Source organism: Enterobacter sp. D2 (assembly GCF_034427575.1).
Classification (GTDB): Bacteria; Pseudomonadota; Gammaproteobacteria; order Enterobacterales; family Enterobacteriaceae; genus Enterobacter; species Enterobacter cloacae_M.
In genome coordinates this window covers 399,358-510,872 of sequence record NZ_JAXQPP010000002.1, presented here as the reverse complement: position 1 = coordinate 510,872, position 111,515 = coordinate 399,358, and the positions used below count along the sequence as shown (strand labels likewise).

Here is a 111,515-nt window from a genome sequence, read left to right as displayed (position 1 = left end):
CGATGGCGAAGAAGGCATAACCGATTTTGGTTCCGAGAATATCCAGCACATAGCCCGCAACAGGCTGCATGATGGTATAAGCCGCGGAATAGGCGGCAATGATGTAGGAGTATTGCTGCGTGGAGATATGCAGCTCTTCCATCAACGTTGGCGCTGCTGCTGCCACCGTGTTACGCGTCAGGTAGCCCAGCACGGTGCCTAACGTCACCAGTGCGATCATATACCAACGTAACCCTTTAATTTTACGCATCTAAAACCTCATCGTTATGTTATTTCCGCGCCAGAGCACGGCAACCTCTCAACCGTTTCCGGGAGCAGTTGTGTAACGGGAGGGGCGTAACCAGGAGCATGTCCCGGAACGGCCCGAACCTTGCCATAAGTAAGCGTGCATAAGTCGGTATCCGTACCGTTAAACCCGATGTCTCTCACACCGGTAATGCATTCCGTCGGCTTATAGTTTGCGACGGCGAAAAGATAACTTGTCATACAGCTTTAAAAGGTGAGTGACATCACAAATGTATGATTCTTTGTGGGGACATTAATCGTCGCGCGCAAAGCCAGTACTGGCGGGGGTTGCAGAAGGGTTTACTTCATTGAGGGTAATTTATTTGTTGGCGTTTATTGATCTCACTCACGAAAAAAGCTTCGGTTGGTGGAAATTGGTGTGATAACTTTGCAGCATATGAACATACGCTTTCTGCGCTCCCGTAATGAGGAAGACGATAATGACGCCGTTTATGACCGAAGATTTTCTGTTAGATACCGAATTTGCTCGCCGTCTGTACCACGACTACGCAAAAGACCAGCCGATTTTCGACTACCACTGCCATTTACCGCCGCAGCAGGTTGCCGAAAATTATCGCTTCAAAAACCTGTATGACATCTGGCTGAAGGGTGACCACTACAAATGGCGTGCCATGCGCACCAACGGCGTGGCTGAGCGCCTGTGTACCGGCGATGCGACCGACCGCGAGAAGTTTGACGCCTGGGCGGCAACCGTTCCGCACACCATCGGCAACCCGCTTTATCACTGGACCCATCTTGAGCTCCGCCGTCCGTTTGGCATCACCGGCAAGTTGCTTTCCCCAACGACCGCGGATGAAATTTGGGATCGCTGCAACGCGCTGCTGGCGCAGGATAACTTCTCCGCGCGCGGCATCATGAAGCAGATGAACGTGAAGATGGTGGGCACCACCGACGATCCGATCGACTCTCTGGAGCATCATGCCGTTGTCGCGAAAGACACCTCTTTCGATATCAAAGTGCTGCCAAGCTGGCGCCCGGACAAAGCCTTCAACATTGAGCAGGCCACCTTCACCGACTACATGGCGAAGCTGGCGGAAGTGTCGGATACCGACATCCGTCGTTTCGCTGACCTGCAAACCGCGCTGACCAAACGTCTGGATCACTTCGCCGCGCACGGCTGCAAAGTGTCTGACCACGCGCTGGACGTGGTGCTGTTTGCGGAATCAAACGAAGCCGAGCTGGACAGCATTCTGGCGCGTCGTCTCTCCGGCGAAGGCTTAAGCGAGCACGAAGTGGCGCAGTTTAAAACGGCGGTGCTGGTATTCCTCGGTGCGGAATACGCGCGTCGCGGATGGGTACAGCAGTACCACATCGGCGCGCTGCGCAATAACAACCAGCGCCAGTTCAAACTGATCGGCGCTGACGTGGGCTTCGACTCCATCAACGATCGTCCGCTGGCGGAAGAGCTGTCAAAACTGCTGAGCAAACAGAACGAACAAAACCTGCTGCCAAAAACCATCCTGTACTGCCTGAACCCGCGCGATAACGAAGTGCTGGGTACCATGGTCGGCAACTTCCAGGGCGAAGGGATGCCGGGCAAGATGCAGTTCGGTTCCGGCTGGTGGTTCAACGATCAGAAAGACGGCATGGAACGTCAGATGACGCAGCTCGCGCAGCTGGGCCTGCTGAGCCGCTTTGTCGGCATGCTGACCGACAGCCGCAGCTTCCTGTCCTATACCCGTCATGAATACTTCCGCCGCATTCTGTGCCAGATGATTGGCCGCTGGGTACACGCGGGCGAAGCGCCAGCGGATATCCAGCTGTTGGGAGAAATGGTGAGAAATATCTGCTTTAACAATGCGCGTGACTACTTCGCCATTGAACTGAACTAAGGCCGTTTGAGGTTGATATGCAATACATCAAAATCCATTCGCTGGATAACGTGGCCGTCGCGCTGACGGATCTCGGTGAAGGCGACGTGGTGACCATGGATAACCAGAGCGTCACCCTGCGTCAGGCGATCGTTCGTGGACATAAGTTTGCCCTGATCCCCATTGCGAAAGGGGAGAACGTGGTGAAGTACGGTTTGCCCATCGGCCATGCGCTGGCGGATATTGCGCCGGGTGAATACATTCACTCACACAATACCCGCACCAATCTGAGCGATCTGGACGAGTACAGCTATCAACCTGATTTACCCGCAGAAGAACGTCAGGCGGCGGATCGTGAGGTGCAGATCTACCGTCGCGCCAGCGGCGACGTGGGGATCCGCAACGAGCTGTGGATCCTCCCGACCGTCGGCTGCGTCAACGGAATTGCGCGTCAGATCCAGACTCGCTTCCTGAAAGAGACCAACGATGCCGAAGGCACTGACGGCGTGCATCTGTTCAGCCACACTTACGGCTGCTCGCAGCTCGGCGACGACCACATCAATACCCGCACTATGCTGCAAAACATGGTGCGCCACCCGAATGCGGGCGCGGTGCTGGTGATTGGCCTGGGCTGCGAGAACAATCAGGTGGACGCCTTCCGCGACACGCTGGGCGAGTTCGATCCTGAGCGCGTGCATTTTATGGTGTGCCAGCATCAGGACGACGAAGTTGAAGCGGGCGTTGAGCAGCTTCACCAGCTTTATGAGGTGATGCGCCACGACAGGCGCGAGCCGGGCAAGCTGAGCGAGCTGAAGTTTGGGCTTGAGTGCGGCGGGTCTGATGGCCTTTCCGGTATTACTGCCAATCCGATGCTGGGCCGCTTCTCGGATTACGTGATTGCCAACGGCGGCACGACGGTGTTGACCGAAGTGCCGGAAATGTTCGGCGCGGAGCGTATTCTGATGAGCCACTGCCGCGACGAAGAGACCTTTGAGAAGACCGTCACCATGGTGAACGACTTCAAACAGTATTTCATCGCCCACAATCAGCCGATTTACGAGAATCCGTCGCCGGGCAACAAAGCGGGTGGGATCACCACGCTGGAAGAGAAATCCCTCGGCTGCACCCAGAAAGCGGGCGCGAGCCAGGTGGTTGACGTGCTGCGCTACGGCGAGCGCCTGAAAACCCACGGTCTGAATCTGCTGAGCGCACCGGGCAACGATGCGGTCGCCACCAGCGCGCTGGCGGGTGCCGGCTGCCATATGGTGCTGTTCAGTACCGGTCGCGGTACGCCGTACGGCGGTTTTGTGCCGACGGTGAAAATCGCCACCAACAGCGAGCTGTCGGCAAAGAAAAAGCACTGGATCGACTTTGATGCGGGCCAGCTGATTCACGGCAAAGCCATGCCGCAGCTGCTGACGGAATTCGTGGATACTATCGTGGAATTTGCTAACGGCAAGCAGACCTGTAACGAAAAGAACGACTTCCGCGAGCTGGCGATCTTCAAGAGTGGTGTGACGCTGTAATCGGTGCGGCCTGATGCCCTCACCCTGACCCTCTCCCACGGGGAGAGGGTACAAACACTAAAAACGGCAACCGTTGGTTGCCGTTTTGCATTTACCCTGTAGGCCCGGTAAGACGTAGCCGCCACCGGGCTTTTGTTTTTAACTGCGCAGGGCGTTCTTCGCTAAACGCGCGTCTTCCGCCTGACAGGCCGCTGCGGTAAAAAGCACGTCGGTAGAGGAGTTCAGCGCGGTTTCGCAGGAGTCCTGCAGCACGCCGATGATAAAGCCGACGGCCACAACCTGCATCGCAATCTCGTTCGGGATGCCGAACATATTACACGCCAGCGGGATCAGCAGCAGCGAACCGCCCGCCACGCCGGATGCGCCACAGGCACACAGTGATGCCACCACGCTCAGCAGCAGCGCGGTTGGCAGATCCACCGGAATGCCCAGCGTATGCACCGCCGCCAGGGTCAGAACGGTAATGGTGATTGCCGCGCCCGCCATGTTCACGGTTGCGCCCAGCGGGATCGACACGGAATAGGTATCGCGGTCCAGGTTCAGCTTCTCCGCCAGCGCCATGTTAACCGGAATGTTCGCCGCAGAGCTGCGGGTGAAAAAGGCATACACGCCGCTCTCGCGCAGGCAGGTCAGCACCAGCGGATACGGGTTGCGGCGGATCTGCCAGAACACCAGCAGCGGGTTGATCACCAGCGCCACCAGCAGCATACAGCCGACCAGCACAACCAGCAGCTGCGCGTAGCCCCACAGCGCGTCGAAACCGGTGGTTGCAAGCGTAGAGGAGACCAGCCCGAAAATACCGATTGGCGCAAAGCGAATCACCAGCTTCACCATAAAGGTCACGGCATTGGACAGATCGTTGACCAGGTTTTTCGTGGTGTCGTTACCATGACGCAGCGCGAAGCCCAGACCAATCGCCCAGACCAGGATGCCAATGTAGTTTCCGCTCATCAGCGCGGTGATGGGGTTAGAAACCATGCTCATCAGCAGTCCGCGCAGCACTTCGACAATGCCGGATGGCGGCGTGATGTCACCGGCCGCGCTGGTCAGGTGCAGCGTGGACGGGAACAGGAAGCTGAACACCACGGCCGTTAAGGCCGCCGAGAAGGTTCCCAGCAGATACAGGAACAAAATAGGGCGAATGTTGGTTTTTTGTCCGTGCTGGTGGTTGGCAATCGACGCCATGACCAGCATCAGAACCAGTACCGGTGCTACGGCCTTCAGCGCGCCAACGAAAAGGGTCCCGAGTAGCCCCGTGGCCTCCGCCGCAGGTTTTGACACCATCGCCAGCAGAATACCCAGCACCAGCCCGACCAGAATTTGTTTAACGAGGCTGCCCTGCGCCAGGCGCGCGAACAGTCCGCTTGATTGTGTGCTCATACGTATTTCCTGAGTGAAATTGCGTTCCATCCCGGATGTGCTCTTAGTCACATTTATGTCCGGATGTAAGTAAATGTTTGCCTGGTCGAGTATAGGGAATGCGCGAAAGGAAGGAAGCGTAAAATGCTGGATTTTACGTGTTGCGTCATGTTTTTTAACTATTGATTAACGAAAGTGCCGGGTGGCGCTACGCTTACCCGGCCTACATTGCATTTCCCCCTCTCCCAGTGGGAGAGGGTCGGGGTGGGGGCATCAGCCCTTTTATTCCACCTGCTGCTTCTTATCGTGCTGGCGGTTAACCCAGGTATTGATAATCAGCGTCACGATCAGAATGCCAAACACCACGCCGAGCGAAATGGCGATCGGGATATGGTAGAAATCGACGATCAGCATCTTGATACCGATAAACACCAAGATCACCGACAGACCGTACTTCAGCATTGAGAAGCGCTCCGCCGCGCCCGCCAGCAGGAAGTACATCGCACGCAGGCCGAGAATGGCGAAGAGGTTAGACGTCAGGACGATGAACGGGTCGGTGGTCACCGCGAAGATCGCCGGAATGCTGTCCACCGCGAAAATCACGTCGCTCAGCTCAACCAGAATCAGCACCAGCAGCAGCGGGGTGGCAAACAGCAGGCCGTTCTTGCGCACGAAGAAGTGCTCGCTCTCGATCTTGTCGGTCATGCGCAGATGACCGCGGATCCACTTCACCAGCGGGCGATCGCCAATCGCGGAGCCGTCCTCTTTCGCCAGCGCCATTTTGACCCCGGTGAACAGCAGAAACGCGCCGAAGACGTACAGCAGCCATTCGAACTGGGTAATCAGCCAGCTGCCGGCGAAGATCATGATGGTACGCAGAATGATCGCCCCCAGCACGCCGTATACCAGCACGCGGCGCTGAAGGGCCGCAGGCACGGCGAAATAGCTGAACAGCATCAGCCAGACGAAGACGTTATCGACCGCCAGGGCTTTTTCAATCAGATAACCGGTGAGGAAGGCGAGCGCCTGAGGATCGGCCACCGCGCGGCCTTCGGTCGAGGCCAGATACCACCAGAAGGCAGCGCAGAAGAGCAGAGAGAGGGTGACCCACACCAGCGACCAAGCGGCGGCCTGTTTCATGGTCATGCCGTGCGCGCCGCGACGTCCCTGCAAAAAGAGGTCGATCGCCAGCATGATGAGCACGACAACCGCGAATCCGCCCCACAACATTGGAGTGCCGACAGAATGCATACTATTTTCCTTACACATAAAAAACAAAAACGGCCATGGTCAGAAGACGATAGCCGTTAGCTTTTTATGCATAGACCTCGCCTTCCGGCAAGGTCTCACTTACAACCACGAAGGTTGCCCGGCGACCGGATGCGTGTTTAACGCATCGTAATGACGATCAACCGACGAAGAAGTTACTCCCCTTTGCAGGTAACAAAATATGTCAGACCATTGGTTTCGTCAATGGTCTGCGCCGTTTCATTACACAGCTTTACGCGATAGCTTCCGCGCTCACGCCGTCAGCCGGGAACACCACGCCTGTCTGACGGCGGATCTCCGTTTGCAGCTTCGCCGTGGTGCGGCTCACCGCAAGGCCTGGGTGATTCACTTCGTTGTCTTCCACCAGACGGGCGAAGACCTCTGCCTCATAGAGCATAGTGTTAATATGCTGAGGCTGCGTCAGCTCCTGCGCTTTGCCGCCGCGCGGCACAAAACTCACCTTCTGGCACTCGGAGATCTTCTCGATAACCAGCGAGCCCGCTTCGCCCTGAATTTCGCTCGGCAGCGCGGAATCGCTCACCTTGGAGTGCTGCAGCGTGACGCTGAAATCACCGTAATCCAGCACCGCTACACCGTGCGCATCCACGCCGCTCTCCAGCAGGCTGGCGGTGGCCGTCACGCCATGCGGCTCGCCCCACAGGGCCACGGCAGAGGCCAGGCAGTAGAAACCTATGTCCATAATCGAGCCGTTAGAGAAGGCCGGATTAAAGGTGTTCGGGTTCTCGCCGTCAAGATAGCGCTGGTAGCGCGACGAGTACTGGCAGTAGTTGATAAAGGCTTTACGCACCTTGCCAATTTTCGGCAGGGACTGCTGCAGCAGCAGGAAATTCGGCAGGCTGGCGGTTTTGAAGGCTTCGAACAGCACCACCTGGTTTTCGCGGGCAAGCGCAATGGCCGCTTCCACTTCCTGGATATTCGACGCCAGCGGCTTCTCGCAAATCACATGCTTTTTATGGCTGAGGAACAGCTTCGTTTGCGGGAAGTGCAGGGAGTTCGGGCTGGCGATATACACCGCGTCAATGGCGTCGCTTTGCGCCATGTCATCAAGCGAGGTGAAGAGATGCTCAACGAGGTAATCGTTGGCAAAACTCTGCGCCTGCTCAAGGCTGCGGGAATAGACTGCGGTAAGTTTCAGTTTGCCGGTTTCGTGGGCGGCGTCGACGAACTGGCGCGTGATCCAGTTCGTTCCAATGACTGCGAAACGTATCATAAACGTTTACGTACTCCGTAGCGGGGAACCTTTAGCCACTGTAGCACGTCATCATGACAATTCGCGTGCGCTATTCCGCATTACCATTTAACGATAAATGCGTAAGCCATAGTCGGGTATCAAACTCCAGCTGGTGGTACTGCGGCTCCATGTGGCAGCACAGGGAATAGAACGCTTTGTCGTGCTCTTTCTCCTTCAGGTGCGCCAGCTCGTGGACGACGATCATCCGCAGAAAGGCTTCCGGCGCGTTACGGAAAACCGTCGCGACGCGGATTTCGGCCTTCGCCTTCAGCTTGCCGCCCTGTACGCGGGAGACGGCGGTGTGCAGGCCGAGCGCGTTTTTCAGCACGTGGATCTTGTTGTCATACATCACCTTGTTGATCGGCGGCGCGCTCTTCAGATACCTGCTTTTCAGATCCTGCGTATACTGCCAGAGGGCCTTATCGGTCGCGAAATCGTGGGTGCCGGGATAGCGTTTTTCCAGCACCGCGCCGAGCTTCTGCTCGGCAATCAGGCTGCGAACCTGAGTCAGTAAATGCTCCGGATAGCCCTGGAGATAAGTAAGTTGGTTCATCAACGCCCCAAATCGACAATAAAACGGGTATACTCACGCACCCTTTTCAGGGATACGCCAAATTTTACCATTCAGGAGGGCCGATGAGCCACTTAGACAACGGTTTCCGTTCACTCAACCTTAAACGTTTCCCGGAAACGGATGACGTTAACCCGCTTCAGGCGTGGGAAGCGGCGGATGAATATCTGCTGCAGCAGTTGGATGAGACTGAAATCCGCGGCCCGGTTTTGATCCTGAATGACGCCTTTGGCGCGCTGGGCTGCGCCCTGGCGGAGCACACGCCTTACAGCATCGGCGATTCCTACCTGAGCGAGCTGGCGACGCGTGAAAACCTGCGCCATAACGACATCGAAGAATCCAGCGTGAAGTTCCTCGACAGCACCGCGGACTACCCGCAGGCGCCGGGCGTGGTGCTGATCAAAGTGCCAAAAACCATGGCGCTGCTGGAGCAACAGCTGCGCGCGCTGCGTAAGGTCGTGACGCCGGAAACGCGCATTATCGCGGGAGCCAAAGCGCGCGATATTCACACTTCGACGCTCGAGCTGTTCGAGAAGGTCCTCGGCCCGACCACCACCACGCTGGCCTGGAAAAAAGCGCGCCTGATCAACTGTACCTTCAGCGCACCGGAGCTGGCCGACGCGCCGGAGACCCTGAGCTGGAAGCTGGAAGGGACCGACTGGACCATCCACAACCACGCGAACGTCTTCTCCCGCACCGGGCTGGATATCGGCGCGCGTTTCTTTATGGAACATCTGCCGGAAAATCTGGAAGGTGAGATTGTCGATCTGGGCTGCGGTAACGGCGTGATTGGGCTGACGCTGTTGGCGAAGAACCCGGACGCCAGCGTGGTGTTCAGCGACGAATCGCCGATGGCGGTGGCCTCCAGCCGTCTGAACGTGGAAACCAACATGCCGGAAGCGCTGGACCGCTGCGAGTTTATGATCAACAACGCGCTGTCCGGCGTAGAGCCGTTCCGCTTCAACGCCGTGTTCTGCAACCCGCCGTTCCACCAGAAGCACGCCCTGACGGATAACGTCGCGTGGGAGATGTTCCACCACGCGCGCCGCTGCCTGAAAATCAACGGCGAGCTATACATCGTGGCGAACCGCCACCTGGACTACTTCCACAAGCTGAAGAAGATTTTCGGCAACTGCGTCACCATTGCGACGAACAATAAGTTCGTGGTGCTGAAGGCGGTGAAGCTGGGACGTCGTCGTTAAATAACCAGTGCAAGCTGGGTGCCCTGCGCAATCGCCCGCCGCGCGTCCAGCTCCATCGCCACGTCGCACCCGCCGATCAAATGCACCGTTTTACCGGCTTCGCGCAGCGGATCGGCCAGATCGCGCTTCGGCTCCTGCCCGGCGCATAAAATCACATGATCCACACGTAACAACTGCGGCTCGCCGCCGATCGTGACGTGCAGACCCTCGTCGTCGATCTTCTGGTAGCTGACCGCCGGGATCATCTTCACCCCGCGCGAGAGCAGGGTGGCGCGGTGGATCCATCCCGTGGTTTTGCCCAGCCCTTCGCCCGGCTTGCTGGCCTTGCGCTGCAGCATCACGATCTGGCGCGGGCTTTTCGGCAGCTGCGGCCCTTCCGGGCGCAGCCCGCCGGACTGGTTCAGGCTGGTGTCGATACCCCATTCCACGCAAAACTCGGCAATGTTCTGGCTGGTGGCCTCGCCCGGCTGGCTTAAGTACATGGCGGTATCAAAGCCGATCCCGCCGCAGCCGATAATCGCCACCTTCTCGCCGACCGGCGTTTTGTCACGCAATACATCCAGATAGCTCAACACCTTCGGATGATCGATACCCTCGATCGCCGGCGTGCGCGGCACGATCCCGCTCGCCAGGATCACCTCGTCGAAACCGGTCAGATCCGCTGCGCTGACAAACTGGTTAAGCCGCAGATCGACGCCCGTCAGCTCGATCATCCGGCGGTAGTAGCGCAGCGTTTCATAGAACTCCTCTTTGCCGGGGATCTGTTTGGCGATATTAAACTGCCCGCCAATCTCCGCCAGCGCATCAAACAGCGTCACGCTGTGCCCGCGCGAGGCGGCATTCACCGCAAACGCCAGCCCCGCCGGGCCTGCGCCCACCACGGCCAGGCGTTTTTTACTGACCGCCGCAACGATCGGCATTTTGGTTTCATGGCAGGCGCGCGGGTTAACCAGGCAAGAGGTGACCTTGCCGACGAAGATCTGATCCAGACAGGCCTGGTTACAGCCGATGCAGGTGTTGATCTCATCCGCACGGCCGCTTTGCGCTTTGGAGAGCAGTTCGGCATCCGCCAGGAACGGACGCGCCATCGACACCATATCGGCGTCGCCTCGCGAAATCACATCGTCCGCCACCTGCGGATCGTTAATGCGGTTGGTGGTGACCAGCGGAACAGAGACTTTGCCTTTCAGTTTCCGTGTTACCCAGCTGAACGCCGCGCGCGGCACCGGCGTGGCGATAGTCGGTATGCGCGCCTCGTGCCAGCCGATGCCGGTGTTGATAATCGTGGCACCTGCGGCTTCAATCGCCTGCGCCAGCTGCACGGTTTCGTCGAACGTGCCGCCGCCTTCCACCAGGTCGAGCATCGACAGGCGGAAGACGATAATAAAGTCTGCGCCCGCACGTTCGCGCACCGCGCGCACCACCTCCACGGCAAAGCGCATCCGGCGGGCATAGTCGCCGCCCCATTCGTCGTCGCGCTGGTTGGTGCGGGCCGCGAGGAACTCGTTAATCAGGTAGCCTTCTGAGCCCATCACCTCAACGCCGTCGTAGCCCGCCTCGCGGGCCAGCGCCGCGCAGCGGGCAAAGTCGTCGATCAGCGCCAGGATCTCATCGTGGCTGAGGGCGTGAGGTTTAAAGCGGTTGATTGGCGCCTGAATGGCCGACGGCGCGACCAGGTTCGGCTGATAGCTGTAGCGTCCGGTGTGCAGGATTTGCAGGGCGATTTTACCGCCCTCGCGGTGTACCGCGTCGGTCACAATGCGGTGGTGTGGCAGCTGTGACGCATCGTTCAGGACCGCGCCGCCCTCCATGCCCACGCCGGAAGGGGCAGGGGCCACGCCGCCGGTGACAATCAGCGCCACACCGTGGCGGGCGCGCTCGGCATAGAAGGCTGCCAGACGCTCGGCCCCGTCCGGATGCTCCTCCAGCCCGGTGTGCATCGAGCCCATCAACACGCGGTTTTTGAGTGTGGTGAACCCCAGATCGAGAGGGGCGAATAACGACGGGTAGCGGCTCATAGTCTCTTCCAGTGTAAAATTATTGTTATGTGGTCGGATGAGTTACTAATTTAGCCAGCGGGGAGTAAAAGGGAAAAGGCGAATGCAGTGATTGTGATGGGATTCAAATATTGGTGTGGCCTGATGCCCTCACCCTAACCCTCTCCCACGGGGAGAGGGGACGTAATCTCCCTCTCCCTTAGGGAGAGGGCCGGGGTGAGGGGGATGTCCGCACCAGCCCCGGCGCCTGCCACATCGACGTCGTCAGCCCGCTGTCCACCAGCCCGAGCTGGTCCGCGTACACTGCCTGCCATTTCTGCATCATGCCGTCGTACAGCTCGCGGTGCTGCGGGTTCGGCGTGAACTCGCGGCTCCATTTCACCAGCCGCTCGCCCGTCGAGGCCATATCGGCAAACAGCCCCGCGCCCGCGCCGGCGGCAATCGCGCAGCCGAGCGCCGTTGCCTCTTTCACTTCCGGCACGCGCACCGGCAGCCCGGTGACGTCGCTTAAAATCTGACTCCACAGGGCGCCCTTAGCCCCGCCGCCCGCAAACACCAGGCTTTCAAGCGTCACGCCGGAGAAGCGCGAGATCTGCGCCAGGTTGCAGGCCGAGACAATCGCCGCGTTCTCCTCCAGGGCGCGGAACAGCGTCGCTTTGTTGCACTTTTCCGGGTCGATGGAGAGGTTAATAAACGACGGCGCGGCGTGGTACCACTGCTTGAAATGCATCGCGTCGGAGAAGATCGGCATCACCCCGTGGGAGCCCGCCGGCACGCGGCTGGCCATCTCTTCCAGCAGGGAATAGGTGTCCATCCCCATTCGCTCGGCAATCAGCTTTTCCTCGGCGCAGAAGGCGTCGCGGAACCAGCGCATGGTCAGCCCGGTGAAGAAGCTGATCGACTCCGCCTGCGCCATACCGGGAATAACGTGCGGGTTCACGCGGATGTTCATGTCGGGGTCGGTGCGCACCTGCGGCAGATTGACCACCTGCTGCCAGAAGGTACCGCCCAGTACCGCCGTCTGGCCGGCGCGGACCACGCCCAGCCCCAGACAGCCCAGCTGCACGTCGCCGCCGCCCATCACCACCGGGGTGCCTTCGCGCAGGCCGCTCTGCTGCGCGGCCTCTTTGGCAATCGCGCCCAGCACGGTACCGGTCTCTTTCACCGGGGAGAGGATATCGGCGCGCAGCCCGGCCATGTCGAGCAGCGCCGGACGCCAGTCGCGAGAGAAGAGATCCAGCATGCCGGTGGTGCCCGCGTTAGACGGGTCGACCGCCAGTTCGCCGGAGAGCTTCGCCGCCAGCCAGTCGCTGATCATGGTGATGGTCGCGGCCTTGCGGTAAATATCCGGGCGATGGTGCGCCAGCCACAGCAGGCGCGGCATGGCGCTCAGCGCCAGCGTCTGGCCGGAAACCTCATACACCTCGGATTCAAAACGATCGTCGTGGATCTCTTTGAGTTCGGCCACCTCGCGGCTGGCGCGGGCGTCGACGTTGGCGCAGGCCCAGATGGCCTCGCCGTTGCGGTCATACAGCACGATCCCTTCGCGCATTGAGCAGCAGGCGACAGACTTAATATCCGCCGCGCTCAGGCGCGCACGTTCCAGCGCCTGATGAATGCACCGGCAGGCCAGCAGCCAGTTGGTCTCGAGGTCGAACTCCATCGATCCCGGCACGTTCTCCACGCTCAGGTGCTTCCACTCGGCCTGGCCGACGGCAATCTGGTTGCCCTGTAAATCGAAAATAACGGCGCGAACGCTGCCTGTCCCTGCATCTAACGCTAAAAGGTAACTCATGAGCTTGCCTCGTTGTTAGCGCAGGGCCTGCCCGTTACGTCAGGGCCAGCACCGCGCGGGCTGTCGTCTCCTCCGTCACCAGGCCATTGATACGGCGGCCCTTCAGTGCGGCATAAATCGCATCGGCTTTCTCTTCCCCTCCGGCCACGCCAACGATGGTGGGCAGCTGCGCCAGTTCATCGAGCGTGACGCCCAGCAGTTCTTTGTGGATCTCCAGCTCCTCAACGCACTCGCCTTCGGCATTGAGGAAATAGCCGAGAATGTCGCCGACCGCGCCTTTGCGGGCGTACATCAGTTGTTCACCTTCGCTGATATAGCCGGATCGCAGTATCGTGGCGTCACGGCGCTGGTTCACTGAACCAATGCCGACCACTGCCACGTCGGCGGCGGTCGCGGCGAGGATCACGTCCCGCACGCTGGTCTCGCGTTTTAAGATCCCGGCAACCTCTGCGGATGACACGCGAAGCGGGGCGGGGATCATGCTGACGCTGCAGGCCGCGTCCAGCTGGCCGATACCGGTCATATACGGCCCGACGCCGCCGGAGAGCGTAACCAGGCGGATCTGCTGCGAGCTGATAAAACCGCTCAGGTGCTGCAGGCAGCTCATGGTGGTTTCACCAAACCCCACCGCCAGCAGCTGGCCGGGCTCCAGCACGCCCATCAGCGACTGCGCCGCGCCAATGCCGAGCCGCACGTTCATCGGCGGCGTATTTAACGCGGGCATCACGCGCACCAGCTTCAGGCCAAAGCGCTGCTGTAGCTCGGTCTCCAGCGCCAGGCAGCCCTCGTAGCGGGAGTTGATCTGCACGCGGATCACCCCGGACTGACGGCCTTTTTCCAGCAGGCGGGAGATCTTCAGGCGCGGCAGCCCGAGCCGCTCGCCGATGTCGTTCTGGGTTAATCCGTCGTGGTAGTAGCACCAGGCCACGCGCGCCACGAGTTCCTCTTCCGCCAGTGCCAGCCCGGCAAACCGTCCTTCTTCCGCAGTGCGTTTATCGCTCATAGTTGAACTCTTATAAAAATTTAGATCATATGTTCGTGATGGCGCGAAGGGAAAGTGTGAGCCACGCGACAAAACGGATCTTTTCGATCGTTTCTGGTTTATCTGTATCTCAATCGATAAAACTGTGATCTCTGCACGGTTGTAAATATAGTTCACCGTCTACGCTTTTGAACATTATTAAATCTAAAAATCATTTGTTCAATAGCGGAGCGATGATGACACCACTTCTCGACGCGCGGAATATCAGCAAGCAGTTCTCAGGCGTGCCGGTTCTAAAAGGCATAGATTTCACGCTGCTTGCGGGCCAGGTGCACGCCCTGATGGGCGGAAACGGCGCGGGAAAATCGACGCTGATGAAGATCATCGCCGGGGTGGAAACGCCGGACAGCGGTGAACTTTGTGTCGAGGGGCAGTCATATGCGCGGCTCACGCCCGCTCAGGCGCACAGGTTAGGCATTTATCTGGTGCCGCAGGAGCCGCTGCTGTTCCCCAACCTGACGGTGCGGGAAAATATCCTGTTCCGCCTGCCGCGCGAACGCGATCTGGAAAAACGGCTGGCGGAGAAGCTCCAGCAGCTGCAGTGCCAGCTTAACCTCGACGCCGCCGCCAGCACCCTGGAGGTGGCGGATCAGCAGATGGTGGAGATCCTGCGCGGTCTGATGCGCAACGCGAGGATCCTGATCCTCGACGAACCCACGGCCTCCCTCACGCCCGGCGAAACCGAGCGGCTGTTCCGCCAGATCCGCGCCCTGCAGGCGCTCGGCGTCGGGATTGTCTTTATCTCGCACAAGCTGCCGGAAATTCGCATGCTTTCGAGCCACGTCTCGGTGATGCGCGACGGCGCGGTGGTGCTGAGCGGAGAAACCGTGCAGTTTGACGACAGCGCCCTGATCGCCGCCATGACGCCGGTAAGCCGGGAGAAATCCCTCAGCGATACGCAAAAGCTGTGGCTGGCGCTGCCGGGCAACCGCCGCACCCAGCCGCAGGATTTCCCGGTGCTGCGCGTTGACGATCTCACCGGGGAAGGGTTTATCGATCTCAGCCTTGAGATCTACGCCGGAGAGATCGTCGGCCTGGCCGGGCTGGTGGGATCCGGACGCACCGAGTTTGCGGAAACGCTCTACGGCCTGCGGCCCGTGCGCGGTGGGCGCGTCTGGCTGGAAAACCAGGAGATCACCGGCGATCCGGTAAGTTCACGCCTGGAAAAAGGGCTGGTTTACCTGCCGGAAGACAGGCAGGTGTCCGGCCTGTTCCTCGACGCGCCGATCCGCTGGAACACGGTGGCGCTGAACGAGCCGTCGCTCTGGCAGCAGCGCAAGCGGGAGTCTGCGGTGGTGGAGCGCTATCACCGGGCGCTGGGGATCAAGCTCAACCATGCGGATCAAACCGTGCGCACCCTCTCCGGCGGCAACCAGCAGAAGGTGCTTCTGGCGCGCTGCCTGGAGGCCAACCCTTTACTGCTGATCGTCGATGAACCGACGCGCGGGGTGGACGTCTCGGCGCGCGCCGATATCTACCAGCTGATAAAAAGCGTGGCGGCGCAGAACGTGGCGGTGCTGATGATCTCAAGCGATCTCGACGAGTTTCCGGGCCTTGCGGACCGGGTGCTGGTGATGCATCAGGGCGTGCTCAGCGGCGAGCTGCCGCGCCACGCCGTCAGCCTCGACAGGATGATGGCGCTGGCGTTTGGAGGGCAATCATGAAGACCTTACTCAAAAACCGCGAGCTGAGCGCGTTTCTCGCCATTCTGGCGCTGTTCGCCGTGCTGGTGGCGCTGAACCCGTCATACTTCAGCCTGCAGACGCTGGGGATGATCTTCGCCAGCTCGCAGATCCTGATCCTGCTGGCCATCGGCGCGGCGCTGGTTATGCTGACCCGCAATATCGACGTGTCCGTCGGCTCCATCGTCGGGCTGTCCGCCATCGCCGTCGGCGTGGCGCTTAATAGCGGCTACAGCCTGCCCGTTTCCATTCTCTTCGCGATGTCTATTGGCGCGTTGGCCGGGGCGTTCAACGGGTTCCTGGTGGTGGGGCTGCGCATCCCGGCGATTGTCGCCACCCTCGGCACGCTGGGGCTGTACCGCGGCGCGATGCTGCTCTGGACCGGCGGAAAGTGGATTGAGGGGCTGCCGCCGGGGCTGAAATCCCTCTCTGAGCCTGCCGCCATCGGCATTTCGCCGCTCGGCATGCTGGTGTTGATTATCGCCGTCGTGGGCGCATGGACGCTGTCGCGCACCGCGTTCGGGCGTGATTTCTACGCGGTGGGGGATAACCTCGCCGCCGCGCGCCAGCTGGGCGTGGCGGTGAACCGCACCCGCATGATCGCCTTTACCCTGAACGGCATGCTGGCGGCCTGCGCCGGGATCGTCTTTGCCGCGCAGATTGGTTTTGTGCCCAACCAGACCGGCAGCGGGCTGGAGATGAAGGCCATCGCCGCCTGCGTGCTCGGGGGGATTTCGCTGCTGGGCGGCACGGGCACGCTGGTTGGCGCGCTGCTCGGGGCCTTCTTCCTGACCCAAATTGACACCGTGCTGGTGCTGTTCAGGCTCCCGGCGTGGTGGAACGACTTTATCGCCGGGCTGGTGCTGTTGGGCGTTTTGGTGCTCGACGGGCGCCTGCGCCAGGCGCTGGCACGCCATCAGCGGGCGCTGAAGTACGGCCGCTTCCAGCCGGGTAACAAAGGGGGAAAGCACATCACCCCGTTTCCCAAACGCAAAAAAGAGGTGGCGTAAATGAGGCTTAACTGGGAAAGCGCGCTGCTGATTTTGCTGGTGCTGGAGATCCTGCTCTTTGGCGCCATCAACCCGCGCATGCTCGATATCAACATGCTGCTGTTCAGCACCAGCGACTTCATCTGCATCGGCATTGTGGCGCTGCCGCTCACGCTGGTGATCGTCAGCGGCGGGATCGACATCTCCCTCGGCTCGACCATCGGCCTGTGCGCCATCGCGCTGGGCGTGATGATGCAGGCGGGGTGGCCGATGGCGGTCGCCGTTCCGCTGACGCTGGTGCTGGGACTGCTGTGCGGGCTGGTAAACGCGGCGCTTATTCACTACACGGGAATCAGCCCGCTGGTGATCACCCTCGGCACGCTCTACCTCTACGGCGGCGGCGCGCTGCTGCTCTCCGGCATGGCGGGTGCGACGGGCTATGAGGGCATCGGCGGCTTCCCGGACAGCTTCACGGCGTTCGCTAACCTCACGGTGCTGGGTCTGCCGATCCCGCTGGTGCTGTTCGCGGTGATTACCGTTTTCTTCTGGCTGATTACCCACCGCGGGCGCTTTGGCCGTCACCTGTTTTTGATCGGGCAAAACCCGCGCGCGGCGCGCTATGCGGCGCTGTCGGTGAACGGCATGCCCTACGCGCTGTACGGTCTGGTGGGCGTGGCCTCGGCGATTGCCGCGCTGGTGATGGTCTCCTATTTCGGCTCCGCGCGTTCGGATCTGGGGCGCGATTTGCTGATGCCTGCGCTCACCGCCGCCGTGCTGGGCGGGGCCAATATCTACGGCGGGTCAGGTTCGGTTGTCGGTACGGCGCTGGCGGCGCTGCTGGTGGGCTACCTGCAGCAGGGTTTACAGATGGTCGGCATCCCTAACCAGGTGTCGAGCGCGCTGTCAGGGGCGCTGCTGGTTGTGGTGGTGATGGGACGTTCGCTGAGTCTGCACCGCGAGTGGGTGCGTTCTCTCTTTAGAAAACTATCCGGAGCGTAAGATGAAAACAAAACTGATAGTCCTGGCAATGGCCCTCAGCTTCGCCTCGGCGCAGGCGGCGGACCGCATTGCCTTTATCCCGAAGCTGGTGGGCGTGGGGTTCTTCACCAGCGGCGGCAACGGCGCGAAAGAGGCGGGGAAAGATCTCGGCGTGGACGTGACCTACGACGGCCCGACCGAGCCGAGCGTCTCCGGCCAGGTGCAGCTCATCAATAACTTCGTCAACCAGGGCTATAACGCCATCATCGTCTCCGCCGTGTCCCCGGACGGTCTCTGCCCGGCGCTCAAGCGCGCGATACAGCGCGGCGTCAAGGTCCTGACCTGGGACTCCGACACCAAACCGGAGTGCCGCAGCATCTACATCAACCAGGGTACGCCGGAACAGCTGGGCGGCCTGCTGGTTGAGATGGCGGGCAAGCAGGTCACCAAACCGAACGCTAAAGTGGCGTTCTTCTACTCCAGCCCCACCGTCACCGACCAGAACCAGTGGGTGAAAGAGGCGAAGGCCAAAATCGAGAAAGATCACCCCCAGTGGCAGGTCGTCACCACCCAGTTTGGCTATAACGACGCCACCAAATCTCTGCAAACCGCCGAAGGGATCTTAAAAGCGTATCCGGATCTGGATGCGATCATCGCCCCGGACGCCAACGCGCTGCCAGCCGCGGCGCAGGCGGCGGAAAACCTGAAGCGGGAAGGGGTGGCGATTGTCGGGTTCAGCACGCCGAACGTGATGCGCCCGTACGTTGAGCGCGGCACGGTGAAGGCCTTCGGCCTGTGGGACGTGGTGCAACAGGGCAAAATTGCGGTCAATGTCGCCGATCGCCTGCTGAAAAAAGGCGATCTTAACGTCGGCGACAGCGTGGACGTAAAAAATATCGGCGTGCTGAAGGTCGAACCGAACAGCGTGCAGGGCTACCAGTATGAGGCGAAGGGCAACGGCATCGTGCTGCTGCCGGAGCGGGTGGTGTTCACCAAAGAGAACATCAGCAAATACGATTTCTGACGGGGGAGCAAATGGCTGATTTAGACGACATCAAAGACGGCAAGGATTTTGGCATCGGCACGCCGCAGAAGAATGTGCCTTACACCCTGAAGGGCTGCGGCTCGCTGGACTGGGGCATGCAGTCCCGCCTGGCGCGCATCTTCAATCCGCAGAGCAATCGCACGGTGATGCTGGCCTTTGACCACGGCTACTTTCAGGGGCCGACCACCGGCCTTGAGCGCATCGATCTCTCCATCGCGCCGCTGTTTGGCGAAACCGACGTGCTGATGTGCACCCGCGGCATCCTCAGGAGCCAGGTGCCAGCCGCGACGAACAAACCGGTGGTGCTGCGCGCCTCCGGCGGTAACTCGATTCTGGGCGAGCTGTCGAACGAGTGCGTGGCGGTGGCGATGGAAGACGCGCTGCGCCTGAACGTCTGCGCGGTGGCGGCGCAGGTGTATATCGGCAGCGAGTTTGAGCATCAGTCGATCAACAACATCATCAAGCTTGTCGATGCGGGCGCGCGCTACGGCATGCCGACGCTGGCGGTGACGGGCGTCGGTAAAGAGATGGCGCGGGACGCGCGCTATTTCTCGCTGGCCAGCCGCATCGCCGCCGAAATGGGCGCGCAGTTCGTCAAAACCTACTACGTGGACGAGGGCTTTGAAAAAGTGACCGCCAGCTGCCCGGTGCCGATTGTGATCGCCGGGGGCAAAAAGCTTCCGGAGCACGAGGCGCTGGAGATGTGCTGGCGGGCGATCGACCAGGGCGCGTCCGGCGTGGACATGGGGCGCAATATCTTCCAGTCCAGCGCGCCGCTCGCCATGCTGAAGGCGGTGAAAAAAGTGGTTCACGAGAACTGGAACGCCCGCTATGCGTTCCAGTTCTGGCAGGAAGAGAAACAGGGAGAAGCAAAATGAACGTGACGCTGGTTGAGATCAACATTAAGCCCGAGCGGGTGGACGAGTTTCTGGAGGTGTTTCGCGCCAACCACGAGGGGGCAATCAAGGAGCCGGGAAACCTGCGCTTTGACGTATTGCAGGACCCGAGGGTGAAGACCCGGTTCTTTATCTACGAAGCCTATAAAGACGAAGAGGCGGTGCTGGCGCACAAGCAAACCCCGCACTACCTGGCGTGCGTGGATAAGCTTGAGGAATTGATGTCGGAGCCGCGCAAGAAACGCAGTTTTGTGGGGCTGTTGCCGGAGTAACAGGCGTTATAAAGGTTTTGTAGGCCGGGTTAGCGCTAGCGCCACCCGGCGTTGTTCAGGCCAGCACCAGATCCGCAATTATCGCAGCAAGCGCTTCGCGCGGCTCACCCTGAATAGCCTGAAGGGGGAAGGGTAGCGCGGGCGTTTCCACTTTCCCCAGCATTTCTGCCGCTGCCGCTACCACCCGCAAACTACCATAATGGCGGAACAGCGCCCAAAGCGGCTCCAGCCGCTCGGATTGTGCCGATTGTTTCGAACGGGCAATCGCCAGCGCTGTTTGCGGAAACAACCCGCCGACCACCGAGTACCAGACGTCAAACCCGGCCTGCAGGGCAGAGGCCGCTCGCCAGTCACCGGCGATGCCCAGCGTGACGGTATCCGGAAGACGAGCGCGTACCTGCGACAGGTCCTCCGGCACGCGGCCAAGCTTTATGGACCCTATATTCGGCAGGGCCGCGGCGGCAAATAACAGTTCATCGCTAAACGAAAAACCAGTCGTGGCGGGATTATCGTAAATGCACAGCGGTACGGAGATCTGGCGGGTCACCGTCTCATAGAGATGAAACACTTCGTCTTCCGTTAATCGCTGGTACGACACGGGTGCCAGCAGTACGCCGGAGACTCCTGCCGATTGCGCGTCGTCAGCCAGACGCAGAATATCGTCCAGCCGCAATGCGCCGATGCTGACGATGACCGGAATGTCATCAGCATGCGCCACCGCGCAGCGTGCGATCCGACCGCGCTTTTCAACGGTCAGATAGGCGTAACTTCCCGTTGAGCCCAAAATGCCGAGTGAATCCACGCCAGCGTCGACCACGGGGCGCAGAAGATTGATGAAGGCGTGCTCGTCAAACGTCCCCTCTTTCAGGGGCGTTAACGGAAACGCGCTTAACCCGTGAAACATCGTGATGTCCTCCTACAGCGTCAGCAGCTGAACCCGAGCCTTGGCTCCCGGCATCAGCCGCTGCAGGTTGTTGACCAGCTCTTCTCCTGCCTCTTCCAGTGCCGCAAGGGGCATCGACGGCAGGCTTTCAAGAATAAACCACATGGATTGCGCCTGGCTGTCCAGACGGGTACGGACCCCCTGTCGCCAGTTCCAGCGGCGGCAGGTGACGCCGAGGTCGTCTCGCCAGAGAACCTCGCCAGCATCCGGGTATTCCACCACCGGCTCTCCCTCCTTAAAGGTATCAAACGGCTCGCTGCCGTCTGCCAGCGTCAGGCGCGGCGCACCCGAGTACGCCGCGAGATTTTCCCCACCCACCGGAATGGCATAGCGAATGCTCACCGCGTTATAGATATCCACCACCGGATCCAGCGACGGCAGCGAACCGTCTTTCAGTACCCGCTTGCGCAGGGCGGAGGCCGAGCAGGGCGTGCGTTTCGGTTTCGCGCCGAAGGCTTTAAACACCTCATCCCAGTCTGAAAGATGTGCATCAGCCCACGGCACATCATCATTCAACATCAGCTGGCAGGCCTGCGCCAGCGCGGCGGGCGCAACCTCCGGGTGGGTAATCGGCGCAGCTTCAACCAGAATGCTCAGTGCCCGAAAGCCCGGGGCAATCCCGGCAAGACGCGAATCTATTGACGGCGTAACGAGAGACATAAATAATCCTGTATTGACTGTTTTATACCATGGTAGTGACCAATGACTGATAAAGTCAATATAATGACTGATTCGGGTGCCGACGTTGCCCAGGTAAGCCTGGCCGTGGCGAACCGCATCCGCAACTGGCGTAAAGAGAAAAAGCTGTCTTTGGACGAGCTGTCCCGCCGGGCCAGCGTCAGTAAAGGCATGCTTGTGGAGATCGAAAAGGGCGCAGCCAACCCCAGTATCGCCATCTTGTGCAAGCTGGCCGCCGCGCTCGGCATCTCCGTAGCGGATATCGTCAACGTCTCCAGCGAGCCGCTGGTGCATGTTATCGAAGAGGCCGCGATTCCGGTTCTGTGGCAGGGCGCACAGGGTGGATGCGCCAGACTGCTGGCGGGAACGGCAGGCCCGGATATGATTGAGCTATGGCAGTGGGAGATGCAGCCGGGAGAGCGCTTTACCTCTCCGGGGCACTCGGCGGGAACCTTTGAGCTGCTGCACGTGAACGAAGGCGTTTTAACGCTGACGGTGGACGAGACGGTGACGCAGGTTGCTGCAGGCAAATCGGCGGTGGCGAAAACGGAAGCTGCGCACGGTTATGCCAATGAGGGAAAAAACGTTCTGCGCTTTACCATGACGGTGGCGGAGTTCCACCGCTAAAAACCGGGCCTGCAACTGCCTGCAGGCCCGGTGATTTTTTACGCCTCTTCCACACTTATTCGCAGCGCTGCCAGCGCTTTACGCGCCGCTTTCAGCACCTGCTCGCACTGCTCAATCGTCAGCGTCAGCGGCGGTTCAATGCGGATGGTTTTCGAGTTGTTGAGCGTGCCGGCCACCAGCACCCGCTGGCGGAACATCTCGCTCGCGAAGCTATAGCCGGTTTCGTTATCGACAAACTCAATCGCCATCAGCATCCCTTTGCCACGCGCGTCCTGCACCAGGTCCGGATACTCCCGGCCTAGCTGACGGAAGCCGTCCAGCAGCATGTCGCCTTTCTGCTCCGCCTGGGCGGGCAGGTTTTGCTCCAGCAGTACGTTGATGGTCGCCAGCGCGGCCGCACAGGCCAGCGGGTTACCGCCAAAGGTGGTGGTATGCAGGAACGGGTTGTCGAACAGCACCGAGAAGACCTCTTCAGTCGCAACCGTCGCACCAATCGGCATCACGCCGCCGCCGAGCGCCTTCGCCAGGCACAGGATGTCCGGCTGAACGTTTTCGTGCTCGCAGGCAAACATTTTGCCAGTGCGCCCCATCCCGGTCTGGACTTCGTCGAGGATCAGCAGCGCGCCAAACTCATCGCACAGCTGACGCACGGCGGGCAGATAGCCCTGCGGAGGGAGGATTACGCCGCCTTCACCCTGAATCGGCTCCAGGATCACCGCGGCCACGTCATCGCCGGTTTTACGGCATTCGCTCAGCACGGTGCGCATGGCGTTGATGTCGCCAAACGGCACGTGGCGGAAGCCCGGCAGCAGCGGCATAAACGGTTTGCGGAAGGTGGATTTGGCGGTAGCAGACAGTGCGCCCAGAGATTTACCGTGGAACGCGCCGCTGGTGGCGATAAAGGTGAATTTCCCGCGCGGCGACTGGTACGCTTTGGCGAGTTTAATCGCCGCTTCGACCGATTCCGTGCCGCTGTTGCTAAAGAAGCTGTACTTCAGTTTGCCGGGCGTTAAGGCCGCCAGCGTTTTCGCGAGCATAGCGCGAAGCGGGTCGAGCAGTTCCTGGCTATGGAGAGGTTGTTTCGCAAGTTGATTCTGTACGGCGGAAACCACAACTGGATTACGGTGCCCCACGTTGAAGATACCAAAACCACCCAGGCAATCGATAAACTCCTGTCCCTGGGTGTCGACAAGCGTGTTAAGACTCCCCGCTTGCCACTCTACGGCTCCGTAATCCCCGCCGGCGGTAACAGATTTGCGATACTCCAGAAAACCTGGATTGACGTGCTCTTTAAAGTAATCGATGACCTCTCGGTTAAGTTGTTTCATCTCCTCATGATCGAGCGTTCGCTTCTCAATGAGATTCAGTGCGTGCGCGGTACAGGCAAGAGCCGAGGCGCTGGAAGGTAACCTGTTCAAAATGTGCTCCCGGGGATCGCGTATCACATGATACTGGTTTAAGTATTGCAGGGATTACGCCACTTCAGATGACTTAACGAAAATCGGGATAAACGCCAGGTTAAAATAATGTTGCACAATATTTAATCATGCCGGAGCAACCGAAACGGGATTCAGCGGTACAGGACAGAAAGGATAAATGAGGGCGGAAAACCGCATCTGCACTAAAGAAGTGCATTCGCTGCAACTTAAGTGGGCATTAACTGATCATGCTTTACAGGTAATTTCTTTGCGAAAGTATTTGAAATCAATGAATTATAAAATCGCACAAAAAGTATGGTTTAAGTCAAATCTGCGATCTTCATCAAGTTTAACAACTAAAGATAAATTGTTTACCGCCGAAAAAACATTGACCCACAAAATTAACATTCAAATAACCTGCAAGGGATGCCCACGATGTCCTCTCCAACCTATGTCACCCAGAATGAATATCCTCTGGACGATGACACCACCTTAATGTCTACCACAGACGTCCACAGCTACATCACACACGCCAACGACACCTTTGTGCAGGTGAGCGGCTACCAGCTCGATGAGCTGACGGGCCAGCCGCACAATATGGTGCGCCACCCCGATATGCCAAAAGCCGCGTTTGCCGATATGTGGTACACGCTGCAGCAGGGCGAGCCGTGGAGCGGAATTGTCAAAAACCGGCGCAAAGACGGTGACCACTACTGGGTGCGTGCGAATGCGGTGCCGATGGTACGCCAGGGGCTGGTGACAGGCTATATGTCCATTCGCACCAAAGCCACAGCGGAAGAGATTGCCGCCGTGGAGCCGCTCTACCGGGCGCTGAACGACGGAAGCTGTATGAAACGTATTCATAAAGGGCTTGTGGTTGGAAAAGGCTGGCTGGGCAAACTGCCGGCTATGCCGCTGCGCTGGCGCGTGCGCAGCGTGATGGCGGCGCTTTTTGCCGTTCTCGCCGCCACGCTGATCGCGACCTCCGCCGGGTGGATGCCGCTCGCCGCAGCCGCTCTGGTCATGCTGCTGGGGACACTGCTGTTTGAGCAGCAGATTGTCCGCCCGGTAGAGAATGTGGCGCGACAGGCCCTGAAGGTCGCAACCGGTGAGCGCAACAGCGTGCAGCATCTGAACCGCAGCGACGAGCTGGGGCTGACGCTGCGCGCGGTAGGGCAACTGGGGCTGATGTGCCGCTGGTTAATCAATGACGTGTCGAGCCAGGTGGTGAGCGTCCGTGACGGCAGCGACAGGCTGGCACAGGGAAATGAAGATCTGAACGATCGCACGCGTCAGACCGTGGCGAACGTGCAGCAGACCGTCGCGACAATGAACCAGATGGCCGCTTCCGTTCAGAGTAACTCTGAAACCGCCGCCGAGGTGGATAAACTCTCCGTGGCCGCGAGCAGCGCGGCGACGAAAGGGGGCAACGCGATGCAGACCGTTGTCAAAACCATGGATGACATTGCCGACAGCACGCAGCGAATTGGCTCGATTACCTCCCTGATTAACGATATCGCTTTCCAGACCAATATTCTTGCGCTGAACGCGGCGGTTGAAGCGGCAAGGGCAGGAGAGCAGGGAAAAGGTTTTGCCGTGGTCGCGGGCGAAGTGCGCCATCTCGCCAGCCGAAGCGCCAGTGCCGCCAATGATATTCGTAAACTCATTGATGCCAGCGCCAGCAAGGTGCAGTCCGGCTCTGAGCAGGTTCACGCCGCAGGTCGCACGATGGATGATATTGTCGAGCAGGTGAAAAACGTGACGCAGCTTATCGCCCAGATCAGCCACGCGACCTCCGAGCAGGCAACCGGGCTGTCAGAGTTGACCCGCGCGGTGGCCGAACTCGACAGCATCACGCAGAAAAACGCCGACCTGGTCGAAGAGAGCGCCCACATTTCTGCGATGGTGAAGCACCGCGCCGGACGCCTTAAGGATGCGGTAACTGTGCTTCATTGAGTCAGTAATGTTCTAAAAAAGCCGTTTATTTCGTAAGGAATAAACGGCTTTTTATTTTCTGGTTGTGACTATTAATGTATTTTATTGTTAATTTAATATTAAATAACTAAAGAAAGTGCCTCAGTTATTTATCCCTGCCTAAGTCAGTTATCCAGAACGCTATTTTGAAAAATACCCCTCCGGTGGTCTGGTAACGATCGATGGAGCAATATTAATAGCCTCTACCTATCCATTGCGATGGTTATGAAATAAAAAAACGATCAAACTCATAAAGTTAGCGAAATCGTTACCGATAACAGCGATCGTCTGAGAAATAATCACATCGATGGAGAAAATATGTTCTTACATGACGTAAAGATCGGCACGAAATTATTTCTGGCGTTTGGGTTCTTTATTGTCCTGATGGCGCTCAGCGCGAGCCTGTCTCTGATAAGCCTGAACCGGGCTAATAACGGGATGCAATCGATTATTACCAGCGATTATCCGACCACGGTAAAAGCGAACCAGTTAATCGATAACTTCCAGGAATTTATTAGCACTCAACAGCTGATGCTGCTGGACGAGCAGGGCACCTATACGGGGCAATCTCAGCAGCGCCTGAAAGAGATCAGCGAGCACATCACGGTGATCCTGGGCGAGCTGAACAACGCGCTGCAGGATCAAAAGTCTCAGCAGGTTCTGGCGGAGATCCGCAGCGTGCGCCAGCAGTATCTGGACTCGCGCTACCGCATTTTGCAGGCGGTGCAGAACAACAATCGTGCGGGCGCTATTCAGGAGATGATGACCACCACCCTCGCCGTGCAGCAGGCTTATAAAGCGAAGGTGAAGGAGCTGATTACCATTCAAAACAGCGAGATGCAGAGTGCCGGCGCGCAGGTGGAAGGGGATTTCAGGTCTAACCGACTGCTGCTGATCCTGCTCACGCTCTTTAGCATTGCGGCAGGCAGCCTGATTGGCTGGTTTATCGTGCGCGCTATCACTCGTCCGCTCGGCGAGGCGGTACATTTTGCAAAAGCCATTTCTGAGGGCGATCTCACGGGCAGCATCACGCCACACGGCAAAGACGAAACGGGTCTGCTGCTGCATGCGCTGATGGAGATGAAAACGCGACTGCTGGACATCGTGCAGCAGGTGCAAACCGGCTCGGAGAATATCTCCAGCGCTGCCGCGCAGATTGTCGCCGGGAACCAGGATCTGGCCGCGCGCACGGAAGAGCAGGCAAGTTCTGTAGAACAGACCGCCGCCTCGATGGAGCAGATCACCGCGACGGTGAAAAATACCGCCTCGCATACCGGGGAAGCGACCAACCTTTCGGCCGATGCCGCCACGGTGGTTAAAAACAACGGCGAGATGATGAAGCAGGTGACCAGCAAAATGCGCCTGATTAACGAGACGTCGAACCGGATGTCCGACATTATCGACCTGATCGACGCCATTGCGTTCCAGACCAACATTCTGGCGCTGAACGCGGCGGTGGAAGCGGCGCGCGCCGGCGAGCACGGTCGCGGCTTTGCGGTGGTGGCGGGTGAAGTTCGCCAGCTTGCCCAGAAGAGCGCGTCATCTGCCAGCGAAATCCGCGAGCTGATTGAGAGCTCTACCAGCCAGACCCGGGACGGGATGAACCTGGTTGAAAAAGCGAGTGCGTTGATTAATGGGATGGTCGGCAACGTGGAAGAGATGGACGTGATCCTGCGCGAAATCCGCCAGGCCAGCCACGAGCAGACGGAAGGTATCTCGCAGATTAACAGCGCGATTGGCCTGATTGATGCCACCACCCAGCAGAACTCCGCGCTGGTGGAGGAGTCCGTCGCGGCGGCAGCATCGCTTAACGAACAGGCGATGCACCTGAAGGAGCTGGTGCGCGTCTTCCGCGTGAGCGAGCACGCTCCGGCTTAATCCAGCTGGGAGATCTCGAGCGCCGCGCGGTCAATAACGCCGATAATCTGCTTGAGCTGCGCGTCGCTGAGCTCTCCCTGATTCACCTTCAGATCTAACACCGCTTTGAAGTTATCCAGCGCCCGCTTCATCTGCGGGTTTTTGCGCAGCTGAAAACCGACGGAACGCGCTTTGATACGCACCTGGATCTGTTCCAGCTGCTCCCGGTTTTCGTCCAGCCAGCGTTGTCCTTCAGCGGTAATCGTAATCGTCTTACGACCGTTCTCTTCTTCCGTAATGGTGATAAAGGTTTGATCCTGAAGATAATCCAGGGTCGGGTAGATCACGCCTGGGCTCGGGGTGTAATTCCCCTGGGTTAGATTCTCGATCTCTTTGATCAGCTCGTAGCCGTGGCTCGCGCTGCGGGTCAGAATATCCAGAATCACCAGCCGCAGATCGCCATGGCCGAAAAAGCGCGGTCGGCGCCCGCCGCTGTCGTGTTCGTGTCGCATAGTAGCTCTCTCAATTTGATATATCTAAACTATATCTAAGATATATTCAGATGCAATCTAAAAGATCTTGCATTTTTTCTTATTAGTAATCATTATCATTTAAAAATTGATTTAGATATATCGTATTCACCAGAGAAGGGGCTAAAAAATGGCATCTACCCGTTACCCACAGCGTGTTCGTAATGACCTGCGCTTTCGCGAGCTGACGGTGCTCCGCGTTGAACGCGCCAGCGCGGGTTTCCAGCGCATTGTTTTAGGCGGCGAGCAGCTGGAAGGCTTTAGCTCCCGCGGTTTCGACGACCATACCAAAGTCTTTTTCCCTGCCCCGGGCGCGGTGTTTGTGCCGCCGGTGGTCACCGATGAAGGTATCGACTGGGGTGACGGCGTACGTCCTCAGACGCGCGACTACACGCCGCTGTACGACGAGGCAAACCATGAGCTGGTGCTCGATTTCTTCGTTCATGACGGCGGCATTGCCAGCCGCTGGGCGGTTGAGGCAAAAGTGGGCGACAGGCTGACCATCGGCGGTCCGCGCGGTTCGCTGGTGGTGCCGGAGGATTACGCCTGGCAGCTGTACGTGTGCGACGAGTCCGGCATGCCCGCGCTGCGCCGACGCTTAGAGAGCATTGCTAAACTGCCGGTTCGCCCGGAAATTCATGCGGTAGTGACGGTTGGGGACGACTCTTATAAGGACTATCTGGCGCACCTGAGCGAATTCAACATCACCTGGGTTGTAGGCCACAGCGAGCAGGCGGTAGCGGACCATCTGGCGGCGCTGACCGTTCCTGGTGAAGACTATTTCATCTGGCTGACCGGGGAAGGGAAGGTAGTGAAGACGCTGAGCCGTCAGTTTGAAACCGATGCGATTGACCAGCAGCTGGTGCGTGCCAGCGCATACTGGCACGCCAAATAATCAGGCGGCGGAATCCAGCTGCGCTTCGCTCACCTGATGTTCGAGCGAGGCGCGGACCTCGTGCAGGGCTTTCTCCTGCTGAGCGAAGTAAGCTTCCATATTGTTCAGAGACGAGACCAGAAGCCAGGATTCCTCTTTCTCAAGCTCCGCCAGTTCGTTCACTAAAATGTCTATCTGCTCGCGAACCTGCGCCATTTTTTTGCGGATACGTTCCAGATCGTTCAGCCTGTCGCTTGCCATCAATGGCTCAAAGCCCTGCTGCAGGCGGGCCACCAGTGAGCGAATGGTTTTAACATCGCCACGCTGCTTCGCCTGGTTGAGCTGCACCATCATCGCGTTAGCTTCCTCTTTCAGATCGTCCGCCACCAGATCCGGATGGCAGAGCTTGCTCGCCTGCCGCCAGAGACGCTTGAGCTCGTTCCGATCCTCTTCCGAAAGATCCTTACCCTTGCGCAGCCGCACTTCGGCATCGTGATGCTGCTCGCGATATTTCTCGTACTCTTCGTTAGCGTCGTCTCGCGCCTGACGCGCAGGCTCCTCTTCGCGCGTTAAGCCGCTCTCCAGCTCCAGCGCTTCGGCTAGCAGATTGGCAATCAGATTGCTTTGCTGTTCAAGATGCTTGCGCGCCTCAGCGGCCTGCACGGAGTCGGCCGGGAGATCGCGCCAGCGCTGGGTGAGCGTCGCCAGCACCTCTACCGCCTGCGCCATATAGCGCTGGCAGCGACGGTAATCTTCCTCACGGCGACGCGCTTCCGCCTGCTGACGGCGCAGGTTCAGCTCGGCCAGGGTTTTACGCAGGGCGAGGATCTGCTGCATCAGCGGCCCGAGGCGAGAGAAATAGAGATCGTTGAACTCATCAAGCTGCTGCACCCGGGCGTTGCGGCGGTCAATCAGATCGCGCAGACGTTCTTCCAGCGCCTTCAGCTCCAGCTTGCTGGCGGCCACCTGCGGATCGCGCCACTGGGTCACGGCGCGCTGGCCCTGAAGCCAGGCGGTAATTGCCGCCATCGCAGCGGTGTAGTTCTTCTTTTCAAGCGCCACGACGATTGCCTGTAGCTCATCGTCAAACGCTTCATTTTTCAGCCGTGTCAGCTGGCTCTGGATGATGTCGTCATCTTCCAGTTCAATGGCATTTTTAATGATTTCTAGCCGTTTGATCGGTGTGCTCATGATGCCTTTCGCTTTGGCGCTTAAGTATTTGAGTTAAGGTTAGTTGTTGTAAAAGCTACAGGAAATAATACACACGGATGATGATCGGCGCGATGGGGGATTTCTTTAATGAGTTGATGTGTGGTGCTCTCATTATGGGGTAAACCCGATAGAGCGACATGCCACACCTTCACCAGCCCTGTTAATTTGCGTTGATCCTCTTTTTCCCCTGCCTCGGGTTTTTCCGTGTCCTACCCGAAAGCGAGCCCCCCACCTTTGGTGGCGCATGCGTCCGACCCACCCTCAATTAACCTCGCTGTAAATCCCCACCACGCGACCCACCGTTTTTATCTCGTCGATACCGCATTCAAACGGAACCTTGCCGCCCGCCACGTGGAGTTTTTTACCCGGCAGCAGCGTGAGGTCGCGGATGCTGGCGGTGCCTTCAATCTCAACCAGCCACAGGCCGTCGGTTAACGATGCTTCTTTTTCAATAAAGTGCAGCTTTCCCTCCGCCCGAACGGCGATGCCGCGAGCCAGCGGTTTGCTAAAGAAACCAGAGTCGATACTCAAAGTGGTATTTTCTTCCAGCCTTCCATCACTCAGTGTGAATGTGGAAACCGAAACCGGATCGCCCGGCGCGGGATGACCTTCAAACTGCGCGCCTTGTCCGGTCATCAGCCAGCGAAGGCTGGCGCCGGTGTCCAGCGCGCACTGAACCGCAAAGTCGTAAGAGACGGTACCGCGCGCGTAGCGGTTCTGAAGCGAGCTGGCGGCGATATTAAAGTGCCGGGCCAGCTGGATTTTCTGCGTGAAACCATATACCTGACAGATTCTATCGAGTAACTCTTCATTATTCACTTGAGAATCTAAAATCAAAATATATTCCTTTGGATGTTTACTAATACTCATTTGGGTATTAGTATCATTGCAAATTCGGGCAATCAGCGGCAGACGTTGGCAAACAGAGGCTAATGATTGCAGACATTATCAAAATGGGAATCATGCAGCATGGCATCTGAAATCGCAATCATCAAACGGCGGAAAATACCGTGCTGTGCCCGTTTTCAGCGCACTAGCGTGCGTGAATTTATGCGAGGGGAGATATGGCGATAGAAGCTGCCCGTGCAAGGGTTCCACTTAGCGTGGGAGCGCGTCTTAGCGGGCTTAACCACGTCGCTGAACTGCGCGCCCGATACGGGGGCGATAGCGGAAAAGAGCTGGCGCGGTTTATGGCTGAAATGCGCGATAAGCGCGATCCCTGTTTTGAGGAGAACAGCAGGGCGCTGGCCGCCCTCTTTTTCCTGGCGAGATTGCCCGTCTCCCGCCACGAGTGCGATATCAGCGAGCTGACGACCGAAGAGAAACGGGCGCTGATTAACGCCATGAACCATTTTCGTGCTGTTGTGAGTTTATTCCCTGAACGGCTGACCATGCCGATATAACCCAACCCAAAAACTAATGGCGTAAACCCGCCGGGCACCCTATTGCCTGAAATTAAGGAGAACGCGTGATGCGAAACAGTGAAAACCGCCCTTATCGGATCGGAAGTGAAGAACTGAAACGCCTGCTGGCAGAGGCAAAAACAGAGGAACGATGCGCGCGAGCCCTCGCGGTCTCCCTGCGTCTGGAGGCGCTGGCGAGCCATATCTACAAAACCGGTATGAGCGGAGAAGACGTTGCCGAACTTCTGTGCCACGAGGCGGCTCGCTACGAGCGCGAATCTCAGGAGCTGCACTGATGGCCGATTTTATCGATCTTGCGCAGGCGCGCGAGCAGGAGGACAGAGAGCGGTACATTAATCGCGCCCGCAGACGACCCGCATCGCCTTCGCGTTTCCTCTGCGAGGACTGCGAGGCGTCGATACCGGAGGCGCGCCGAATAGCGGTGCCCGGCGTAGCCCTGTGCGTGACCTGCCAGGAGATCGCAGAGATGAAAAATAAACACGTCCGGGGAGGATAAGTTGGCTACGTCATTTGCTTATCCGTGGAACGCCCCACGGTCGGCCATTGCCAGCCCTTATCTCACCCATGCCCAACAGCAGCGCCGCGATCGCCTTTTCGCGGCGCTGCAGCAGGCAAGAATTGCCCTTTCACAGCAGCCCGACTGCGTACGCTTCGAAATCTGGCGCACGGTTGACGCCCTCGAACAGCATCGGGGCAGCCCGCAGGCTAACGCCTTTTTGATCCGCTTCTGCAAAAGGATGTTACCTCGCCTGCGGCGGGTCTCCGATCGCTATGCCTGCACAGGCCTGCACGACGAAGTCTCCAGGGCCGTGTTTGACGGCCATTTCGACACTCAGCTTTTGCAATACCTCGCCTCGCGGATGGTCGAACTGGTGGCCCGCTATAACCGCCTTCCGGATATGTCCCGCGCGGACATCGACCTGCTGGCCGCAGATATCGCCAGCTTTATACGCGGCGAGCTGGCGAATATTAACGATGCTGAAATGGGCGAATACCAGACGCTTTACGTCTGGTATCAGCGCGCAGGACTGATCGCCCGACAGTTCAACGTGTCGCCACCGCACTGGGAGCGGGTGTCGAAGACATTTTTCAACAAAGATGACGTTGCCGCGGCGGTGATCCGCATGTTTTCCGAGGCGTGGTGGCGCGGGCGCCTGCGTCGGGTCGCGGCTGCCTGGCGCGAACATCTGCAGATTGCCCTCAGCAACGTCAGCAAACGGAGAGCGGCGTATGCGAGCAAACGCTGCGTGACCGAGTGGCGCGAGCAGAAGCGCCGCACGCGCGAATTTCTCAAGGGCATGGAGCTGGAAGATGAAGAGGGAAACCGCATCAGCCTGATTGAAAAATACGACAGCTCGGTGGCCAACCCGGCGATACGTCGCTGTGAACTGATGACCCGCATCCGCGGGTTTGAAAATATCTGTGAGTCGCTGGGCTACGTGGGAGAGTTCTATACCTTAACCGCGCCCGCGCAGTATCACGCGACGCTGAAATCAGGCTTCCCCAACGCGAAGTGGAACGGGGCCAGCCCGACGGATACGCAAATCTACTTTACCCGCCTGTGGGCGCGTATCCGCGCAAAACTGCACCGGGACGGGCGCCGTATCTTTGGTATCCGCGTTGCGGAACCCCATCACGACGGTACGCCCCACTGGCACATGCTGATGTTTATGCTGCCGGAAGACGTCGAATGCGTTCGCCGGATTATCGGGGACTACGCGCGGCAGGAGGAGAACGCTGAGTTGCAGAGCGAAAGCGCCAGACAGGCGCGCTTTCACGCGGACGCGATCGATCCGCAGAAAGGCAGCGCTACCGGCTATATCGCCAAATACATCTCAAAGAATATCGACGGCTATGCGCTCGATGGCGAGACCGATAGCGAAAGCGGTGGGCTGCTGAAGGAGACGGCGTCCGCCGTGTCGGCCTGGGCAGGGCGCTGGCACATTCGCCAGTTTCAGTTCATCGGCGGCGCGCCGGTAACGGTCTACCGCGAGCTGCGACGTCTGGTGGATACCGAGGCCGCGCGCGGTCTGAGCGCTGAGTTTGCCGCCGTCCAGGAGGCTGCCGACGCCGGGGACTGGGCGGGTTACGTTACTGCGCAGGGCGGGCCGTTTGTGCGTCGCGATGATTTACAGGTGCGCACGCTGTATGAGCCGCGCGCCGGGTTTAACCAGTACGGCGAGGAAACGGTCCGCATCCGCGGCGTGTACGATTCCGCCGTTGGCGCGGGCAGCCCAGTTTTAACCCGACTCACGCAGTGGAAAATTGTGCCGAAGCGGGCCGCGGAACTTAAGGATGTGCCCGTATCCTCTCGGAGTTCTGTCAATAACTGTACGCAGACCGATCTTTCTCAACCCCTCAGCCGACGTGCGAGGCGGGCGTTAACCGAACGCATCAAATTCATCCGCCCTGGCGCGTCGTCGCCCGTCGTCTTCGCGAGCGACCCGCAGAACGGCGTACCGGAGAAGGTGATCGATGAGATACGGCTCGTCACCGGGATAGCCATCAGCCGGGCAGAAGCCCTGCATCTGATGGCGGGAGGCATCAGCCGCTTTAACGATAAATGGTGCAGGGGCGCAGCTGACGGATCGCTATTTCCGGCACCGTGTTCTTACCAGCAAAAGGCGCGGAAAATCCTTGAACGTATTGGGTATTTAACGGATCTCTTCGCTCAGAGAGCCCGCTAATCTCCATCCATATCATGCACATACCGTGAAGGGTTCTGATTTTTCGCTTCACTCTTTTTATGAATACGTGCTACTGTATGTTTATACAGTATCTCGTGGTGGAGGTTGTGTGGACAGAGAGTTGAACGAGCAGGTCATGATTGAACGAGTCGAGCTGATTGCGCGACTGACGACGGAAGGAACGTGTCAGGAAAGAGATCGTGAGATTGCCCTGAATTTGATTGCTGAGATTGCGCGGGGAAATTTAATCAAGAACAACGCATTTACCGTTGTGTTCTCAGCATCGCCTGTTCCGGAACGAATCAAAAAAGAGGGCAACGTTCGGGTGAACATTACTCTCGATAAAGATCAGCAGATTGGTCATGCCGTCGTTGAGGCCTTTCAGTGCGAACTGACTCGCAGAATACGATCCCTGTTTCCGTCATCGCGAGTGAACGTGAAAATCGGATCGGTGACGGGGGTCGAGCTCCAGGGGCTTGAAAAAGAAGCCGATCGCGAGGCGCTGGACGCTATCCTCCGGGAAGTCTGGGAAGACGAGAGCTGGCGCTAGCCCCGGCGTCATCGCCCGTACCAACACCCTCATTCCTGTTTTGCGCTTCCGTTGAATCACGCTTCGCCGCTCGCGGACGATCTGTTGTGCCTGCGATTGTCCATCTGCCAGCGATAGCGAAAAGCCTGCTGGCCCGGGAAACTCTACGGTACCTGGAAACCGGATGTTGGGAGCGTCTGATGAAAATCTATGCAATGCAGGGGGACACGCTTGATGCCGTTTGCGCCCGCTTTTATGGGCGCACGGCTGGCGTCGTTGAAGCCGTTCTGAAGGCCAATCCTGGCCTCGCGGAGTTAGGTGTTATCTTGCCTCACGGCACGCCGGTAGAGATGCCGGAGGTGAATAGCGCCCCCACAAAAGAATCCGTAAACCTATGGGACTGAGCCTGGAGAAAATCACCACGGTTATCGCCTATTGGCTGGCCGTGGCGCTGGCCTGGTTCGGGGCGATGTCTCCTGAAAAAGTCGCGCTGTACGTGGGGAGTCTGTGCGCCATTTTTACCGCATTAACGAATTACTGGTTTAAGCGAAAAACCTGGCGCTATCTCCAGTCTCTTGGCCTCGATAAGAAGAGCATTCGTGAACTCAATCATTAAGCGTTGCAGCGTCGCCGGCGTGCTGGCCCTGGCGGTGCTGATGCCTGACTTTCAATTACTGAAAACGTCCCCGGAAGGGTTGGCGTTGATTGCCGATCTCGAAGGATGTCGCCTCTCGCCCTACCGGTGTAGCGCCGGCGTATGGACGTCCGGCATTGGCCACACGGCAAACGTTGTGCCGACGCGGGACATTACCGAGCGTGAGGCTGCGGTAAATCTGGTCGCTGATGTGCTCAACGTTGAGCGGCGTCTGGCGGCGTGTGCGCCGGTGGAGATGCCGCCCCGGGTCTATGACGCGCTGGTGAGTTTTACCTTTAATGTCGGCGCAGGCGCCGCCTGCCGTTCGACGCTGGTGTCCTTTATCAAACGTAAACAGTGGCCGCAGGCATGCGGGCAGCTTACCCGCTGGGTGTACGTCAACGGCGTCAAAAATGCCGGTCTGGAAAACCGTCGCGTCCGCGAGAAGGCCTGGTGCATGAAGGGGCTGACATGAGAACGCTCATGCTGGCGCTGGCCGGGCTGCTGGCCATCACGCTGTGGCTTCGTCATGACAACCTGAACCTGTCGCGTTCCTTAGCCACGGCCAACCGGGTCGCCAGCGAGCAAAAAACGGCCCTCGCCACGCTTAACCAGCAGCTGTCCCTGTCGCAACGGATGGCCAAAGCAAATGAAAATGCCCAGGTCAGGCTCCGTGAGGAGCTTGCTACTGCGGGTGAGGAGAGGGCAAGACGGGAAGCGACTATCGGGAGATTACTCAATGAAAATGAAGCGTTACGCCGCTGGTATACCGCTCAGCTGCCTGATGCTGTCCGCAGGCTGCACACCCGCACCGCCTGCGCCTCCGCAGCACATTGTTTACAACGCCTGCCCGAAGGTGAGCAGCTGCCCGATGCCGGGAAGCGAACCCGCCACTAACGGCGATCTCAGCGCGGATATTCGCAGGCTGGAATACGCCCTTATCGCCTGCGCGCTGCAGGTTGAAACCATCAAAGACTGTCAGGATAAACTCGATGCACAAACTCAAGAGCCTGCGTCAGGCATTAATTGACGCGATCCCCCAACTCAATGCCAACCCGGAGCGCCTGCAGATGTCGGTCGGAGGCGGCAATATTGACGCCCGACTAGCCTCCTCGCTCTCCTTTGAAAAGCGGTATGCGCTGAACGCGAAGGTTAGCGGCTTCACCGGCGACAGCGAGGGATTTTTCGTCCCGGTGCTGGCCTGGCTTCGGGAAAACCAGCCGGATATTTTTACCCTCGATGAAGGACGCAAAAACGGCTACACCTTCGCGGTCGTCTTAAACGATGACGATACGATGGATATCACCATCAGCGTGCAATTAACCGAGCGTATTCTTGTTTCCCAGGAGCAGGGCGCTCTGCACGCGACGTATTCCCCCGAGCCGCCGCTGCCGGAGCCCGTCACGCGGCCGAAGGCGCTGTACGTCAACGGCGAGCTGGTCAGCCAGTGGGAGGAGTAATTTCCCCGCGCTGAAGGCCGCCTGGCGCCTGCTGTCTGGATCGCTTGTTGTATCATCCCGCAGAAAACCCCGTCTCGTTGCTGCCGTTCCTCCTGAACGGCATTCTCTTCTCATGAATACATTAACTTCCATGAACGGCATCGCTCGCGCGATCCGCAATCTTATTCGTATCGGTGTTGTGACCGATGTTGACCTCAGCAGAGGGCTTTGTCGTGTCCAGACCGGCGGGATGAAAACCACCTGGCTGAACTGGCTAACCTGTCGTGCGGGACGTTCGCGCGTCTGGTGGGCTCCTTCCGAGGGGGAACAGGTGCTGCTGCTGGCCATCGGCGGCGAGCTTGATACCGCCTTTGTGCTGCCCGGCATTTTCTCTGACGACCATCCGGCGCCGTCCGGGTCACCTGACGCGTTCCACGTCTCGTTCCCTGACGGCGCGGTGATCGAGTACGAACCCGGGCGCGGGGCGCTGACGGTTGCTGGCATTAAAACGGCCGATATTACCGCCTCTGAATCGCTGACCGCCACCGTGCCGGAGGTGAGGGTGACGTCAACGTCCCGCATCACGCTGGATACGCCTGAAGTGGTGTGTACCAACAGGTTAATTACTGCCTCTCTTGAAGTGCAGAAGGGCGGTGTGATGGCCGGAAATATTGAGCATTCCGGCGGTAAATTCACCTCCAACGGGGTGCAGGTGGATAACCACGCGCACGGCAGTGTGCAAAGCGGCGGAAGCTGGACTAAGGGGACACAATGACGGTGCGTTACAGGGGGATGAACAGGCAGACCGGGCTGAGCATTTCAGAGGCGGAACACATCCGTCAAAGCGTGCGCGACATTCTGGTTACGCCGATTGGCTCACGGGTCATGCGGCGGGATTACGGCTCGCTGCTGGCGGCGATGATCGACAGGCCGCAGAGTCCGGCGCTGCGCCTGCAAATCATGGCCGCCTGTTATTCCGCCATCCAGAAATGGGAGCCGCGGATAAGCCTGACGGCCATCACTTTCGAGCGTTCGGAGAACGACGGGACGTTGTATGTCGATATCACCGGCACGCGCCCGACCTCCGGGCAATCCTTTTCTATCACCATTTCACTGAGTTAAACGCTATGGCTATTGTTGATCTGAGCCAGCTCGCCGCGCCTGATGTCGTGGAGGAGGTGGATTATGAAACGCTGTTGGCAGAACGAAAGGCCACCTTTGTCTCCCTCTATCCGGAAGAGGAGCGAGAAGCGATTGCACGGACGCTGACGCTGGAATCCGAGCCGATTGTGAAGCTGCTGCAGGAGAACGCCTACCGGGAAGTAATCTGGCGCCAGCGGGTTAATGAGGCTGCACTGGCCGTGACGCTGGCCTATTCTTCCGGTCACGATCTGGACATTATTGCGGGAAACAATAATACCGAACGCCTGACCATCACCCCGGGCGATGACACTACCATTCCGCCGACGGCTGCCATCATGGAGTCTGATGCCGACCTGCGGCTGCGTGCGCAGCAGGCATTTGAAGGGTTGAGCGTCGCGGGGCCGGTTGGAGCCTATGAATATCATGGTCGAAGTGCCGACGGACGGGTCGCTGACGTTTCGGTTGAAAGCCCTCAGCCTGCACGTGTGACGATTTCGGTGTTATCCCGTGAGGGTGATGGTACCGCTCGTCCTGAACTACTGGCGGTTGTTGAAAAAGCACTTAATGCTGAAACCGTCCGCCCCGTAGGCGATCGTGTAACGGTCCAGTCGGCAGAAATTGTGCCTTACCAGATAAACGCGACGCTCTACGTTTATCCCGGACCAGAGTCTGAACCCATCAGGCAGGCAGCGGAGCAGAAGCTGCAGAATTATATCAGCGCACAGCATCGCCTTGGACGCGATATCCGTCTGTCGGCCATCTATGCAGCACTGCACGTTGAAGGCGTGCAGCGCGTTGAACTGGAATCTCCCCACTCTGACATTGTGCTAAGTAAGTCGCAGGCCTCGAACTGTACCTCGTATCAGATAGCGATCGGGGGTTCGGATGAGTGAAAGGCTATTACCCGTTGGGTCATCACCGCTGGAAGTCGCCGCTGCCGCAGCGCTCTCGAATATTGAACGAGTGCCGGTACCGCTACGCACCTTATGGAACCCCAGCGCGTGCCCGGTGAATTTACTTCCCTACCTGGCATGGGCGCTGTCGGTAGACCGTTGGGATGAGGCGTGGCCGGAGAGCACGAAGCGCAGCGTCATTATGTCCTCGTTTTTCGTCCATCAGCACAAAGGAACCATCAGCGCATTGCGTCGTGTGGTGGAACCGCTTGGTTTCTTGATTGAGGTGCGCGAGTGGTGGCAGCTCGGTGAGGAGCCAGGCACGTTCCGTCTGGTTGTCGGTGTGCTTGATAACGGCATCACTGACGAAATGTATCAGGAGCTTGAACGGCTCATTGAAGATGCCAAACCGGCAAGTAGACATATGACCGGGCTGGCTATCAGCCTGAGCTCAACGGGAGAGTTTTATGTTGGCGCAGGATGCTATCACGGCGATGCGCTGGCTGTTTACCCCTACACCACAGAGGAACTTATTGTCGGTGGTGATTATTACCCGGCCTCGGCCATCCATTTGATTGATAACCTGAGAGTGAACGCATGACCGCAAAATATTTTGCCATACTGACGAATCAGGGCGCGGCGCGGCTAGCTAACGCGACGGCACTTGGTACGCAACTCAACCTGACGCAAATGGCGGTAGGCGACGCCAACGGAACGTTGCCAACCCCCGATCCGGCGCAGACGAAGCTCGTCAACCAAAAACGCATAGCGCCGCTGAACCTGCTCGCTGTTGACCCAAACAATACCAGCCAGATCATCGCTGAACAGATTATTCCCGAGAACGAGGGCGGTTTCTGGATCCGAGAGATCGGTCTCTACGACGACGACGGCATTCTGATCGCCGTGGCTAACTGCCCGGAGACATACAAGCCTCAGCTGCAGGAAGGCAGCGGTCGCACGCAGACCATTCGCATGATTCTGATTGTGTCGAGCACATCGTCAATTTCCCTGAAAATTGATCCGTCGGTTGTGCTGGCAACGCGTCAGTACGTTGACGATAAAGTTATTGAGGTAAAGGGCTACGCTGATGATCAGATGAAAAAGCATATTGCTGCTGATAATCCGCATAAACAGTACCCATTAATCGCCAATGCGTTAAAAGAAATTGCCGCTGCAGGGTTGAGCGCAGAGGTTCTCAAAAACCTTGGTTTGGGAGAAGGGACAGCTCTGCCGATTGGCGTCCCCGTTCCGTGGCCGTCAGCAACTCCACCGACGGGATGGCTCAAATGCAACGGAGCGGCGTTCTCAGCCTCCCAGTACCCTAAATTGGCTCTGGCTTATCCTGCACTCAGATTACCTGATTTACGCGGTGAGTTTATCCGAGGCTGGGATGACGGGCGTGGGATTGACGCTGGTCGCGGGCTGCTGTCATTCCAGGAAGGTACTATTGTTTCGGGCTTTGATGACAATGATACGGGGGATATCAGTTCAATCGGGTCATCCGACTATGGGTTTGGCGATGTAATAACTGCAGCACAATGGGAAAAGATCAAAGGAAAAAAATGGATCGGTAGTCCGGCAAATTCGCAACGCTACGATTGGTGGGCTTATGTTTCAGCCCGCCCCCGTAACATCGCATTTAACTACATCGTGAGGGCCGCATAATGGCGAAGGCAAAATTAAACAATGAGCTTATTGCTACAGTGACCGGTGATATCATTGTGTTTAACTACGATGGTGAGACGCGCGAATATATTTCCTCCTCGGTTGAATATTTAGCGGAAGGTGTAGGTATTCCAGCCTTGTCATGCATTGATGCGCCTGGTGAAATTAAAGAAGGTTTTACAATTTGCCGCACCTTTGACTTAAACGGATGGGAGTACATCGCTGATCATCGCGGTAGAACTGTATATAGCACAAAGTCAGGTGAGAAAGTCACGATTTCACTACCGGGTGATTATCCGAAAGATACGACGACACAAGCCCCTGGAACGCCATATGATAAGTGGAATGGCAGCGAGTGGATAACCGACGCAAAAGCGAAACACTCTGCGGATGTGGCAAAGGCTGAACAGCAGAAAACTGCATTGCTAGCGGAAGCGTCTGCAATTATCGCACCATTGGTAGATGCTCAGGCTGGAGGCTACATTGATGATAAAGATATCCCACGTCTGACTGAATGGCAGCGGTATCGTTATACGCTAACTAAGGTTGATACCGATACCGCTCCGAATCTTAACCTTCCACCGAAACCCGAGGTATAGGTCATTCAATATCGGGTGCTTTTGATGTGTCAATAATCATCAGCAGCACCTGATATTTTCAGCACTCAGCCAGAAAACGTATTCATTTATTCGTTGCCAGAGACATCAGATTTAATTTCCACAAGGATTGGTTCGCCTTTTTCATTAACTGCAAGCCGCATTCCCTCCGGTATTTCTTGTATTCTGAAAAACCAGTTATCCTCAGGGAGTTGAATAGCACCTCCAGTATCGTGGAAACCATGAATGACCTCCGTCATCGTGATCGGATTAAATAGGCGCATAGTAAACTCTCCACGAAAAACCATTATTTGATGGGGCACCCGTTGCGGCCATTGTGCAACGAGCTTTGAAACCAACATTTGTTGTTAAAGCATCAATGATCATTGATGAATGAGCATAGTTTGGCGTAGTGCCGGGATCAGCAGAAAGACGTTCGGCAATGCTGATATAGCGGCTTATACCTGGCAGCGCAATTGGGTAATTAACCGTTGCCAGGCCGTTATCAAGGATTACACCATACCCCATAACCTCAATGGCTCCATCCGACCATATTACCCAAGCTCCATTTGCGTTACTTCCTCGACTGGTTACGTATTTAGCTCCTCCCAAACCAAGGTTTTCGAAAATGCGTGTTTATCCATTAAATGGCATGATCTCCGGTTTTGACGAAGGGAAATACCATGCTTATTGGATACATACGCGTGTCAACAAATGAACAAAACACCGCCTTACAGCGTGACGCGCTGCAGCGTTCAGGATGTGAGCTGATTTTTGAAGATAAAATCAGCGGTAAATCGACAAACAGACCGGGACTCAATCGTGCCCTCAGGCAACTTAATGCAGGAGATACTCTCGTTGTATGGAAACTCGATCGGCTCGGGCGCAGTATGCGCCACCTTGTTTCAATGACCGAGGAACTACGCCAGCGAAGCATTAATTTCCGCAGTTTGACTGATAGCATTGATACCTCAACGCCAATGGGGCGTTTCTTCTTCCATATCATGGGGGCGCTTGCTGAAATGGAGCGTGAACTCATTGTCGAGAGGACGTGCGCCGGGCTGGCCGCAGCGCGGGAACAGGGACGAATTGGTGGCAGACGCCCTAAATTGACGCAGGAGGAATGGGCTCAGGCTGGCAGGCTGATTGCTGCCGGGGAATCCCGACAGCGCGTTGCGTTAATTTTTGATGTGGGTATTTCCACGCTTTATAAAAAATTCCCCGCCACGATAGTCGGATAATCGTTGTGCCAGCGGCCGCTGGACAGGGATGGTTAGCTCATAGCAAGCCCAGCCGCGACAATATCACTCACCAACTAACCAAGGAGTTAAACGGATGAGTGATTTTCACCACGGCGTGGAAGTTATCGAAATCAACGATGGCACCCGCACCATTTCCACCGTCTCGACGGCAATCATCGGCATGGTCTGTACGGCCAGCGATGCTGACGACAAGACATTTCCTTTAAACGAGCCCGTGCTCATTACCAACGTGCAAAACGCGATTGTGAAAGCCGGCAAGGCGGGGACGCTGTCCGCTTCTCTGCAGGCGATCGCCGATCAGTGCAAACCGGTTGTCGTTGTTGTTCGCGTGGCCGAAGGCACCGCTGAAACCCCGGAAGAGGCGCGTAAGCAGACCGTTTCCAACATCATCGGTACTACCGATGAAAACGGTAAATATACCGGCCTGAAGGCGCTTCTCACGGCGAAAACGGTGACCGGCGTTAAGCCGCGTATTCTCGGCGTGCCGGGGCTGGACTCTCAGGAAGTGGCGACCGCACTGGCCGCCATGTGCCAGAGCCTGCGCGCGTTCGGCTATGTCAGCGCATGGGGATGTAAAACCATCTCTGAAGCGATCAACTACCGCAAAAACTTCAGCCAGCGCGAGCTGATGGTTATCCATCCTGATTTTCTGGCATGGGATACCACCACGAACGCAACGACGACGGCCTGGGCTACCGCCCGTGCGCTTGGCCTGCGCGCCAAAATCGACCAGACAATCGGCTGGCATAAAACCCTGTCAAACGTTGGCGTCAACGGCGTTACGGGCGTAAGCGCCTCTGTCTCCTGGGATCTGCAGGAACAGGCTACCGATGCGAACCTGCTTAACCAGGCTGGCGTCACCACGCTGATTCGCAACGACGGTTTCAAATTCTGGGGTAACCGTACCTGCTCAGACGATCCGTTATTCGTCTTTGAAAACTACACCCGTACCGCACAGGTGCTGGCCGATACCATGGCGGAAGCGCACGCGTGGGCGATGGATAAACCCATCACGCCAACGCTTATTCGCGACATCGTTTCCGGTATTAACGCCAAGTTCCGCGAGCTGAAAACCAACGGCTATATCGTCGACGGCTCCTGCTGGTATGACCCTGAGTCGAACGATGCATCCACCCTGAAAGCGGGGAAACTGTATATCGATTACGACTACACCCCTGTCCCGCCGCTGGAAAATCTGACCCTGCGCCAGCGCATCACCGATACCTATCTGGCTGACCTGTCAGATTCGGTTAACAGCTAAGGAGCTGAAGCATGGCGTTACCACGCAAACTTAAGTATCTGAATATGTTCAACGATGGCCTGAGCTATATGGGCGTTGTTGAGTCTGTGACCCTACCGAAGCTTACCCGCAAGCTGGAGAAGTATCGCGGCGGCGGTATGCCGGGCTCGGTCTCTGTCGACCTCGGCCTGGACGATGATGCCCTGGCGCTGGAGTGGACCGTTGGCGGTCTGCCGGACGCCGCCCTGTGGGCGCAGTATGCCTCTCCGGGCGCGGACAGCGTGCCGCTGCGCTTTACCGGCTCTTATCAGCGCGATGATACCGGCGAAATCTCCGCCGTCGAAATCGTCATGCGCGGCCGTCATAAAGAGTTTGATGGCGGTGAAAACAAGCAGGGCGAGAGCGGCACCACCAAGATGTCCACCGAGTGCGCTTACTATCAGCTGACCATTGATGGCAAAGAGATCATCGAAATCGACATCATCAACATGGTGCTCAAAGTCGATGGCGTCGATCGCCTGGCAGAACACCGTAAGGCCATCGGCCTGTAACCCTTTAACCGGCCGGGATGACCGGCCGGTGAGTTAACTTTCAGAAGAGTAACGAAATGGAAAATATCAACGAGACCGCCATGAACGAAAGTGAAAACCCACATATCGTCACGCTTGATAGCCCCGTTCAGCGCGGCGAGCAAAAAATCGAAAAGGTGACCGTCGCAAAACCCAATGCGGGGACCCTGCGCGGCGTATCGCTGGCGTCGCTGGCGCAATCTGACGTTGATGCGCTGATTAAGGTGCTGCCGCGAATGACCTCCCCAGCGCTGACCGAGCATGAGGTTGCGCGCCTGGACGCCTGCGATCTGCTCTCTTTTGCAGGTAAGGTGATCGGTTTTTTGTCACCGGCTTCGGCTCGCTGAAATTTCCCGAAAATGTGTCGGTCGACGATCTGATGGCGGATATCGCGGTGATTTTTCACTGGCCGCCGTCAGAACTGTACTCCCTTAGCGTGACCGAACTCCTCTTATGGCGCGAAAAAGCGCTACAGCGAAGCGGAAACCACCATGAGTAATAATGTCAGTCTTCAGGAGCTGCTTAAGGCAGTCGACCGGGCAACCCGACCGCTTAACGCTCTCCAGAACGCCAGCCTCACTCTCGCGAGCGATATCCGCGATGCGCAGACGGCGCTGGGGGCGCTTGATGAGCAGGCGGGGCGTATTGACGGCTTCAGAAAAGCAAATGCCCGGCTCGCCACGACGGAGCAGTCGCTTGCTCAGGCGAAACAGCAGGCCGCGGCGCTGGCGGTACAGTTTAAAAACACGCAAAACCCCACCCAGGCGCAGGCTGATGCGCTGACTGCAGCCCGAAAATCGGCAGTCGACCTGAAGCATGAGTACAACAGCTTACGCTACTCGGTACAGCGTCAGCGTACTGAACTCGCTCAGGCGGGAGTGAACACGCGCACGCTCTCGTCGGATGAACGTCGTTTAAAAAGTCACATCAGCGAAAAAACGCAGCAGCTTAACCGACAGCGGGATGCGCTGGCCCGCGTCAATCAGCAGCAGGAGCGGCTGAGTACCGTTCAGAATCGCTACGAGTCAGGCAAACGCGTTACCGCGCGGGTGCGTCAGCTTGCGAATACGGGCGTGGGCATCGCAAAAGCGGGCTTTGACCAGACGTCCCGGTTTATCGCCCCTGGCATCAGCTTTGAAAAGCAGATGTCGGCCATTCAGGCAAACCTTGGCCTGGCGAAGGGGGATTCCCGGCTTGAGACGATTCGCCAGCAGGCGCGGGACGTTAGTGCCAGGACCGGAGTACCTGCAGATACGGTCCTCCGGGCACAAACCGAACTGACTCGTTCAGGCTATGACGCCGATGGGCTACTTGCGGCCACCGCGCCAACGGTCAACCTCAGCCTGGCGGGGAGTGTCGACGCGGCTAAAGCGGCCGATATGATCGCCAGCACGCAGGCCGCGTATAGTCTGGCCGATACGGATGCGGGACGCATCGCAGATGTGCTTACGCGCGGTTTTACCTCTTCGAATACCAGCCTCGCTGAGATGGTGGCGGCCGTCACCTCCGCTGCGCCCGCTGCGGATGCCGCCGGTATGGGGCTTGAAGAGACCACCGCGCTGCTGGGCGTTCTGGCGGAAAAAGGAATGAAAGGCGCTGCCGCGGGGGACGCGCTCAGCGCGATGTTGCGCCATGTTCAGACTCCGGATGCCATAAAAGCTGCGGGGGCGCTGGCTTCCGCTGCGGGTGATGGATCGCTTGATGAAAAACGCCAGCAGTTGCAGGGGGCAAAGGGCAGTATCGCGCTCGCAGCTTCCGTGCAGACCGATAATCTTGACGGCGATATCAACCGATTCCAGGCCGCGTGGAACGGGTTGAAGATTGATGTATTTGATAAAGCGGATGGCGCTCTGCGCAACCTGATAACAACCGCAACCGGCTGGCTTGGCACGGCCTCCCTTTGGGTGAATGCCAACCCTGAGCTGACGCAGACCCTCGCCAGCATCGTTGTCGGCGCGCAGGCGTTCGCTGGCGTACTGGGCGGCGTAGGCACGGTTATCGGCCCGGTTCTGACGGGCGTCAATATGGTTATTACCGCGGCCGGGATGTTGGGAACGGTATTCAGCGTGGTGGGCGGCGCCATCATGACGGTGCTGGGTGCCCTTAGCTGGCCGGTGATTGCCCTTGGCGCGGCGATTGCTGCCGGAGCCTTACTGATTTTTAAATACTGGGAGCCCATCAGCGCCTTCTTTGGCGGGGTGATGGAAGGGCTTTCAACGGCTTTCGCACCGCTGGGGGCGCTGTTCTCACCGGTGATGGCGGTGTTTGACTCTATCTCGGAGAAGCTGGGCGGTATCTGGCAATGGTTCACCGACTTGATTACGCCGATCAAGGCGACGCAGGAAACGCTGGATGGCTGTAAAAACGCTGGCGTGATTTTTGGTCAGGCGCTGGGCGATGCGTTAATGGCACCGCTTGATCTCTTTAATAGCCTGAGCGGCAAGGCCAGCTGGCTGCTTGAGAAGCTCGGCATTATCAAAAACGAGTCGGGCGATCTCGACGCCGCTGCGGCAAAAGCAGAAGCGGCATCCTCACCGTCGGGCAGCGCTTATATTCCAGGCGCGGGGATCTCTGGCGGCAGCCTGGGGTATCAGCCGACCATCGCTACTGGAGGACGCTCTTACGTCGATCAGAGTAAAAGCGAATATCACATCACGCTGCAGGGGGGCACGGCCTCCGGAACGGATCTGACGCGTCAAATCCGGGAGACGATAGATAATATTGAACAGGATAAAGCGAGACGGCAGCAATCCAGCTTTATGTATAGTTGAGGAGAGAGAAAATGTTAATGGTGCTGGGTCTGTTTGTCTTTGAACGACGAACCTTACCGTATCAGTCAATGATATTCACAAAAGACTACCGCTGGGCATCCAGCGCTCGCATCGGGAAACCCAAAGCCTGGCAGTACCTTGGCGAAGGTGAGACATCCTTTAGCCTCTCCGGCTTACTTTACCCGGAACTCACGGGAGGGCGGCTTTCGCTCAAGGCGGTTGAGCTGATGGCAAATGAGGGGCGGGCATGGCCGCTGATAGACGGTACCGGCATCATTCACGGCATGTTTGTCATTGAGAAAGTCACGCACACGCATTCGGATTTTTACAGTGACGGTACCGCCCGAAAAATTGAGTTTACCCTGTCGCTAAAACGCGTGGACGAATCGCTGATGACGACGTTTGGCGACCTGCGAACGCAGACCTCAGAGCTGGTGGAAAGCGCACGGAATAGCATTGGAGGGCTGGTGGGATGATCGCCGAAATGAATATCCGGGCGGGTGGGAAAATCGCCCCTGATTTTATGCTTAAGCTTGACGATCGTGATATCACGCAAAATTTCAGCCATCGTCTTATCAGCCTGACCATGACCGACAAACGGGGGCTGGAAGCCGATCAGCTGGATATTCTGCTGGATGATTCCGACGGGCTGCTGGACTTGCCTGCCCGGGGGGCAAGGCTGTCCTTATGGCTGGGATGGGAGGGAACCCCGCTCGAGGAGAAAGGGGACTTTACGATTGATGCGATTCATTTCCGGGGCGCGCCAGACACGCTGACCATCCAGGGATTCAGCGCAGATTTTCGTGGAAAGCTAAACGTGCGGCGCGAACAGTCGTGGCATGACACGACGATTGGCGCGATAGTCGATACCATCGCTCAGCGTAACCAGTTGATCGCCAGCGTCGCGTCGGGGCTTGCATCCATCGCCATCTCTCATATTGACCAGTCTCAGGAGACAGACGCGGCGTTCCTCTCCCGCCTTGCTGAACGTAATGGAGCATTTGTTTCAATCAAAGCCGGGAAGATAATCTTTATGAAAGCGGGCCAGGCCGTGACGGCCAGCGGCACTCCGCTTTCCTTAATGATGATTGAACGTGGGGATGGAGATAAGCACCTTTTTTCCATAACTGACCGTGAAAATTATTCCGGCGTAACGGCCAAATGGCTGCAAACGCGTGACCCCAAACAACAAAATCCTCAATTGAGTATTAATCGTCAGTCCGGAGGGCAGCAGACAGAAGCACTGCAGCACCCGGATGCTGCCGCACCGGTAGCGGGAGCAGCAGGCAAGGAGCAGAAACCGCAAGAGAGGCTGGTGGGATCGGCGGAGAACGTATTTGAGCTAACCACGGTTTATGCCTCTGAAGAGCAGGCGCTCAGGGCCGCAGAGGCTAAGTGGCGCGCGCTTCAGCGGGGAACCGTAGAGTTTTCCATCCAGCTTGCCCTGGGACGCGCCGATCTGTTCCCCGAAACGCCGGTGCTGGTAAACGGTTTTAAACGCGTCATCGACGAGCAGGCGTGGATCATCAGCGAGGTGGTGCATACCCTCAACGATAGCGGATTTACCACGCAGCTTAAGCTTGAGCTGAACGTCAGCGACGAAAAATTTACTGTTGATAGTGAGTAATGTAGTTGCTATTGGTTTTATTTTGGGTATTATTGATTCACAAAATGTGAATTAAGTGGAGGGGTACATGTTTCATTGTCCTAAGTGCAAGCACTCTGCGCATGCGCGTACCAGTCGCTATCTAAGTGAAAATACCAAAGAGCGCTATCACCAGTGCACCAATGTGGACTGCAGCTGTACGTTCGTGACGATGGAGTCCGTGGAGCGCCTTATCGCAACCCCGGGCGCCTCTGAGCGTGTCCGAACGGCTTCGCTGAACCACGGTTAGCTGCTCAAAAAAACCAATAAAAAAGCCACTCAGTCGAGTGGCTTAATCATATGATTCTAAAAACAAAATTTGGTGGCCCCTGCTGAAAGAATTTTCACCAGGGGAATTAATCTGTGAACAGAAAAATTAATCAGGCTCAGCCTCGGAGATAAATGGCTTGATCTCCAGGTGAAACAGGAAACCACCAGACAGCAGAGAAAAAATAAAATCAGTCGCCGCCGGTGGCTTGATCAGCCTAGCTGAACAATGGCCGCAGGCGTTCAATCTGACAAACCCCGTCCACTCGCCGTGGGCATAATCGACGACATAACCCCCTTTCCCGATGCTGCTGGCGCTGGCGGCCACTATGCGGTGCTTTACGCTCTGAATAGTAAGCCGTGCGGCGAAATCACCTCAGAAGATCGCCAGCATGCTGTCGAATGTCTGTAAGCAATGAAGCAGGTGAAAGCACAATTTTCTGACCAGGTAGAATATGACCGCGTAAAAAAGTCGAAAGTCTGACTTTAAAAAACTCCACCCTTTTCAACTTTAAAATATTCAGCATATTTATTGGCTTTTTTTATTTATATAAATATTTTATCGGGGTTTCAATCGTTATAAAAAATTACATTTTGATAAAAATAGTGGCTGTAAGGTTTTGTTAATTTCTCAACTAAATGGAATTAATAAAATGGCTGTTCCCGCATATATTTGGCTTTATAACTCTACTGGAACCCTGATTCAAGGGAGTAGCAATGTTCTACTGCGTGAAGGTGCTATTGAAATGCAGAGCTTTAACCACGGCGTGCATATCCCTTACGATAATACTTTTGGGAAACTTACGGGGACGCGTGTGCATGACCAGTTAAGTTTTACCAAAGAGCTCGATAAGGCTACACCTTACCTGAATCGTGCCGTCTGTCAGGGCGAGACACTCCAGCAGGCAATCATTAAATGGTATCGGATTAATGACGCAGGCGTAGAGGAAGAATTCATGCACGTTATTTTGAAAAACGTCAAAGTGGTGGCTGTCACGCCAGTGATGCACAATTTTAAAAACACTGGCGGTCAAATGAATAACCCTACTGAATCCGTGTCGCTGGCGTATGAAAGCATTACCTGGCTATATCTCGACGGGAATATTTCTTACACAGACTCATGGAACCAGCGAGTGGTGGCCTGATGATCAGTTGCCGGGTTGATTTTAACCATCTTTACGACGAGGGGCGCGTAGCCCGTTTGGATGTGGGCGGGGTAGGTTCATTTCCGGTGTTTTCCGGGCTGGGCGATCTCGCCAACAAACCTGAATGTTCGTACATGACAAATGCCACCGTCCCTCCAGGGAGTTACTGGATTGTAGATCGTCCGTCTGGTGGATTATTTTCTCACAGCCAGACATGGTTCAAACACGCATTTACCGGAAATAACTACTACGACTGGTTTGCCCTGTTCCGCAAAGACGGTGTAGTGGATGACTACATGACCTTTGACGTTGACAGTTCGCATCACTATCAGCGGGGTCATTTTCGCCTGCATCCACCGCGTCCAGATGGTTCTGGCATCAGTGAGGGCTGCATCACCTTCTTTCTTTCGCGTGATTTTTACATAGTACGTGCTGCTCTGTTGAAGGCTCACCGGCACCGGATTCTGCAGGGGGATAAACTCTGGGCTTATGGTGATATTACGGTGATTGGTAATGCCTCAGGGAGTTGCGATGTCACGCTCCGCTAAGTGGTCGTTACGCCTGCTGATGTTTCTGACTATCACGTTTGCGCTGATGCTCTCAGGGGTATTCGACCCGCTGGCCGACAGCATGAAATATACCGTCACGAATCTCATGAATTACATCCCGACAGAGAAACTGGAACCTTACCCAGACCGTGTTGAGGATAATTATTTCACGATGTACATCATGTTTAATGCGCTGGTAGCCGCTGTGATCGTTTTTAGCGGGGAAAAGCTTGTCTTATTAGCGCGCAATTCATAAAACAGTTGTGCAGTTCTGACGGGTTATAGCAGGCCCACCACCAGCAACTAACAAACGCCCCGCGTAGGGGCTTTTTTTGGGGAGTTAATTTTGCGAATTCGCAGTTAAGTACTCCGTTAAAAGTACACAATTAGCAGTTTCCGGTTTTTCGCTTCAATCCTGATATCTGTAAATGGTTGTTTTATTTGTTGATTGCGTCGTAAAAAACGTATTCGCATTCGGGGAGCTGCGAACTGCACAGCTTACATTTAATCATTTTGGAAACTACCAGCATATTGTGCTCCACCCTGCTTGCAGGGCGATAGTGTAGCTGGCATGCCTGTCAGGCTTGTTTTCTTACGGTAAACCTCATGAATTTTCGTTTTGTGATTTTCAAAAATGGTTTTTGCGTTGATTGCTATGAGCAAAAGGAAAAGGCAGCGTTAACTGATAAGCTTTTCCGGTTGAGTCAACTTTCATTGGCGGATATCCGCCAGCAGGACCGGCATAAGCTCGGATACGAAAAAATCTCCCGTAGCTCATTCAAAGCAGCTATTCCTGCCAATGTAACCGAAGACGTAGAACTTATGGCATTTCGATTTTGCAGTAAGGCACCTATGGTGGGTTACAAGCGTAATGCTACCTTTTACGTTATCTGGCTGGACAGATCATTTACGCTTTATAACCATTCCTGACACGTTCCCATACTGACCATCTGGAACCTCGCTATTGAACTACCACCATCATTAGACTCGTAACAGAAAAGCTAAATATACAGATGTATATTTAGCTTTTCTGTATCGTTTATCTTGCTGCATACCCATCGATAGGAGGTGGAAGATCAATCCCTGAGGCTTTTGTTTTGCGGAACGGCCCGCTTCATCAAATTTTTACACCCGCGAAAATAAAAAAATGAGGTGATGTGATAAAAAGGGCCATTAACTTTATTAGTCATACATGTAAGGCAGTTCACCCGCCAGCATGATTATAGTGTCCCTTGCTTTCATGCCGGTATAGCCCCTGCTCATTGTGTACAGGTGAGCGCTATCAGGGCTATTTTCATAACCCCGAGAGGTTAGAAACTCATTGTATCTTTCACGTTCCTGCTGCCTTTCAATAGACTGAAAGTATAATTCCTGAGGTGTTGGGCGCCGTGGGCTCATGCTTTATCCCTTCGTTGAGTGTGGTTAGAAAGTTTATCTTTTTAACGGCACGTAGTCACGATAGTTAACCATGCTTCCCTTTGCGGAATATCCCGGCATATCCCAAAAAAGCAAAAGGGCCAACGATATCTCGTCAGCCCTTGCTGTATCTGGTGGCCCCTGCTGGACTTGAACCAGCGACCAAGCGATTATGAGTCGCCTGCTCTAACCACTGAGCTAAGGGGCCGTGGCGGTGAATTATAAAGTAACTCCCCGCAGCAATCCAGCCATTCACACCTGCCTGCTGTTTTTATAAACAACGCATAATCAATCCTTTATACTTCTCTGACGATGTATCGAGCGGGAGTAAAGATGATCAACGATATTCTGGCCCCAGGCCTGCGGGTGGTGTTCTGCGGAATCAACCCGGGTAAGTCCTCGGCGCACACCGGTTTTCACTTTGCCCATCCGGGTAATCGCTTCTGGAAGGTGATCTACCAGGCCGGGTTTACCGACAGGCTACTCAAGCCGGAAGAGGAACAGCATCTGCTGGACACGCGCTGCGGGATCACCATGCTGGTCGAGCGGCCTACGGTACAGGCGAGCGAGGTCAACCTGCATGAGCTGCGCAGCGGCGGACGGGAGCTGATCAAGAAGATAGAGGATTATCAGCCGGCCGCGCTGGCGATCCTCGGCAAGCAGGCCTACGAGCAGGCGTTTAGCCAGCGTGGAACGCAGTGGGGCAAGCAGAGCATCACGATTGGCGTTACGCAGGTGTGGGTGCTGCCGAACCCGAGCGGGCTCAACAGGGCGACGCTGGATAAGCTGGTAGAGGCGTATCGGGAGCTGGATGAGGCGCTGATGGTGCGAGGGCTTTAATCCTCTGCGGCCTGATGCCCTCACCCTCTCCCCACATGACTGAGGGATCCCCACAACGTTATGGCAGCACGGAACAGTCCCCTCGCCCCCCCGGGGAGAGGGTTAGGATGAGGGGAATATACGGCCGTGGTGGTCATTCCGTTCACTTTATGTTCCTTGCTACTCTGTCACGACATGACCTGTGAACGTGCCAGGGTGGCTCAGTCGCCACCACCCTGGCGACCCGGGCTCCCGGCGGTAAATCGCCGCTTCGCGGTGCCCTCGGCTTATTCCTTCCGGCTTGTCGGGTACGGGCGGAGGTAACGTCCCTGTAAAGCCCGCCCTCTCGGCGCATCCATGCGCCTCGCCCCGGCCTGCAGGAAACGCCTCAGCGATTTACAGCCGGACCAGAGCATCGCTGAAAGTCTTCACTCGTTCTGAAACAAGGTTATTGCTTCTGCTTATAAATTACTGGGGAGCCCACAGTCCAAAGGGAGAGGGTATAAACAAAAAAAAGCTCCCGATTGGGAGCTTTTTCACTGTCAGGACCGATTAATCGTCCAGGAAGCTACGCAGCACTTCAGAGCGGCTTGGATGACGCAGCTTGCGCAGCGCCTTCGCTTCGATCTGACGGATACGTTCGCGGGTAACGTCGAACTGTTTACCCACTTCTTCCAGCGTGTGGTCGGTGTTCATATCAATACCGAAACGCATACGCAGGACTTTCGCTTCACGAGCGGTCAGGCCGGCCAGAACGTCGTGCGTCGCAGCGCGCAGGCTCTCGGTGGTGGCAGAGTCCAGCGGCAGCTCGAGGGTGGTATCCTCGATGAAATCACCCAGATGCGAATCTTCATCATCACCGATTGGTGTTTCCATGGAGATTGGCTCTTTGGCGATCTTCAGCACTTTACGGATCTTGTCTTCCGGCATCAGCATGCGCTCGGCCAGCTCTTCCGGCGTCGGCTCGCGGCCCATCTCCTGCAGCATCTGGCGGGAGATACGGTTGAGCTTGTTGATGGTCTCAATCATATGCACCGGAATACGGATGGTGCGCGCCTGATCCGCGATAGAGCGGGTGATAGCCTGACGGATCCACCAGGTTGCGTAGGTGGAGAACTTGTAACCACGACGGTATTCAAACTTATCTACCGCTTTCATCAGACCGATGTTGCCTTCCTGAATCAGATCCAGGAACTGCAGACCACGGTTGGTGTATTTCTTGGCGATAGAGATAACCAGACGCAAGTTCGCTTCAACCATCTCTTTCTTCGCGCGGCGGGCTTTTGCTTCACCGATGGACATACGACGGTTGATGTCTTTAACCTGCTCGATGGTCAGGCCGGTCTCTTCTTCAATCTGATGCAGTTTCTGCAGGCCGCGATGTACGTCGTCCTTCACGTCGTGCAGTTTTTCAGACCACGGCTTGTTCATCGCGATAGCCGCGTTGAACCAGGTTTCGCTGGTTTCGTTGCCGGTGAAGAGGGTGATGAAGTTCTTCTTCGGCATTTTGCATTGCTCAACGCACAGCTTCATGATGATGCGTTCCTGGGTACGTACGCGATCCATCATCACGCGCATGCTGTTTACCAGGTAGTCGAACTGTTTTGGCACCAGGCGGAACTGTTTGAATACCTCAGACAGTTTCAGGATCTCTTCCTGAGCGGCGGCATGGCTGCGGCCTTTCGCTTTGATGGTGTCGCGCGTCACTTCGTACTGGGTACGCAGCTCGGCAAACTTCTCACGCGCCAGCTCCGGGTCGATGCTGTTGTCATCGTCCGCGGTGTCGTCGTCGCTCTCTTCCTCATCTTCGTCTTCGTCATCATCCATCTCTTCCTGAGACAGTTCAGAACCGACGTGAGTGGCGGTAGGTGCCATATCTTCTTCAGCGTTCGGGTCGACAAAACCGGTGATCAGGTCGGACAGGCGCGCTTCTTCTGCTTCAACGCGATCGTACTGCTCCAGCAGATAGGTGATCGCTTCCGGGTACTCGGCAACGGAGCACTGAACCTGGTTGATCCCGTCTTCGATGCGTTTTGCGATGTCAATTTCGCCTTCGCGGGTCAACAGTTCAACGGTACCCATTTCGCGCATGTACATGCGGACCGGGTCAGTGGTACGCCCGATTTCAGATTCCACGCTGGACAGTACCTGTGCAGCAGCTTCTTCCGCATCTTCGTCAGTGTTGTTGGAGGTTTCAGCCAGCAACAGATCATCGGCATCCGGTGCTTCTTCCATCACCTGAATGCCCATGTCATTGATCATTTGGATGATATCTTCGATTTGATCTGAATCGACAATATCTTCCGGCAGATGGTCATTGACCTCGGCATAGGTCAGATAGCCTTGCTCCTTACCACGTTGGACAAGAAGTTTCAGCTGTGACTGCGGGTTTTGCTCCATAAGACGGTATCCACACTTAATTCGTTTGATTGGTGTCGGCGATGGGGCTGCCAACCTTTAAAGCGAGGGCGTACTTATATTTTTGCCGCTGCCTCTCAGTGCGGCTGCCGGGGGCTTCCCGATCGATATTCGGCACTTAAGCCGTTAAATTTTTTATTTCTTCGCCAGTTCCTGGTTAATCATCCAGAGCTCCCGGCGTTCTTCGCTGCTTAAACCGTGTGTGCGCTCGCGAGCTATCAACTCTTCCTGGCGCAGCTCAAGCATCGAATCAAACATATGGTTGAGTGAGTCGGTGAACGTTTTTTCTGCAATGTCCTTATCTGCTATATCGTCCCACATCGACAATTTTTCAAGGGTAGCGGCCTCTTTTGTGCCGCGATAATGCTCTAAAAGTTGTCCGGTGGTCAGACCTGGCTGAGACAAACACGTGTTGACCAGTTCTGAAAATAAGCCAAGCCCGGGCAATTTTTCGTGGTTTAAACCCGCCAGCGACGGCACCTGCGGCGCAAGCTCAGGGTTTTGGACCAGCAACCCTATCAGTATACGCATGGTTGTGCGTTTTAGCTGAGGCGCGGGGCGAACCGTGCCGTTTTCAGCCTGTTTTGGCATTAAACGTTCAAGCTGGCTGTCATCCAGAATGCCGAGCTTGTTGCCTAACTCCTGACGCAGATAGATGCGCAGCGTTTCGCCGGGCACCTGGCTGATTAACGGCAGCGCCAGCGTGCTGAGCTGCGCGCGCCCGTCAGGGGTACTCAAATCGACCTGCGGCATCAGGCTGTTAAACAAAAACGTGGAGAGCGGCTGAGCCTGCTCCATCCGCGCTTCAAACGCCGCTTTGCCCTCTTTACGCACCAGCGTATCCGGGTCTTCGCCGTCGGGCAGAAACATAAAGCGTAGCTGACGCCCGTCGGTCATATACGGCAGCGCGGTTTCCAGCGCGCGCCAGGCGGCGTCGCGCCCTGCGCGGTCACCGTCGTAACAGCAGATGACGTTGTTGGTCACCCGGAACAGCAGTTGAATATGATCGGCGGTGGTGGACGTCCCTAACGACGCAACCGCGTAGTTGATGTCGTACTGCGCCAGCGCCACGACGTCCATATAGCCTTCGACGACCAGAAGACGCGGAGGTTCCGCATTATCCTGCTGCGCCTCATAAAGACCGTACAGCTGGCGGCCCTTATGGAAAATATCGGTTTCCGGGGAGTTGAGGTATTTCGGCAGGGCATCACCCAGCACGCGACCACCAAAACCTATTACCCGGCCACGCTTGTCGCGGATCGGGAACATCACCCGTTCGCGGAAGCGGTCGTAGCTTCGTCCCTGGTCGTTAGTGACCAGCATGCCTGCATCGATGAGAGACTTACGATCTTCGCTATTGCCGCCAAAACGCTTTAACACGTTGTCCCAGCCGGGCGGGGCGTAACCAATAGCGAAACGCGCAATGACATCGTCGCTCAGTCCGCGCTTGTTCAGATACTGACGCGCAGGCTCAGCCGCAGATTGCTTAAGAGACTGTTGGTAAAACGAATTCAGGCCATCCATCAGTTGATACAGCGTTTGCCGTTGATGGCGCTCGATCTGACTTGGCCCACTGCCTGCTTCATACGGCACTTCAAGGTTATGCATCGCCGCCAGCTCTTCGACGGTTTCAACGAACTCGAGCTTGTCGTAGTTCATTAAAAAATCGACGGCATTACCGTGTGCGCCACAGCCGAAGCAATGGTAGAACTGCTTTTCACCGTTTACGGTGAAGGAGGGGGTTTTTTCGTTATGGAACGGACAGCACGCATGATAGTTCTTGCCCTGCTTTTTTAGCTTTACCCGCGCGTCGATGAGATCGACGATGTCGGTTCTGGCAAGCAGGTCATTGATGAAAACGCGTGGGATTCTTCCGGCCATATGCCCCAAAATTTTAAGCGACTTATAAACGAAAACAAGCCGCGCATTCCTTCCGGAAGCACGGCCTTACGACTATTACTCTGTCTGTCAATTGAGGGCTGAGGCCCTCAACCAATTAGTACAGACGAGTACGGCGTGCGTTTTCGCGAGCCAGTTTCTTCGCGTGACGTTTCACAGCGGAAGCTTTAGCGCGCTTACGTTCGGTCGTTGGTTTTTCATAAAACTCACGACGACGAACTTCAGCCAGAACACCTGCTTTCTCGCATGAACGTTTGAAGCGACGCAGTGCTACGTCGAACGGCTCGTTTTCACGTACTTTAATTACCGGCATGTAACTCTCACCTTTAATAAATTCGGTTTGCCGCTGGCATCAACGCCAGCTTATTTCAAAATGGTGCGGAATTTTACTGCAAATGCTGCTGCTTTGTAAAGCACCGATGCGATTTTGAAAGGGACTTTAATAAGGGTGAGGAGTATACACGAGCCTTCTTCCTGGGGCGAACAAAGTTTTACATCAACCCGCCCAGGCTCTACACTGCGCGGTATTGAAACGAGGTAAAACAAGTCATGCGTGTACTGGGTATTGAAACATCCTGCGATGAAACCGGCATCGCCATTTACGACGACGAAAAAGGGCTTCTGGCCAACCAGCTGTATAGTCAGGTGAAATTGCACGCTGACTACGGCGGCGTCGTACCTGAACTGGCCTCTCGTGACCACGTGCGTAAAACGGTTCCCCTGATCCAGGCGGCGCTGAAAGAGGCCGGGTTGAGTTCAAATGATATCGACGCTGTGGCCTATACCGCAGGCCCGGGCCTGGTCGGCGCGCTGCTGGTCGGCGCAACGGTTGGCCGTTCACTGGCGTTTGCATGGGATGTGCCGGCGATCCCGGTTCACCATATGGAAGGGCACCTTCTGGCGCCGATGCTGGAAGAGAATCCGCCTGAATTCCCGTTTGTGGCGCTGCTGGTCTCCGGCGGCCATACGCAGCTGATTAGCGTAACGGGCATTGGCAAGTATGAGCTGCTGGGCGAATCGATCGACGATGCCGCCGGTGAAGCGTTCGACAAAACCGCCAAGCTGCTGGGTCTGGATTATCCTGGCGGCCCGATGCTGTCAAAAATGGCGTCGCAGGGAACGGAAGGGCGCTTTGTCTTCCCGCGTCCGATGACCGATCGTCCGGGGCTGGATTTCAGCTTCTCCGGGCTGAAAACCTTCGCCGCGAATACGATTCGCAATAACGATGACAGCGAGCAGACCCGCGCCGATATCGCTCGCGCGTTCGAAGATGCTGTGGTGGACACGCTGATGATCAAGTGCAAGCGCGCGCTGGATCAGACCGGCTTTAAGCGTCTGGTGATGGCGGGTGGCGTCAGCGCTAACCGCACGCTGCGCGCGAAGCTCGCCGAGATGATGCAAAAGCGTCGCGGGGAAGTGTTCTATGCCCGTCCGGAATTCTGCACCGACAACGGCGCGATGATCGCTTACGCGGGAATGGTGCGCCTGAACGCGGGCGCAACGTCCGACCTGAGCGTGTCCGTGCGTCCGCGCTGGCCGCTGGCGGAACTGCCGGAGGCGTAATCCCTCACCCTAACCCTCTCCCCACAGGGAGAGGGGATCGTTTGACTACACCCGCAGCATCCCTTTCTCTTCCAGGAACGCAATAATCGTCGCTAACCCGTCACCCGCCTTCAGGTTGGTAAAGGTCCATGGACGCTCGCCGCGCATGCGGTTAGTGTCGCGCTCCATCACCTCCAGCGACGCGCCGACGTACGGCGCGAGGTCGGTTTTATTGATCACCAGAAAATCGGATTTGGTGATCCCCGGCCCGCCTTTACGCGGGATTTTTTCCCCTTCGGCCACGTCGATCACGTAGATGGTCAGATCCGCCAGCTCCGGGCTGAACGTCGCGCTCAGATTGTCTCCGCCGCTTTCAACGAAGATCAGATCCAGATTGCCGAACTTCTCGCTTAACGCTTCCACCGCCGCCAGGTTCATCGAGGCATCTTCCCGGATGGCGGTATGCGGACAGCCGCCCGTCTCTACGCCCACGATGCGCTCCGGCTCCAGCGCGCCTGCCTCGGTCAGGATGCGCTGATCCTCTTTGGTGTAGATATCGTTGGTCACCACCGCAAGATGATACGTGTCGCGCATCGCCTTGCAGAGCGCTTCCAGCAGCGCGGTTTTGCCCGACCCTACCGGGCCGCCCACGCCCACGCGCAGGGGATGTTTGTAATCAGCCATGTTGACTCCTCAGGAACGGAATAGTCGTGAATATTGGGTTTCGTGGCGCGCGGAGGCGATGGCGGACAGCGGCGTTGCTGCCCCCAGCGCGTCGTCGCTACGCAAAAATGCCTGTTCAAGCCCGGCGGCGTAATGGTCGCCCAGTTCGATAATCAGCTGCTGCGCGGCCTGTTGCCCAAACGGCACCAGCTTGACGCCCGCCATGACCGCGCTCTCCATCCAGCTGTAGCCGAGGCTCAGCGCCAGCTCGCGCGCGCTAATGCCCCAGCGCACGCCGAGCCAGGCCATGCCGCAGAGCTGGCTTTGCATAAACAGCGGCAGCCATTCGGGCGGACAGTCAGGTTCCCAGCTCTTAATCAGCCGCGTAAACGCCGCTCCACGGTTGCGCTCCTCTTCGCGCAGCTCGCGCGTTTCCCGGCAGGCGAGCAGCCAGGACGTCCAGCGTTTGGCATTGGTAAGATCGCTTTTCTTACAGGCCTGATAAAGTCGGATAAACAGCGGCAGGTCGACGCAGTAAAAGCTCTGCTCCATCTGCTGGATTTGCCAGCGTTTGAACGCGTCGGCGTCGGTGACCCAGCCTGCCTCAACGGCCCACTCCAGCCCCTGCGACCAGGTAAACGACCCGACCGGCAGGCTGCTGCTGGAGAGCTGCATCAGGCGCAGCCTCTGGCGGGCGTGCTCCATCAGCTCATCAGCGCCAGCAGGGCAGAGACGATCAGCCCGCCGCCGAAGGTTTTACGCAGGCCGTCGTGACGGCGCAGCAGCAGCCCCGCGGCAAAGCTGGCGCACAGCACCGTGGCGCTGGCGAGCATAAAGCCGCTGGTGAAGAGCCAGAAGCTGTGGCCGGACATCTCCACGCCGTGCGCCCAGCCGTGGAACATCGCCAGGGCAGGTACCGCCAGCAGCAGACGTTTTTCGGTTTTAAACATCATCACGCCGGATACCGCCAGCGAGGCGATAATCAGCATCTCCATGCCGCTGAAGCCGCCGAGCAGGCTGCCCGCAATGGCGCCGACAAGCATCATCCCGAGGGTGGCAAACGGCAGCAGGAGTTTGCGACCGCTCAGGGCCGAGAGCACGCCTGCGCCCGCCAGCATCAGCAGGTGATCGAGCCCTGTCAGCGGGTGGAGAAATCCGGCCTGGAAGCTGTCGGTGCCGTGGCCGGGATGCGCGAGCGCGGGAACGGAAAAAGCCAGCAGTAACAGCGGTAAATACTTGCGCATGATGAATCCTTAATGTGAATGAGCGTGAGAATGGCTGTGGCTGTGGGCATCGCTGGCGTACGCGCCTGCTTCCGGTTCAAACGGCAGGCTGGCGTAGGTCACGTCCAGACCGAACTGGCGCAGCATGTTGTCGAGAACGTGGTCGTGGTGATAGCGCAGCTCGCCGGGCATGACCTGTAGCGGCACGTGGCGGTTGCCCAGGTGGTAGCAGGCGCGGGCGAGCAGGAACGGATCGGCGCAGCGCACCACGGAAACCGACTCCGGGGCGGCGATCACTTCGATGACCTCGCTGCCGTCGTCGGTAGTCAGCAGGTCGCCCCCGCGCAGCAGCAGGCCGCGCGGCAGCATCAGCCCGGCTTCGCGGCCGTCGTTCAGCGCTACGCGGGCGCGGCTTTTCACCCGCACGTCAATCGGCAGCGTGACGCTGGCGGTAATCGGATGCGCATGGTCCAGGCGTTGGGTTAAATAGATCATCATCACTCCTCAAAACAGGAAATAGCGTTGCGCCATCGGCAGAACGTCAGCCGGTTCGCTGGTTATCAGTTCACCGTCGACGCGCACCTCGTAGGTTTGCGAGTCGACGGTGATATTCGGCTGCAGGCCGTTGTGGATCATGTCCGCCTTTTTCACCGTCCGGCAGCCTTTCACCACCGCGGTGGCGCTTTGCAGGTTGAGCTGCTGCGGGATGCCGTTCGCACTGGCGGCCTGCGAGATAAACGTCAGTCGGGTAGCGTGGCGCGCGGCGCCCAGCGCGCCAAACATCGGGCGGTAATGCACCGGCTGCGGCGTAGGGATCGAGGCGTTGATATCGCCCATTGGCGCGCAGGCGATCATCCCGCCCTTGACGATGGTGGCGGGTTTGACGCCGAAGAACGCCGGGGACCAGACCACCAGATCCGCCAGCTTGCCCGTCTCAATCGAACCGACTTCATGGGCGATGCCGTGGGTGAGCGCCGGGTTAATGGTGTATTTGGCGACGTAGCGCTTCACGCGGAAGTTGTCGTTCTCGCCGGTCTCTTCCGGCAGCGCGCCGCGCTGGACCTTCATGCGGTGCGCCACCTGCCAGGTGCGGATAATCACTTCTCCGACGCGGCCCATGGCCTGTGAATCTGACGACGTAAGCGAGAACGCGCCGATGTCGTGCAGCACGTCTTCCGCGGCGATGGTTTCACGACGAATGCGGGATTCGGCAAACGCCACGTCCTCGGCGATATCCGGATCGAGGTGATGGCAGACCATCAGCATGTCGAGATGCTCATCGATGGTGTTCACCGTATAGGGCAGCGTCGGGTTGGTGGAGGAGGGCAGAATATTCGGGTGCGCGCAGGCGGTGATAATATCCGGCGCGTGGCCGCCGCCCGCGCCTTCGGTGTGGAAGGTGTGGATGGTGCGCCCGGCAATGGCGGCCAGCGTGTCTTCGACAAACCCGGACTCGTTCAGCGTGTCGCTGTGCAGCGCCACCTGAATATCCATCTCGTCAGCCACCTCCAGCGAGCAATTGATGGCGGCGGGCGTTGCACCCCAGTCTTCGTGGATCTTCAGCCCGATGGCGCCCGCGGCGATTTGTTCGCGCAAGGCGTCCGGGCTGGAGCCGTTACCTTTGCCGAGCAGGCCAATATTCACCGGCAGCGTATCGGCAGCCTGCAGCATGCGGGCGATATACCACGGCCCCGGCGTACAGGTGGTGGCGTTGGTGCCCGCCGCCGGTCCGGTGCCGCCGCCGATCATGGTGGTGACGCCGGAGACCAGCGCCTCTTCCGCCTGCTGCGGGCAGATCCAGTGGATGTGGGTGTCGATCCCGCCGGCGGTGACGATCTTCCCCTCGGCGGCAATCACTTCCGTTGCCGCGCCAATCGGGATCGTCACGCCGGGCTGAATGTCCGGGTTCCCGGCTTTGCCGACGGCGAAGATCCGTCCGTTCTTGACGCCGATATCGGCTTTTACGATCCCCCAGTGATCGACGATCAGCGCGTTGGTAAGAACCAGATCCACGCAGCCGTCTGCGGTCATCTGCCCCTGACCCATACCGTCGCGGATCACCTTTCCGCCGCCGAACTTGACCTCTTCGCCGTAGACCGTGAGATCGTCTTCCACTTCGATCCACAGCTCGCTGTCGGCCAGCCGCACTTTATCTCCGGTGGTGGGGCCGAACATATCGGCATACGCCCGGCGCGAAATGTCAGCCATGTTTCACCTCGCCCATTACCTCGCCGCGAAAGCCGAAAATGCGCTGCGCCCCCGTGACCTGAACCAGCGTCACTTCCCGCTTCTGGCCGGGCTCGAAGCGCACGGCGGTGCCCGCCGGGATGTTCAGTCGGAAGCCTTTGGTGGCTTCCCGATCGAACTTCAGCGCCGGGTTGACCTCGTAAAAGTGATAGTGCGATCCAACCTGAATCGGCCTGTCGCCGTGATTTTCGACAACCACGCGTTGGGTTTCACGCCCGACGTTGAGGGCAATCGTTCCGGGCTGGATCTGGTATTCACCTGGGATCATCACGCGCTCCTTAGACGATCGGGTTGTGGACGGTGACGAGCTTCGATCCGTCCGGGAAGGTGGCTTCGACCTGAATATCCGGGATCATCTCCGGGACGCCCTCCATTACCTGGTCGCGCCTCAGGACGTGGCGGCCCGCCTCCATCAGCGAGGCGACGGTTTCGCCATCGCGCGCGCCCTCCATAATGAAGGCGCTGATCAGCGCGACCGATTCCGGGTAATTGAGCTTTACCCCGCGCGCAAGGCGGCGTTCGGCAACCAGCGCGGCGGTGAACAGCAACAGCTTGTCTTTTTCTCTGGGGGTCAGTTCCATAACGTTTCTCTTATGTCTGCCAGATACGCGGCGAACAGGCATTTTTGGTGGTGAGAAGCGGGCGAAGCGACTGCCAGATGTCGCGCATCACCCGCTGGCAAATCAGGTTGTCGTCGGAGAGAAAACGCACCGACAGCAGATCGTCAGTGAGCGTTGCACCTGCGTAATTCTCCAGCGGTGCGAGCCGTTCGCGCACCGCGTCGAGATGTTCTTCTTTGGCCGGATAGAACAGCAGCGTGCCGAGCCACGGACGTCCGGCGACGGGCGTGAGATCGCCGTCGCTAAGATGCTGACGCTCAATCAGGCGCGGCTCGTCATCTACCCACACCTCCAGGCGGCTCTCCAGCGTGCCGTGGCTGAATGTCTCACCGATCACCGGGCGGCCCAGGCAGTACAGCTCCCACGCCAGCAGCGTGCTGGAGGCCTTCAGGTGGAAGACGGAACGCAGCGCGGCATTCGCGCCGGGGAAGATAATGGTGTCCTGCGGCAGCCACTCCAGCGTGGAATTTTCATCGAGGTAAAAATGCTGGTTCAGACGGGCCTGCGGGCCGCTGCTGCGATAGAACTTGCTGGCCCCGGGCATGGTGATGAGCGAGTGGCTTTTGGCGTCCAGCCGAACGGAAATGTCCAGCGTATCGCCGCCCACAATCCCGCCTGGCGGGTGCAGCAGGTAAAGGTGGCAGGTTTCGCCTTCTGGGTAAAACGGACGTTGAACGGTGAGCGGCCCGACGTGGTGGGCGGAGTACAGGAGGGTTTTCTCAGGGGTGTGACAAAACTGCAGGGCAAGCGACGCCTGCCAGCCTTTATACGTATTATCAGTGACCTGAGCTGCTAACATGCTGCATCCATTTCCACACCATCGGGATACGTTTCAGTATGCCCTGGCGGAAATGAAGCCTGTCATATGAGTCGCTTATGGATGGCCAGGCAGGAGAAATACAAAAGCACGGCCGGGGCCGTGCTCTGTATAAGCAATGACGAGACTATTTCAGGTGCTCATGCAACGCTGCACCTGCCTGCTCAAGCGCAACTTTCACCGTTGGCTCCTGGCTCAGCGGGTTAAGCAGGCCGTAGTCGTGGATCATGCCGTTATAGCGCGTGACGGTCACCGGGACGCCAGCCGCATCCAGTTTACGCCCGAATGCTTCACCTTCATCCCGCAGAACGTCCAGCTCAGCCGTCTGGATCAGCGTCTCGGGGAAGCCTTTCAACTGCGCGGTGCTGGCGCGAAGCGGAGAGGCAAGGATATTGTTGCGATCGGCAGCGCTGGTGGTGTAGTTATCCCAGAACCATTTCATCATGTTTTTCGACAGGAAATAGCCATTTTCGAACTGGCTATACGAGGCAGTATCAAAATTCGCATCGGTAACTGGCCAGAGCATGACGTTGTAGCGAATCTTTGGCCCATTGAACTGTTTGGCCTGCAGCGCCACCGAAGCCACCATATTGCCGCCCACGCTGTTACCCACCAGACCCAGACGGCTACCGTCCACGCCAATTTCCTGACCGTGCCCGGCGACCCATTTTGTCGCTTCATAGGCCTGATTAATTGCTACCGGGAAATGGGCCTCAGGTGACGGGGTGTAATCGACGTAAACCGCAGCGGCACCCGAAGCGCGAACAAGATCGCGGATTAAGCGTTCGTGGGTAGGGAAGTCACCCAGCACCCAACCGCCGCCGTGAAAGAACATAAAGGCGGGAAGCGTGCCGCTGGCGTTTTCAGGTTTCACTATTTTCAGTTTGATTGCCTGACCATTTACCTGGATCGTTTTTTCAGAAACCTGAGCGGGCGGCAGTTTTGCGCCTTGCTGCGCGCCAATCAGTACCTGGCGGGCCTCCTGCGGGGTCATCTGTTCCATTGGCTTACCCTTGCCGGAATTCAAAACATTAAGAAATGCCTGTACGCCTGCGGTCGGGGTTGGGGTATTGATGGTTTGAGCGGATGCCGCGGCTGACGCGAAGACGGAAGAAACCAGGATGGCGGTTAGTGTTTTCATGGTAATGCCTCTTTAAGCGTATTTGATCGGATGAGATAACTAAGTAGCGTGCTACTTAGTTGCTGACATAATACTTGCGCGCAAGATACTTTTAGTCAAACATTATTTATAATTTTTTCATGCAACCGATTCGGAGTTGATAGAAAAATGAAAGAAAACAAAACGCTAGACGATTTACTTTGCTTCTCACTGTACTCGGTCACCAACGCGTTTGTTCGCCAGTATCGCCCCTTACTGCAAGAGATGGATCTGACCTATCCGCAATTCGTTGTTTTGATGGCGCTTTATGAGAAAGACGACATTCCACTTCGCGATCTCAGCGATAAGACGTTTTTTGATTCGGGCACATTGACCCCGCTTGTACAAAAGCTTGAGGCAAAAGGATTCCTCAACCGTATCGCGGTTGTGGGTGATGAAAGGATGAAAAATGTTGTACTGACCGACAAGGCCAAAGACCTGAAGAAACGGGTGATGGCATTGCCGGATCAGATTCGCTGCAGCATGAGGATGAATGACGATGAGCTTGAGACGCTAAAAAAACTTTCCCGAACGCTGCTCGACGATTTGTAATAACCCTTCGGTGGGTTGAACCCACCGAAGTAATGTGTCGTTACCGATAGTCCTCTGCATCCACATCATATCCGGACGGTTCCCAGCGGATCGCCAGCAGCGACGCCAGGCCGATAAACGGCGCCAGCGCAATCACCCAGAACACGGCGGTATCCAGCGAGGCGACCAGCAGCGGGAACAGAAACAGCGACAGCGTCGAGCTGCTGCGCATCAGCGTCTGGTTGAGGCCCACGCCCACGCCGCGCAGCGAGGTTGGGTAGCTCAGCGAGGCAAACGTCATGGTATGCGCGCCCGGGCCGAAGCCCTGACCGAACAGGAATAGCGCCAGCATCGCCACGGCGAGCACCCCTTCAGAGGCACCGTCTGGTCTGCCAATCAGCGCCAGACCCAGTAGCGCCACAAGCTGGCAGGCATAACCCGCCAGCGACATCCGCCAGGCGCCGAAGCGCGGCACGTAGCGTACCGCCAGCAGTCCGCCGACGAAGGCAAACAGCAGGTTAAGCGCCAGAGAAATGAGAATGGTGGTGAGCATCGACTGGACGAAGAAGCTGGAGATGATCACCGGCAGGCCAAACGCCACGGCGTTATAGGCAAACGACGAGACCACGGAAAGCAGCGTGGCGAGCGTCGTGCGACGCAAGTAGATGCCGCGGAACAGGTTCAGATAATTTGACCATTTCGCTTTATTCACGACAGGGGCTGGCTGGCCGAGCGCGTCCTGCGGTACGTGGGCGTTGATGTTGTACGACTGCCGCAAAATGGACGCTGCCTCTTTCAGGTTGCCCTGATTCGCTGCCCAGACCGGAGATTCGCTCATATAGCGGCTGCGGATGGCGATAATCACCAGCGCGGGCACCGCGCCAAAGCCGAGAATCAAACGCCACAGCCAGTCGCTGTGGCTCTCCGGCAGCACGGCGTAGAAGAAAAGCACCAGCAGGTAGGAGATGCTGATGGCGGCATACCAGGTGGGGCACCACATCGCGACGCTGGAAGCCTTATTTCCGGGCCCTTTTAGCCTGGCGAACTCGCTTAAAAACGCCATCGCCACGGGAAGGTCGATCCCGACCCCCAGCCCCATCACAAAGCGGGCACCCGCGAGCACATATTCGTTCGGGGCCAGCGCACAGGCTATCGCTGCCACCACGAAGAACACCATATCAGCCATAAAAACGCGGTAGCGCCCGATTTTATCCGTGAGATAGCCGCCTAGCAGCGCCCCGACAATGGCACCAAAGGTAATCGCCGAGGCCACCATACCGGTACCGGCGGGCGTCAGGCTAAATTCGCGGGTGATGTCTTTAATGCCGAACGCCAGCGCGCCCAGATCGTAGGCATCGAGGAAAATGCCGCCCAAAGCGATACCGACCACGATACGGGCGTTTGTCCGGCCCTGAGAACCGTCATTAACGAGGCGTGATACATCCGAAGCGCTGCGCACCCACTGGATGTCGCCATCAGGGGGAATACCTGCCGTTGAAAGGGGAGTTGATTCTGTGATTTCAGCCATTTTCTTCTTATGTGGTTGTGTTGTGTCCCTAACAGTTACCACAGGCAGAAGGTGACCAAAATCACATTTGGCTATAAGGCATAACTAACCCTTTGGAGCGTCTTTTTTCTTTCTCTTGAGCTTCGTCCAGATTTTGGTCTCCTGACGACGCCACAGGCGCTGAATATTGTCGTGATGGCGCAGCAGGATAAGACAGGAGAGCATCGACACCGGGAAGGTGAACTGGGGTTTGAACCACCAGACGTAGAACGGGGCGATCAGCGCGCTGACGATTGCGCCCAGCGACGAATAGCCGCTCAGAAGAATGGTGAGCAGCCACGTCCCGGCCATTACGCCGGTGAGATCCCAGCCGATAGGTGCAATGGCACCAAAGGCGGTCGCCACACCTTTACCGCCTTTAAAGCCGAAGAATACGGGCCAGATGTGGCCGACGCAGGCAGCAATCGCAATGAGCCCCAGCCAGAACGGCGTGACGCCCAGCGCATAGGCGCCCCAGACGGGCAACATCCCTTTCAGAACATCAAAAATCAAAACCGCTACGGCTGCTCCCTTGCCGCCAATTCGTAGTACGTTGGTCGCCCCCGGATTCCCGGAACCATTTTCACGCGGGTCAGGTAACCCGGCAATGCGGCAGACCAGAATGGCGCTGGAGATTGAGCCGCAAAGATAGGCGAGGAGGATCATTCCAGGCGCGATTGCACTCATAACGCTGTTCCGTTTTGAAAATGTATCTGTATTCTCAGCATCTGTGGATAATACGCATAATTCGCCGGAAGTGGTATCCGGTTTAGCCAAAAAGCAGGCAGGTCGTGATGGATATTGTATTTATAGAGCAACTTTCGGTAATCACCACAATTGGTGTTTACGACTGGGAACAGACCATCGAGCAGAAACTGGTGTTCGATATCGAAATGGGGTGGGATAACCGCAAATCGGCAAAAAGCGATGACGTGAACGACTGTCTGAGCTATGCCGATATCAGTGAAACGGTCATCGCCCACGTTGAAGGGCAACGTTTTGCGCTGGTCGAACGGGTGGCGGAAGAAGTCGCAGAATTGCTGTTGAAAAAATTCAACTCACCGTGGGTGCGCATCAAGCTGAGCAAGCCGGGCGCGGTGGCGCGAGCTGCCAACGTAGGGGTCATTATCGAGCGTGGCACAAATCTGAAAGGAAAGATTTAACGTCATAATAGCTAAACCATTTTAGGTTATACCGGTCTCAAGACTGTATCTTATCGGTTGTCCGTATGGGACACCGTTTTTTTATATCTTTTTAGGGGTTTATAGATGAGCGATATGCACTCGCTGCTGGTGGCGGCAATACTGGGTGTGGTCGAAGGATTGACGGAGTTTTTGCCGGTCTCCAGTACGGGCCATATGATTATCGTTGGCCATCTGCTGGGCTTTGAAGGCGATACCGCAAAAACGTTTGAAGTGGTGATCCAGCTGGGGTCTATTCTGGCGGTGGTCGTGATGTTCTGGCGTCGCCTGTTTGGCCTGATCGGCATCCATTTTGGCCGTCCGCCTCAGCACGAGGGGGCCGGTAAAGGTCGTCTGTCACTGATCCATATTCTGCTCGGGATGATCCCTGCGGTGGTGCTGGGCCTGGTGTTCCACGACGTCATCAAATCTCTGTTTAACCCGATTAACGTAATGTACGCGCTGGTGGTGGGAGGCTTACTGCTGATCGCCGCGGAAGTGCTGAAGCCAAAAACGCCGCGCGCGGAAGGCCTGGACGACATGACGTATCGTCAGGCGTTTATCATTGGCTGCTTCCAGTGTCTGGCGCTGTGGCCGGGCTTCTCGCGTTCAGGCGCTACCATCTCCGGCGGGATGCTGATGGGCGTAAGCCGTTACGCCGCGTCAGAGTTCTCGTTCCTGCTGGCGGTGCCGATGATGATGGGCGCCACCGTACTCGACGTCTATAAGAGCTATCACTTCCTGACGGCTGGCGACATTCCGATGTTCGCCGTTGGCTTCATCACCGCCTTTATCGTGGCGCTGATTGCCATTAAAACCTTCCTGCAGCTGATTAAGCGTATCTCGTTTATTCCGTTCGCGATCTATCGCTTTATCGTGGCGGCTGCGGTGTACGTGGTCTTCTTCTGACCGATGGCCCTCAGTCTTTCGGCTGAGGGCAATGCTTTTCCTTCCAGTCCGACACCGCCTGAATTCGCCGTTTCGTGAGCTCTTCGCGAATTTCCGGTCCTTTGAATCCTGCTTCGACAACGTCCTTCGTGGGCACCGCTTTCGCTACGTCCCAGGCTTTACGCAGTAACCGTCCCTGCGGGTAATCGCACGCTTCAAACCCGGTTCGACCGCGCACGTCAGCTTCGCTGGTCAGCGCGATTTGCTCTACGCGCTGGGGTTTGCGCCAGGCGTCGATGTTATCGAAAAGCTTAACGATGGTGGCCGGTTTCAGGATAGGGAAGGTGTGGATCAGATCGTGGAACTCGGCCACCAGTTTCGCCAGATCGCGGATCTCGTTCGGCACGCGCAGACGCTGGCACAGCCCCTCGACCAGCTTCACCCCTGCCGGGCCGTGCCCGTGGTGGCGAGGCCAGAATTCTTTTGGCGTTAGGCCTTTGCCGAGATCGTGGCACAGGGTGGAAAAGCGCACGTCCACGTCAGGGCTGAGCATGGCGGCCATGCTCAACGTCATCAGCGTGTGTACGCCGGTATCAATTTCCGGGTGCCATTTCGCCGGAGCAGGCACGCCGAACAGCGCGTCTATTTCCGGGAACAGCACCTTCAGCGCGCCGCAGTCGCGCAGGACCTGGAAAAAGACCTGCGGGTTGCGCGTGGTGAGGGCATTTTCCGTCTCTTTCCAGACGCGCTCTGGCGTCAGGTGTTCAAGCTCGCCCGCCTCGGTCATGGCGGTCATCAGCGCCATTGTTTCATCGGCAATACGGAAACTGAGATGGGCGTAACGCGCGGCAAAGCGCGCCACGCGGAGCACGCGGAGCGGATCTTCTGAAAACGCCGGGGAGACGTGACGCAAAAGGCGGTTGCGCAGATCGTCCTGACCGCCATAGGCGTCTACGATCTGCCCGTCTTCGTCCTGCGCCAGCGCGTTGATGGTGAGATCGCGGCGCAGGAGATCTTGCTCCAGCGTGACGTCCGGCGCGGCATAGCAGGTGAAGCCCGTATAGCCCGAGCCCGATTTCCGCTCGGTACGCGCCAGGGCATACTCTTCACGGCTTTTCGGGTGCAGGAACACGGGAAAATCGCGGCCTACCTGCTGGTAGCCCGCGTCGAGCATCTCTTCAGGGGTGGCGCCAACCACCACCCAGTCTTTATCTTTGACCGGCAGACCTAACAACGCATCACGTACCGCACCACCGACAAGATAACTCTTCACGCCCAACTCTCCCGTTTTCTCTTTTCCAGAATGATACGTAAGTCTGGCAGAGAAGACGAATTAGTTCATCCAGCGGTCTTTACGCTTGCGGCTTGGGATCAGATGCGGCAGCACCAGACCCAGCACCAGACCCACGCCCAGCACGCCGCCGCCATACATAAACCACTGCATGATGATGGTGCGCTGTTTGTCGTCGAGCTGCAGATTAGCGGCATTCACCTTCTTCTGCGCGACAATCAGCTCGTTTTTCAGTTTCTGGTTCTCTTCTTTCAGACCGTTAATCACACCGTCGCTTTGCGCCACTTTCTGCTGCATTTCAGCGGTGCGCTGGTTCCAGGTGCCGTCGATGTTGTTCAGCTTATCGGTCAGGGTCTTCACCTGGTTTTCCAGATCCGGCACGCGGGTGCGCAGGCTTGGCACGGTGCTCAGCTCTTTCAGCGGGATCCAGGACGTACGGCCGGTACTGTCGCGAACCTGACCGTAATTGGTGTCCGCGTTGGTCTGTAACAGGGTGACTTCCTCGCCGGCATTCACCGTGCCCACGAGGCGATAATTATCTCCAGGGCCACTGCGTACCCAGGTGTTCAGTTCGTCAGAAACGTAACGCTTCTCTTCAGCGTGCACTGCGGTTGCGGCGCTAAAAGCGAGTAAAGTAAGTCCAATCAGGCGTAATTTAAGCATCATTAGTCGTTATTTTCATAAATAGTGGAACGATAGTAGTGGCAACAGTGTCTCTACGCAAAGCATTCGTCAGCAATCAGAATCATCTGTGTCACGACTCTATACATTTACGCCCGACAAATTGCTCATTGCATGGCAATTTGGCGCAAAATACTATGTACTGACAAACAAATGGCGAGGAAGTTCGCCCTCATTGACGCGTCTGTGACGCCCGCAAAAGTACAAGGCTATGGCACAAGAAATCGAATTAAAGTTTATCGTCGAAAAAGACAGCGTTGACGCACTCCGCCAGCATCTGCATACGCTTTCCGGCGAACACCATGCACCGGTACAACTGCTTAATATCTATTATGAAACGCCAGACAGCTGGCTGCGCCGCCATGATATGGGGCTGCGCATCCGCGGCGCGAGCGGGCGCTACGAGATGACGATGAAAATTGCCGGCCGCGTGGTCGGCGGTTTACATCAGCGCCCGGAATACAATATCGACATCAGCAAGCCGGAACTTGAGCTGGAACGTTTCCCGGCGGAAGTCTGGCCGGATGGCGAGCTGCCTTCCACGCTGGCGGAACAGGTGCAGCCACTGTTCAGCACCGATTTCTGGCGCGAGAAATGGCTGGTGACGGAAGGCAAAAGCCGCATCGAAATCGCCCTCGATCTGGGGGACGTGAAGGCGGGTGAGTTCCAGGAACCGATTTGCGAACTCGAGCTTGAGCTGCTGGAAGGGGACGCAAATGACGTGCTGAAGCTGGCGCGCAGGCTGGTGAACCAGTCCGGACTGCGTCAGGGAAGCCTGAGTAAAGCTGCGCGGGGTTACCATCTGGCCGCCGGAAATGCGCCGCGCGTGCTGAAAGAGACGACCATTTTGCACGTTGCGCCAAAAGCCAGCGTTGAACAGGGGCTGGAAGCCGCGCTGGAGCTGGCGCTTTCTCAGTGGCAATACCATGAAGAGCTGTGGGTGCGAAATGTGAAAAACGCGAAATCCCACGTGCTGGCGGCGATTGCCCTGGTGCGCCATACCCTGACGCTGTTCGGCGGTATTGTTCCTCGCAAAGCGAGCGCTCACTTACGTGACCTGCTGACGCAAACCGAAACGCTGATGCTCTCCGACGTATCGGCGCAAACGGCAATCTACAGCCCGCAAGCCGCGACGGCAAAACTGGCGCTGACCGAGTTTCTGGTGACGCGCGGCTGGCGCGCCTTCCTGGATGCGAAAGCCGAGACCAAAATCGCGGAAAACTTTAAGCGTTTCGCGGATATTCATCTTTCCCGTCATGCCGCCGAGCTGAAGAGCACCTTTGCGTATCCGCTCGGCGATCGGTATGGCGATCAGCTTCCTCGTCTGTCGCGCAACATCGACAACATGCTGCTGCTTTCCGGCGCTTATGACGGCGTTAAAACCCAGGCCTGGCTGGAAAACTGGCAGGGGCTGAAGCATGCCATTGAAACCCGCCAGCATATTGAGATTGAGCATTTCCGTAACGAGGCCATTTCGCAGGAGCCGTTCTGGCTGCACAGCGGAAAACGTTAACTCTGGCAAGGAACCCCTATAATGCCGCTTTCTTCACCGTTACAGCAGCAGTGGCAGACCGTTTGCGAACGTCTGCCTGAGTCATTACCGGCGTCATCGTTAAGCGAGCAGGCGAAGAGCGTGCTCGCCTTCAGTGATTTTGTGCAGGAAAGTATCGCCGCCAACCCGGACTGGCTGGCGGAGCTTGAGAACGCACCGCCGCAGGCGGATGAGTGGCGGCAGTATGCCGGCTGGCTGCAAACCGCGCTCGAAGACGTTGCGGATGAAGCGACGCTGATGCGCGTCCTGCGTCAGTTCCGCCGTCGGGTGATGGTGCGCATTGCCTGGGCTCAGGCGCTGGAGCTGGTGAGCGAAGAGAGCACGCTGCAGCAGTTAAGCGAGCTGGCGCAAACGCTGATTGTCGCCGCGCGCGACTGGCTCTACGCCGCCTGCTGTAAAGAGTGGGGCACGCCGTGCAGCGAGGAAGGGGTTCCTCAGCCGCTGTTGATTCTGGGGATGGGCAAGCTGGGCGGCTGCGAGCTGAACTTCTCCTCCGACATCGACCTGATTTTTGCCTGGCCCGAGAACGGCTCCACGCGCGGCGGCCGTCGCGAGCTCGACAACGCCCAGTTCTTTACCCGCCTCGGCCAGCGTCTGATTAAGGCGCTGGATCAGCCGACGCAGGACGGTTTTGTTTACCGCGTGGATATGCGCCTGCGCCCGTTTGGCGACAGCGGACCGCTGGTGCTGAGCTTTGCCGCGCTGGAGGATTACTACCAGGAGCAGGGGCGCGACTGGGAGCGCTATGCGATGGTTAAAGCGCGGATCATGGGCGACAGCGACGACGCTTACGCCAACGAGCTGCGCGCCATGCTGCGCCCGTTCGTATTCCGTCGCTATATCGACTTCAGCGTGATCCAGTCCCTGCGTAACATGAAAGGGATGATCGCCCGTGAGGTGCGCCGGCGCGGGCTGAAGGACAACATCAAGCTCGGCGCGGGCGGCATCCGCGAAATTGAATTTATCGTCCAGGTCTTCCAGCTTATTCGCGGCGGCCGTGAGCCGTCCCTGCAGTCCCGCTCGCTGCTGCCGACCCTGAGCGCCATCGAGCAGCTGCACCTGCTTCCGGACGGCGATGCGCAAACCCTGCGCGAGGCCTATCTGTTTCTGCGCCGTCTGGAAAACCTGCTGCAAAGCATCAATGACGAACAGACCCAGACCCTGCCGGGCGATGACCTTAACCGGGCGCGCCTGGCCTGGGGCATGCGCGTGGACGACTGGGTCGCGTTAACCGAACGGCTGGATGCCCATATGGCAGGCGTGCGCCGCATCTTCAACGAGCTGATCGGTGATGACGAAAGTGAATCACCGGACGATGCCCTTTCCGAGCACTGGCGCGAGCTGTGGCAGGACGCGCTCCAGGAAGATGACACCACGCCGGTGCTGACGCACTTAACCGACGACGCGCGCCACCGCGTGGTGGCGCTGATCGCTGATTTCCGTCTTGAGCTGAACAAACGCGCCATCGGCCCGCGCGGCCGTCAGGTGCTGGATCACCTGATGCCGCACCTCCTGAGCGAGGTCTGCTCGCGGGCGGACGCGCCGGTGCCGCTGTCGCGCATGATGCCGCTGCTGAGCGGGATCATCACGCGTACCACGTATCTGGAACTTTTAAGCGAGTTTCCGGGGGCGCTGAAACACCTGATTACGCTCTGCGCCGCGTCGCCGATGGTGGCCAACAAGCTGGCGCGTTACCCGCTGCTGCTGGATGAGCTGCTCGATCCGAACACGCTGTATCAGCCAACGGCGACGGATGCCTACCGGGACGAGCTGCGTCAGTATCTGCTGCGCGTGCCGGAAGAGGACGAAGAGCAACAGCTGGAGGCGCTGCGCCAGTTTAAGCAGGCGCAGATGCTGCGCGTGGCGGCGGCGGACATTGCCGGAACGCTGCCGGTGATGAAAGTGAGCGATCACTTAACCTGGCTGGCAGAGGCGATCATCGACGCGGTGGTCCATCAGGCGTGGGTGCAGATGGTGGCCCGCTACGGCCAGCCGAAGCACCTTGCTGACCGTGAGGGGCGAGGGTTTGCCGTGGTGGGTTACGGCAAGCTCGGCGGCTGGGAGCTGGGATACAGCTCCGATCTGGATTTAATCTTCTTGCACGACTGCCCGGTTGACGTAATGACCGACGGCGAGCGTGAAATTGACGGGCGTCAGTTCTACCTGCGCCTGGCGCAGCGCATCATGCACCTGTTCAGCACCCGCACCTCGTCGGGCATTTTGTATGAAGTGGATGCCCGTCTGCGTCCGTCCGGCGCGGCGGGCATGCTGGTGACCTCAACGGAATCCTTCGCCGATTACCAGAAGAATGAAGCCTGGACGTGGGAGCATCAGGCGCTGGTGCGCGCTCGCGTGGTGTATGGCGATCCGCAGCTCAAAACGCAGTTTGACGTCATCCGTAAGGACGTTATGACGACGGTGCGAGAGGGCGCCACATTACAAACAGAAGTGCGGGAAATGCGTGAGAAAATGCGCGCGCATCTCGGCAATAAACACCGCGATCGCTTTGATATTAAAGCCGACGAGGGCGGGATTACCGATATTGAGTTCATTACCCAGTATCTGGTGCTGCTGCACGCCCACGACAAGCCGAAGCTGACGCGCTGGTCCGATAATGTGCGCATTCTGGAGCTGCTGGCGCAAAATGACATCATGGACGAGCAGGAGGCGCAGGCTTTAACCCGCGCCTACACGACGCTTCGCGATGAGCTTCATCACCTGGCGCTGCAGGAGCAGCCGGGGCACGTGGCGCTGGACTGTTTTGCTCATGAACGTGCTCAGGTAACGGCCAGCTGGCAGAAGTGGCTGGTGGAACCGTGCGTAACAAATCAAGTGTGATATTATCGCGCGCAAATTGTGAATCTTTCTGGAGTCAGGAATGAAAGTAACACTGCCAGAGTTTGAACGTGCTGGGGTAATGGTTGTTGGAGATGTGATGCTGGATCGCTACTGGTATGGGCCTACCAGCCGCATCTCTCCGGAAGCACCGGTACCGGTGGTTAAGGTCGACACCATTGAAGAGCGTCCCGGCGGCGCGGCAAACGTGGCGATGAACATTGCCTCTCTGGGCGCGCAGTCGCGTCTGGTGGGCCTGACCGGCATCGACGATGCGGCGCGCGCGCTGAGCAAGTCGCTGGCGGACGTGAACGTGAAGTGCGACTTCGTCTCTGTTCCGACCCACCCGACCATCACCAAGCTGCGCGTGCTGTCGCGCAACCAGCAGCTGATCCGCCTCGACTTTGAAGAAGGATTCGAAGGCGTTGATCCCGAGCCGCTGCACGAGCGTATCAACCAGGCGCTGGGCAATATCGGCGCGCTGGTGCTGTCCGACTACGCCAAAGGCGCGCTGGCGAGCGTGAAGACGATGATTCAGCTGGCGCGTAAAGCCAGCGTGCCGGTGCTGATCGACCCGAAAGGGACCGACTTTGAGCGCTATCGCGGCGCGACGCTGCTGACGCCAAACCTCTCCGAGTTTGAAGCTGTGGCGGGCAAGTGCAAAACCGAGGAAGAGCTGGTTGAGCGCGGCATGAAGATCATTGCTGACTTTGAGCTGTCCGCGCTGCTGGTCACCCGCTCCGAGCAGGGGATGACGCTGCTGCAGCCGGGCAAAGCGCCGCTGCATATGCCAACCCAGGCGCAGGAGGTGTACGACGTGACCGGTGCCGGTGATACGGTGATCGGCGTGCTGGCGGCGACGCTGGCAGCAGGAAACTCGCTGGAAGAGGCGTGCTACTTCGCTAACGCCGCGGCGGGCGTGGTCGTCGGTAAACTCGGTACCTCAACCGTTTCGCCAATCGAGCTGGAAAACGCGGTGCGCGGTCGTGCGGATACCGGTTTTGGCGTCATGACCGAAGACGAGCTCAAGGTGGCCGTCGCCGCCGCGCGCAAGCGTGGTGAAAAAGTGGTGATGACTAACGGCGTGTTCGACATTCTGCACGCGGGTCACGTTTCGTATCTGGCGAACGCGCGCAAGCTGGGCGATCGCCTGATTGTGGCGGTTAACAGCGATGCATCGACGAAACGCCTGAAGGGCGAAACGCGTCCGGTGAACCCGCTCGAGCAGCGCATGATTGTACTCGGCGCGCTGGAAGCCGTGGACTGGGTGGTGTCGTTTGAAGAAGATACCCCGCAGCGCCTGATTGCCGGCATTCTGCCGGACCTGCTGGTCAAGGGCGGGGATTACAAGCCGGAGCAAATCGCGGGTAGCGAAGAGGTCTGGGCGAACGGCGGCGAGGTGATGGTGCTCAACTTTGAGGACGGGTGCTCAACCACCAACATCATCAAGAAGATCCAGAAGGACAGTCAGTAAAAAAACGGGCCAGCTGGTCCGTTTTTTTATGTCGGGTGGCGGCTGCGCCTTACCCGACCTACGCGTATATGTATGCCCGGTAAGCGAAGTGCCACCGGGCGATACAACCAGCACTTACTCCTGGTCGTCCACCGGTGGAATAGCCGGTGCCGGCTTCACTTCTTCCGGCGCATTGCGGTTTTCCAGCTCGGTCAGACGCTGTTCCAGCAGCGCCAGCTTCTCGCGGGTGCGCAGCAGAACCTGGGTCTGCACGTCAAACTCTTCACGGCTGACTAAATCAAGGCGAACCAACTGCGCCTGCAGCGTCTGGCGGATTTTCTTTTCTACGTCATCACCAAATTCACGAATGCCTTTTGGCATAGATTCATGAACCTGACGCGCGATCTGCTCAATTTTTTTCGGGTCAATCATTGGCGTTTCCCTTGATGGAAAAGTGTTAGTGTCCATTGTAGCGCGTCATGCCCGGGGTAAACAAAATTGTTTGATGCTTATGCATTGCCCAGGATAATCAATAGCGTTATAGTTATCTCGCTTATTCTCAGGGCGGGGCGAAATTCCCCACCGGCGGTAAATCAGCGTGACGCTGAAAGCCCGCGAGCGCTTTGGGTGAAAACTCAAAGGTCAGCAGATCCGGTGTAATTCCGGGGCCGACGGTTAGAGTCCGGATGGGAGAGAGTAACGATCAAGTCGGGCATGGGCCCGCTCACGTTATCTTTTTGCCGCTTATACGGCGCTCCTAAGACTGCCCTGATTCTGGTAACCATAATGTTAATGAGGTTTTTTTACCATGAATCAGACGCTACTTTCCTCTTTTGGCACTTCAACTCAACGTGTTGAACATGCACTGGATGCACTGCGCGAAGGCCGCGGTGTGATGGTGCTTGACGATGAAAACCGTGAAAACGAAGGCGACATGATTTTCGCCGCCGAAAACATGACCGTTGAACAGATGGCGCTGACCATCCGTCACGGCAGCGGCATCGTATGCCTGTGTATTAATGAAGATCGTCGTAAGCAGCTCGATCTGCCGATGATGGTCGAAAACAACACCAGCGCCTTTGGTACCGGTTTTACCGTGACCATTGAAGCAGCGCATGGTGTGACCACCGGTGTGTCTGCGGCTGACCGTCTGACCACCGTACGTGCAGCGATTGCTGATGGTGCCAAACCATCCGATCTGCACCGTCCTGGCCACGTCTTCCCACTGCGTGCGCAGGCGGGCGGCGTGTTGACCCGCGGTGGTCACACCGAAGCGACGATCGACCTGGTGACGCTGGCTGGCTTCAAACCTGCTGGCGTGCTGTGCGAACTGACCAACGATGATGGCACCATGGCGCGCGCGCCGGAGTGCATCACTTTTGCCCGCCTGCACAACATGCCGGTGGTCACGATTGAAGATCTGGTTGAGTATCGCCAGGCGCACGAGCGCAAAGCCAGCTGAAATAAAAACGCCGGGAAGTCCCGGCGTTTTTTTACCCGATTCCTGCAGTCTGCAGCAGAACCAGACTTAATCCCATCACCGACATTCCGCACAGCACGCCATAGCTGGGGTTGTTGTTAGGATCGATCTCCTTCGCCAGCGGCATAAGTTCATCCACCGAAAGCGCAACCATGATCCCGGCTACCGCTGCCATGATTGCCGCCATCACTACTGGAGAGACCAGGCTACCAAGAATCAGCCAGGCCAGCACGCCACCGAGGATTTCGGCCATCCCGGAAATACCCGCCCAGAACACCGCGGTGCGTTTCGATCCCGTTGCGGCATACACGGGTCCGGCGACGGCCAGTCCTTCAGGAATATTGTGTAAGGCGACCGCCAGCGCGATGCCAAAGCCCATCTCAAGATTGCTGCTGGCCGTCACGTAGGTAGCGACCCCTTCCGGGAAGTTGTGCAGGCTGATGCCAAGCGTTAACAGCACGGCGGTACGCTTGATATTGCGCGGCATGGGCGTCACGTTTTTCTGCATTAAATCCTGCGGATGCGCGTGTGGTAGCATCCGATCGAGGGCAAAGTATCCCAGCAGGCCAAAGACAAACATGCCGTAGCCCAGCAGCGGAGACATGCCTTCAGTGCCCAACGCGGCAGGCAGCATCTCCATCAGGGAGATGAGCAGCATGATCCCGGCAGCAAAGCCCAGTGAAAAGGCCAGTACTCGGTTAGAGGGCTTTTGGCCGAGCACGCCGAGGATCGCACCGATGAAGGTCGTGGCGCCCGCCAGTATGGTCAGGATCAAGGGGACTGACATGCATTGCTCCTTTTGATAATCATTCTCATTAATATAAATGATCCATTTCTGGCAAAGCGAGGGTGAAAACCCGGCTTTACACATTCCTTACATTCAAATTTCCTGATGATGATCTTCACGCTTATCTGCGTTCATCTTTGCCGGATTGCGCGTAATGTAGCACCATTAAATTGACACCTTCTGTAAGGATATCACCATGACTTCTTCCCGTATGCCAGCCCTGTTTTTAGGCCACGGTAGCCCAATGAACGTTCTGGAAGACAACGTCTATACCCGCGCCTGGCGTCATCTGGGCGAGACGTTGCCGCGTCCGAAAGCGATCGTGGTGGTGTCTGCGCACTGGTTTACCCGTGGGACAGGCGTGACCGCCATGGAAGCGCCAAAAACCATTCATGATTTTGGCGGCTTCCCACAGGCGCTGTACGACACGCATTATCCGGCCCCCGGCTCGCCTGCGCTGGCGCAAAAGCTGGTAGAGTTGCTGGCGCCTGTCCCTGTGACGCTGGATAAAGAAGCCTGGGGCTTTGACCATGGCTCCTGGGGCGTGCTGATTAAAATGTATCCTGACGCGGATATCCCGATGGTGCAGTTGAGCATCGACAGTACTAAACCGGCGGCCTGGCATCTGGAGATGGGGCGTAAGCTGGCAACCCTGCGTGATGAAGGCATCATGCTGGTGGCGAGCGGCAACGTGGTGCATAACCTGCGTACCGCACGCTGGCACGGTGAGAACACGACGTACCCGTGGGCAACCTCTTTTAACGACTACGTCAAAGCGAACCTGACCTGGCAAGGCCCGGCTGAGGAGCACCCGCTGGTGAACTATCTGGATCACGAAGGCGGTTCGCTCTCTAACCCGACGGCGGAACACTTCCTGCCGCTGCTGTACGTTCTTGGCGCGTGGGATGGTCAGGAGCCGGTGACGATCCCGGTCGACGGTATCGAGATGGGGAGTTTGAGTATGCTGTCGGTGCAGGTGGGATAATAAAAGCAAAACGGCAACCTCAGGTTGCCGTTTTTAGTGTTTGCACCCTCTCCCTGTGGGAGAGGGGCGGGGTGAGGGCATCAGGCTGCGGCCTATTCGACAAAAATGTGCGGATAAAAGCGTGACAGATCCTGCGTGATCAGCGCGCGATCTTCGCGAATGCCAATCCCGGCCGGTTGATCGTTGATGAGCCAGCTGCCAATCAGGGTATAGCTGTCGCCAAATTTCGGCAGTTGCCAGAACTCCTGGACGATCATCCCTTCTTCGCCGTATGGCCCTTCAACCGCTTCCAGCGTCTTGCCGTTTTCGATAATCGACACGTTCGCGCCTTCGCGGGAGAAGATCGGCTTAACGACGTACTTCTCCATTTGCGGGTAATCATCTTCTGCAAAGTACGCCGGCAGCAGGTTCGGATGGTTCGGGAACATCTCCCACAGCATCGGCAGCAGGGCTTTGTTGGAGATAATGCTCTTCCAGGCCGGTTCCAGCCAGCGCACGCCAGCATCTTCCAGCTTGGTGGAGAACATCTCGCGCAGCATGTATTCCCACGGGTAGAGCTTGAACAGGTTGCTGATCACCTGGTCCTGCATGTCCGTGAACTGACCTTTTTCACCCAGGCCGATATCCTCGATATAGAGAAACTCGGTCGCCACTTCCGCTTCGGCGGCGCAGTCCTGCAGATACTGAACCGTGCCACGGTCTTCTTCCGTGTCGCGGCAGCAGGCGAGATGGAGCAGGTTAAAGCCATGCTGTTCGCGCAGCTCGGCAAAACGCTCAATCAGCTTTTCCTGCAGACTGTTAAACTGGTCGCTGCCTTCCGGCAGGTTTCCGGCATTGGCCTGGTCTTCCAGCCAGATCCACTGGAAGAACGCCGCTTCATACAGAGAGGTTGGCGTATCGGCGTTGTTTTCCAGCAGCTTAGGCTCGCCTTTGCCGTCCCACGCCAGATCCAGGCGAGAGTAAAGCGAAGGTTGATTCGTTTTCCACGACTGGCGCACAAAGCCCCAGGTGTGCTTCGGAATGCGGAACTTTGCCATCAGCTCGTCGCTGTCGATGACCTTTTCCACGACCTTCAGGCACATCTGGTGCAGCTCGGCCGTCACCTCTTCCAGTTTTTCCACCTGAGCCAGCGTGAGCTTGTAATAGGCGTCTTCACACCAGTACGGCTCGCCGTACATGGTGTGGAAGTTAAAACCGTACTCGGTGGCTTTTTCGCGCCAGTCCGGGCGCTCGGTGATACTGACTCGTTCCATGATTAGCCGCCCATTGAGCGAGTAGAGGAGGTGCCTGTCGCACTGCGCTGCATGCTGGTCTGCTTCGCCACAGATTCACCAAACCCGCCGCGGGTGATGGTGCTGGTCGTCGCAGGCTTCGGCGCCATCGCCGTTTTCGGTACGGTCACGGTGCGGCCAGGGGTCGCTGCGCCGTAGCCTTTGCCGCTGGCATCGGTATATTGACCGTAAGCCGGGCTGGCCGGGTTTTTCGAGCTAAACAGCGGCTGCTGCTGGTAGCCCGCACCGCCACCCATCAGGCGACCCATCATGTAGCCTGCCATCAGCGGCATCCAGAAGCTGCCGCTGGACTGCGCCTGAGCCTGATTTTCAGGTGCGGTGCCGGCCTGAGCCGGTGCCTGCTGGCACTGACCTTCACCAAACTCCGCCACGCAGTCTTCGCGTGAGGCATATTTCGGCGCGGTACGTTCCGCTTCTTTCAGCGCGCTGGTGTAGGCCGTTTTACATTCGGCCGCTTTACCAGTGGCGGCAGAGCAGTCGTCCGCGTTTTGATACAGCGAAACCGTTTCGTCATTTTTCTCACAGCCTGCCAGCATAAAGACAGCCGTGACCGCCAGCGCAACAGGGGTGAGGTGACGCGCGTTCCAGCTCTTACGGAACGAAGCGTGATTTATAGATTTTGTCCGTTTCATCTTTGTCTTCCAGGACCCAGTGGTAATAACGCTCAGGATAGAGGATGAGTGGTTGAAAATGAAGCGAAGAGGGGCGGAATCAGGGGGATCTTTACGTTGGCTTACGTTCGGATGTGATTCAGATGCGCCCTCTCCCTGTGGGAGAGGGCGGGGAGAGGGCATCAGGCCGCAGTGGACCTGATGACACTCTTAGTTACGGAACGGATTATTGCCTTTGCTGGCGGATGTAGTGGTACGCGCAGCGGCCGGCTGTGCCGCAGGGGTGTTGCTGTTAGCGTTGAAGTTATCAACCGCGGCAACCTGCTCCGGATTCTCCGGTGCAACGCTGTCCGGAGAGGTGGAGACCGGTTTGCCCAGCGCGCTGTTCAGCATCTGCAGATCTTGCTCGTTCAGCGTACCCAAAGCCTGTTTGATGTTCAGCTGGTTAATCAGGTACTGGTAACGCGCGCTTGAGAGCTGCTGTTTCGCGTTGTACAGCGTGGTGGTCGCGTCGAGCACGTCCACGATAGTACGTGTACCGACCGAGTAGCCCGCTTCCATCGCATCCAGGGAGCTCTGTGCAGACACAACGGCCTGTTTATAGGCGTTGATGCTGCTGATCGAGGCGTTCACGTTGTTAAAGGAGGAACGTACGGTCTGCACCACGTTGCGGTGGGCGCTTTCCAGCTGCTCGCTCGCGCCAACAAAGTTGTACTGCGCCTGTTTCACCTGAGAGTTGACCTGGCCGCCCTGGTACAGCGGCAGGGAGAAGCTCAGACCTACTTTGTTCTGACCCATATTGCTGTCGTCATACTGGGACGTATTGGTTTTAGAGCCACTGTAGGTCGTATCAGAGACACCGGTAGACGCGCTCAGGCTCAGGGTTGGCAGATGGCCGTCCTGCGCCTGACGAATTTGCTCGCGGGCCAGGTCCTGGCTCAGACGCGCCTGCAGCAAACTCAGGTTGCGGTTTTCCGCCTCTTTCAGCAGGGCGTTAACGGCCTGCGGTTTATCCGTTTTGAAGCTGTCCACGTTCAGCGACGCCAGCTCAGGATAGTAATTCCCGGTGACCTGACGCAGGGATTCCAGCGCGTTGTCGAGGTTGTTACGCGCGGTCACTTCGTTAGCCAGCACGGTATCGTACTGTGAACGGGCGTTCTGCACGTCGGTGATCGCCACCAGGCCCACGTTGAAACGCTGGGTGGTTTGATCTAACTGGCGGTAAATCGCCTGTTTCTGCGCTTCGGTGTAGGAGAGTGCGTCAATCGCGCTCAGCACGTTGAAGTACGCCGTGGCAGTGTTCAGGATCAGCGTCTGCTGGTCGGTCTGATAGGTCACATCCTGAATACCCGCACTCTTTTCCTGCAGGGTCAGGGCGCGCCATTTGGACATATCAAACAGCGTCTGTGTCAATTGCAGTGAGGCGCTGGTAGCATTGGAGTTTACGCCGTTAGCGTCGCGGAAACCGTTGCTGTAGGTATAATCTGCACCTAAACCTAACTGTGGCAGCAAGGGGCTACGCGCTTCGTTAATCTTTTCAAACGCAGCATCACGATCGGCCGCTGATTTACGTAAATCAGGGTTGCCCAGACGTGCCTGCTGGTAGACCTGTAACAGGTTTTCCGCCTGGCTCATTGCACTGAAGCCCGTCAGGCTCAGGCCGATAAGGATGGGGAGCAATTTCTTCATTTGCATTCCTTGTTGTGAAGCAGTATTAGCGCTGATCTAATTAAAAAATAATTGCCGATTCTAACAGAATCTTCCATACCAAAAGGTTGGCGTAACGTGCCATCTGGCGGTAATTTGCACCAATCTACCATATAGCCTTACAAACGGCAGCCAAACAGCCTTGAAATTCACAATTTCATCACCATTGCTACCAGGACTCGACTCATGCAAAAACCAGAAAAGTTGCCCGTGACATTCGCCAAAAACGATGTAGAAATTATTGCACGAGAAACGCTTTATAGCGGTTTTTTTTCAATGGATCTTTACCGTTTCAGGCATCGCCTGTTTAACGGGGAAATGAGCGGCGAAATCAGACGCGAAATTTTTGAGCGCGGGCATGCAGCAGTCTTGCTACCCTTTGACCCAGTGCGTGACGAAGTTGTGCTGGTGGAGCAGATCCGCATCGCCGCTTATGACGTCAGTGAGAGCCCGTGGCTGCTGGAGATGGTGGCCGGGATGATCGAAGAAGGCGAAACGGTTGAAGACGTCGCCCGGCGCGAGGCGCTGGAAGAGGCCGGACTGGTGGTGGGTCGCACCAGGCCGGTGCTGAGCTATCTGGCGAGCCCGGGCGGTACCAGCGAGCGCTTGTCCATTATGGTGGGCGAAGTGGACGCCACGACGGCGGAAGGGATCCACGGTCTGGCAGATGAAAACGAAGATATTCGGGTTCATGTGGTGAGCCGGGAACAGGCTTATCAGTGGGTAGAAGAGGGGAAAATCGACAACGCAGCGTCTGTCATCGCCCTGCAATGGCTACAGCTGCATTATCAGACATTACGAAACGAGTGGAAAAAATGAAGCGCTATACGCCTGACTTCCCAGAAATGATGCGCCTGTGCGAAACCAATTTCGCACAGCTGCGCCGCCTGCTGCCGCGAAACGACGCACCCGGCGAAACGGTAAGCTATCAGGTGAGCAACGCGCAGTATCGGTTAACGATAACAGAATCAACGCGCTACACTACGCTGGTGGAGATTGAGCAAACGGCACCCAGCATTAGCTACTGGAGCCTGCCGTCGATGACGGTGCGCCTCTATCACGACGCGATGGTCGCTGAAGTGTGTTCAAGCCAGCAGATCTTTCGCTTCAAGGCGCGGTATGATTACCCGAATAAAAAGTTGCATCAACGCGACGAAAAGCATCAAATTAACCAGTTTTTAGCCGACTGGCTAAGATATTGTTTAGCACATGGAGCAATGGCGATTCCGGTTTGTTAGCGTCATAAACCTACCTAAGGACACCATTTGGAAAGCCTGTTGAACCTGACTGTTGCTGGTGGGGCGCCAGTCAGGATATTACAAATCACCGATACCCACCTTTTTGCCGAAAAGCATGAGACGCTACTGGGGGTTAACACCTGGGAGAGTTATCAGGCGGTGCTTAGCGCCATTCACGCTGAAAACCGTGCATGCGATCTGATTGTCGCAACGGGCGATCTGGCGCAGGATCAGTCCTCCGCGGCCTACCAGCATTTTGCTGAAGGCATCGCGAGCTTTAGCGTGCCTTGCGTCTGGCTGCCAGGAAACCATGACTTCCAGCCCGCTATGTACAGTTCTCTTCAGGATGCGGGCATTTCGCCGGCGAAATGTGTTTTTGCGGGTGAACAGTGGCAGATCCTGCTGCTGGACAGCCAGGTGTTTGGCGTCCCGCACGGTGAGTTAAGCGAGTTTCAGCTCGACTGGCTTGAGACCAAACTGGCTGCTGAACCTGAACGCCACACGCTGCTGTTGCTGCATCATCATCCTCTGCCGGCGGGCTGCAGCTGGCTCGATCAGCACAGCCTGCGCAACTCCGCAGCGCTGGATCGCGTGCTGGCCAAGTTCCCGCGGGTGAAAAATCTGCTGTGTGGGCATATTCACCAGGAACAGGATCTCGACTGGAACGGACGCCGCATGCTGGCGACGCCATCGACCTGCGTTCAGTTTAAGCCGCACTGCGCCAACTTTACGCTGGATACCATCGCGCCAGGCTGGCGCTGGCTGGAACTGCATGCCGACGGCTCGCTGACCACGGAAGTCTGCCGTTTGACCGGTGCAAAATTCCGCCCGGATACCGCTTCAGAAGGCTATTGATGTCTACGCTCCTTTATCTGCACGGATTCAACAGCTCGCCGCGCTCCGCAAAAGCGACACTGTTTCGCCAGTGGCTGAGCGAGCATCACCCCGACGTTGAGATGATTATCCCTCAGCTGCCGCCTTACCCGGCAGAGGCCGCGGAGATGCTGGAATCGATTGTGCTTGCGCACGGCGGCGAAACCTTCGGTGTGGTCGGTTCCTCGCTGGGCGGGTATTACGCCACCTGGCTCTCACAATGCTTCATGCTACCTGCCGTTGTGGTTAATCCGGCGGTTCGGCCATTTGAGTTGCTGAGGGACTTTCTTGGCGAAAACGAGAACCCCTACACCGGGCAGCAATATGTGCTAGAGTCACGCCATATTTACGATCTCAAAGTTATGCAGGTCGACCCGCTTGAGGCGCCGGATCTCATCTGGCTGCTGCAACAGACGGGTGATGAAGTGCTGGATTACCGCCAGGCAGTGGCGTATTACGCCTCCTGCCGCCAGACTATAGAAGAGGGCGGAAACCATGCTTTCACGGGCTTTGAGAATCATTTCACCCAGATTGTCGATTTTCTTGGACTGCACAGCCACTGACAATCAATGCGAATTGCTAGTTTAAATCATGACGCAAACCTATAACGCTGATGCCATTGAGGTCCTCACCGGGCTTGAGCCGGTTCGCCGCCGCCCGGGGATGTACACCGATACGACGCGCCCAAACCATCTGGGCCAGGAAGTTATTGATAACAGTGTGGACGAAGCGCTGGCGGGCCATGCCAAACGCGTCGACGTTATCCTGCACGCCGATCAGTCGCTGGAAGTCATCGACGACGGGCGCGGCATGCCGGTGGATATCCACCCGGAAGAGGGCGTGCCTGCCGTTGAGCTGATCCTCTGTCGTCTGCACGCGGGCGGTAAGTTCTCCAACAAGAACTACCAGTTCTCCGGTGGTTTGCACGGCGTGGGCATTTCCGTCGTGAACGCCTTGTCCAAACGCGTGGAAGTGAACGTTCGTCGCGACGGTCAGGTCTATAACATCGCGTTTGAAAATGGCGATAAGGTGCAGGATCTGCAGGTTGTCGGCACGTGCGGCAAACGCAATACCGGCACCAGCGTCCACTTCTGGCCTGACGAAAGCTTCTTCGACAGCCCGCGCTTTTCCGTTTCTCGCCTGACGCACCTGCTGAAAGCCAAAGCGGTGCTGTGTCCGGGCGTGGAAATCACCTTTACCGATCATGTTAACAATACCGCACAAACCTGGTGCTACGCCGACGGTCTGAACGACTACCTGTGCGAAGCGGTAAACGGCCTGCCAACGCTGCCGGAAAAACCGTTTGTCGGTAACTTTAGCGGCGATACCGAAGCCGTGGACTGGGCGCTGCTGTGGCTGCCGGAAGGCGGCGAGCTGCTGACGGAAAGCTACGTTAACCTGATCCCGACCATGCTCGGCGGTACGCACGTCAACGGCCTGCGTCAGGGGCTGCTGGACGCGATGCGTGAGTTCTGCGAATACCGCAATATTCTGCCACGCGGCGTGAAGCTGTCGGCGGAAGATATCTGGGATCGCTGCGCCTACGTGCTCTCCGTGAAGATGCAGGATCCGCAGTTTGCCGGCCAGACCAAAGAGCGCCTGTCGTCACGTCAGTGCGCGGCATTCGTCTCCGGCGTGGTGAAAGATGCGTTTACCCTGTGGCTGAACCAGAACGTGCAGGCGGCAGAGATGCTGGCCGAAATGGCGATTTCCAGCGCCCAGCGTCGTCTGCGTGCCGCGAAGAAAGTGGTGCGTAAAAAGCTGACCAGCGGCCCTGCGCTGCCGGGCAAGCTTGCGGACTGTACCGCGCAGGATCTCAACCGTACCGAGCTTTTCCTCGTGGAAGGGGACTCGGCGGGCGGATCGGCCAAGCAGGCGCGCGATCGTGAATATCAGGCGATCATGCCGCTCAAGGGTAAGATCCTGAATACATGGGAGGTCTCTTCTGATGAAGTGCTGGCCTCGCAGGAAGTGCACGATATCTCGGTAGCGATCGGTATCGATCCGGACAGCGACGATCTGAGCCAGCTGCGCTACGGCAAGATCTGTATCCTCGCGGATGCGGACTCCGATGGTCTGCACATCGCCACGCTGCTGTGCGCGCTCTTCGTGAAGCATTTCAAAACGCTGGTGAAAAACGGTCACGTCCACGTGGCGCTGCCGCCGCTGTACCGTATCGACCTTGGCAAAGAGGTTTACTACGCGCTGACGGAAGAAGAGAAAGCGGGCGTGCTGGAACAGCTGAAGCGCAAGAAGGGCAAACCGAACGTGCAGCGATTTAAAGGGCTGGGCGAGATGAACCCGATGCAGCTACGCGAAACGACGCTGGATCCGAACACGCGCCGTCTGGTGCAGCTGACGATCAGCGAAGAAGACGAACAGCAAACCAACGCCATGATGGATATGCTCCTTGCCAAGAAACGTTCGGAAGACCGACGTAACTGGCTGCAGGAGAAAGGCGATATGGCGGATATTGAGGCCTGATGCCCTCACCCTAACCCTCTCCCACAGGGAGAGGGAATGGATCGTAGGCCCGGTAAGCGTTAGCGCCACCGGGCTTTTTTACGTCAAAACTCCATCTTCACCGTCAACTGCACTTCGCGCGGATCGCCAATCTGGTTGCCCAGGTTGTTGGTCGCAATGGACGACGTGTAGTAGGTCTTATCAAACAGATTTTTCACGTTCACCTGCAGCGTCACCGGATACTGTAGCTTCATCTTATACGCTGCAAACGCATCCGCCACGAAATAGCCCGGCAGATAATAATCCGCGCCGTTGGTTGCGGAACGACGGCTTACGCCGTGCCCGCCGCCGCCCAGCGTCAGGGTATTCCCGGCAAACGCATTGTGAATGTCGTAGGTCAGGAACAGGGAGCCGGTATGGCGCGGTACGTTCGGCAGCGGTTTGCCCGCATAGTCCGGGTCTTCAAGCACCTTCGCGTCGGTATAGCCGTAGCTGGCGATAATGTTGGTGTTCTCGGTCAGCGAGCCGGCAAGATCCACCTCCACGCCCTGGGAGCGCACGCGGCCCGCGGTTTTGGCGACGGTTTCATCACCAATGCTTTCGGTGTACAGCACGTTGCGCTTGTGGATATCAAACAGCGCGATATTGGCAGTAATGCCGTCGAACAGGTCAAACTTAGCGCCGATTTCATATGCGTTAGACGTTTCCGGCGGCAGGTCGCCGATGTAGCTCGCAATGGACGACTGCGGCATAAACGTCTGGGAATAGTTGGCAAACAGCGAGACCGCCGGGGTGAGCTTATAAACAAGACCCAGCTTCGGCGTCCACTGGTCGTCGCGGCTGTCGGTGTTCACGTTAAACGGACGGCCTTTCCCCGCATACTGGGTGTAATACTGATAGCGCATTCCGGCGACGACGATCCACTTATCGGTCAGGTACAGCGCGTCCTGCGCGTAGGCGGAGTAGCTCTCCTGCTTGATGGTTTGATCGCTGTCGGATGCCGAGACGGTGGTGCACTTGCCGAGGCTGCCGTAGCTCGGGTTGTAAATATTGAAATCCTTAACGTTCTTACAGCGGATCATGTCCGTACGCAGCAGATCGTAATTCTCATACGACACGCCGGTCAGGATCTCATTGTAAAAGCCCGCGATGTCCACGTTTCCCTGTAGATCCGCGCGCGTCGTGTGCATACGCTGGGTCGAGCCCTGGGTCGCATCCACGCGGCGGGTCAGGTTGCCGGTTTTTGAATCGTAGGCCATCACGCGGGCCTGGTTATCGCTGTATTTATCCTGGCTGTAGCTGTAGTCGAACTTCGCGGTCCACTGGCTGTTGAGGCGATACTCCGCGTTGAGCTGAGCGAGATCGGACTGGCCGTCGGTCACGTTAAACGGTTCGTCGAAGCGGGTTTTACGATCGACGTCGACGGCTTTTTTAGTGTTGAGATCGAAGATCGTTCCGCGATCGAACGGCGTTTTATAGTCGCGATGCGAATAGAGCACGGTCACAGTGGCATCGTCGCCGAACCAGGTCAGCGACGGGGCGATAAAGGTGCTGCGTTCGTTGCCGAAATTACGCCAGTAATCCTCGTCCTGATATTCGCCCGTCAGGCGATACGCCAGACGCGTGCCGTCAATCGGGCCGGTAACATCAACCTGTCCGGTGCCGCCGCCAAAGCTGGACGAGGTAGCGGAAAGTGAGCCGCCGAAGGTCTTCTCCGGGCGTTTGGTGACGACGTTGATCAGGCCGCCGGGGTCGAGAATACCGTATAGGGTCGAGGCCGGGCCTTTCAGCACCTCCACGCGCTCGGTTGCGGCATTAAAGCTGCGCGGCAGGACGGTGCGCAGGCCGTTAGTCATGATTGACCCGTCGCGGTTCGCGCCAAACCCGCGGCGCACGAAGGCATCCTGCGTACCGCCCAGGGTGTTGGTCTGCACCACGTTGCTGACGTTATAGAGCGCTTCATCCAGCGTGGTGGCATGCTGATCCTCCAGCACTTTGTCGCTGACGGTATTGACCACCTGCGGGATGTCCAGCATCGGCATGTTGGTTAACGTCGCGGTAGAGGTATTCAACGGCTGATAGCCATTCGTGGCCTCCGCCGTCGTATTTGGATCGGCGGTGACAGTAAGCGTTTCGCCGTCTTTAGTCGCGGTGTTATCTGCTGCCTGCACCAGCGGCGCCATGAACAGCAGTGAAAAGAGCGCGCGCCCTTTTACCCCAGAGAGTGAAGGTGTGAACGTAGCCATTACATCTGTTATCCCGAAATATCCCGCGAATGACGTTTCGCGGAAAAATGTGTGAGTCATTGCCCTTTACGGTCTGTCCGTTAGCCACGGCGGGCATCGGACATGTAATTGAGAATCATTCAATCATGCGCGAATGTAGTAGTAAATGGAAAAAAGCAAAAATCGGCTACAACGTTTATCCGGGCGTATAAGCGCAGCGGGATAATTATTAACTTATTGAATTAAATGCTTTTAAAAGTCCTTTCTTGTTCATTCTCCCTTAGACTTATCCCTGGTTTTATCAGGGTGTTTCTTCTCTTGACTACTACATGGCGCAGCGTCAAACTCTCAAAAGAGAATGATTTTTATTTATATTTGTTGCGCTTTTTTATTACGTTGGCATTCACGTGGCTCACAACACAAAAAAACCGGGACTGGTTCTGGAGAACCTCTCTGCGGGCTATCAGAAAAAAATCATCGTTGATGATATCTCCCTTGCGATCCCACAGCAGAAAATGACCGTGCTGGTAGGGGCGAACGGCTGCGGAAAATCCACGCTGCTGAGCACCATTGCGCGTTTGCTTCAGCCGCTTGGCGGCGCGGCAGTTCTCGACGGCAAGGCGATCCACGAGCAGCCGACCAAAGCCGTCGCCCGCGAGCTGGGTATCCTGCCGCAGTCTCCGCTGCTCCCGGAAGGGTTAACCGTCTTTGAGCTGGTCTCGCGCGGGCGTTTTCCCTGGCAAAACTTTATGCGCCAGTGGAGCGACGAGGACGAGCTGGCGGTGGAAGAGGCCCTGCGTCTGACCGGAACGGCGGAGTTTGCCCATATGCCGGTGGAAAGCTTATCCGGCGGCCAGCGTCAGCGCTGCTGGATCGCCATGGCGCTTGCGCAGCAAACGCCGTATATCCTGCTTGACGAGCCCACGACGTTTCTCGATCTTCGCTATCAGGTGGAGATCCTGGAACTGCTGCACACCCTGACCCGCCAGCACGGACGTACCGTCGTGGTGGTGCTGCACGATCTCAATTTCGCCGTGAACTACGGCGATTCGCTGGTCTTTTTACGCCAGGGGAAAGTTGAAGGCGTATTGCATGAGGGCGATGCCTGCACGCCGGAGCTGATCAAAGCGGTGTTTGATGTCGACGTGCATATGTCCATAAATCCGTTGACCGGCAAGCCGTTCTTTATGCCGTTTCGCCAGAGCACCGTTCAGCCATGATGCGCTCCTCTCTGGCCTTTCCGATCTCCGCACTGCTGCTGGCGCTGGGCGCTATTCTGCACCTGGGCATCGGCGCACGCTTCATCGCCCCGCAGACGGTGGTGGAGGCATTCTTCCATTTCGATCCGCGCAATTTCGACCATAACGTCATTATCAAATTAAGACTGCTGCGCCTCTGCGCCGCGATGGTGACGGGCGCCGCGCTCGGCGTGGCGGGCGTGCTGCTGCAGTCCGTGATCCGCAACCCGCTCGGCGAGCCGCATATTCTGGGGCTCAACGCCGGGGCCGCGCTGGCGGTAGTGATTACCAGCGCGCTTGGGCTGTCGCTGCCGTTTGGTCGCCCGCTCGTTGCCGCCGCCGGTGCCGCCGCGCTGTTTTTGCTGGTTCTGATGTTCTCCTCGTCCGGTCGCACCGGGCTTACGCCGATGAAGGTCACGCTGTGCGGCGTGGCGATGTCGGCGTTTGCCTCGTCGATTACCGCCGCGGTGTTAATTCTCGATGAACAGACGCTGCTCGCCATGCGCACCTGGCTGGCAGGGGACCTGGCCGGGATCAACGTGCAGACGCTCCGGAGCGCCCTTTGGGCCGCAGCAGCCGGTTTTGTTCTCGCCATCGGTCTGTCGCCCTCGCTCAACATGCTTGCGCTGGGAGACCGAATGGCGCAGGGGCTTGGCGTGTCGCTGCTGAAAACCCGCCTGCTCGCCCTGCTGGCCATCGCGCTGCTCTGCGGCGCGGCCGTCTCAATTGCCGGGCCGATTGGCTTTATCGGCCTGGTCGTGCCGCAGCTCATTCGCCGTCTGGTGTCGGTCGATTTACGCGTGATGGTGCCGCTGTCAGCCCTGTGCGGCGCGCTGGTTCTGCTGCTGGCGGATATCGCCGCCCGCTCGCTGTTTACGCCCTGGGAGCTGGCAACCGGCATCATGACGGCCCTGGTCGGCGCACCCGTATTCATCTTTATGGCGTCGAGGATGTTCAAATGAACCGGGCCGGATTCCGCGCGATCCGTATTGGCCGTGTATCGGCGCTGGTTCGCCCGCGGGCGCTGGCGTGCCTGACGCTTTTGGCGCTGGTGGCGTTAAGCCTGCTGGGCTTTGGCCTGACGCACGGATCTCTTCCTGTTCCCACCTCCGCCATCGGGCGCGCGCTGTTTTCTCCTGAGAGTCTGACGGCGGAGACGCGCTACATCGTGATGGATATCCGCCTGCCGCGCCTGCTGATGGCGGTGCTGTGCGGCGCGATGCTCGGCATGGCGGGGGCGGCAATGCAGTCCATCACCCGCAATGGTCTGGCCGATCCCGGGCTTATCGGCGTGAAGGAGGGCTGTAGCGCGGCGGTACTGCTGCTGATTTTTCAGTTCCCGGCGCTGGGCCTGGCCTGGCGTCCTCTGGTCGGCATGGCCGGTGGACTGCTTACCGCGCTGCTGGTTATCGCCCTGGCGCGCGATATCTCGCGCCCGCGGTTCATCCTGATCGGCATCGGCGTGTCGTGGGCGTTTGCCGCCGCAATGGGCGTCTTTATCACCACCGCCGACGTGCGGGACGTGCAGACGGCGATGCTGTGGCTGGCGGGAAGCCTGCATGCGGCAAACTGGACGCTGGTGGGGTTAGCCGCGCTCTGGGCTGCCCCCGCGTTTGCGCTGCTGCTTTTTACCGCACGGGCTGCGGACGTGGCGTTGCTCGGCAATCAGGCCGCAGCGGGCCTTGGCGTTCGCATAACCCGGCTGGCGCTGCTGCGGGTTCTCGCCCCGGTGGTGCTGACGGCGGCCTGCGTCTCGTGCGTTGGCAGTATAGGTTTCGTGGGGCTTATTGCCCCGCATATGGCGCGCCTGCTGCTGCGCGGTGGGCAAACCGCGCTCCTGACTGGAAGCGCCGTGCTGGGCGCGCTGCTGGTGCTGCTGGCGGATAACGTCGGACGTCTGGCATTCCTCCCGCTGCAGCTGCCGGCGGGAATTGTGATTTCATTGATTGGCGGACCGTTTTTCCTGCTGCTGCTCTGGCAGCGTCGGGACAGATTTTAGGAGACTATGATGCGCGTACTGTTTTCGATGCTGTTGCTGGTGGGGTTCGCGGTGGGGGCGGCGGAGCCGACGCAGACGTTTACTGACGATCTGAACCGAAAAGTGGTGGTGCCGGTTCATCCGAAACGGATTGTCTCTTTACACGATCTGGATATCACCATTCCGCTGATTGAGCTTGGCGTGCCGCCGGTGGCAAGCCATGGCCGCACGCGGCCGGACGGCAGCCACTTTCTGCGCTCCAGCGGCATGTTGACCGGCGTCGACTTCGATAATTCCGACATTAAATTTATCGGCACGGCCGATATCGACATTGAAGCCATCGCCGCCGCAAAGCCTGACCTGATCGTTACCGAGCCGACCCGCAACACCCCGGTGGAACAGCTAGCGAAAATTGCCCCGACGGTGAGCATCGATCATCTCGACGGCGGCGCGCCGGAGATCTACCGCAAGCTGGCTCAGCTGACGGGAACGCAGGCGCGGCTTAAGGTTCTGGAGCGGCGCTATCAGGAGCAGATTAAGGCGCTGAAGGCGACTATTGATACCCGCAAGGTGACCGTGTCCGTGATTCAGGCGAATCAGGGAAAGATTAACGTCATGCACAGCTACCACTCGCTGGGCCGCGTGCTGCGCGACGCCGGGTTCACCTTCCCGCCGCTGATTGAGAGCATCCCGGAAGGAGGGCGCATCGACGTCAGCGCCGAGCGCCTGCCGGAGCTGGATGCCGATTTCGTCTTCGCCACCTGGCGCGGGGATACGGGCGGTAAACCGCAGGACGAGCTGGCGGCGATGGATGCGGTCATGCCGGGCTGGTGTCAGTTCCTGAATGCCTGCCGAACCGGGCATTACGTGCTGATCTCGCGTGAAGAGGCCATCTCGAATTCGTACGCCTCGTTAGGGCTGATGGCCGCGCAGGTGCAGTCGCAGATTGCCGGGCGTCCGCTGCCGGAGGCGTCACGGTGATCCGCAAAGAGAAAGGGCGCGTGGATATCTATGGCGACCGCTTTCGCGCGCGCGCGCATCAGCTGACGCCGCGTCTGCTGCAGGTTGCACGCTATATTCATGACAACCGAGAAGCGGTGATGGAACAGACCGCGATGGAGATCGCGACGCTGTTGAAAACCTCAGACGCCACGGTGGTCCGCGCCATTCAGGCGCTGGGTTTCGCCGGGCTGCGCGATCTCAAGCAAACGCTGGAGCAGTGGTTTGGTCCGGTGGTCACCTCCAGCGAAAAGATGTCCACCACGGTGAATACGCTCGCCAGCGACGTCAACGCGAGCATTGATTTCGTGCTGGAGGGGCATCAGCACACCTGCGAAGTGTTATCCGAGCCCCACAACCGCTACGCGATGGCCCAGGCCGTCTCTCTGCTGGCGCAGGCGAGGCAGGTCGCCATATTTGGCATTGGCGCCTCCGGCATTCTGGCCGAGTACACCGCCAGGCTGTTCAGCCGAATGGGGTTACCCGCCACGCCGCTTAACCGTACCGGAATAGGGCTTGCCGAGCAGCTGATTGCGCTTCAGCGCGGCGACGTGCTGGTGATGATGGCGCAGAAATCCGCGCACCGGGAGGGGCAAACAACGCTGCGTGAAGCGAAGCGTCTGGGCATTCCAACCATCCTGCTGACCAACGCCCTCGACTCACGCTTCAGCAAGGAGGCCAGCGTGGTGATTCACGTTCCGCGCGGCGGCGAAAAAGGCAAAATTCCGCTCCACGGCACGGTGCTGCTGTGTCTGGAGATGATTATTTTATCCGTGGCCTCCACCGAGCCGCAGCGCACCATCAAGTCGATGAAGCGCATCAACGAGTTACATCGTGGGTTAAAACCGGGGAAGAAAAGCAGCTGATTTCCCCGGCTCGCGGATCACGCCTTAGGAATACGCAGCGTCTGGCCAGGATAGATTTTATCCGGGCTGGAGAGCATCGGGCGGTTAGCCTCAAAAATCTTATTGTACTTGTTGGCATCGCCGTAGACGGTTTTGGAGATAGCGCTCAGGGTATCGCCGGATTTCACCGTATAGTAGGTGGCTTCATCTTTGGCATCGGTCGCGGTGATGTTGTTCTCCACCTCGCTGACGCCCGCGATGTTCCCGACGGCGACCTGGATTTTTTCTTTCTGCTCCTGGGTCAGCCCGTCACCCGTCACGCTGGCTTTGCCGTCGGTAACGTTAACCTGAACCTTATCTGAACCGGGAATATTGAGTTTTTTGAGATGCTCGGTGATTTTGTCACTCTGGCCTTTATGATCGGTCAGGTTATCCCATAGCTTTTCGCCTGCTTCTTTCACGAAGTTAAAAAGACCCATTCCATCCTCCTGTTAATCATGAAGTCAGAATAAGCATAGCAGTTGAGTTTTAAGCTGATAAAAAACCCGGTAGCGCTGACGCTCACCGGGCCTGGATCTGTTCGCCCTCTCCCTGTGGGAGAGGGCGGGGTGAGGGGAAACTTAAACCCCTTGCTCCAGAATGCGGATGTGGGTTTCCAGCACGTCACCCTTCACCGCGTCACTCCACGCTTTCATGTGAGGGGTCTGCAGGTGCGCTTCAAGGTGCGCGACGGTTTCCCACTGCTCAACCATGATGATTGAGTCTGGCGCGGTCGCCTGGAAGCTGGCGTCAGTGGCGGCATCCACCATCGGCGCGTAGCCGTGGCAGCCTTCTTCTTTCAGTACGGTCGGGATAATTTTCACGAACTGATCCAGCACCGCCTGACGGTGATGTTGACCTGGACGAGTACGGATTTCTGCGATTACGGTAAGCATGTTTACTACTCCTTTAATTCCAGGCTACCAGTTAAGCAAAAATTTTCGCGAGATGCTTGCGATATTCTGCGATATAGCTCGGGACGTCAGGCATTTTAATCACGTCGTTGACGATAAAGGTCGGCAGCGGATCCATGCCCAGGAACTGGTTAGCCTTGTGGAACGGCAGGTACGCGCCGTCGACGCCCACGCCTTCGAAGAACTGATCTTTATCGGTGAAGGCTTCCAGCTGGGCGTTCCAGGTCAGCGAGAGCATATATTTTTTGCCCTGAATCAGGCCGCCCGAGCCGTATTTTTTGGAGGCGTCAGAGCGGGTGCGGCCATCGCTGGCATACAGTGAGCCGTGACCTTCGGTGAACACGTCGTCCATGTATTTTTTTACGGTCCACGGCGCGCCCATCCACCAGCCTGGCATCTGCCAGATCACCACGTCAGCCCACAGGAAGTTCTGCACTTCGGCCTTCACGTCATAATTGCTGTCCGCGCGCACGACCTTAACATCATGCCCGGCGTCGCGCAGGAAACCGTCCGCGACCTCGGTCAGGGTGTCATTCAGCTGGCCTTTAGAATGCGCAAATTCTTTTGCACCGTTGATAATCAGGATGTTGCTCATTATTTGTCCTCGATGATGAGAGTTTGGTCAGTATTCTACGCGCGAGGACGGTGCGGTAAAATGAGCAAAATGTGCAAAGTCTTTTGCGTTAAACGCAATAATCCCTACCAGCTGACCTTCACTTCAAAACCGCCTTCAGGCGCATTGCTCAGCGAAACGCGCATCCCGTGCAGGGTGGCGATGCGTTTTACAATGGATAACCCCAGCCCGCTGCCCGTGGCATCCTGACCCGGCGGACGATAAAAGCGCTCGCCGACGCGCGCCAGCGCGTCAGGTGAAATGCCTGGGCCGTTGTCGCGCACGGTAAAGCCACGCGCGTCCAGCGTCACGTCCACCACGCTGCCGCGCGGACTGTAGCGAATCGCGTTATCCAGCAGGTTGCGCACCAGCAGGCTCATGAGGATCTGCTGGCCCGTGCGTGTAACCTCTGGTGCATGGATGTTCAGGCGAAGATCAATGCCCGCCTGCTGCGCCGGATGCCAGATATCCAGCACGGCTGACTGCAGCAAGTCGGCCAGGGGAATCGGTTCGACATCGTCAAGGTTATCCAGCGAGTCCAGGCGCGACAGCGTGAGGAGTTGATCCACCAGCCGGGAGGCGCGGTCGATACCTGCATGTAGCTGCGAAAGGGCTTTGGACTGCGCCTCGGGATCGTCCTGATACAGCTGCGCCACGTCAGTTTGCACCTTCAGTGCCGCCAGCGGGCTGCGTAGCTCGTGGGCGGCATCGGACGTAAAGCGGCGCTCGCGGGTCATCATCTCCTGGGTGCGCGCGAAGAGATGATTCAGCGCGTCGAGCAGGGGGCGCACTTCCGTAGGAAGGCCCTCCGTCGGCAGTTTATCGGTGGCATCCGGCGAGCGGGAGCGCAGGGTCTGCGCCAGCTTTTTCAGCGGCTTCAGCTCCCGACTCAGGAGGACGATCAGCATCAGCAACATCACGGGCAGCGCCACCAGCCAGGGGGTCAGCTGCGAGCTGACCACGTCAAGCGCCATCTCCTGGCGGTACTCCCACTCCTGGCCGACCACCACGCGGTATTTTCCGTCAGGTGAGGTTAGCCATAAAAAACGCCACTCGTCGTTGTCGCCCTGTAGCTGCCCGTTATCGAACCCGTCGCGGCGATAGTGGTACGGAATATCGCGTCCGTTTTCACCGTCGTTGAGGAGCATTTTGCCGTCGACGGCGTAAATGGCGAAAGCCAGCGCGTCGTCGTCCAGACGACCGTGCTTCACTTTTTTCGGGATCTCGCGCATGCGTTCGGGGGCGCTGATCTCGTCCAGATCCATCGTCAGCAGCCGTTTAGCAAACAGCATCTGCTGGGTATCGAACAGCTTGTCGAGCTTGTGGGTCGTCTGCTGCCAGGCGACCAGGCTGGCGGCAAACCAGGCCGTCAGAGAGAGCAGCAGGAAGAGAAGCGTCAGGCGCAGCTTCAGGCTCAGGCGTTGCGTCAGTTTCATGCGTTACCCAGGGTGTAGCCGATGCCGTGCACGGTGCGGATAAACTCGCTCCCAAGCTTGCGGCGCAAATGATGGACGTGGACCTCGATGGCGTTGCTGGAGACGTCGTCGTCCCAGGTATAGAGTTTTTCCTCGATCAGCTTTCGCGGCAGCACCCGACCGGCGTTACGCATTAACAGTTCCAGCAGCGCGAACTCTTTCGGCTTGAGCGTCAGCGGCTCACCGTCCAGCGTGGCGATGAGACGGGTCGGATCGAGCGTGACCTTCCCGTGACGCAGTTCGCTACGCGCCTGGCCGTGGCTGCGGCGGACCAGCGCTTCGAGGCGGGCACCCACTTCGATCAGCGCGAACGGCTTACAGAGATAATCATCCGCCCCAAGACGCAGCCCTTCGACGCGCTGGTTAAGCGCATCCCGCGCCGTCAGAATTAATACCGGCTCGCTGCGCCCGCTTTCGCGCCACGCGCGCAGAATGTCCAGACCGTCAATTTCCGGCAGCGTCAGATCCAGCACCACGGCATCATAGGGTGCAGAGGAGAGCGCGGCCTGGCCGGTTTTACCGTCGGTAAACCAGTCCACGCTAAAGCCCATTTTGCTCAACCCCGCCTTGATACCGTCGCCGATTAACCTGTCGTCTTCTACCAGTAAAATACGCATGTTCCCTCCTTGATGCCGTCAGTAAACTCTCTGTAAGCGCCTGCTGTACAGCAATAATAAATAAATTTTTCCCTTAAGAAGTTGTTAAGGATTACCCTGTTAAATGGATTGCGAAACGACATTAAAGGGAGAGATGAAAATGAAAAAATTCGCTGCAATTGCTGCCATCATGATGATGACCACCGCGCCGGTCTTTGCTGCTCAGGGCGGTTTTACTGGCCCATCGGCCACACAGACCCAGACGCAAACTCAGCAGGGCGGTTTTGTCGATAACAACGCCAACCTCACCACCGCGGCAAAAGTGAAAGACCTGAAGGACGATGCCTGGGTGAAGCTGCGCGGGAACATTACCGAGCGCCTGTCCGATGACCGCTACACCTTCCGCGATGAGTCCGGCACGGTCGTAGTTGAGATTGACCACAAGCGCTGGAACGGCGTGACCGTCACTCCGCAGGATAAAGTTGAACTGCAGGGTAAAGTCGATAAAGACTGGAACGAGTTTGAAATCGACGTGAAGCAGGTTATTAAGCTGAACAAATAACCCGAAAAGGGCCGCCTGTGCGGCCCTTTTTCTTTGTGACTCAATTCATCAGATGAGGTAGTATCTGCGGCAATATTGCCTGAAACCCTTCGGTTTCTGAGTTGAGGAATCACACGTAATGAGCGATATGGCAGAGCGCCTCGCGCTACATGAATTCACGGAAAACGCCTACCTGAACTACTCCATGTACGTCATCATGGACAGGGCGTTGCCGTTTATCGGGGATGGCCTGAAGCCCGTTCAGCGCCGCATCGTCTATGCGATGTCCGAACTGGGGCTGAACGCCACCGCCAAGTTCAAGAAATCCGCCCGTACCGTCGGTGACGTACTGGGTAAATACCATCCGCACGGCGACAGCGCCTGTTATGAAGCGATGGTGCTGATGGCGCAGCCGTTCTCTTACCGCTACCCGCTGGTGGACGGGCAGGGGAACTGGGGTGCGCCGGACGATCCGAAATCCTTCGCGGCGATGCGTTATACCGAATCCCGTCTCTCTAAATATGCCGAAGTGCTGCTGGGCGAGCTGGGTCAGGGAACCGTTGACTGGGTGCCAAACTTCGACGGTACGATGCAGGAGCCGAAGATGCTGCCCGCGCGTCTGCCGAACATCCTGCTGAACGGCACCACCGGTATCGCGGTCGGTATGGCGACGGACATTCCGCCGCACAACCTGCGTGAAGTGGCGAAAGCCGCTATTACCCTTATCGAGCAGCCGAAAGCGACGCTCGACGAGCTGCTGGATATCGTGCAGGGGCCAGATTTCCCGACCGAAGCTGAGATCATCACCTCACGCGCGGAAATCCGCAAAATCTACCAGAACGGTCGCGGCTCCGTGCGCATGCGCGCGGTGTGGAATAAAGAGGACGGCGCCGTGGTGATCACCGCGCTGCCGCATCAGGTTTCCGGTGCTAAAGTGCTGGAGCAGATCGCCTCCCAGATGCGCAATAAAAAGCTGCCGATGGTGGACGACCTGCGCGACGAATCGGATCATGAGAACCCAACCCGTCTGGTGATCGTGCCGCGCTCCAACCGCGTGGACATGGAGCAGGTGATGAACCACCTGTTCGCCACCACCGATCTGGAAAAAAGCTACCGCATCAACCTGAACATGATTGGCCTCGACGGACGCCCGGCGGTGAAAAACCTGCTGGAGATCCTCACCGAATGGCTGACCTTCCGCCGCGATACCGTCCGTCGTCGTCTGAACCATCGTCTGGAGAAAGTGCTTAAGCGCCTGCATATCCTCGAAGGTTTGCTGGTGGCGTTCCTCAATATCGATGAAGTGATTGAGATCATCCGTACCGAGGACGAGCCTAAGCCGGCGCTGATGTCGCGCTTTGGCATTAGCGAAACCCAGGCCGAAGCGATCCTCGAACTGAAGCTGCGCCATCTCGCCAAACTGGAAGAGATGAAAATCCGCGGCGAGCAGAACGAGCTGGAGAAAGAGCGCGATCAGCTGCAGGCGATCCTCGCGTCCGAGCGCAAAATGAACACCCTGCTGAAGAAAGAGCTACAGGCCGATGCAGACGCCTTCGGCGACGACCGTCGTTCTCCGCTGCACGAGCGTGAAGAAGCGAAGGCGATGAACGAGCATGACATGCAGCCGTCCGAGCCGGTCACCATTGTTCTGTCGCAGAGCGGCTGGGTGCGCAGCGCCAAAGGCCACGATATCGACGCGCCGGGGCTGAGCTACAAAGCGGGCGACAGCTTCAAAGCGGCGGTGAAAGGCAAGAGCAACCAGCCGGTGGCGTTTATCGACTCCACCGGCCGCAGCTACGCCATCGACCCGATTACGCTGCCTTCCGCGCGCGGGCAGGGCGAGCCGCTCACCGGCAAGCTGACGCTGCCGCCGGGCGCGACGGTTGACCATATGCTGATGGAAGCCGATGATCAGAAGCTGCTGCTGGCGTCTGATGCGGGCTACGGCTTTATCTGTACCTTCAACGATCTGGTTTCCCGCAACCGTGCCGGTAAGGCGCTGATTAGCCTGCCGGACAACGCTCACGTGATGGCACCGCTGGTGATCGAGAACGAAAGCGACATGCTGCTGGCGATCACCACCGCCGGACGCATGCTGATGTTCCCGGTCAGCGATCTGCCTGAGCTGTCAAAAGGCAAGGGCAACAAGATCATCAACATCCCGTCGGCGGAGGCCGCGAAAGGCGAAGATGGCCTGGCGCACCTCTTCCTGCTGCCGCCGCAGAGCACGCTGACCATTCACGTCGGCAAGCGCAAAATCAAGCTTCGTCCGGAAGAGCTGCAGAAGGTGGTGGGTGAGCGCGGTCGCCGCGGCTCGCTGATGCGCGGTCTGCAGCGTATCGATCGCGTGGAGATTGACTCTCCTGCACGCAGCACCGCGGGTGACAGCGAAGAGTAATGTCGTGATATCCCCCTCTGTCCGGAGGGGGAATTTCAATAAAATTTCCCGTAAAATCGTTGTTAATTCGTGCGTTGCGATTAACAATACGCGCTCGTAATAAAGTCCTTACCTGGCCACAGGTGAAGTATAATTGTCAGCTGTTGGGGCTTCAGAGGTCGCTATGCTATATATTGTTCGTCTTATTCTTACCGTTATCTACTGCATTCTGGTCTGTATTTTCGGCTCTATTTATTGCCTGTTCAGCCCGCGTAATCCGAAGCATGTCGCCACCTTTGGCCATATGTTCGGGCGTCTTGCGCCGCTGTTTGGTCTGAAAGTTGAAAAACGTCTGCCGGAAGGGGCGGAGAATTTCGGTAACGCCATCTATATCGCCAACCATCAGAACAACTACGATATGGTGACGGCCTCTAATATCGTGCTTCCACCGACCGTGACGGTGGGCAAAAAAAGCCTGCTATGGATCCCGTTTTTTGGTCAGCTTTACTGGCTTACCGGTAACCTGCTGATCGACCGTAATAACCGTGCAAAAGCGCACAGCACCATTGCGGAAGTGGTGAATCATTTTAAAAAGCGCAAAATTTCAATCTGGATGTTCCCGGAAGGGACGCGTAGCCGCGGCCGCGGCCTGCTGCCGTTTAAAACCGGGGCGTTTCATGCCGCAATTGCGGCAGGTGTTCCAATTATTCCTGTGTGCGTTTCCAATACTTCGAATAAGATTAATCTTAACCGCCTGAATAACGGGCTGGTGATTGTCGAAATGCTGCCACCCGTCGATACCAGCAAATACGGTAAAGACCAGGTGCGCGAGCTGGCAGCGCACTGCCGTGAGCTGATGGCTCAGCATATTGCGCAGCTCGACAAAGAAGTCGCAGAGAGAGAAGCCGCCGGGAAGATTTAATCCGGCGTTGAAGGGAAAACGAATTCCCGCGTTGTTAGTCGTTTCAGATGGAGCTTATATGTCACTCAGTCGGCGTCAGTTTATTCAGGCTTCCGGGATCGCCCTTTGTGCGGGTGCGATGCCGCTGACAGCCAGCGCCGCCGGGCAGCAACAGCCGCTGCCTATTCCGCCATTAATTGAATCTCGTCGCGGTCAGCCGCTTTTCCTGACGCTGCAGCGCAGCCACTGGTCCTTCACCCAGGGGACGCGCGCGCCGGTCTGGGGCATTAACGGACGTTACCTTGGGCCGACCATACGCGTGTGGAATGGCGATGACGTTAAGCTCATCTACAGTAACCGTACCCCTGAAAATGTCGCCATGACCATCAGCGGCCTGCAGGTGCCTGGACCGCTGATTGGCGGCGCGGCGCGCATGATGTCACCCAGCGCCGACTGGGCGCCTGTTCTGCCGATTCGCCAGAGTGCGGCAACCCTGTGGTATCACGCCAACACCCCTAACCGCACGGCGCAGCAGGTTTATAACGGCCTGGCAGGAATGTGGCTGGTGGAAGATGAGGTCAGCAAATCCCTGCCGATCCCGAACCACTACGGCGTGGATGACTTCCCGATTATCATCCAGGACAAGCGTCTGGATAATTTCGGTACGCCGGAATACAGCGAGCCGGGCAGCGGTGGCTTCGTCGGCGATACGCTGTTGGTCAACGGCGCGCAAAGCCCGTATGTCGAGGTCTCGCGCGGCTGGGTGCGCCTGCGCCTGCTCAACGCGTCCAACTCGCGCCGCTATCAGCTGCAAATGAGCGATGGCCGTCCGCTGCACGTGATCTCCGGCGACCAGGGCTTTTTACCGGCCCCGGTGTCCGTCAAACAGCTGGCGCTCTCGCCGGGAGAACGTCGCGAAGTTCTCATTGATATGACCAACGGGGATGAAGTGTCTGTCACCTGCGGTGAAGCGGCCAGCATTGTGGACCGCATTCGCGGGTTCTTTGAACCGTCGAGCATTCTTGTCTCGACCCTGGTGCTGACCCTGCGCCCGACCGGTCTGCTGCCGCTGGTGACCGATAGCCTGCCAATGCGCCTGCTGCCGCAGGAGATCATGAGCGGCTCGCCGGTGCGCAGCCGTGATATCAGCCTGGGCGACGATCCGGGCATCAACGGCGCGCTGTGGGACGTCAACCGCATCGACATTACCGCGCAGCAGGGCTCCTGGGAGCGCTGGACGGTCCGTTCAGATATGCCGCAGTCGTTCCATATTGAAGGGGTGGCATTCCTGATCCGCAACGTCAACGGTGCGATGCCGTTCCCGGAAGACCGCGGCTGGAAAGATACCGTCTGGGTGGACGGCCAGGTTGAGCTGCTTGTCTACTACGGTCAGCCTTCGTGGCCGCATTTCCCGTTCCTGTTCCACAGCCAGACGCTGGAGATGATGGACAGGGGCTCTGTGGGGCAGATGCTGATCAACCCTGCGCCATAATCCTGACATTCCCGGTTCGCCGGGAATGGTTTATGCCCGCCAGAAAAAGCGCGAGAACAGAATCAGCACCGGGTAAATTTCCAGACGCCCCAGGATCATCGCCGCGCACATCAGTAGTTTTGCCCCCTCTGTTAACGTGCCAAACGTCGACGCCGTCTCCCCAAACCCCAGCCCCATGTTGTTGATGCAGGCGGCGACCGTTGCGAATGCGGTGAACAGGTCGTAGCCCATCAGATTGAGCGACCAGACAAAAAAGCCCGTGATCATGACGTAGAGAAAAAAGAAGCTCCATACCGAGCGCAGGACGCGTTCATTCACTACGCTTTTGCCCACCTTAATGCTCAGCAGCGCTCTCGGATGCGCCAGCTGGTTCATCTCCTGAATACTCTGCTTGAACATAATGAGAAAACGCAGGGCTTTGATCCCGCCGCAGGTCGAGCCTACGCAGCCGCCAAAAAAGCTGGCGCTCAACAGCAGGAAAATGGTGTGTGCGGGCCATTGGGCATAGTCGGCGGTCGAAAGGCCGTTATCGGTCATCATCGAACTGGCAAGGAAGAAGGCGTGCACCAGGCTATCCGTGGCGTTGTACATCCCGGCATGCCAGACCTGCCAGGCGGTGATGACAATAATCACCGCGGCGGCGCTCAGAAAGAATTTAACCTCCGGGCTGCGGCGAATCGGTTTCAGGGTGCGTCTGACAATGGCGACGTACCAGAGGGTGAAGTTGAACGCGGAGAGCAGTGAAAACGCCCCGGCGACCAGCTCAATCGCGTGGCTGTCATAAAACCCAATGCTCTCGCTGCGGGTGGAGAACCCGCCCAGCGACACGGTCGACAGCCCGTGACAGAGGGCGTCAAAAAATGACATTCCCGCCAGCCAGTAGGCCAGGGTGCAGGCCACGCCCAGCGCGAAGTAGGTCACCCACAGCGTGCGCGCGGTATCGGCAAGGCGGGGAGTCAGACGCTCCTCCTTGAACGGCCCCGGCATCTCTGACTGATAGAGCTTCATGCCACCAATGCCCAGCAGCGGCAGGACCGCGACGGCCAGCACGATGACGCCTAACCCGCCAATGAAATTCAGCTGTGCGCGGTAATAAAGGTACGACTTAGGCAGGGCGCTGACGTCCCCGATCACCGTTGCCCCAGTGGTGGTGATCCCGGAAACCCCTTCAAAGAGCGCGTCGGCAAAGGAGAGCCGTAGCCCGTCATCCATCCAGAGCGGCATGGCGCTAATGAATGAAAACAGCAGCCAGAACAGCACGATAATCACAAACCCGTCGCGGGTGCGCAGCTGTATGCCGGCGTGACGGGTTGCCCGCCAGGTTAACCCTCCGAGAGTAAAAAAGGTTAAAAAGGTGGTCAGAAAGGCAAAGTAGGTCCGCTCTTTATTCAGCAGGGCGATAACCATCGGCGGCAGCATGGAAAGGCTGTACAGCAGAACCAGAAAACCGCAGAGGTGAAGGACAACCCGCAGCTGGGATACATGTAACGAATCGTTGGGCTTCACGACAGAGCTCCGCGCAATAACACGTTCCGGGGCAAATCACCGGAAAATATAGTGAATATTATGATTCAAAATTATCAGGGCGCCGTATTTTAACGACTTCCCCGAATATCTGCCTGCTTCCTGCATCCTTTTCTTCAAATCTGGCGGATGAACAGCGTATAATCCCGCTCCTTTTGTCTATTTTTTCTTCGGAAGCATTATGAGCGCAATTTCCCTGATCCAGCCGGATCGTGACCTCTTCTCCTGGCCCCAGTACTGGGCGGCCTGCTTTGGACCGGCGCCATTCCTGCCGATGTCCCGGGAAGAGATGGACCAACTGGGCTGGGACAGCTGCGACATCATTCTGGTCACGGGCGATGCCTACGTTGACCATCCGAGCTTCGGTATGGCCATCTGTGGCCGTATGCTTGAGGCGCAGGGCTTCCGCGTGGGGATCATCTCCCAGCCTGACTGGAACAGCAAAGACGACTTTATGCGTCTGGGTAAACCGAACCTGTTCTTCGGCGTGACCGCAGGCAACATGGATTCGATGATCAACCGCTACACCGCCGACCGTAAGCTGCGCCATGACGATGCCTATACGCCGGATAACGTGGCGGGCAAACGCCCCGACCGCGCAACCCTGGTCTATACCCAGCGCTGTAAAGAAGCCTGGAAAGACGTGCCGGTGATCCTGGGCGGCATCGAGGCGAGCCTGCGCCGCACCGCCCACTACGACTACTGGTCAGATACCGTACGCCGCTCGGTGCTGGTGGATTCCAAAGCCGATATGCTGATTTACGGTAACGGCGAGCGTCCGCTGGTGGAAGTGGCGCACCGTCTGTCGCAGGGTGAGCCGGTTAGCAGCATCCGCGACGTGCGCAATACCGCCATTATGGTGAAAGAGGCGCTGCCGGGCTGGAGCGGGGTGGATTCCCGCATCATTGATATGCCGGGCAAAATCGACCCGATCCCGCACCCGTACGGCGAAGATCTGCCGTGTGCCGATAACAAGCCGGTTGAGCCGAAAAAAGCGGAAGCGAAGGCTATCGTTGTGCAGCCGCCGCGCCCGAAACCGTGGGAAAAGACCTACGTGCTGCTGCCGTCCTACGAGAAGGTGAAAGCCGACAAGGTGCTCTACGCGCACGCGTCCCGTATTCTGCACCATGAAACCAACCCTGGCTGCGCCCGCGCGCTGATGCAGAAGCACGGCGAGCGCTTTATCTGGATCAACCCGCCGGCGATCCCGCTCTCCACCGAAGAGATGGACAGCGTCTTTGCGCTGCCGTACAAACGCGTTCCGCACCCGGCGTACGGCAACGCCCGTATCCCGGCGTATGAGATGATCCGCTTTTCGATCAACATCATGCGCGGCTGCTTCGGCGGCTGTTCGTTCTGCTCCATTACCGAGCACGAAGGCCGTATTATCCAGAGCCGCTCTGAAGATTCGATCATCAATGAGATCGAAGCTATTCGCGACTCGGTGCCGGGCTTTACCGGCGTGATTTCCGACCTTGGCGGCCCAACCGCGAACATGTACATGCTGCGCTGCAAGTCGCCGCGCGCGGAGCAAACCTGCCGTCGCCTCTCCTGCGTCTATCCGAGCATTTGCGAGCATATGGACACCAACCACGAGCCGACGATCAACCTCTACCGCCGCGCGCGCGACCTGAAGGGCATCAAGAAGATCCTGATCGCGTCCGGAGTACGTTACGACATCGCCGTGGAAGATCCGCGCTACATCAAAGAGCTGGCGACGCACCACGTCGGCGGCTATCTGAAGATTGCGCCGGAGCACACCGAGGAAGGCCCGCTGTCGAAAATGATGAAGCCGGGCATGGGCAGCTACGATCGCTTTAAAGAGCTGTTCGATACCTATTCAAAGCAGGCGGGTAAAGAGCAGTATTTGATCCCATACTTCATCTCCGCCCACCCGGGCACGCGCGATGAAGACATGGTGAACCTGGCGCTGTGGCTGAAGCAGCGTCGCTTCCGTCTGGATCAGGTGCAGAACTTCTATCCGTCACCGCTCGCCAACTCGACGACCATGTATTACACCGGCAAGAACCCGCTGAGTAAGATTGGCTACAAGAGTGAAGAGGTGGTGGTGCCGAAAGGGGATAAACAGCGTCGTCTGCATAAAGCGCTGCTGCGTTACCACGATCCGAAAAACTGGCCGCTGATCCGTCAGGCGCTGGAAGAGATGGGTAAAAAACACCTGATCGGCTCGCGCCGCGACTGTCTGGTACCGGCCCCGACGCTGGAGGAGATGCGCGAAGCGCGTCGCCAGAACCGCAATACGCGCCCGGCGCTGACCAAGCATACGCCAATCGTGCATCAGCGTTCGAACGGTAATTCGAGTGTGAAGAAGCCCGTGAAGCGCAAAGCGTAAATAAAAAACCCCGGCAAGCCGGGGTTTTTTATTTCGACACGTAGGCCGGGTAAGGCGAAGCCGCCACCCGGCTTTTTTACGCGACTACCCGCCAAACTGATCAGGGTCAGGGCCTAAACGTTTACCCTTATCCAGCTTCGCAATCTCACCCAGCTCTTCTTTGTCCAGACGGAAATCCCAGACGTCGAAGTTTTCGGCGATGCGCGACGGCGTGACCGATTTCGGAATGACCACCAGGCCGTTGTCCAGATGCCAGCGAATGACGATTTGCGCCGGGGTTTTACCGTATTTATCCGCCAGCTCACGGATAATCTTTTGATCGAATACCCCTTCGCCGCCCTGCGCCAGCGGGCTCCAGGACTCGGTCTGGATTTTATGCGTGGCGTTCCAGGCATGAAGCTGGCGCTGCTGCATCAGCGGGTGCAGCTCGATCTGGTTAATCACTGGCGCAACGCCAGTCTCGTCAATCAGCCGCTGCAGGTGATGAACCTGGAAATTACAGACGCCGATGCTTTTCACCAGCCCCTCTTTCTGCAGTTCAATCATCCCTTTCCAGGCGTCAACGTAGTGATCGATAGCCGGAACCGGCCAGTGCATCAGCCAGAGATCGACGAAATCGAGCTGGAGTTTCTCCAGGCTCTCCTCCAGCGCTTCGCGGGGCCGTTTTTGATCGTCGTTCCACAGTTTCGTGGTGATGAATAACTCATCGCGGGGGACGCCGGCGCTGGCCAGTGCCTTACCCACGCCGTCCTCGTTTTTATATGCGGCGGCGGTATCAATGGACCGATAGCCGACTTCCAGGGCTTTATGAATGGCGGAGACGACCTCGTCGTTACCGGCTTTCCATACACCTAGCCCCAGCTGGGGCATCACGTTGCCGTCCTGCAGCTTGATTACGGTTTGGTTTGCCATTTTTCCTCCTTCAGGTGCGCATCGCCGGAGGGTTCCTCCGGCGATGGGTTGTGCATTAAGTCTGGACGAAATGTCAAAAAACGAAAGTCGGGAGGGCAAAAACGCTTAGCGTGCCGCTTCGTAGATGCGACGGCTGACGTCCAGCGTAATGTCGCCGTGCTCGCCCAGGTGGGTCATGCCGTGTTCTTCGAGTTTCGCCAGCAGGGCAGGGATGGAGCTGCCGTCCAGACCGTAGCCAGAGAGACGCGTTGGCACGCCCAGACCTTCAAAGAAGCTGCGGGTCGCTTCGATGGCGGCATCAATACGCGCATCGTCAGAACCCTCGGTGATGTTCCACACGCGTTCTGCGTACTGCAGCAGTTTGGCACGCTTGGTGTCCCGCTTTTCGTTCCACAGCGCAGGCAGCACAACGGCCAGCGTTTGCGCGTGGTCCAGACCGTGCATCGCCGTCAGCTCGTGGCCCAGCATGTGGGTTGCCCAGTCCTGCGGTACGCCAGCACCGATCAGGCCGTTCAGCGCCTGCGTTGCCGCCCACATGACGTTGGCACGCACGTCGTAATTTTCCGGCTCTTTCAGCGCTTTCGGACCTTCTTCGACGAGCGTCAGCAGAATGCCTTCCGCGAAGCGATCCTGAATTTTGGCATCTACCGGATACGTGACGTACTGCTCAACGGTATGAACAAAGGCATCGACCACGCCGTTCGCCACCTGACGCGCAGGCAGGGTGTAGGTGTAAACCGGATCCAGGATCGCGAACACAGGTTGAACATGTTCGTTCATGAAGGCCTGTTTGTCGCCGGTGGTTTTGCGGGAGATCACCGCGCCCTTGTTGGATTCAGAGCCGGTGGCCGGCAGGGTCAGCACGGAGCCCATCGGGATGGCGCTTTTAATGTCGCTGCCGCGAGTTTCCAGAATGTGCCACGGATCGATGCCGTCAGCGTAGTGCGCTGCCGCCGCGATGAATTTGGTGCCGTCCAGCACGGAGCCGCCGCCGACGGCCAGCAGGAAGGTGATCTTCTCTTCGCGGGCGATTTTCACCGCGTTCATCAGCGTTTCGTAAGACGGATTTGGCTCGATGCCGCCGAACTCTCGCACGTCCAGACCGTTCAGGGCACTGTAAACCTGATCCAGCACGCCGGTTTTTTTCACGCTGCCGCCACCGTAGGTGATCAGTACGCGGGCGTCAGCGGGGATCTGGGCGCGCAGATCGGCGATAGCGTCTTTACCAAACAGAATGCGGGTTGGGGTGTGAAGATTAAAGTTGTTCATTGCTCGTTCCCTTTAGTGGGTGAAAAACCGTGGTGGCGCAGAGGGCGACCTGATGCTGCACATTGTGTCTGTCCGGGGCTATCCTCTCAATGCACATTCCTGCCGATGTCTTGCCCATTTCTACAGAGCGCTGGAGAAAGCGCGGAAAACGACGCACACTGTCAACGTCGGAAACCGTACCCGGAGTAACGTAATATGAACCGTGAAGCGATCTGCCATCAGCTAACTGCGCAGATTAAAAGACTGATAGATAAAGAAAATGGTGTCAGCGATCTGCTTCCTGACATTCGCCTGCTTTATGGCACGCAGCCCGGGACGCGCACGCCGGTCATGTACCAGCCGGGCATCGTTTTTCTCTTCTCGGGCCATAAAATTGGCTATATCAACGAGCGCGTGTTCCGCTACGACACCAATGAATATCTGCTCCTGACGGTACCTTTACCCT

Annotated in this window: 116 protein-coding genes, 1 tRNA gene and 1 riboswitch (2 of these 118 only partly in view); of the genes, 69 read left to right on the top strand and 48 right to left on the bottom strand. The window is 57.6% G+C overall.

Going from position 1 to position 111,515, the window contains the following annotated elements; genetic code table 11:
• Window positions 1–250, bottom strand: the beginning of a protein-coding gene (locus SPG90_RS14670) for an MFS transporter (RefSeq protein ID WP_029739665.1). 1,049 nt of this gene lie to the left of the window's left edge; 250 of the gene's 1,299 nt are visible here — the first part of the coding sequence; the start codon lies at window positions 248–250; its stop codon lies beyond the left edge, outside the window.
• A gap of 475 nt (window positions 251–725) precedes the next feature.
• Here SPG90_RS14670 and uxaC point away from each other — a divergent pair, with 475 nt between their 5' ends.
• Both uxaC and SPG90_RS14660 read left to right on the top strand, forming a co-directional pair.
• Entirely contained in the window at window positions 726–2,138 is a 1,413-nt protein-coding gene (uxaC, locus tag SPG90_RS14665; protein WP_029739666.1) for a glucuronate isomerase, read from the top strand.
• Window positions 2,139–2,155: 17 nt separating this feature from the next.
• Window positions 2,156–3,643 (top strand): altronate dehydratase family protein, encoded by a 1,488-nt coding sequence (locus tag SPG90_RS14660; RefSeq protein WP_322408207.1) that lies wholly within the window; start codon window positions 2,156–2,158, stop codon window positions 3,641–3,643.
• Between the two features lie 138 nt (window positions 3,644–3,781).
• On the opposite strand, the gene sstT is transcribed toward SPG90_RS14660, so the two are convergent.
• From sstT to SPG90_RS14640, 4 genes are all read right to left on the bottom strand, one after another.
• Window positions 3,782–5,023, bottom strand: a complete 1,242-nt coding sequence (gene sstT, locus SPG90_RS14655) for a serine/threonine transporter SstT (protein WP_029739668.1) — start codon at window positions 5,021–5,023, stop codon at window positions 3,782–3,784.
• A 261-nt stretch (window positions 5,024–5,284) separates the two neighbouring features.
• Window positions 5,285–6,253 (bottom strand): TerC family protein, encoded by a 969-nt coding sequence (locus SPG90_RS14650; RefSeq protein WP_023309283.1) that lies wholly within the window; start codon window positions 6,251–6,253, stop codon window positions 5,285–5,287.
• Window positions 6,254–6,503: 250 nt separating this feature from the next.
• The gene (locus tag SPG90_RS14645; RefSeq protein WP_045354014.1) at window positions 6,504–7,502 is read right to left on the bottom strand and encodes a Gfo/Idh/MocA family protein; all 999 of its coding nucleotides are present in this window, start codon (window positions 7,500–7,502) and stop codon (window positions 6,504–6,506) included.
• Between the two features lie 70 nt (window positions 7,503–7,572).
• The gene (locus SPG90_RS14640; protein ID WP_023309281.1) at window positions 7,573–8,076 is read right to left on the bottom strand and encodes a YgjP-like metallopeptidase domain-containing protein; all 504 of its coding nucleotides are present in this window, start codon (window positions 8,074–8,076) and stop codon (window positions 7,573–7,575) included.
• 83 nt (window positions 8,077–8,159) lie between these two features.
• Between SPG90_RS14640 and rlmG the strand changes: the two genes are divergently transcribed.
• Window positions 8,160–9,296 (top strand): 23S rRNA (guanine(1835)-N(2))-methyltransferase RlmG, encoded by a 1,137-nt coding sequence (rlmG, locus tag SPG90_RS14635; RefSeq protein ID WP_045354012.1) that lies wholly within the window; start codon window positions 8,160–8,162, stop codon window positions 9,294–9,296.
• Here the strand turns inward: rlmG and SPG90_RS14630 are convergent.
• The 3 genes from SPG90_RS14630 to lsrR all read right to left on the bottom strand — a co-directional run bounded on the left by SPG90_RS14630 (window position 9,293) and on the right by lsrR (window position 14,091).
• Entirely contained in the window at window positions 9,293–11,314 is a 2,022-nt protein-coding gene (locus tag SPG90_RS14630; protein ID WP_045403458.1) for an NADPH-dependent 2,4-dienoyl-CoA reductase, read from the bottom strand. The two genes, rlmG and SPG90_RS14630, sit on opposite strands and share 4 nt — an antisense overlap.
• Window positions 11,315–11,492: 178 nt before the next feature.
• Window positions 11,493–13,088 (bottom strand): autoinducer-2 kinase, encoded by a 1,596-nt coding sequence (lsrK, locus tag SPG90_RS14625; RefSeq protein ID WP_126303120.1) that lies wholly within the window; start codon window positions 13,086–13,088, stop codon window positions 11,493–11,495.
• A 34-nt stretch (window positions 13,089–13,122) separates the two neighbouring features.
• Window positions 13,123–14,091 (bottom strand): transcriptional regulator LsrR, encoded by a 969-nt coding sequence (gene lsrR / locus SPG90_RS14620; RefSeq protein WP_045403450.1) that lies wholly within the window; start codon window positions 14,089–14,091, stop codon window positions 13,123–13,125.
• Window positions 14,092–14,306: 215 nt separating this feature from the next.
• Between lsrR and lsrA the strand changes: the two genes are divergently transcribed.
• Genes lsrA through lsrG form a run of 6 tightly spaced genes read left to right on the top strand, consistent with a single transcriptional unit; the run spans window position 14,307 to window position 19,992 of the window.
• The gene (lsrA, locus tag SPG90_RS14615) at window positions 14,307–15,794 is read left to right on the top strand and encodes an autoinducer 2 ABC transporter ATP-binding protein LsrA (RefSeq protein WP_126303156.1); all 1,488 of its coding nucleotides are present in this window, start codon (window positions 14,307–14,309) and stop codon (window positions 15,792–15,794) included.
• The gene (gene lsrC, locus SPG90_RS14610) at window positions 15,791–16,822 is read left to right on the top strand and encodes an autoinducer 2 ABC transporter permease LsrC (RefSeq protein ID WP_047173385.1); all 1,032 of its coding nucleotides are present in this window, start codon (window positions 15,791–15,793) and stop codon (window positions 16,820–16,822) included. Before lsrA ends, lsrC begins: the two co-directional genes overlap by 4 nt.
• Window positions 16,823–17,800 carry an autoinducer 2 ABC transporter permease LsrD gene (gene lsrD, locus SPG90_RS14605; protein WP_045403440.1) on the top strand — a complete coding sequence of 326 codons (978 nt, stop codon included), beginning with the start codon at window positions 16,823–16,825 and terminating at the stop codon, window positions 17,798–17,800.
• 1 nt (window position 17,801) lies between these two features.
• Window positions 17,802–18,803 carry an autoinducer 2 ABC transporter substrate-binding protein LsrB gene (lsrB, locus tag SPG90_RS14600; RefSeq protein ID WP_126303119.1) on the top strand — a complete coding sequence of 334 codons (1,002 nt, stop codon included), beginning with the start codon at window positions 17,802–17,804 and terminating at the stop codon, window positions 18,801–18,803.
• Window positions 18,804–18,814: 11 nt separating this feature from the next.
• A complete protein-coding gene (gene lsrF / locus SPG90_RS14595) occupies window positions 18,815–19,702 on the top strand; it encodes a 3-hydroxy-5-phosphonooxypentane-2,4-dione thiolase (RefSeq protein WP_126303118.1) in 888 nt (295 codons plus the stop codon).
• Window positions 19,699–19,992, top strand: coding sequence for a (4S)-4-hydroxy-5-phosphonooxypentane-2,3-dione isomerase (lsrG, locus tag SPG90_RS14590; RefSeq protein ID WP_003862606.1), 294 nt, complete (start codon window positions 19,699–19,701; stop codon window positions 19,990–19,992). The genes lsrF and lsrG overlap by 4 nt, the downstream gene beginning before the upstream one ends.
• Before the next feature lie 55 nt (window positions 19,993–20,047).
• On the opposite strand, the gene SPG90_RS14585 is transcribed toward lsrG, so the two are convergent.
• On the bottom strand, window positions 20,048–20,896 hold the full coding sequence (locus SPG90_RS14585) for a dihydrodipicolinate synthase family protein (RefSeq protein WP_045403436.1): 849 nt from the start codon (window positions 20,894–20,896) through the stop codon (window positions 20,048–20,050).
• Window positions 20,897–20,908: 12 nt separating this feature from the next.
• Window positions 20,909–21,595: a B3/4 domain-containing protein gene (locus SPG90_RS14580; protein ID WP_126303117.1), complete on the bottom strand. Its 687-nt coding sequence runs from the start codon at window positions 21,593–21,595 to the stop codon at window positions 20,909–20,911.
• Window positions 21,596–21,637: 42 nt separating this feature from the next.
• On the opposite strand from SPG90_RS14580, the gene SPG90_RS14575 reads away from it, so the two are divergent.
• Window positions 21,638–22,240 (top strand): helix-turn-helix domain-containing protein, encoded by a 603-nt coding sequence (locus tag SPG90_RS14575; RefSeq protein WP_322408206.1) that lies wholly within the window; start codon window positions 21,638–21,640, stop codon window positions 22,238–22,240.
• A gap of 38 nt (window positions 22,241–22,278) precedes the next feature.
• Here the strand turns inward: SPG90_RS14575 and ygjG are convergent, their stop codons facing one another.
• Window positions 22,279–23,658, bottom strand: coding sequence for a putrescine aminotransferase (gene ygjG, locus SPG90_RS14570; protein ID WP_023309267.1), 1,380 nt, complete (start codon window positions 23,656–23,658; stop codon window positions 22,279–22,281).
• Window positions 23,659–24,093: 435 nt separating this feature from the next.
• Here ygjG and SPG90_RS14565 point away from each other — a divergent pair, with 435 nt between their 5' ends.
• Both SPG90_RS14565 and SPG90_RS14560 read left to right on the top strand, forming a co-directional pair.
• Window positions 24,094–25,614: a PAS domain-containing methyl-accepting chemotaxis protein gene (locus SPG90_RS14565; protein WP_126303116.1), complete on the top strand. Its 1,521-nt coding sequence runs from the start codon at window positions 24,094–24,096 to the stop codon at window positions 25,612–25,614.
• Window positions 25,615–25,950: 336 nt separating this feature from the next.
• Window positions 25,951–27,510 (top strand): methyl-accepting chemotaxis protein, encoded by a 1,560-nt coding sequence (locus SPG90_RS14560; RefSeq protein WP_047174522.1) that lies wholly within the window; start codon window positions 25,951–25,953, stop codon window positions 27,508–27,510.
• On the opposite strand, the gene SPG90_RS14555 is transcribed toward SPG90_RS14560, so the two are convergent.
• Complete coding sequence (locus tag SPG90_RS14555) at window positions 27,507–28,001, bottom strand: PadR family transcriptional regulator (protein WP_029741394.1); 495 nt, start codon at window positions 27,999–28,001, stop codon at window positions 27,507–27,509. The two genes, SPG90_RS14560 and SPG90_RS14555, sit on opposite strands and share 4 nt — an antisense overlap.
• Before the next feature lie 148 nt (window positions 28,002–28,149).
• Here SPG90_RS14555 and SPG90_RS14550 point away from each other — a divergent pair, with 148 nt between their 5' ends.
• The gene (locus SPG90_RS14550) at window positions 28,150–28,914 is read left to right on the top strand and encodes a siderophore-interacting protein (protein ID WP_045403421.1); all 765 of its coding nucleotides are present in this window, start codon (window positions 28,150–28,152) and stop codon (window positions 28,912–28,914) included.
• Here SPG90_RS14550 and SPG90_RS14545 read toward each other — a convergent pair whose 3' ends face one another.
• Together SPG90_RS14545 and SPG90_RS14540 are read right to left on the bottom strand one after the other, a co-directional pair.
• Window positions 28,915–30,084, bottom strand: coding sequence for a molecular chaperone DnaJ (locus SPG90_RS14545; RefSeq protein ID WP_023309262.1), 1,170 nt, complete (start codon window positions 30,082–30,084; stop codon window positions 28,915–28,917). It lies immediately after the preceding gene.
• Between the two features lie 282 nt (window positions 30,085–30,366).
• Complete coding sequence (locus tag SPG90_RS14540) at window positions 30,367–30,942, bottom strand: phage repressor protein CI (protein WP_047174524.1); 576 nt, start codon at window positions 30,940–30,942, stop codon at window positions 30,367–30,369.
• Window positions 30,943–31,169: 227 nt separating this feature from the next.
• On the opposite strand from SPG90_RS14540, the gene SPG90_RS14535 reads away from it, so the two are divergent.
• From SPG90_RS14535 to SPG90_RS14455, 17 genes are all read left to right on the top strand, one after another.
• Window positions 31,170–31,508: a DUF5347 domain-containing protein gene (locus tag SPG90_RS14535; protein ID WP_047174525.1), complete on the top strand. Its 339-nt coding sequence runs from the start codon at window positions 31,170–31,172 to the stop codon at window positions 31,506–31,508.
• A 68-nt stretch (window positions 31,509–31,576) separates the two neighbouring features.
• Window positions 31,577–31,804: a DUF2732 family protein gene (locus SPG90_RS14530; protein WP_047174526.1), complete on the top strand. Its 228-nt coding sequence runs from the start codon at window positions 31,577–31,579 to the stop codon at window positions 31,802–31,804.
• Window positions 31,804–32,025, top strand: a complete 222-nt coding sequence (locus SPG90_RS14525) for a TraR/DksA family transcriptional regulator (RefSeq protein WP_047174527.1) — start codon at window positions 31,804–31,806, stop codon at window positions 32,023–32,025. Before SPG90_RS14530 ends, SPG90_RS14525 begins: the two co-directional genes overlap by 1 nt.
• 1 nt (window position 32,026) lies before the next feature.
• Window positions 32,027–34,216, top strand: a complete 2,190-nt coding sequence (locus SPG90_RS14520; protein WP_047174528.1) for a replication endonuclease — start codon at window positions 32,027–32,029, stop codon at window positions 34,214–34,216.
• A gap of 109 nt (window positions 34,217–34,325) precedes the next feature.
• Window positions 34,326–34,766, top strand: a complete 441-nt coding sequence (locus SPG90_RS14515; protein WP_029741403.1) for a DinI-like family protein — start codon at window positions 34,326–34,328, stop codon at window positions 34,764–34,766.
• A gap of 179 nt (window positions 34,767–34,945) precedes the next feature.
• The gene (locus tag SPG90_RS14510; RefSeq protein WP_023309248.1) at window positions 34,946–35,149 is read left to right on the top strand and encodes a tail protein X; all 204 of its coding nucleotides are present in this window, start codon (window positions 34,946–34,948) and stop codon (window positions 35,147–35,149) included.
• Window positions 35,140–35,361: an HP1 family phage holin gene (locus SPG90_RS14505; protein ID WP_023309247.1), complete on the top strand. Its 222-nt coding sequence runs from the start codon at window positions 35,140–35,142 to the stop codon at window positions 35,359–35,361. Before SPG90_RS14510 ends, SPG90_RS14505 begins: the two co-directional genes overlap by 10 nt.
• On the top strand, window positions 35,345–35,854 hold the full coding sequence (locus tag SPG90_RS14500) for a lysozyme (RefSeq protein WP_126303114.1): 510 nt from the start codon (window positions 35,345–35,347) through the stop codon (window positions 35,852–35,854). The genes SPG90_RS14505 and SPG90_RS14500 overlap by 17 nt, the downstream gene beginning before the upstream one ends.
• Complete coding sequence (gene lysB / locus SPG90_RS14495; RefSeq protein ID WP_045404083.1) at window positions 35,851–36,276, top strand: Rz-like lysis system protein LysB; 426 nt, start codon at window positions 35,851–35,853, stop codon at window positions 36,274–36,276. Before SPG90_RS14500 ends, lysB begins: the two co-directional genes overlap by 4 nt.
• Window positions 36,164–36,409, top strand: coding sequence for an Rz1-like lysis system protein LysC (gene lysC, locus SPG90_RS14490; RefSeq protein ID WP_196238647.1), 246 nt, complete (start codon window positions 36,164–36,166; stop codon window positions 36,407–36,409). Before lysB ends, lysC begins: the two co-directional genes overlap by 113 nt.
• Complete coding sequence (locus SPG90_RS14485; RefSeq protein ID WP_126303113.1) at window positions 36,372–36,839, top strand: phage tail protein; 468 nt, start codon at window positions 36,372–36,374, stop codon at window positions 36,837–36,839. The genes lysC and SPG90_RS14485 overlap by 38 nt, the downstream gene beginning before the upstream one ends.
• 112 nt (window positions 36,840–36,951) lie before the next feature.
• Window positions 36,952–37,593 (top strand): phage baseplate assembly protein V, encoded by a 642-nt coding sequence (locus tag SPG90_RS14480; RefSeq protein WP_045404079.1) that lies wholly within the window; start codon window positions 36,952–36,954, stop codon window positions 37,591–37,593.
• Window positions 37,590–37,940, top strand: a complete 351-nt coding sequence (locus SPG90_RS14475; RefSeq protein ID WP_023309241.1) for a GPW/gp25 family protein — start codon at window positions 37,590–37,592, stop codon at window positions 37,938–37,940. The genes SPG90_RS14480 and SPG90_RS14475 overlap by 4 nt, the downstream gene beginning before the upstream one ends.
• Window positions 37,941–37,945: 5 nt before the next feature.
• Window positions 37,946–38,854, top strand: coding sequence for a baseplate assembly protein (locus SPG90_RS14470; RefSeq protein WP_047174530.1), 909 nt, complete (start codon window positions 37,946–37,948; stop codon window positions 38,852–38,854).
• Window positions 38,847–39,455, top strand: a complete 609-nt coding sequence (locus SPG90_RS14465; protein WP_029741411.1) for a phage tail protein I — start codon at window positions 38,847–38,849, stop codon at window positions 39,453–39,455. The genes SPG90_RS14470 and SPG90_RS14465 overlap by 8 nt, the downstream gene beginning before the upstream one ends.
• Complete coding sequence (locus SPG90_RS14460) at window positions 39,452–40,519, top strand: phage tail protein (protein WP_126303112.1); 1,068 nt, start codon at window positions 39,452–39,454, stop codon at window positions 40,517–40,519. Before SPG90_RS14465 ends, SPG90_RS14460 begins: the two co-directional genes overlap by 4 nt.
• Entirely contained in the window at window positions 40,519–41,118 is a 600-nt protein-coding gene (locus SPG90_RS14455) for a tail fiber assembly protein (RefSeq protein ID WP_047174865.1), read from the top strand. Before SPG90_RS14460 ends, SPG90_RS14455 begins: the two co-directional genes overlap by 1 nt.
• 86 nt (window positions 41,119–41,204) lie before the next feature.
• Here SPG90_RS14455 and SPG90_RS14450 read toward each other — a convergent pair whose 3' ends face one another.
• Window positions 41,205–41,399, bottom strand: coding sequence for a hypothetical protein (locus SPG90_RS14450; protein ID WP_047174864.1), 195 nt, complete (start codon window positions 41,397–41,399; stop codon window positions 41,205–41,207).
• Window positions 41,386–41,643, bottom strand: coding sequence for a hypothetical protein (locus SPG90_RS14445; protein WP_223998064.1), 258 nt, complete (start codon window positions 41,641–41,643; stop codon window positions 41,386–41,388). The genes SPG90_RS14450 and SPG90_RS14445 overlap by 14 nt, the downstream gene beginning before the upstream one ends.
• Window positions 41,644–41,798: 155 nt before the next feature.
• Between SPG90_RS14445 and SPG90_RS14440 the strand changes: the two genes are divergently transcribed.
• The 9 genes from SPG90_RS14440 (at window position 41,799) to SPG90_RS14400 (ending at window position 48,852) form a co-directional block, all read left to right on the top strand.
• On the top strand, window positions 41,799–42,356 hold the full coding sequence (locus SPG90_RS14440; protein ID WP_126303111.1) for a recombinase family protein: 558 nt from the start codon (window positions 41,799–41,801) through the stop codon (window positions 42,354–42,356).
• 94 nt (window positions 42,357–42,450) lie between these two features.
• Window positions 42,451–43,638 (top strand): phage tail sheath protein, encoded by a 1,188-nt coding sequence (locus SPG90_RS14435; RefSeq protein ID WP_047174849.1) that lies wholly within the window; start codon window positions 42,451–42,453, stop codon window positions 43,636–43,638.
• Between the two features lie 11 nt (window positions 43,639–43,649).
• Complete coding sequence (locus SPG90_RS14430) at window positions 43,650–44,168, top strand: phage major tail tube protein (RefSeq protein WP_023309235.1); 519 nt, start codon at window positions 43,650–43,652, stop codon at window positions 44,166–44,168.
• A 56-nt stretch (window positions 44,169–44,224) separates the two neighbouring features.
• Window positions 44,225–44,533, top strand: coding sequence for a phage tail assembly protein (locus SPG90_RS14425; protein ID WP_023309234.1), 309 nt, complete (start codon window positions 44,225–44,227; stop codon window positions 44,531–44,533).
• Between the two features lie 32 nt (window positions 44,534–44,565).
• Entirely contained in the window at window positions 44,566–44,685 is a 120-nt protein-coding gene (locus SPG90_RS14420) for a GpE family phage tail protein (RefSeq protein ID WP_023616176.1), read from the top strand.
• Window positions 44,678–46,957 carry a phage tail tape measure protein gene (locus tag SPG90_RS14415; RefSeq protein WP_047174850.1) on the top strand — a complete coding sequence of 760 codons (2,280 nt, stop codon included), beginning with the start codon at window positions 44,678–44,680 and terminating at the stop codon, window positions 46,955–46,957. Before SPG90_RS14420 ends, SPG90_RS14415 begins: the two co-directional genes overlap by 8 nt.
• Window positions 46,958–46,968: 11 nt before the next feature.
• A complete protein-coding gene (locus SPG90_RS14410; RefSeq protein WP_126303110.1) occupies window positions 46,969–47,433 on the top strand; it encodes a phage tail protein in 465 nt (154 codons plus the stop codon).
• Window positions 47,430–48,584 (top strand): phage late control D family protein, encoded by a 1,155-nt coding sequence (locus SPG90_RS14405; protein ID WP_126303109.1) that lies wholly within the window; start codon window positions 47,430–47,432, stop codon window positions 48,582–48,584. The genes SPG90_RS14410 and SPG90_RS14405 overlap by 4 nt, the downstream gene beginning before the upstream one ends.
• 67 nt (window positions 48,585–48,651) lie before the next feature.
• The gene (locus SPG90_RS14400; RefSeq protein ID WP_029741756.1) at window positions 48,652–48,852 is read left to right on the top strand and encodes an ogr/Delta-like zinc finger family protein; all 201 of its coding nucleotides are present in this window, start codon (window positions 48,652–48,654) and stop codon (window positions 48,850–48,852) included.
• 126 nt (window positions 48,853–48,978) lie between these two features.
• Here the strand turns inward: SPG90_RS14400 and SPG90_RS14395 are convergent, their stop codons facing one another.
• Complete coding sequence (locus tag SPG90_RS14395; protein ID WP_063408917.1) at window positions 48,979–49,197, bottom strand: hypothetical protein; 219 nt, start codon at window positions 49,195–49,197, stop codon at window positions 48,979–48,981.
• A 325-nt stretch (window positions 49,198–49,522) separates the two neighbouring features.
• Here SPG90_RS14395 and SPG90_RS14390 point away from each other — a divergent pair, with 325 nt between their 5' ends.
• The 4 genes from SPG90_RS14390 (at window position 49,523) to SPG90_RS14375 (ending at window position 51,492) form a co-directional block, all read left to right on the top strand.
• Window positions 49,523–50,014 carry an Hcp family type VI secretion system effector gene (locus SPG90_RS14390; RefSeq protein WP_126303108.1) on the top strand — a complete coding sequence of 164 codons (492 nt, stop codon included), beginning with the start codon at window positions 49,523–49,525 and terminating at the stop codon, window positions 50,012–50,014.
• The gene (locus SPG90_RS14385) at window positions 50,014–50,562 is read left to right on the top strand and encodes a DUF2778 domain-containing protein (RefSeq protein ID WP_047173619.1); all 549 of its coding nucleotides are present in this window, start codon (window positions 50,014–50,016) and stop codon (window positions 50,560–50,562) included. The genes SPG90_RS14390 and SPG90_RS14385 overlap by 1 nt, the downstream gene beginning before the upstream one ends.
• Window positions 50,546–50,818 carry a hypothetical protein gene (locus SPG90_RS14380; protein ID WP_045404077.1) on the top strand — a complete coding sequence of 91 codons (273 nt, stop codon included), beginning with the start codon at window positions 50,546–50,548 and terminating at the stop codon, window positions 50,816–50,818. Before SPG90_RS14385 ends, SPG90_RS14380 begins: the two co-directional genes overlap by 17 nt.
• A 350-nt stretch (window positions 50,819–51,168) precedes the next feature.
• Window positions 51,169–51,492 (top strand): hypothetical protein, encoded by a 324-nt coding sequence (locus tag SPG90_RS14375; RefSeq protein WP_045404074.1) that lies wholly within the window; start codon window positions 51,169–51,171, stop codon window positions 51,490–51,492.
• Window positions 51,493–52,110: 618 nt separating this feature from the next.
• On the opposite strand, the gene SPG90_RS14370 is transcribed toward SPG90_RS14375, so the two are convergent.
• Window positions 52,111–52,186 (bottom strand) — tRNA-Ile (locus SPG90_RS14370).
• Between the two features lie 125 nt (window positions 52,187–52,311).
• Here SPG90_RS14370 and mug point away from each other — a divergent pair.
• Entirely contained in the window at window positions 52,312–52,818 is a 507-nt protein-coding gene (mug, locus tag SPG90_RS14365) for a G/U mismatch-specific DNA glycosylase (protein ID WP_023309229.1), read from the top strand.
• 531 nt (window positions 52,819–53,349) lie between these two features.
• On the opposite strand, the gene rpoD is transcribed toward mug, so the two are convergent.
• The 3 genes from rpoD to rpsU all read right to left on the bottom strand — a co-directional run bounded on the left by rpoD (window position 53,350) and on the right by rpsU (window position 57,427).
• Window positions 53,350–55,197: an RNA polymerase sigma factor RpoD gene (gene rpoD / locus SPG90_RS14360; RefSeq protein WP_023309228.1), complete on the bottom strand. Its 1,848-nt coding sequence runs from the start codon at window positions 55,195–55,197 to the stop codon at window positions 53,350–53,352.
• Window positions 55,198–55,350: 153 nt separating this feature from the next.
• Window positions 55,351–57,096, bottom strand: a complete 1,746-nt coding sequence (gene dnaG, locus SPG90_RS14355; protein WP_126303106.1) for a DNA primase — start codon at window positions 57,094–57,096, stop codon at window positions 55,351–55,353.
• 115 nt (window positions 57,097–57,211) lie between these two features.
• Complete coding sequence (gene rpsU / locus SPG90_RS14350) at window positions 57,212–57,427, bottom strand: 30S ribosomal protein S21 (RefSeq protein WP_001144069.1); 216 nt, start codon at window positions 57,425–57,427, stop codon at window positions 57,212–57,214.
• A gap of 236 nt (window positions 57,428–57,663) precedes the next feature.
• Between rpsU and tsaD the strand changes: the two genes are divergently transcribed.
• The gene (tsaD, locus tag SPG90_RS14345) at window positions 57,664–58,677 is read left to right on the top strand and encodes a tRNA (adenosine(37)-N6)-threonylcarbamoyltransferase complex transferase subunit TsaD (RefSeq protein ID WP_029741753.1); all 1,014 of its coding nucleotides are present in this window, start codon (window positions 57,664–57,666) and stop codon (window positions 58,675–58,677) included.
• 45 nt (window positions 58,678–58,722) lie between these two features.
• Here the strand turns inward: tsaD and ureG are convergent, their stop codons facing one another.
• From ureG to SPG90_RS14300, 9 genes are all read right to left on the bottom strand, one after another.
• A complete protein-coding gene (ureG, locus tag SPG90_RS14340) occupies window positions 58,723–59,340 on the bottom strand; it encodes an urease accessory protein UreG (RefSeq protein WP_014071813.1) in 618 nt (205 codons plus the stop codon).
• A 9-nt stretch (window positions 59,341–59,349) separates the two neighbouring features.
• Window positions 59,350–60,024: an urease accessory protein UreF gene (locus SPG90_RS14335; RefSeq protein WP_045404065.1), complete on the bottom strand. Its 675-nt coding sequence runs from the start codon at window positions 60,022–60,024 to the stop codon at window positions 59,350–59,352.
• Entirely contained in the window at window positions 60,024–60,563 is a 540-nt protein-coding gene (locus SPG90_RS14330) for a HupE/UreJ family protein (protein WP_023309225.1), read from the bottom strand. The genes SPG90_RS14335 and SPG90_RS14330 overlap by 1 nt, the downstream gene beginning before the upstream one ends.
• A gap of 9 nt (window positions 60,564–60,572) precedes the next feature.
• Complete coding sequence (gene ureE / locus SPG90_RS14325; RefSeq protein WP_045404062.1) at window positions 60,573–61,037, bottom strand: urease accessory protein UreE; 465 nt, start codon at window positions 61,035–61,037, stop codon at window positions 60,573–60,575.
• 9 nt (window positions 61,038–61,046) lie between these two features.
• A complete protein-coding gene (gene ureC, locus SPG90_RS14320) occupies window positions 61,047–62,750 on the bottom strand; it encodes an urease subunit alpha (RefSeq protein ID WP_045404059.1) in 1,704 nt (567 codons plus the stop codon).
• Window positions 62,743–63,057, bottom strand: coding sequence for an urease subunit beta (locus SPG90_RS14315; protein WP_045404057.1), 315 nt, complete (start codon window positions 63,055–63,057; stop codon window positions 62,743–62,745). The genes ureC and SPG90_RS14315 overlap by 8 nt, the downstream gene beginning before the upstream one ends.
• A gap of 10 nt (window positions 63,058–63,067) precedes the next feature.
• Window positions 63,068–63,370 carry an urease subunit gamma gene (locus tag SPG90_RS14310; RefSeq protein WP_006811999.1) on the bottom strand — a complete coding sequence of 101 codons (303 nt, stop codon included), beginning with the start codon at window positions 63,368–63,370 and terminating at the stop codon, window positions 63,068–63,070.
• A 10-nt stretch (window positions 63,371–63,380) separates the two neighbouring features.
• A complete protein-coding gene (locus tag SPG90_RS14305) occupies window positions 63,381–64,208 on the bottom strand; it encodes an urease accessory protein UreD (RefSeq protein ID WP_045404055.1) in 828 nt (275 codons plus the stop codon).
• 145 nt (window positions 64,209–64,353) lie between these two features.
• Window positions 64,354–65,367: an alpha/beta hydrolase gene (locus SPG90_RS14300; protein ID WP_126303105.1), complete on the bottom strand. Its 1,014-nt coding sequence runs from the start codon at window positions 65,365–65,367 to the stop codon at window positions 64,354–64,356.
• Window positions 65,368–65,514: 147 nt separating this feature from the next.
• Here SPG90_RS14300 and SPG90_RS14295 point away from each other — a divergent pair, with 147 nt between their 5' ends.
• On the top strand, window positions 65,515–65,937 hold the full coding sequence (locus tag SPG90_RS14295) for a MarR family winged helix-turn-helix transcriptional regulator (protein ID WP_029740685.1): 423 nt from the start codon (window positions 65,515–65,517) through the stop codon (window positions 65,935–65,937).
• A gap of 40 nt (window positions 65,938–65,977) precedes the next feature.
• On the opposite strand, the gene SPG90_RS14290 is transcribed toward SPG90_RS14295, so the two are convergent.
• The gene (locus tag SPG90_RS14290) at window positions 65,978–67,444 is read right to left on the bottom strand and encodes an MFS transporter (RefSeq protein ID WP_023309217.1); all 1,467 of its coding nucleotides are present in this window, start codon (window positions 67,442–67,444) and stop codon (window positions 65,978–65,980) included.
• Between the two features lie 84 nt (window positions 67,445–67,528).
• Complete coding sequence (plsY, locus tag SPG90_RS14285; RefSeq protein WP_023309216.1) at window positions 67,529–68,149, bottom strand: glycerol-3-phosphate 1-O-acyltransferase PlsY; 621 nt, start codon at window positions 68,147–68,149, stop codon at window positions 67,529–67,531.
• A gap of 107 nt (window positions 68,150–68,256) precedes the next feature.
• Between plsY and folB the strand changes: the two genes are divergently transcribed.
• Window positions 68,257–68,625 (top strand): bifunctional dihydroneopterin aldolase/7,8-dihydroneopterin epimerase, encoded by a 369-nt coding sequence (gene folB / locus SPG90_RS14280; protein WP_023309215.1) that lies wholly within the window; start codon window positions 68,257–68,259, stop codon window positions 68,623–68,625.
• A 105-nt stretch (window positions 68,626–68,730) separates the two neighbouring features.
• The gene (gene bacA / locus SPG90_RS14275) at window positions 68,731–69,552 is read left to right on the top strand and encodes an undecaprenyl-diphosphate phosphatase (RefSeq protein ID WP_023309214.1); all 822 of its coding nucleotides are present in this window, start codon (window positions 68,731–68,733) and stop codon (window positions 69,550–69,552) included.
• 10 nt (window positions 69,553–69,562) lie between these two features.
• Here the strand turns inward: bacA and SPG90_RS14270 are convergent, their stop codons facing one another.
• Entirely contained in the window at window positions 69,563–70,804 is a 1,242-nt protein-coding gene (locus tag SPG90_RS14270) for a multifunctional CCA addition/repair protein (protein WP_023309213.1), read from the bottom strand.
• A gap of 60 nt (window positions 70,805–70,864) precedes the next feature.
• Window positions 70,865–71,485 carry a TIGR04211 family SH3 domain-containing protein gene (locus SPG90_RS14265; protein WP_024906484.1) on the bottom strand — a complete coding sequence of 207 codons (621 nt, stop codon included), beginning with the start codon at window positions 71,483–71,485 and terminating at the stop codon, window positions 70,865–70,867.
• 229 nt (window positions 71,486–71,714) lie between these two features.
• Between SPG90_RS14265 and SPG90_RS14260 the strand changes: the two genes are divergently transcribed.
• The 3 genes from SPG90_RS14260 to hldE are packed head-to-tail and all read left to right on the top strand — an operon-like array spanning window position 71,715 to window position 77,364.
• Window positions 71,715–73,016 carry an inorganic triphosphatase gene (locus SPG90_RS14260; RefSeq protein WP_322408204.1) on the top strand — a complete coding sequence of 434 codons (1,302 nt, stop codon included), beginning with the start codon at window positions 71,715–71,717 and terminating at the stop codon, window positions 73,014–73,016.
• Between the two features lie 21 nt (window positions 73,017–73,037).
• The gene (glnE, locus tag SPG90_RS14255) at window positions 73,038–75,893 is read left to right on the top strand and encodes a bifunctional [glutamate--ammonia ligase]-adenylyl-L-tyrosine phosphorylase/[glutamate--ammonia-ligase] adenylyltransferase (RefSeq protein ID WP_322408203.1); all 2,856 of its coding nucleotides are present in this window, start codon (window positions 73,038–73,040) and stop codon (window positions 75,891–75,893) included.
• A gap of 40 nt (window positions 75,894–75,933) precedes the next feature.
• Entirely contained in the window at window positions 75,934–77,364 is a 1,431-nt protein-coding gene (gene hldE / locus SPG90_RS14250) for a bifunctional D-glycero-beta-D-manno-heptose-7-phosphate kinase/D-glycero-beta-D-manno-heptose 1-phosphate adenylyltransferase HldE (protein WP_126303102.1), read from the top strand.
• A 114-nt stretch (window positions 77,365–77,478) separates the two neighbouring features.
• Here hldE and ubiK read toward each other — a convergent pair whose 3' ends face one another.
• Window positions 77,479–77,775: a ubiquinone biosynthesis accessory factor UbiK gene (ubiK, locus tag SPG90_RS14245; protein ID WP_014071796.1), complete on the bottom strand. Its 297-nt coding sequence runs from the start codon at window positions 77,773–77,775 to the stop codon at window positions 77,479–77,481.
• Between the two features lie 119 nt (window positions 77,776–77,894).
• Window positions 77,895–78,045: riboswitch (FMN riboswitch) on the top strand.
• Window positions 78,046–78,151: 106 nt separating this feature from the next.
• On the opposite strand from ubiK, the gene ribB reads away from it, so the two are divergent.
• Entirely contained in the window at window positions 78,152–78,805 is a 654-nt protein-coding gene (gene ribB, locus SPG90_RS14240; protein WP_023309208.1) for a 3,4-dihydroxy-2-butanone-4-phosphate synthase, read from the top strand.
• A gap of 31 nt (window positions 78,806–78,836) precedes the next feature.
• Here ribB and zupT read toward each other — a convergent pair whose 3' ends face one another.
• The gene (zupT, locus tag SPG90_RS14235; RefSeq protein ID WP_126303101.1) at window positions 78,837–79,610 is read right to left on the bottom strand and encodes a zinc transporter ZupT; all 774 of its coding nucleotides are present in this window, start codon (window positions 79,608–79,610) and stop codon (window positions 78,837–78,839) included.
• Between the two features lie 196 nt (window positions 79,611–79,806).
• Here zupT and ygiD point away from each other — a divergent pair, with 196 nt between their 5' ends.
• The gene (gene ygiD, locus SPG90_RS14230; protein WP_126303100.1) at window positions 79,807–80,595 is read left to right on the top strand and encodes a 4,5-DOPA dioxygenase extradiol; all 789 of its coding nucleotides are present in this window, start codon (window positions 79,807–79,809) and stop codon (window positions 80,593–80,595) included.
• Window positions 80,596–80,687: 92 nt separating this feature from the next.
• On the opposite strand, the gene SPG90_RS14225 is transcribed toward ygiD, so the two are convergent.
• The 3 genes from SPG90_RS14225 to tolC form a co-directional block, all read right to left on the bottom strand.
• A complete protein-coding gene (locus SPG90_RS14225; protein WP_126303098.1) occupies window positions 80,688–81,848 on the bottom strand; it encodes a glutathionylspermidine synthase family protein in 1,161 nt (386 codons plus the stop codon).
• A 2-nt stretch (window positions 81,849–81,850) separates the two neighbouring features.
• On the bottom strand, window positions 81,851–82,519 hold the full coding sequence (locus SPG90_RS14220; RefSeq protein WP_023309204.1) for a DUF1190 family protein: 669 nt from the start codon (window positions 82,517–82,519) through the stop codon (window positions 81,851–81,853).
• Window positions 82,520–82,708: 189 nt separating this feature from the next.
• Complete coding sequence (gene tolC / locus SPG90_RS14215; RefSeq protein ID WP_032659905.1) at window positions 82,709–84,187, bottom strand: outer membrane channel protein TolC; 1,479 nt, start codon at window positions 84,185–84,187, stop codon at window positions 82,709–82,711.
• A 204-nt stretch (window positions 84,188–84,391) separates the two neighbouring features.
• Here tolC and nudF point away from each other — a divergent pair, with 204 nt between their 5' ends.
• From nudF to parE, 5 genes are read left to right on the top strand one after another with little or no spacing between them, the layout of a single operon-like run.
• Complete coding sequence (gene nudF / locus SPG90_RS14210) at window positions 84,392–85,024, top strand: ADP-ribose diphosphatase (protein ID WP_045404031.1); 633 nt, start codon at window positions 84,392–84,394, stop codon at window positions 85,022–85,024.
• Window positions 85,021–85,443 (top strand): DUF1249 family protein, encoded by a 423-nt coding sequence (locus SPG90_RS14205; RefSeq protein ID WP_003862516.1) that lies wholly within the window; start codon window positions 85,021–85,023, stop codon window positions 85,441–85,443. The genes nudF and SPG90_RS14205 overlap by 4 nt, the downstream gene beginning before the upstream one ends.
• A gap of 27 nt (window positions 85,444–85,470) precedes the next feature.
• Complete coding sequence (gene cpdA, locus SPG90_RS14200) at window positions 85,471–86,298, top strand: 3',5'-cyclic-AMP phosphodiesterase (protein WP_023309202.1); 828 nt, start codon at window positions 85,471–85,473, stop codon at window positions 86,296–86,298.
• On the top strand, window positions 86,298–86,879 hold the full coding sequence (gene yqiA, locus SPG90_RS14195) for an esterase YqiA (protein WP_047173609.1): 582 nt from the start codon (window positions 86,298–86,300) through the stop codon (window positions 86,877–86,879). The genes cpdA and yqiA overlap by 1 nt, the downstream gene beginning before the upstream one ends.
• 28 nt (window positions 86,880–86,907) lie before the next feature.
• Entirely contained in the window at window positions 86,908–88,800 is a 1,893-nt protein-coding gene (gene parE, locus SPG90_RS14190) for a DNA topoisomerase IV subunit B (protein WP_163354168.1), read from the top strand.
• 83 nt (window positions 88,801–88,883) lie between these two features.
• Here parE and SPG90_RS14185 read toward each other — a convergent pair whose 3' ends face one another.
• Window positions 88,884–91,025, bottom strand: a complete 2,142-nt coding sequence (locus SPG90_RS14185) for a TonB-dependent siderophore receptor (RefSeq protein WP_047173608.1) — start codon at window positions 91,023–91,025, stop codon at window positions 88,884–88,886.
• A gap of 386 nt (window positions 91,026–91,411) precedes the next feature.
• Here SPG90_RS14185 and SPG90_RS14180 point away from each other — a divergent pair, with 386 nt between their 5' ends.
• The 5 genes from SPG90_RS14180 to SPG90_RS14160 are packed head-to-tail and all read left to right on the top strand — an operon-like array spanning window position 91,412 to window position 96,085.
• Entirely contained in the window at window positions 91,412–92,224 is an 813-nt protein-coding gene (locus tag SPG90_RS14180) for an ABC transporter ATP-binding protein (RefSeq protein ID WP_029740700.1), read from the top strand.
• Entirely contained in the window at window positions 92,221–93,204 is a 984-nt protein-coding gene (locus SPG90_RS14175; protein ID WP_163354169.1) for a FecCD family ABC transporter permease, read from the top strand. Before SPG90_RS14180 ends, SPG90_RS14175 begins: the two co-directional genes overlap by 4 nt.
• Window positions 93,201–94,241 (top strand): FecCD family ABC transporter permease, encoded by a 1,041-nt coding sequence (locus SPG90_RS14170; RefSeq protein WP_045404020.1) that lies wholly within the window; start codon window positions 93,201–93,203, stop codon window positions 94,239–94,241. The genes SPG90_RS14175 and SPG90_RS14170 overlap by 4 nt, the downstream gene beginning before the upstream one ends.
• A 9-nt stretch (window positions 94,242–94,250) precedes the next feature.
• The gene (locus SPG90_RS14165) at window positions 94,251–95,201 is read left to right on the top strand and encodes an iron-siderophore ABC transporter substrate-binding protein (RefSeq protein WP_047173605.1); all 951 of its coding nucleotides are present in this window, start codon (window positions 94,251–94,253) and stop codon (window positions 95,199–95,201) included.
• On the top strand, window positions 95,198–96,085 hold the full coding sequence (locus SPG90_RS14160; protein WP_047173604.1) for a MurR/RpiR family transcriptional regulator: 888 nt from the start codon (window positions 95,198–95,200) through the stop codon (window positions 96,083–96,085). The genes SPG90_RS14165 and SPG90_RS14160 overlap by 4 nt, the downstream gene beginning before the upstream one ends.
• 17 nt (window positions 96,086–96,102) lie before the next feature.
• Here SPG90_RS14160 and lysM read toward each other — a convergent pair whose 3' ends face one another.
• The 5 genes from lysM to qseB form a co-directional block, all read right to left on the bottom strand.
• Window positions 96,103–96,543, bottom strand: coding sequence for a peptidoglycan-binding protein LysM (lysM, locus tag SPG90_RS14155; RefSeq protein ID WP_023309194.1), 441 nt, complete (start codon window positions 96,541–96,543; stop codon window positions 96,103–96,105).
• Window positions 96,544–96,684: 141 nt separating this feature from the next.
• Entirely contained in the window at window positions 96,685–96,999 is a 315-nt protein-coding gene (locus SPG90_RS14150; RefSeq protein WP_023309193.1) for a putative quinol monooxygenase, read from the bottom strand.
• Between the two features lie 31 nt (window positions 97,000–97,030).
• On the bottom strand, window positions 97,031–97,612 hold the full coding sequence (locus SPG90_RS14145; RefSeq protein WP_322408202.1) for an NAD(P)H-dependent oxidoreductase: 582 nt from the start codon (window positions 97,610–97,612) through the stop codon (window positions 97,031–97,033).
• Window positions 97,613–97,716: 104 nt separating this feature from the next.
• Entirely contained in the window at window positions 97,717–99,066 is a 1,350-nt protein-coding gene (gene qseC / locus SPG90_RS14140) for a quorum sensing histidine kinase QseC (protein ID WP_047173601.1), read from the bottom strand.
• Window positions 99,063–99,722: a quorum sensing response regulator transcription factor QseB gene (gene qseB, locus SPG90_RS14135; protein WP_045356056.1), complete on the bottom strand. Its 660-nt coding sequence runs from the start codon at window positions 99,720–99,722 to the stop codon at window positions 99,063–99,065. The genes qseC and qseB overlap by 4 nt, the downstream gene beginning before the upstream one ends.
• A 139-nt stretch (window positions 99,723–99,861) precedes the next feature.
• Between qseB and SPG90_RS14130 the strand changes: the two genes are divergently transcribed.
• The 4 genes from SPG90_RS14130 to ftsP all read left to right on the top strand — a co-directional run bounded on the left by SPG90_RS14130 (window position 99,862) and on the right by ftsP (window position 105,012).
• Complete coding sequence (locus tag SPG90_RS14130) at window positions 99,862–100,263, top strand: YgiW/YdeI family stress tolerance OB fold protein (protein ID WP_023309189.1); 402 nt, start codon at window positions 99,862–99,864, stop codon at window positions 100,261–100,263.
• A gap of 118 nt (window positions 100,264–100,381) precedes the next feature.
• Window positions 100,382–102,640 carry a DNA topoisomerase IV subunit A gene (gene parC, locus SPG90_RS14125; RefSeq protein ID WP_029740706.1) on the top strand — a complete coding sequence of 753 codons (2,259 nt, stop codon included), beginning with the start codon at window positions 100,382–100,384 and terminating at the stop codon, window positions 102,638–102,640.
• 163 nt (window positions 102,641–102,803) lie between these two features.
• A complete protein-coding gene (gene plsC, locus SPG90_RS14120) occupies window positions 102,804–103,541 on the top strand; it encodes a 1-acylglycerol-3-phosphate O-acyltransferase (RefSeq protein WP_045404006.1) in 738 nt (245 codons plus the stop codon).
• Window positions 103,542–103,599: 58 nt separating this feature from the next.
• Window positions 103,600–105,012, top strand: a complete 1,413-nt coding sequence (ftsP, locus tag SPG90_RS14115) for a cell division protein FtsP (protein ID WP_047173600.1) — start codon at window positions 103,600–103,602, stop codon at window positions 105,010–105,012.
• A 30-nt stretch (window positions 105,013–105,042) separates the two neighbouring features.
• Here the strand turns inward: ftsP and SPG90_RS14110 are convergent, their stop codons facing one another.
• Window positions 105,043–106,518, bottom strand: a complete 1,476-nt coding sequence (locus tag SPG90_RS14110; RefSeq protein WP_023309185.1) for a TrkH family potassium uptake protein — start codon at window positions 106,516–106,518, stop codon at window positions 105,043–105,045.
• Between the two features lie 199 nt (window positions 106,519–106,717).
• On the opposite strand from SPG90_RS14110, the gene SPG90_RS14105 reads away from it, so the two are divergent.
• Window positions 106,718–108,889: a YgiQ family radical SAM protein gene (locus SPG90_RS14105; protein ID WP_047173598.1), complete on the top strand. Its 2,172-nt coding sequence runs from the start codon at window positions 106,718–106,720 to the stop codon at window positions 108,887–108,889.
• A gap of 84 nt (window positions 108,890–108,973) precedes the next feature.
• Here SPG90_RS14105 and dkgA read toward each other — a convergent pair whose 3' ends face one another.
• Window positions 108,974–109,801: a 2,5-didehydrogluconate reductase DkgA gene (dkgA, locus tag SPG90_RS14100; protein ID WP_023309179.1), complete on the bottom strand. Its 828-nt coding sequence runs from the start codon at window positions 109,799–109,801 to the stop codon at window positions 108,974–108,976.
• A gap of 105 nt (window positions 109,802–109,906) precedes the next feature.
• Window positions 109,907–111,070: an alcohol dehydrogenase gene (yqhD, locus tag SPG90_RS14095; protein ID WP_045403982.1), complete on the bottom strand. Its 1,164-nt coding sequence runs from the start codon at window positions 111,068–111,070 to the stop codon at window positions 109,907–109,909.
• A gap of 195 nt (window positions 111,071–111,265) precedes the next feature.
• Here yqhD and SPG90_RS14090 point away from each other — a divergent pair, with 195 nt between their 5' ends.
• A protein-coding gene (locus SPG90_RS14090) for an AraC family transcriptional regulator (RefSeq protein ID WP_023309177.1) crosses the window boundary here: on the top strand, window positions 111,266–111,515 show its 5' portion. It continues 650 nt past the right edge of the window; 250 of the gene's 900 nt are visible here — the first part of the coding sequence; the start codon lies at window positions 111,266–111,268; its stop codon lies off the right edge, out of view.

Excerpts from the sequence above, each read along its gene's own strand:
- uxaC (WP_029739666.1), top strand. The coding sequence starts at position 726 with ATGACGCCGTTTATGACCGAAGATTTTCTGTTAGATACCGAATTTGCT.
- SPG90_RS14660 (WP_322408207.1), top strand. The coding sequence starts at position 2,156 with ATGCAATACATCAAAATCCATTCGCTGGATAACGTGGCCGTCGCGCTG.
- sstT (WP_029739668.1), bottom strand. The coding sequence starts at position 5,023 with ATGAGCACACAATCAAGCGGACTGTTCGCGCGCCTGGCGCAGGGCAGC.
- SPG90_RS14650 (WP_023309283.1), bottom strand. The coding sequence starts at position 6,253 with ATGCATTCTGTCGGCACTCCAATGTTGTGGGGCGGATTCGCGGTTGTC.
- SPG90_RS14645 (WP_045354014.1), bottom strand. The coding sequence starts at position 7,502 with ATGATACGTTTCGCAGTCATTGGAACGAACTGGATCACGCGCCAGTTC.
- SPG90_RS14640 (WP_023309281.1), bottom strand. The coding sequence starts at position 8,076 with ATGAACCAACTTACTTATCTCCAGGGCTATCCGGAGCATTTACTGACT.
- rlmG (WP_045354012.1), top strand. The coding sequence starts at position 8,160 with ATGAGCCACTTAGACAACGGTTTCCGTTCACTCAACCTTAAACGTTTC.
- SPG90_RS14630 (WP_045403458.1), bottom strand. The coding sequence starts at position 11,314 with ATGAGCCGCTACCCGTCGTTATTCGCCCCTCTCGATCTGGGGTTCACC.
- lsrK (WP_126303120.1), bottom strand. The coding sequence starts at position 13,088 with ATGAGTTACCTTTTAGCGTTAGATGCAGGGACAGGCAGCGTTCGCGCC.
- lsrR (WP_045403450.1), bottom strand. The coding sequence starts at position 14,091 with ATGAGCGATAAACGCACTGCGGAAGAAGGACGGTTTGCCGGGCTGGCA.
- lsrA (WP_126303156.1), top strand. The coding sequence starts at position 14,307 with ATGACACCACTTCTCGACGCGCGGAATATCAGCAAGCAGTTCTCAGGC.
- lsrC (WP_047173385.1), top strand. The coding sequence starts at position 15,791 with ATGAAGACCTTACTCAAAAACCGCGAGCTGAGCGCGTTTCTCGCCATT.
- lsrD (WP_045403440.1), top strand. The coding sequence starts at position 16,823 with ATGAGGCTTAACTGGGAAAGCGCGCTGCTGATTTTGCTGGTGCTGGAG.
- lsrB (WP_126303119.1), top strand. The coding sequence starts at position 17,802 with ATGAAAACAAAACTGATAGTCCTGGCAATGGCCCTCAGCTTCGCCTCG.
- lsrF (WP_126303118.1), top strand. The coding sequence starts at position 18,815 with ATGGCTGATTTAGACGACATCAAAGACGGCAAGGATTTTGGCATCGGC.
- lsrG (WP_003862606.1), top strand. The coding sequence starts at position 19,699 with ATGAACGTGACGCTGGTTGAGATCAACATTAAGCCCGAGCGGGTGGAC.
- SPG90_RS14585 (WP_045403436.1), bottom strand. The coding sequence starts at position 20,896 with ATGTTTCACGGGTTAAGCGCGTTTCCGTTAACGCCCCTGAAAGAGGGG.
- SPG90_RS14580 (WP_126303117.1), bottom strand. The coding sequence starts at position 21,595 with ATGTCTCTCGTTACGCCGTCAATAGATTCGCGTCTTGCCGGGATTGCC.
- SPG90_RS14575 (WP_322408206.1), top strand. The coding sequence starts at position 21,638 with ATGACTGATAAAGTCAATATAATGACTGATTCGGGTGCCGACGTTGCC.
- SPG90_RS14565 (WP_126303116.1), top strand. The coding sequence starts at position 24,094 with ATGTCCTCTCCAACCTATGTCACCCAGAATGAATATCCTCTGGACGAT.
- SPG90_RS14560 (WP_047174522.1), top strand. The coding sequence starts at position 25,951 with ATGTTCTTACATGACGTAAAGATCGGCACGAAATTATTTCTGGCGTTT.
- SPG90_RS14555 (WP_029741394.1), bottom strand. The coding sequence starts at position 28,001 with ATGCGACACGAACACGACAGCGGCGGGCGCCGACCGCGCTTTTTCGGC.
- SPG90_RS14550 (WP_045403421.1), top strand. The coding sequence starts at position 28,150 with ATGGCATCTACCCGTTACCCACAGCGTGTTCGTAATGACCTGCGCTTT.
- SPG90_RS14545 (WP_023309262.1), bottom strand. The coding sequence starts at position 30,084 with ATGAGCACACCGATCAAACGGCTAGAAATCATTAAAAATGCCATTGAA.
- SPG90_RS14535 (WP_047174525.1), top strand. The coding sequence starts at position 31,170 with ATGGCGATAGAAGCTGCCCGTGCAAGGGTTCCACTTAGCGTGGGAGCG.
- SPG90_RS14530 (WP_047174526.1), top strand. The coding sequence starts at position 31,577 with ATGCGAAACAGTGAAAACCGCCCTTATCGGATCGGAAGTGAAGAACTG.
- SPG90_RS14525 (WP_047174527.1), top strand. The coding sequence starts at position 31,804 with ATGGCCGATTTTATCGATCTTGCGCAGGCGCGCGAGCAGGAGGACAGA.
- SPG90_RS14510 (WP_023309248.1), top strand. The coding sequence starts at position 34,946 with ATGAAAATCTATGCAATGCAGGGGGACACGCTTGATGCCGTTTGCGCC.
- SPG90_RS14505 (WP_023309247.1), top strand. The coding sequence starts at position 35,140 with ATGGGACTGAGCCTGGAGAAAATCACCACGGTTATCGCCTATTGGCTG.
- lysB (WP_045404083.1), top strand. The coding sequence starts at position 35,851 with ATGAGAACGCTCATGCTGGCGCTGGCCGGGCTGCTGGCCATCACGCTG.
- lysC (WP_196238647.1), top strand. The coding sequence starts at position 36,164 with ATGCTGTCCGCAGGCTGCACACCCGCACCGCCTGCGCCTCCGCAGCAC.
- SPG90_RS14485 (WP_126303113.1), top strand. The coding sequence starts at position 36,372 with ATGCACAAACTCAAGAGCCTGCGTCAGGCATTAATTGACGCGATCCCC.
- SPG90_RS14480 (WP_045404079.1), top strand. The coding sequence starts at position 36,952 with ATGAATACATTAACTTCCATGAACGGCATCGCTCGCGCGATCCGCAAT.
- SPG90_RS14475 (WP_023309241.1), top strand. The coding sequence starts at position 37,590 with ATGACGGTGCGTTACAGGGGGATGAACAGGCAGACCGGGCTGAGCATT.
- SPG90_RS14470 (WP_047174530.1), top strand. The coding sequence starts at position 37,946 with ATGGCTATTGTTGATCTGAGCCAGCTCGCCGCGCCTGATGTCGTGGAG.
- SPG90_RS14465 (WP_029741411.1), top strand. The coding sequence starts at position 38,847 with ATGAGTGAAAGGCTATTACCCGTTGGGTCATCACCGCTGGAAGTCGCC.
- SPG90_RS14460 (WP_126303112.1), top strand. The coding sequence starts at position 39,452 with ATGACCGCAAAATATTTTGCCATACTGACGAATCAGGGCGCGGCGCGG.
- SPG90_RS14455 (WP_047174865.1), top strand. The coding sequence starts at position 40,519 with ATGGCGAAGGCAAAATTAAACAATGAGCTTATTGCTACAGTGACCGGT.
- SPG90_RS14450 (WP_047174864.1), bottom strand. The coding sequence starts at position 41,399 with ATGCGCCTATTTAATCCGATCACGATGACGGAGGTCATTCATGGTTTC.
- SPG90_RS14445 (WP_223998064.1), bottom strand. The coding sequence starts at position 41,643 with ATGGGGTATGGTGTAATCCTTGATAACGGCCTGGCAACGGTTAATTAC.
- SPG90_RS14440 (WP_126303111.1), top strand. The coding sequence starts at position 41,799 with ATGCTTATTGGATACATACGCGTGTCAACAAATGAACAAAACACCGCC.
- SPG90_RS14435 (WP_047174849.1), top strand. The coding sequence starts at position 42,451 with ATGAGTGATTTTCACCACGGCGTGGAAGTTATCGAAATCAACGATGGC.
- SPG90_RS14430 (WP_023309235.1), top strand. The coding sequence starts at position 43,650 with ATGGCGTTACCACGCAAACTTAAGTATCTGAATATGTTCAACGATGGC.
- SPG90_RS14425 (WP_023309234.1), top strand. The coding sequence starts at position 44,225 with ATGGAAAATATCAACGAGACCGCCATGAACGAAAGTGAAAACCCACAT.
- SPG90_RS14420 (WP_023616176.1), top strand. The coding sequence starts at position 44,566 with ATGGCGGATATCGCGGTGATTTTTCACTGGCCGCCGTCAGAACTGTAC.
- SPG90_RS14415 (WP_047174850.1), top strand. The coding sequence starts at position 44,678 with ATGAGTAATAATGTCAGTCTTCAGGAGCTGCTTAAGGCAGTCGACCGG.
- SPG90_RS14410 (WP_126303110.1), top strand. The coding sequence starts at position 46,969 with ATGTTAATGGTGCTGGGTCTGTTTGTCTTTGAACGACGAACCTTACCG.
- SPG90_RS14405 (WP_126303109.1), top strand. The coding sequence starts at position 47,430 with ATGATCGCCGAAATGAATATCCGGGCGGGTGGGAAAATCGCCCCTGAT.
- SPG90_RS14400 (WP_029741756.1), top strand. The coding sequence starts at position 48,652 with ATGTTTCATTGTCCTAAGTGCAAGCACTCTGCGCATGCGCGTACCAGT.
- SPG90_RS14390 (WP_126303108.1), top strand. The coding sequence starts at position 49,523 with ATGGCTGTTCCCGCATATATTTGGCTTTATAACTCTACTGGAACCCTG.
- SPG90_RS14385 (WP_047173619.1), top strand. The coding sequence starts at position 50,014 with ATGATCAGTTGCCGGGTTGATTTTAACCATCTTTACGACGAGGGGCGC.
- SPG90_RS14380 (WP_045404077.1), top strand. The coding sequence starts at position 50,546 with ATGTCACGCTCCGCTAAGTGGTCGTTACGCCTGCTGATGTTTCTGACT.
- SPG90_RS14375 (WP_045404074.1), top strand. The coding sequence starts at position 51,169 with ATGAATTTTCGTTTTGTGATTTTCAAAAATGGTTTTTGCGTTGATTGC.
- mug (WP_023309229.1), top strand. The coding sequence starts at position 52,312 with ATGATCAACGATATTCTGGCCCCAGGCCTGCGGGTGGTGTTCTGCGGA.
- rpoD (WP_023309228.1), bottom strand. The coding sequence starts at position 55,197 with ATGGAGCAAAACCCGCAGTCACAGCTGAAACTTCTTGTCCAACGTGGT.
- dnaG (WP_126303106.1), bottom strand. The coding sequence starts at position 57,096 with ATGGCCGGAAGAATCCCACGCGTTTTCATCAATGACCTGCTTGCCAGA.
- rpsU (WP_001144069.1), bottom strand. The coding sequence starts at position 57,427 with ATGCCGGTAATTAAAGTACGTGAAAACGAGCCGTTCGACGTAGCACTG.
- tsaD (WP_029741753.1), top strand. The coding sequence starts at position 57,664 with ATGCGTGTACTGGGTATTGAAACATCCTGCGATGAAACCGGCATCGCC.
- ureG (WP_014071813.1), bottom strand. The coding sequence starts at position 59,340 with ATGGCTGATTACAAACATCCCCTGCGCGTGGGCGTGGGCGGCCCGGTA.
- SPG90_RS14335 (WP_045404065.1), bottom strand. The coding sequence starts at position 60,024 with ATGGAGCACGCCCGCCAGAGGCTGCGCCTGATGCAGCTCTCCAGCAGC.
- SPG90_RS14330 (WP_023309225.1), bottom strand. The coding sequence starts at position 60,563 with ATGCGCAAGTATTTACCGCTGTTACTGCTGGCTTTTTCCGTTCCCGCG.
- ureE (WP_045404062.1), bottom strand. The coding sequence starts at position 61,037 with ATGATCTATTTAACCCAACGCCTGGACCATGCGCATCCGATTACCGCC.
- ureC (WP_045404059.1), bottom strand. The coding sequence starts at position 62,750 with ATGGCTGACATTTCGCGCCGGGCGTATGCCGATATGTTCGGCCCCACC.
- SPG90_RS14315 (WP_045404057.1), bottom strand. The coding sequence starts at position 63,057 with ATGATCCCAGGTGAATACCAGATCCAGCCCGGAACGATTGCCCTCAAC.
- SPG90_RS14310 (WP_006811999.1), bottom strand. The coding sequence starts at position 63,370 with ATGGAACTGACCCCCAGAGAAAAAGACAAGCTGTTGCTGTTCACCGCC.
- SPG90_RS14305 (WP_045404055.1), bottom strand. The coding sequence starts at position 64,208 with ATGTTAGCAGCTCAGGTCACTGATAATACGTATAAAGGCTGGCAGGCG.
- SPG90_RS14300 (WP_126303105.1), bottom strand. The coding sequence starts at position 65,367 with ATGAAAACACTAACCGCCATCCTGGTTTCTTCCGTCTTCGCGTCAGCC.
- SPG90_RS14295 (WP_029740685.1), top strand. The coding sequence starts at position 65,515 with ATGAAAGAAAACAAAACGCTAGACGATTTACTTTGCTTCTCACTGTAC.
- SPG90_RS14290 (WP_023309217.1), bottom strand. The coding sequence starts at position 67,444 with ATGGCTGAAATCACAGAATCAACTCCCCTTTCAACGGCAGGTATTCCC.
- plsY (WP_023309216.1), bottom strand. The coding sequence starts at position 68,149 with ATGAGTGCAATCGCGCCTGGAATGATCCTCCTCGCCTATCTTTGCGGC.
- folB (WP_023309215.1), top strand. The coding sequence starts at position 68,257 with ATGGATATTGTATTTATAGAGCAACTTTCGGTAATCACCACAATTGGT.
- bacA (WP_023309214.1), top strand. The coding sequence starts at position 68,731 with ATGAGCGATATGCACTCGCTGCTGGTGGCGGCAATACTGGGTGTGGTC.
- SPG90_RS14265 (WP_024906484.1), bottom strand. The coding sequence starts at position 71,485 with ATGCTTAAATTACGCCTGATTGGACTTACTTTACTCGCTTTTAGCGCC.
- SPG90_RS14260 (WP_322408204.1), top strand. The coding sequence starts at position 71,715 with ATGGCACAAGAAATCGAATTAAAGTTTATCGTCGAAAAAGACAGCGTT.
- glnE (WP_322408203.1), top strand. The coding sequence starts at position 73,038 with ATGCCGCTTTCTTCACCGTTACAGCAGCAGTGGCAGACCGTTTGCGAA.
- hldE (WP_126303102.1), top strand. The coding sequence starts at position 75,934 with ATGAAAGTAACACTGCCAGAGTTTGAACGTGCTGGGGTAATGGTTGTT.
- ubiK (WP_014071796.1), bottom strand. The coding sequence starts at position 77,775 with ATGATTGACCCGAAAAAAATTGAGCAGATCGCGCGTCAGGTTCATGAA.
- ribB (WP_023309208.1), top strand. The coding sequence starts at position 78,152 with ATGAATCAGACGCTACTTTCCTCTTTTGGCACTTCAACTCAACGTGTT.
- zupT (WP_126303101.1), bottom strand. The coding sequence starts at position 79,610 with ATGTCAGTCCCCTTGATCCTGACCATACTGGCGGGCGCCACGACCTTC.
- ygiD (WP_126303100.1), top strand. The coding sequence starts at position 79,807 with ATGACTTCTTCCCGTATGCCAGCCCTGTTTTTAGGCCACGGTAGCCCA.
- SPG90_RS14225 (WP_126303098.1), bottom strand. The coding sequence starts at position 81,848 with ATGGAACGAGTCAGTATCACCGAGCGCCCGGACTGGCGCGAAAAAGCC.
- SPG90_RS14220 (WP_023309204.1), bottom strand. The coding sequence starts at position 82,519 with ATGAAACGGACAAAATCTATAAATCACGCTTCGTTCCGTAAGAGCTGG.
- tolC (WP_032659905.1), bottom strand. The coding sequence starts at position 84,187 with ATGAAGAAATTGCTCCCCATCCTTATCGGCCTGAGCCTGACGGGCTTC.
- nudF (WP_045404031.1), top strand. The coding sequence starts at position 84,392 with ATGCAAAAACCAGAAAAGTTGCCCGTGACATTCGCCAAAAACGATGTA.
- SPG90_RS14205 (WP_003862516.1), top strand. The coding sequence starts at position 85,021 with ATGAAGCGCTATACGCCTGACTTCCCAGAAATGATGCGCCTGTGCGAA.
- yqiA (WP_047173609.1), top strand. The coding sequence starts at position 86,298 with ATGTCTACGCTCCTTTATCTGCACGGATTCAACAGCTCGCCGCGCTCC.
- parE (WP_163354168.1), top strand. The coding sequence starts at position 86,908 with ATGACGCAAACCTATAACGCTGATGCCATTGAGGTCCTCACCGGGCTT.
- SPG90_RS14185 (WP_047173608.1), bottom strand. The coding sequence starts at position 91,025 with ATGGCTACGTTCACACCTTCACTCTCTGGGGTAAAAGGGCGCGCGCTC.
- SPG90_RS14175 (WP_163354169.1), top strand. The coding sequence starts at position 92,221 with ATGATGCGCTCCTCTCTGGCCTTTCCGATCTCCGCACTGCTGCTGGCG.
- SPG90_RS14170 (WP_045404020.1), top strand. The coding sequence starts at position 93,201 with ATGAACCGGGCCGGATTCCGCGCGATCCGTATTGGCCGTGTATCGGCG.
- SPG90_RS14165 (WP_047173605.1), top strand. The coding sequence starts at position 94,251 with ATGCGCGTACTGTTTTCGATGCTGTTGCTGGTGGGGTTCGCGGTGGGG.
- lysM (WP_023309194.1), bottom strand. The coding sequence starts at position 96,543 with ATGGGTCTTTTTAACTTCGTGAAAGAAGCAGGCGAAAAGCTATGGGAT.
- SPG90_RS14150 (WP_023309193.1), bottom strand. The coding sequence starts at position 96,999 with ATGCTTACCGTAATCGCAGAAATCCGTACTCGTCCAGGTCAACATCAC.
- SPG90_RS14145 (WP_322408202.1), bottom strand. The coding sequence starts at position 97,612 with ATGAGCAACATCCTGATTATCAACGGTGCAAAAGAATTTGCGCATTCT.
- qseC (WP_047173601.1), bottom strand. The coding sequence starts at position 99,066 with ATGAAACTGACGCAACGCCTGAGCCTGAAGCTGCGCCTGACGCTTCTC.
- qseB (WP_045356056.1), bottom strand. The coding sequence starts at position 99,722 with ATGCGTATTTTACTGGTAGAAGACGACAGGTTAATCGGCGACGGTATC.
- SPG90_RS14130 (WP_023309189.1), top strand. The coding sequence starts at position 99,862 with ATGAAAAAATTCGCTGCAATTGCTGCCATCATGATGATGACCACCGCG.
- parC (WP_029740706.1), top strand. The coding sequence starts at position 100,382 with ATGAGCGATATGGCAGAGCGCCTCGCGCTACATGAATTCACGGAAAAC.
- plsC (WP_045404006.1), top strand. The coding sequence starts at position 102,804 with ATGCTATATATTGTTCGTCTTATTCTTACCGTTATCTACTGCATTCTG.
- ftsP (WP_047173600.1), top strand. The coding sequence starts at position 103,600 with ATGTCACTCAGTCGGCGTCAGTTTATTCAGGCTTCCGGGATCGCCCTT.
- SPG90_RS14105 (WP_047173598.1), top strand. The coding sequence starts at position 106,718 with ATGAGCGCAATTTCCCTGATCCAGCCGGATCGTGACCTCTTCTCCTGG.
- dkgA (WP_023309179.1), bottom strand. The coding sequence starts at position 109,801 with ATGGCAAACCAAACCGTAATCAAGCTGCAGGACGGCAACGTGATGCCC.
- yqhD (WP_045403982.1), bottom strand. The coding sequence starts at position 111,070 with ATGAACAACTTTAATCTTCACACCCCAACCCGCATTCTGTTTGGTAAA.